This is a genomic window from Mesorhizobium sp. M0778, assembly GCF_040320105.1.
In the GTDB taxonomy this organism is placed as follows: Bacteria; Pseudomonadota; Alphaproteobacteria; order Rhizobiales; family Rhizobiaceae; genus Mesorhizobium.
The window spans coordinates 1-112612 of sequence record NZ_JAMYPA010000017.1; the positions used below are offsets into that span (position 1 = coordinate 1).

The following is a 112612-nucleotide window of genomic DNA, read 5'->3' on the forward strand; positions in this document are numbered from 1 at the left end:
CACCCGGATTGCCAACCGAATTGCGAAGGGCAATTCGGGGCAATCCGACCTCTCCCCGAGGGGAGAGGAGGTCGCCAGCGTTGACGCCAGCCTCTTCTCCCCAGCGGGGAGAAGGTGGCCGCGAAGCGGCCGGATGAGGGGGTCTTTTCTCAACGCGATAGCCCTGCTGTTAGCGCTGCGTCCCCCTCCCCCTTGAGGGGAGGGTCCGGCCGAAGGCCGGGGGTGGGGTCGTCTGCGAAGTGCGCCGACAGAAATGTCGAGCACTGCCGCGATGACCCCACCCGGACCTGCGGTCCGACCTCCCCTCGAGGGGGAGGTGGAGCCGGCGCTACTTCTGCGGCGCCGAATCGATGATCGACTGCATGGTCTCCTGCGCGTTGGCGATGGCGCCGTCGACGTCTTCGCCGAAGAAGACCTCGTTCATCATCTGGTTCCACGGACCGTTGGCCGAGTTGATCAGATCGTTGAACACCACCGAATAGGGCGTGCGGCCCTTGGCCATCGCTTCGGCGGCGACCTTGTAGCGCGGATCGAGGTCTTTCAACGCCTCATTGGCGATGTCGCCGCGCACCGGCAGGCTGCCGTACTTCGCCAGGATGGTCTGGCCCTCGAGCGAATAGGCGAAGTCGAGGAACTCCTTCACCACCGCGACCTTGGTGGTGCCCTTGGTGACGACGAAATTGTCGCCGCCGGCAAACGACGACCAGCCGCCGTCCTTGCCGGGCAGGAAGGTGATGCCGTAGTCGATATCGGGATATTGCGTGTTGAGCGCGCCGATGGCGAAGGCGCCGGACGGCGAGATGCCGATATTGCCGGTGGCAAAGGCGGCAAAGAAGTTGGAGCCGGTGTCGGTCTGCGCGCCTGAAGGCACCAGGTCCTTCTTGACCATCGAACGGTAGAGGTCGATGGCGCCGCGCATCTGCGGCGTGTCCAGCGTCGCCTTGGAGCCGTCCTCGGTGAGGATATCGCCGCCCGAGGCCCAGATCAGCGGCGTGAAGGTGAAGATGTTGCAGCCGCCGCAATTGCCGGAGAAGTAGAAGCCCTTGATGTCGCCGCCGAGCGCATTGACCTTTTCGGCGTCGGCTTCGATCTCGGCCCAGTTGGTCGGGCCTTTTTCCGGATCGAGGCCGGCCTGCTTGAACAGCTTCTTGTTCCAGATCAGCACTGAAGAGTCTGCCGAGAACGGCAGCCCGTAGATGCGGCCCTTATAGGTGCCGGTTTTGACATGCGCCGGCGACAGGCTGGCGAAATAAGGCAGCGACTTCGCCCAGTCGGTGATGTCTTCGAGCTGGCCGGCGGCGGCGAAGGACGGCGTGTAGATCAGGTCGAGCGACAGCGCATCGGGCGCCGTGCCGCCGGCGGCGGCAGCGCCGTATTTCGGGATGATTTCGGCGTTGGGGATGATGTCGAGCTTGATCTGGTTCTGATGCCCCTTGTTGAAGGCATCGACGATGCGCGGCATGAAGTTCGAGCCGTCGGCGCGAACCCAGATGTTGGCGGTATCGGCGGCGGCCGAGCCGGCTGTCGCCAGCGTGCCGAAAATGCTCGCCGCGATGGCGAGCCCGGTAATGGTGGTTCTCATGCTTCTCCTCCACATGGTTTTAATTTAGCGTCTTAATTTAGCCGCGCCCCCAAGCGGGTGACTATCGACACGGCCCGTTTCATTCAGCCGTCCGGCGGACGGCCGCATGACTGACGCACCACCAGCCGGCACGGCAGTTTTCTGATGCCCGGCAGAGCGGGTTCGCCGCCGACGAGCGAAAGCAGGGCAAGGCCGGCCTCGCGGCCAAGTGCTGCGAGATTCATGTCGACCGAGGTCAGCGGCGGGCGGGTCGCCTCGGCGACGATCTGCCAATTGTCGAAGCCGATGACGCCGACCTCGTCCGGCACGCCGATACCGCGCTCGCGCAAAGCGTCGATGACGCCGCGCGCGATCTGGTCGTTGCCGCAAAACACCGCGTCGGGCTTTTCGCGCGTGCCATCGAACCCCTCGCCGTCGAACAATTTTGCCACTGCCTCGTGGCCCCAGGCCTCCGACCACGGGCCGAGCAGCGGCTCCATGACCGGCAGCCCGTTCTCGGCCAGCACCGCGCGATAGGCCTCGGCCCGCGCATGCACCACGGCAAAGCTCCCGGGACCGCTGACATGGGCGATCCGCCGCCGCCCGAGCCGGCAAAAATGCTCGACCGCCAGCCGCGCCCCGCCGGCATCGTCGGACACGAAAGCGATGGCGTTTGGATCGGGCTCGGTGAAGGCATAGATCGCCGGAATGCCGAGATTGGCGAGGTCGACCGGCAGATGGCGGTCGATGCGCTTGCCGGTGGCAATGATGCCGTCGACGCGCTTGTCGAGCATGGCATCGACATGCAGCTGGGCAAGGCGCGGGTCGTCCTCGACATTGCACAAAAACACCGAGACGCCGGCATCGACCAGCGCATCGGAAACGCCGGCCATCAGCGGCAGCGAGAAGCGGCCATAGGTATCGTTGGTCAACAGCCCGACGGTAAAGGAGCGCCGCCGCAACAGGCTCTGCGCCAGGCTGTTCGGGCGAAAGCCAAGCCGCTGCGCCGTCTCGCGAATGCGGGTCCGCGTCTCGGCCGTCATCCGCCCCTGCCCGTTCAGCGCTTTTGAGGCAGTGGCGACACTGACGCCGGCAATGGCCGCCACCTCACGCAGGGTGACCGGCTGCTTGGCGGGCGTTGGCTGGACGTCGGACGCCATGATTTGGATATCGATCCTCCCAGGTGGGAAAAGCTTTTCTCTTATGGCCCTGCGGGGTGCTGAATGGTGAGATCAGCGGTATGCGAGGTGGTTTGGGAAAAGGTTTTCTCAGGGGGAGATTAGGATGAGAATTCGGGTATGGCAAGAGGGGACGACGGCAGAAGTGAGCTTGAGATCCTATCCCTTTGGCCGAACTACCCCGCTTTCAAAATTTGATCGATCCGATGCTATCCAGTCGCGTACAGCCTCGATGGTGGCGGAGATATAGGACGCCCGAAGCCCGCACTCCCAAACAATGCCGGTACGCCAACCCGAATTGGCGAGCATCTCGATCACCTCCCTGTCGCGCTCAATGTTTCGGACGAACTTGTTCGCCCAAAACTCCGCGTTGTCGGCAGGCGTTGTGCACCAGTGACAGCCGGCATGACGATGCCAGAAGCAGCCATGTACAAAGATGGTGGCGCGCCTTGATGGAAGTACGATATCGGGTTTGCCCGACAGCCCTGCAACGTGCAAACGATAGCGAAGACCGGCACTATGCAGCGCCTTTCGCAGCCGGATTTCAGGCTTCGTGTTGCCGGCCTTGATCCCAGCCATCATGCGCGATCTTATTTCTGTGCGGACTACATCAACCACAGTATGGAGGCCTGTATTTCTTGCAACAACTCGTTATTCTGTGATGGGGTTTATCAGGCGGGTTCCAGAAGGCGTGATTCTTGCCAGTATATTCGATCGTAGATATTTTTGCCGGTCCAGGCGGACTGGCTGAGGGATTTTCGAGCGTCCGCAATGCTGACGGGAAACGGGCATTCCATATCGCCCTCTCTGTCGAAAAAGATTCTGCTGCCCATTCCACACTGAGATTGCGAGCCTTTCTACGCCAGTTCGATGGCAAGTTTCCGGATGCCTATTACAATCATATCAATGAAGGGGCCACAGAGCCCAATTGGTCTGAGCTTTACCCCGAGCAGTGGGCGGCTGCCGAATTGGAGGCTTGGCAGTTCGAACTCGGAAAGGAGAATCCTGCTGAGCGATTGAACGGCCGTATCGATGCCATTCGAGAGGAAAGCGGCGGCAACTCCATTCTGATCGGCGGCCCACCTTGCCAAGCCTATTCGCTTGTTGGGCGAGCACGGAATTCCGGCATCCAAGGATACGTAGCCAGTAAGGATGATAAGCACTTCCTCTACCAAGAGTACATCAGAATTCTGGAGCGTCTTCGTCCTGCAGCCTTCGTGATGGAGAATGTCAAGGGCATGCTATCTTCGTCGGTTGACGGAGAAAATCTAATATTTGACCAAGTGCTGAAGGACCTTCGGGGTGCAGAGAGTGGGCACGAGCGCTACCGACTCATCGCGTTGACTCCTCGCCGTCGAAGGCAGCTCAACTTCGGAAGGTTTCAGCCAACAGCCGCCGATTTCGTGATCCGCGCCGAGGACTTCGGCGTGCCGCAGGCGCGTCATCGGGTTATTGTTGTCGGACTGCGAGCCGATGTCGCAGCCGATCTGCCTGACACCGCGCTTGCTGACGTAATGGTCCGTCACGCTCTTAAAGCAACGGTCGGCCATGTTCTTGATGGTATGCCGAAGCTACGGAGCGGGCTCAGCCGAGGGTTAGATACCGGGAAGGAATGGAAGCGCGTCATCACTAGCGCAATGTCCTTCGTGGCCGATGTTGAAACGAACCTGCCCGATGCTGAGCACCTCACATTCACGACGCGCGCTGCAAGGCATCTCGCCGCGTTCGAGAACCTGAGCGACGTGCCAGAGCGAGAGACTAGAGGAACAGGCATCGCCCGGGACTGCCCCGCCGACCTACGCAATTGGCTGATCGACCAACGGCTCAAGACGCTGCCAAATCATGTGACGCGCGGCCATATGATAAGCGATCTCGCGCGCTATTTTTTTGCCGCTGCATTCGCTGAGGTCACGGGTCGATCACCCAAGGCATCCGACTTTCCCGGGGAACTCGCCCCCCAGCATCAGAACTGGTCGACAGGAAAATTCGCCGACCGCTTCCGGGTTCAGATCGCGAGCGGCCCCTCCACCACCGTTACGAGCCACATTTCGAAGGACGGTCACTATTTCATCCACCCAGATCCGATGCAGTGCCGCAGCCTGTCGGTCCGCGAGGCCGCACGCCTTCAGACGTTCCCCGACAACTATCTTTTTAAGGGAAACCGGACTCAGCAGTATGTCCAAGTCGGCAATGCCGTCCCGCCGTTGCTCGCGCGCTGGATCGGAGAGGCACTGTGGTCGATCCTCAACGCGCGGCACATGCGCGATGACGCAGAACCGGCCCGCGCGAGACTACGCGATGTTGCCTGAGTACCACATTGCCAGTCTCGGCCGGGACTCAAGGGATAGGCTATGCCGCCTCCACGCATGACCAAAGCGAGACGCCGAGGGGATTCGTCCACAAGCGCAAATGCACGTTGGAGTGAGGAAGAGCTTCGTCGATCGGTCGACGCATACGTGCTGCTCCTGCGCCTGCAGATCCAGGGAATGGATCAAAAGTCGGAGCCGATCGCGCAGGCGCTGCTGCGCGGTCCGCTTGCGCTACGGAATGATGCGGCAATCCGCTACCGCATGCGTAACATCTCTGCGGTTGTGCGAGAATTCGGAGCTCCCGCGCTGATCGACTTCTCGGCCGCCGAGAGCGTAGGCAGCGGCGTTCGGCCACGCATACGCGCGATGCTACTGGAGAATCTGGATTTCGGGCGTTTGCTCAACCCAGAAGTTCGTTCGCTGGACGAAGAACGGCAGGATGCGCTGACTGCACTCAAAATCTTGCGCGATCGCATCGCCGACCTTGAGCAGGAGCTGTCATGGATAGGGCACAACAATCCTCCGGACACAGCTGCACCAGAGGAGATCGGGCGGAAGCATTTTCGGCAGGCACTATCCGACATCGACACGATTCAGAGAGAACTGAAAACAAGAAGCCCAGATAAGACGAGCGTCGAGCAAAGCAAATCTCGCCTCGTCCGCTTTGCAACCGCCCTCGCCACATGGGCGGGAGAGCGATTTACAAAATTCACCGACGCAGCGCTTGTGGCCGCAGCGCCGGTGGTCGTCATAAAGGTGTTTGGATTAGTCCCTGCTATTGTCGATGCGGTCGAAGCAGTCACCCGGACGCTGGTTCATTGATTGAAGCATCTATTGGCCCACTGAAAGCCCGATTCTAAATCGCTGGAAAAGAAAATAATGCCAAGTGCCGAGAAGAAACTTCAATTTAGGCCGCGCGCCAGGATCATCCGCACCATCGGCGACCAGCTTATCAGCGGACCCGAAGCAGCCGTCATAGAACTGGTCAAGAATGCATACGACGCGGATGCGTCGTTCGTATCGATCAAATTTGTCCCACCTCTTCAAGTCGGCAAGGGCAGAATAGCTGTTGTTGATAATGGCCACGGAATGACGTTGTCTGACATTCAAGACAAATGGATGGAGCCAGCCACAGCTGCCAAATCAGGAACGCGGCTGTCGCCGATACGAAGGCGTCACATGATGGGCTCCAAAGGCATCGGGCGATTCGCTGCGGCCAAGCTCGGCAGCCGGATGGCACTTAACTCCGTTAGCGACCGAAGCGGATCGCGCGCTGAGGTTTTGATTCCTGAATTGAACTGGGGCGTCTTCGATGGTGACACGTATCTGTCGGACGTCTCGATCGACTACCTGACTCAAGAAACGACACTGCCCACGGGTACGACCATTGAGATCAGCGAACTTTCAGAAGATTGGACAGAGACGAAACTCTCTCGATTGTATCTTGAGCTTCGACGGCTGATCTCCCCGCTTCAGCAGAACGACCAAGACAAATTCTCCATCTATCTCGACCTGTCGGCGTGCACGAAGAAATCAGCGGGTTTCGACTGCTGGAATGTACTTGGGACGACGTATGACCCAGACAGCGCGAATGACACTCTGGATCCCAAGAAGGCATTCGAGGTCCAGCCGTTCCCAATCCTAACAAGTAGCGACTACGAGGTCTCAGGCCATTTCGATGTGGAGGGGCGCTTCCACGGCACAATGCAGATTCGTCGTGCAGGGCAAGCACCCCAGTCAATCAATCTTGTCCTTCCACTGCGGGATGAGGAGCAGGCCTGTGGCATAGTCACTGTTCAACTATTCCTGTTCGATCGGGAAGCAACGGTTGTTCGGGAGGCCGTCAGAAAGGCTGGGCTGGGGGATATGAATGCCGCCGAAGCCCGTCAGATTCTTGACAGCGTTGCCGGGATCGCAATCTACAGGGACGGATTCAGAATCCGCCCCTATGGCGATCCTGAAAACGACTGGCTAACGCTGGACAAGCGTCGAGTTCAGAATCCAAGCCTACGAATTGGTCACAACCAAATCGCTGGATACGTTACGGTTCAGGACCAAGACGCCTCTGGCTTGGTGGAACGGAGCAGCCGAGAGGGCTTTGAACAGAATGCGTCATTCCGCCGGCTTCACCGAATCATCACAGACCTGTTGGCAGAACGCGTAGAACCGCGACGGCAGAAATTCCGTGAAGATGCAGGAATAGCAAGGCGAAAGCGGACCACTTTCGAGGACGTCAAAAAAATTTCCGAACTCGGACCTCTCCAGGACCTCATACCTGATATTTCCCCCGAGAAGAGAGTTTCAGCTCAAGGTCTCATTGCTAAGCAGTCTGCTCTCCTGGCCGATAGGATTGAAGCCCTCGAAGAGCGCCAGAGAGTCCTGGAGGCCCAATCGTCGCTCGGGCAGATAATCGGGGAAATCCTTCACGAGGGTGCCCCGAGTGCCACCTTCCTTGCAAACACCGGCAAAAGGCTTCAGACGCGATATCAATTCCTCTTCGACAACGGCAAATACACTGAGGAAACCCGCAGGGAATTTCCAGAAAAGCTCGCCTTGGTTCGAGACAATGGAGAGAAAATACGACAACTCTTTGAGAATCTTCGCCCACTTTCGGGAGTGCGTAGGGGCCCACCGGAAGACTTTTATGGGGTCGACACCGTTCACGAGGTGCTCGGAATCTTCGACAGCCACAACATTGACATGCACGTCCAGCAGGAGGGTACCCCCAAGCGGCTATTCGGGTACAAGGACGATCTGAAAACCGCTTTGGTAAATCTAATTGGCAACTCTATCCATTGGCTGGAGCAGTCCAAGACGCAGAGCCCTCGGGTCGACATACGATTCCGCTGGCAAGGTAGCGAAGCGATCATCTACGTCGACGACAACGGTCCAGGAGTTCCGGACGAGTTCGCCGAGCAGATATTCGACGTCGGCTTCACGCTTAAGGACGGAGGCACGGGTCTTGGCCTGAACATCGCTAAGGAAGCGCTCTCCAGGTCGAATGCATCTCTGCTCTATCACATGCATTTTTCGAAGGGCACTCGTTTCGAAATACGGTTTCCATGCTTGGGGGGATAAAATGTCAATTCGCTTATTGTTCGTTGAGGACGACAAGGCGCAGCTGTCGCTGTTCCAAGATGCCATCAACGATTGGAACGAAGCACACCCGGAGGTGCCTTTTGAGCTGACGGTCGAGAGTACGTACGAAGAGGGACTTCAACAGCTTGACCGACTTCGTCTTGATGCTGCGCTTTTCGATCTGCGCTTGAAGGGTGGCGAACACAAACTCTCTGGAAGCCGCCTAGCGGATCTATGCGTCTTTCAATACGGCATTCCGGCGGCGATCATAAGCGGACATCCTGCAGATTTCGATCGAAAAGCTGAAGGGCATGAAATGCTGGCAGTCTTCAACAAGGGAGATGCGGATGTCTATGAGAGGGCTATCGGTTGGTTTGCCGAACTTTCGCGAATGATTGAAGTGCTCAATGGCACACGAAGGACCATACAGGCGCAGGGTGCTGCTGTGTTCTACGGACGCGTATGGCCGAGGTGGAAGTTGTATGAAGCCTTGGCAGGCATAGACACTAAGCAGCTAGTTGGCATCGTCTCGCGACAATACGCTAGTCAAATAGCAGATATCCTCGGCATCGATTCCGAGGAGAACGTGAAGTGGCATCCCTTCGAGAACTATGTTCAGCCCGCCCTTCAGGAGTCGCGACCACACACGGGCGATCTGTTCAAGTTGGAGGATGGGTTGTGGGTTGTCTTGACGCCTCAATGCGACATGGTCACACAGAAGGCTGAGACCGTTTTGCTCGCCCACTGCGAAACCGAAATCCTGCTCGAAGCCTGGAAACAGCATGCTGACGCATTAAAGCCAGGTGCCAGCAAAACCAAAAGGGAGGGCGCCGAAAAATATTTCGGCAAGCTTGTCAACCAATTCGAGCCCTCCCAACATTTCCTTCCTCCGCTGGAGGACGGCAAGCCTTTAATGGTGCAATTTAAGAACCTTCGGACAGTTCTGATGGCGGACCTTCAGAAAAGCCTTTCAAGTCGGGTAGCATCGGTAGCATCCCCCTTCCTGAGCAATCTGACCCAGCGATTTGGTTCCTACGTCAGCCGGACAGGTCAACCCAACTTGGACATTAATCATTTTGGCTAAGGCAAGTTGGCCAAGACTCGGTAAATCAGAGGTTTGTTCTTTGTTGACATACTGGAGGGATGTATACGGGCGGCCCCGCGGCTTCCCCCACTAGGAATCCTCCAAACGCGGTTGAGCCGCCGGCAGCCCCCTCACCGCCTCAACCCAGGCACAAAGCTCTTCACGCGCGCAGATCGACCTGGTTCCACCAGACGCCGTCATGGCCGGTGCGCTGGCTCGTGGCGATGATGGCGTCGGCGGGGGTCAGGTCGACGGAGGTCGACGCATGTGTCCGACGTCAGCTAAAAACAACAAAGCGCCGCGCTATTTTTCATCAAGCTGTCGCAAAAGGCCATTGCCATCCGTCCTCCGCCAGAAAGGAACCCGCCACGCGAAAACTCATCGTCAGCGAATTCATCAGCGTCGATGGCATTGCCGAGGTCGAGAAGCTGCCGGGCGTGACCTGGAACGATGAGATGCAGAACATTCAAGGACGATGAGCTTGCCGACAGCGGCGACAACGCGCTGCCGAAATATGTCGCCTCGACGCGCTTGACGCCGCGCCTCCGCCATTGATGCGATCGAGTTCGCAGCCACCTGGCGGAAGGCGGAAGGTTCTGATCCGCCCTTTCTTGCTGCTGCGGTAGAAAGACTTCTTGATTCAGCCACAAGCCCAAATTGCTGGATTTGGCAACCCAGGAAGGATAGGCTTGGTTTTTGGTTCAAGCGATGGAACAGAGACTAGCCGCAATTCTGGCTGCCGATATGGCGGGCTACAGTCGGCTAATGGAGGCCGACGAATCCGGCACGCTCGCACGCCTTCGGACCCATCGCATAGAACTGGTCGATCCGGCCATCGCGAAGAACAAGGGCCGGATCATCAAGACCACCGGTGACGGCATGCTCGTTGAGTTCCAGAGCGTGACCGATGCCGTGAAATGCGCCGTGGAAATCCAACAGCGCATGAAACGGCGCAATTCGGATGTGCCGCAAGAACGGCGTATCGAATTCAGGATCGGCATAAATCTCGGCGACATCATTTTCGACGATGATGATATTTTCGGCGACGGCGTCAATATTGCCTCGCGCATCGAGCAGCTCGCCGACGTCGGCGGTATCTGCGTGACCGCAGCGGTGGCGACCCAAATTGCCGACCGTCTCGAAATTGCCATGGAGGACCTGGGCGAGAAGACGTTAAAGAACATCAGCCGCCCGGTTCGCCTCTATCGCGTTGGGTTTGATAGTCCTGTCCTGCCACAAGTCGAGGCAAAGCGATCCATCTCGAAACCTTCGATAGTGGTGCTGCCATTCAGCAACATGAGCGGCGACCCCGAGCAGGAATTTTTCGCGGACGGGCTGACCGAGGACATCATCACCGAACTGTCCCGCCACCATGAGTTGTTCGTCATCTCGCGCAATTCCGCCTTCGTCTACAAGAACCGCGCCGTGAATGTGCGCGAGGTGGCCGAAAAACTCGACGTCCAATATTTGGTGGAGGGAAGCGTCCGCAAGATCGGCGACAGGGTGCGCGTGACGGTTCAGCTCATCGACACGGCGAATGACGCACATATCTGGGCAGACAAATATGACCGGAAGCTGGTCGACATATTCGCGATTCAGGATGAGGTGACCGCGGCGATCGCAGCCACGCTGCCCGGTCGTGTCGAGGCGGCTCAGCGGGACCAGCTCGCGCGCGCGAAACCTGCAAACATGGCCGCGTATGAATGTGTGCTTGCTGCCAAGGTGCTGCATCACCGAAGCACGATTGCGGATAATGAACGCGCGCAAACCTTGATAGAAAGGGCCGTCACCCTCGACCCCGATTATGCCCATGCCCATGCCTGGCGGGCCTGCATTCTTGGCCAGGCCTGGGTCCATAACTGGTGCGAAGACAGGGATGCCGTCTGGAACAACGTTATGGCAGCGCTGGACAGGGCGCTGGCGCTGGACAACAACGATGCCGATGTCCACCGCATCCTCGCGGCAGTGAACGTGAACAACAATGAGCTGACCACAGCGCGCTACCATCAAGAGCGGGCGCTGGCCCTCAATCCCAATTACGACCTCGTGGTGGTGCAGCAAGGCGAGTTATTGACATGGCTGGGGAGGCCGGAAGAGGGAATCGAATGGATCCGCAAGGCAATGCAGTTGAACCCGCACCACCCGGAGAGATTCTGGAGCCATCTGGGAAAGGCGCATTTCGCCGCGCGCCAGTATGGCGAGGCGATCGAAGCTTTCATGCATCTGTCAACCATGGACTCGGTTCAGCACGCTTTCGCCGCTGCCTGCTACGGCTGGCTCGGTGACGAAATCGCGGCTGCGGCGCATCTGGGCAAGATCAGAACGCTCGATCCCCAATTCGACCTCGATCCATTTATCGCCACCCTGCACTTTGCCCAGGAGTCTGACGTGCAGCACGTCCGCGAAGGACTGCTGAAAGCCGGTATTGCCAACTTGTAGGCAGCCCGTAACTACTAACCAGACCCGATAGGGGCCCGACGCGGACCTTGTGGCATGACCGAACGACGGGCAGGTCGGAGACGCTTTTCCCACGGTGTCGGTCTTTGGAAGCGAATGGGGAAAGCCCCTCCCTCTGACAAAGCGCGGCGCTAGTTGACGGCGCAGTTCGCATAAGGCCCGCACGGCCGCCCCAACAGAAGGGAACCCGCCATGAGAAAACTCATCATCACCGAATTCATCAGCGTCGATGGCATTGCCGAGGTTGAAAAGCTGCCGAGCGTGGCCTGGAACGATGAAATGCAAAAATTCAAGGACGACGAGCTTGCCGACAGCGGCGCCATGCTTTTGGGGCGCACGACTTATCAGATCTTTGCCGGCTCGTGGCCCAAGGAGACCGGAGATTTCGCCGACCGGTTCAATGCGCTGCCGAAATATGTCGCGTCGACCAGTTTGACGGCGCTGGACTGGCAGCCGGCCGAGCTGCTGACTGGCGCGTTGCCGGACGCGGTCAGAGGGCTGAAGCAAGGCAGCGGCGGCAACATCTATGTGCATGGCAGCCTCAGCGTCGCGCAGGAACTGCTGCGCCACGGCCTTGTCGACCGCATCCGGCTGCTCAGCTACCCCGGTGCTGTCGGCCAGGGCAAGCTGCTGTTCCCGCCCGGCGCGCAATTGCCGCTCGAGCTGGTGTTTGCCAGGCAATTCAGCAACGGCGTGGTGGCGCTGGAGTATGCGGCGGGGCTGGAGAAGCCGTGATGACAGCCAATCTCCCCCCTGAGGGTCCCCTTGAGGGGGAGATGCCCGGCAGGGCAGAGGGGGGCGCGAAAGAACGCCGGCCTTCGTTTCAACTGTAGCAATCGCATAGGGGCAAGTGCCCCCTCACCCGGATTGCCAACCGAATTGCGAAGGGCAATTCGGGGCAATCCGACCTCTCCCCGAGGGGAGAGGAGGTCGCCGGCGTTAACGCCAGCCTCTTCTCCCCAGCGGGGAGAAGGTGGCCGCGAAGCGGCCGGATGAGGGGGGCCCCCTATGCGATAGCCCTGCCGTTGGGGGGAGATCGCTGCTTCGCCCATCAGCGCCCCCGCCCGCCTGCCTCCAGCTTCTGCTCGGCCGCAATCAGCATCTCGACAAACCTCGTCACCTTGGGCGGGCGGAAGCGGGCGGCGGGGTAGACTGTGTAGATGCCGCCGGAGGGCAGCCGCCACTCGGGCAGGACCTGCACCAGCCGCCCGGCGGCCAGCTCGTCCCGCACCAGAAAGTCCGGCAGCACCGACAGGCCGGCGCCGGCGCGGACGGCCGCCAGCACTGCCGGCGTCGCGTCAATGGCGATCGTTGCCTGCATGCGCACGCCCTGCTGCTCGTTGTCGCCGCGCGAAAATTGCCATAGCAGCGGTTCGCGCAGCGCCATGTTGGCGATGAAGGGCAGCCCGGCAAGGTCTTGCGGTTCCCCGGCCGTGAACCGGCCTTCAAACCCGGCGCCGCACACCATGAATTGTTGGAAGGTGCCGATGCGCCGCGCCTGCAGGCTGGAATCGGCCAGCCAGCCGACGCGGATGGCCACGTCGATGTGGCCGGAAACCAGGTCGATCGTCTCGTCGCCCAGCGTCAGCTCCACCCGGCAGGCGGGATAGCGCGCGCTGAAGGCGGCGACCACCGGCACCACCGCCGACGTGCCGTAGTCGTTGGACGCCGCGATGCGCAGCGTGCCGGTCGGCTCGGCGGCGGCCTGCGCGAGCTCGTCGAAGGCATCCTCGGCCTGCTGCAGAACCTGCAGGCAGCGGGCATGGAATGTCCGGCCGGCCTCGGTCGGATGGACGCGGCGCGTCGTGCGGATCAGCGGCGTCGTTCCGACATCGCGCTCCAGCCGCGCCACCTGTTGGCTGACGACCGCCTTGGTGATGCCCAGCCGCTCGGCGGCCCGCGTGAACGAGCCGGCGTCGACCACCGCCGCGAAATAGGCCAGCCGGTTCAGGTTCATGCGTGGCTCATGGCAGATGCAGCCCCATTGTCAGGCGAAAGCATACATTACGTCTATTTTGTCGGCCTTCAATATGCATTCCGTTTTTGCCATCTTGCGGCATCGAGGCCGCCGAATTCCGCATTCCCAGGAGACATCCATGTTCACACGGAGAAGCATCATGAAAACCACCCTCGCCGCCGGCGCTGCCGCGGTCTTTGCTCCCGCCGGGCTTGGCCATGCGGCCAGCGGGCTTTCCTGGAAGCATTTTCCCGCCGGCGAAAACGGCTTCTTCCGCGCCCCGGTGCTGGTCTCCGGCGCCACCGAAGCCGTGCTGATCGATTCCGGTTTCACCTACCCCGACGGCCGGGCCGTGGCCGAGGCGATCAAGGCGACCGGCAAGACGCTCACCACCATCTATGTCAGCCAGTCCGACCCCGACTATTATTTCGGCCTCAAGCGGATCAAGCAGACGTTCCCGCAGGCACGGGTGATCGCCGCAGCCGAGACGGTGGCCGCCATCAACGGCAATGTCGAAAAGAAGCTCGCCGTCTGGGGGCCGCAGCTGAAGGAAAATGGCCCGCAGGCGCTGGCCGACGTCGTCATCCCGGAAGCGTTCGACGGCAAGACGCTCAGCGTCGACGGCGAGAGCATCGAGATCGTCGCCGCGGAAGGCCTCGGCAACCGGCGCTATCTGTTCGTGCCGTCGCTGAACGCGGTGTTCGGCGGGGTGATGATCTTTGCCGGCGTGCATGTCTGGACCGCCGACACCCCGACCAGGGAACTGCGCGCCGCCTGGCTGGCCAACCTCGAAAAGATCGCGGCGCGCAAGCCGGCGATCGTCGTGCCTGGGCACATGACGCCTGGGGCGGCGACCGACCTTTCGGGCGTCGAGCACACAAAAACCTATCTCATCGCCTTCGAGGAAGAACTGGCCAAGGCCAAGGACGCTGCCGCGCTGAAGAGCGCCATGGAAGCCCGCTTCCCCGGCCTCGGCATGGGGGTTGCGCTCGACATCGGCTCCAAGGTCGCCACCGGCGAGATGAAGTGGGGCTGAGATTGGCGCCAATCTCGAGCTGATCCGCACCACTTACGAAGGATACGCTCATGGTCCAGCGGGCGTTGACGCCGGGCGCCTGACGGCTGTCATCCGCCGAGACGGTTGGTGCGCTTGCTGGCTTCGGCCTTGGCCCGCGCCTCGACCGCCCTTTCGATCTCGCGCTTCAGCTCGTCCTTGATCGCCACCGTCTCGGCCATCAGCGCCTCGACCTTCATGAAATCGAGCACGCGGTATTTCGACACCGCCGGCCGGATCAGGATGTCGGGCCGGCTCTGGTTCAGCTTACTGGCGATGATCGACTGCATCATCAGCTGCGTGGCGCCGAACATCAGGTCGACGGAGGTCGGGAATTTGCGCCCGGCCTCGGTCGGCGCGCCGACCACGTCGACGGCGATGACGATGTCGGCGTCGAGCTCGATCAGATCGAACGGCACGGGATTGTAGATGCCGCCGTCGATCAGCAGCCTGCCGTCGCGCATCACCGGGCGGAACACCGCCGGGATCGCCGCCGAAGCGGCCAGCGCCGAATGCAGCTCGCCTTCGTCGAGCACCGCGAGCTTGTGGCCATAAAAGTCCGTTGCCGTCACCTTCAGCGGTATTTTGAGTTCGGCGAAGGTCTCGGGGATGGCATCGGGCAGGAACGCCTTGAGGATGCGCTCGACATTGAACTGGCTGACCCGCAAGCCGCCCTGCAACGCTTCGGCAAAGGTGCCGGGCCGCGCCCGCCACATGCGCGTCGCCACTTCGGCGCGGCGGCCGAGGATCGAGCGCGTATAGTCGTGAATGTCCTTGCCGGTCATGCCCGAGGCCATGCCGGCGCCCATGATGGCGCCGATCGACGAGCCAGCGATTGCCGCCGGCCTTATGCCCAGTTCGTCCAGCACCTCGATGACGTGGATATGCGCCAGCCCACGCGCGCCGCCGCCGCCAAAGGCGATGCCGAAGCTAGGGCCGACCGCGGAGCCTTTGCTAGCCCCCATTTCTGACACTCGATGCGGCGGTGCTATCGAAATTGGGCAAATGCCCCGTCATCCGGATTGCCGGCGGTTTGTGGCCGTAGCGCGTCTTTCCTTCTCCCCTTGTGGGAGAAGGTGGATCGGCGCGTAGCGCCGAGACGGATGAGGGGTGTTGGACGGAGTGCCGCCGATGCCAAGCTGGAACACCCCTCATCCGTCGCCTTCGGCGACACCTTCTCCCACAAGGGGAGAAGGGGGAGCCGACCGGGGCGGCGCCAGCGCCTGGAAAACGCGGGCAACGGCTCATCCCTTGCTTCCCAGCTTCGGCCCGACCACCATGACGGCCGGCTCGGCGGAGAGCAGCTTTTTCGCCGCTGCCTTGACCTGGTCCAGCGTCACCGCGTTTATCAGCGCGGCGCGGCGCTGCATGTAGTCGATGCCGAGCTTGCCGAGCTGGATCTCGACCAGCGTTGCGGCGATCGCGCCGGAGGAATTCAGATTGTTGATGGCATAGGCGCCGATCATGTATTTCTTGGTCGCCGCCAGCTCGGCTTCGGTCGGCCCCTCCTCGGCCATGCGCTTGACCACGTCGCGCACCACGGCCAGCGTCTCGGCCGCCCTGTCGGCGCGGGTCGAGGTGGTGATGGAAAGCGCCTCGGAATGCTGGTGGTCGACGAGGTCGGAGCTGACGCTATAGGCCAGGCCGCGCTTCTCGCGCACCTCGTCGAACAGCCGCGAGGTGAAAGTGCCGCCACCGAGGATCTCGTTCATCAGCACCGCGGCGAAGAAATCCGGCGCGTTCCGCTTCACGCCGGGATAGGCGAGTTGCAGCGAGGCCTGCGGCTGGTCGTAAACGACCTCGAGCTGCTGGCCAAGTTTCAGGTCGATGTCGGGAACGGGCGTAAGCGCCTGCTTTTCCGGCAGGCTGCCGAATACCAGGTCGAGCTTCTGCTTCAGCGTCTCGGCGTCGATGGCGCCGACCACCGCGACATGCAGACCGTCGCGGGCGAAATTCGCCTTGTGGAAAGCGCTGAGATCGGACGGCGTGATCGTCGCGATGCTTTGCCTGGTGCCCTGGTCCGGCCGCGCATAGGGATGCCTGCCGTAGATCGCGTCCAGCCATTTGCGCTGGGCGAGCGTATCGGGATCGCGCTCGTTGGCGATGATGCCGGACAGGATTTGCGCGCGGATGCGGTCGATCGGCACCTGGTCGAAGCGCGGCTGGTTGACCGCCACGCGCAGCAGGTCGAAGGCGCCGTCGCGCTGCTCGGCCAGCATGCGCATCGAGCCGTAGATTCCGTCGCGCTGCGCATCGAAGCTCATCTCGGCGCCGACATCGTCAAGCTTGACCTGGAAGGCCTCGCTGTCGAGGTCGCCGGCGCCTTCGTCGAACAGACCGCTCATCAGGTTGGCAAGCCCTTCCTTACCGGGCGGATCCTGCGTCGCGCCGCCATCGAAGACGAAGCGGATGGCGACGATCGGCACCGAATAATCCTCCACCAGCCAGGCGGTGATGCCCTTCGACGAGGTCACCTCCTGGATGTTCATGGCAGCACGAGCCGAAAGCGCCGGCAGGATGAGGAAGACGAGGGAGAGGATGAGGGTCGCTAGAAGAGGGCCGGAGCGCGCGTGCTTCCCTTCTCCCCTTGTGGGAGAAGGTGGATCGGCGCGAAGCGCCGAGACGGTTGAGGGGTGTTGGACGGAGTGCCGTTGGTGCCAAGCTGGAACACCCCTCATCCGACCGAGCTTTGCTCGGCCACCTTCTCCCACAAGGGGAGAAGGGGAGGAGCCCGGGGGAGAAGGCAGAGCGGGACCGTGCTGGTTCATCATCAAATCAATTCCCAGCCTGGGTTTGCGGCAGAAGATAGCCGGTCGTTGCGTGGTCGAGATTGAGATAGCGGGCAGCGACCGCCTTGACCTGGTCGGCGGTGACCTTGCGGATGCGGTCGGGCCATTGCTGGACGTCCTGGACGTTGCCGCCGGTGGCGAGCGTCGAGCCGTAGATGTTGGCCATGTCCTCCTGCTTGTCGCGGGCAAAGATCATCGAGCGGACGAAACGGTCCTTGGATTTTTCCAGCTCATCGCTGGTGACGCCGTCTTTCGCGATGCGGGCGATCTCGACGTCTACCGCGGCCTCGACGTCTGCAAGCTTGGCATCGCCGCGCGGCGCGCCATAGACGGTGAAATTGCTGTCGTCGAGCATGGTGCCTTGGAAGAAGGCGCCGGCCGCGGCGGCTATCCCTTGCCTGACGACAAGCTCCTGGTAGAGCCGGCTGCGGTTGCCGCCGCCGAGGATTTCGGACAGCACGTCGAGCGCTTCGGCTTCGCCGGGCTTTGCCGTGTGATAGGACGGAACCACCCACTGCGTCGTAAAGCTCGGCACGCTGACGCGCCCGTCGGTCAGCGTCACCGTGCGCCTGGTGTTCTGCTCGGGCTCGATCGGGCGGATGCGCGGCGGCAGATCCGGGCCGCGCGCGATCTTGCCATAGGTCTTTTCGGCCAGCGTCTTGACCGTTTCCGGCTCAACATCGCCGGCCACCACCAGCACGGCGTTATTGGGCGTATAATATTTGTTGTAGAAGGCCATCGCGTCGGTGCGGTTCAGCTTCTCCATCTCCTGCATCCAGCCGATGACCGGGATGCGGTAGGGCTGGTTCTGCCACAGCGTGGCGTCGATCTCCTCGTCGAGCACCGCCTGCGGATTGGAGTCGATGCGCGAGCGGCGCTCCTCGAGGATGACGTCGCGCTCGGTCTTGATGACATCGTCGTTGAGGATGAGATTGCGCATGCGGTCGGCCTCGAAGCCCATCATCTCACCGAGCGCCTGCGGCACCACTGTCTCATGAAAAGCGGTGTAGTCGTAGGAGGTGAAGGCGTTGTCCGAGCCGCCGATGGCGGCGACGGCGCGATCGAGCTCGCCGGCCGCATGGTTGCTGGTCGCCTTGAACATCAAATGCTCGAAGAAATGGGCAATGCCGGATTTGCCCGGCGGCTCGTCGGCGCTGCCGATCTTGTACCAGACCATATGGGTGACGATCGGGGCGCGGTGGTCGGGGATGACGACGACCTCCATGCCGTTGTCGAGCAAGAAATCCGTCACTGCGCCGTCGTCGGGATTGTTGTCCGCCAGAGCCGGCTCGGCCATCACCAGGGCCAGTCCCAAGAGCGTTCCGCGCAGCCATTCAGCCTGAAATGTCATAGATGGCTCCGGTTTGGGGTGGAACGATAGGCGGGGTTGCTGGTCGAGGCAAAGCGAATTGTTCGTCATTTTGAAGGCGCGGCTTCCTCGCCAATTGCGGGGCCTCACCCAACCTCGATGAAGCGGATGACCGTCTCGCCATAGTTGCGCTCGTCGACAACCGAAAAGCCCGGCCCTGCCTCGAACGGCGCCGCCGCCGCTTCCTCGACTACGCAGAGCGCGCCGGGGGCGAGCCAGCCGCCGGCCTTGGCCGAGCGCAACGCGCGTTCGCCAAGGCTCTTGCCATAGGGCGGATCGGCAAAGACCAGGCCGAATGCAGCGATGGTGCCCGCCTCGCCCAAGGCCGTCGCGTCGCGACGGAATATCTTGGTGCGCCCAGTGAGGCCGAAAGCCTCGACATTGGTGCGGATCAGGCCGCGCCCTTCGGCGGATTCCTCGATGAAGACAGCATAGGCAGCGCCGCGCGACAGCGCTTCGAGGCCGAGCGCGCCGGTGCCGGCGAACAGGTCGAGCACGCGCGCGCCGTTCAGTTTTTCGGGAAAGCGATGCGCCAGCACGTTGAAGACCGCCTCACGCGTGCGGTCGGTCGTCGGGCGGATGGCAAAGGTGCGGGGCGTCGCCAGCGGACGCCCGCGAAGCTCACCGCCGACGATCCGCATTGCTTCCTTTCGGGCCGCCACGCGGCCGGTCGCCACCGCTATCCGAACGTTCGCCACGAGGCTTGCCGAACGGCTTTGCACCGCCGGGCTTGCCATAAGACGGCTTGAAAGCGGCCTTGCGCGCCTTGTTTTCCGCCGCCTTGGCGGCGTCTGCCTCCGCCCTGCCCTTGCCGATCGGCCGCGCCCCCGGCGCCATCCAGACATTGGCCTTGCGCTGGCCCGGCGGTTCGATCGGCCGCTGCTCGCGTTCGGATTTCTTGCCGCCGAAGCCGCCACGAGGCTTGTCGCCGCGGGGTTTGTCCCCGAAGTCGCCGCGTTCAGGTTTGGCGCCACGCTCGCCAAAGCTCCTCTCCGGTTTTGTCGACAGCTTGCCGAGCGCTTCGTCGCGGCTGCCTTCGCGGCGCTTGCGGTTCTTGATCAGGCCGCCCTCGCCGATCGGACGGCGTTCGCCGTCACGGGTGAATTTCGGCCGCTCGGGCTCCTCCTCCCGCTCACGCCTGACCGGCTTGTTGGAAAACGGCTTGGCGATATCGGCGTCGAAATTGGCACCGGACTCTTCGACCAGGCGCTCGCCGAGCTGGTCGCGCAGCACGCGGCCCTTGATCTCCAACACATGGCCTTCCGGCAAATCGTCGAGCTGGAACGGCCCGTAGGAAATGCGGATAAGCCGCGTCACGTCGAGACCGAGCGAGCCCAGGATGTTCCTGACCTCACGGTTCTTGCCTTCCCGCAGGCCGAGCGTCAGCCAGGCATTCGAACCCTGCTCGCGGTCCAGCGTCGCCTCGATGGCGCCATAAAAGACACCGTCAACGGCAATGCCTTCGCGCAGGCCCGCGAGCGCGCTTTCCTCGACCTTGCCGTGGACGCGCACGCGGTAGCGCCGCAGCCAGCCGGTCGCCGGCAGTTCGAGCACGCGCGACAGGCCGCCATCATTGGTGAGCAGCAGCAGCCCTTCGGTGTTGATGTCGAGCCGGCCGATGGTCATCAGCCGCGGCAGCCCGGGGGGCAGCACGTCGAAGACGGTCTTGCGGCCATCGGGATCGCGGTTGGTGGTGACCACGCCGGCCGGCTTGTTGAACAGGAACAGCCGCGTGCGCTCGATCGGCGGGATCTCCATGCCGTCGAGATGGATGATGTCGCCGGGCATCACGTTGAAGGCCGGCGAGGTCAGCGCCCTGCCGTTGACCTTGACGCGGCCGGCCGCGATCAGTTCCTCGGCATCGCGGCGCGAGGCCAGGCCGGCACGCGCCAGCCGCTTGGCAATGCGTTCGCCGGCTTCTTCCGTTGCCTCGACGCGACGCGGACGCGGCTTGAAGCCGCCCTCCGATGCCGCCTGTGCCCTTTGTGCCCCTTGCGGCCGATCGCCGCCAAAATCACGCTTAGGACGATCCCCGAAGTCACGCTTGGGACGGTCGAAGCGCTTTTCGCCGTGCTCGCCTTCGGCATCGGCCGGCCGGTCGCCGCGCGGCGCGTAGGGCTTGCGCGGACCTTCGCGCTTCTCATAAGGCTTGCCCTCCGGACGCGGCCCTTTGCTGAATGGCCTCTCGCTGCCTTTGAAGTCGCGCTTCGGCCGCTCGCCTTCGGCAGCTGCTGGCCGGTCGCCGCGCGGTGCATAAGGCTTGCGTGGACCTTCGCGGTTCTCATAAGGCTTGCCTTCCGGACGCGGCCCTTTGCTGAACGGCCTGTCGCCTTCGCGCTTCGGCTTGAAGTCACGCTTCGGCCGTTCGCCTTCGGCCGCCGCCGGCCGATCGCCGCGCGGTGCATAAGGCTTGCGTGGACCTTCGCGCTTCTCATAAGGCTTGCCTTCCGGACGCGGCCCTTTGCCGAACGGCCGGTCGCCTTCGCGCTTCGGCTTGAAGTCGCGTTTCGGCCGTTCGCCTTCGGCCGCCGCCGGCCGATCGCCGCGCGGAGTGTAGGGTTTTTTGACGCCGAAGGACGGCTTGCCACCCTTGCCGGGAGCGCCATCGCGACCACGCGGCCCCGCCGGTTTCGGGCCGGCCTTGCGCGGGAATTTCTTGTTTTTGTCGTCCATGTGGCCTTTGCTCGTTTGCGCGGGTAGTAACAGGATCGCGCTCTAGTGGCGAGGAGATAATCGGAATGGAAACCGCGTGAGGCGGCAGGATTTCATGGCGCTGGCGCTGAAAGAAGCCGAAGCCGCCGCCCTGCGTGGCGAGGTGCCGGTTGGCGCGGTCGTCGTCGGCGGCGATACGGTCGTTGCGAGTGCCGGCAACCGCACCCGCGAGTTCGCCGATCCGACCGCCCATGCCGAGATGCTGGCGATCCGCGAGGCCTGCCGCAAGCTTTCCAGCGAGCGGCTCAGCGGCCACGATCTCTATGTGACGCTGGAGCCGTGCACCATGTGCGCCGGCGCCATCTCTTTCGCCAGGCTGCGCCGGCTCTATTTCGGCGTCGCCGACGAGAAGGGCGGCGCAGTCGTCAATGGCGTTCGCTTCTTCACGTCACCGACCTGCCATCATGTGCCCGACATCTATCCTGGCATGGCCGAGAACGCTGCAGCAGCATTGCTGAAGGACTTTTTTCGCGAGCGACGCGGACCCTGATTTTCCTGGTTCGGCAGACGGACCGAATCCAAGTCAGCCAATCCAGTTCAGCCAATCCAGGCCAGAACGTCTCTGGCGCCGTCAGTCTACCAGGGCAGCCAGTCGAACATGCCGCTGCTCTTGCTCTTGGCGGCCGCCTCCCTTTTGAGGCGGCGTTCCTTCTTGTACTCGTCCTCGCCGAGGTCACCCTGCGGCGCAGTGTCGGCGGCAGCGCGGTATTGCACCGGCGGCTCGCTCAGATATCTGCGGGTGGTCGGGTCGCCCTGTTTGCCTTCAGCCCGGCGGCGCATGATTTCCGCGGCGCGGTCCTTGTCCGAATCGGCCGGAGTCCAGGCTGGCGGGTGGCTCGAGCCCGACTGCTTCAGCGCGGCCTTGACCGACGCCGGATCCGTCTGCACGTCATCGATGACCTGCGCCTGGTAGGCCGGGTCGTCCTGGTGCAGGGTGGCATCGGCGCGCAGGCGGGCACGGCGCTGCTCCGGCGATTCGGGCCATTCGGCACTCGCCGTCTCGATGCTTTCCTGCGGCGGCGGCAAGACTTCCTTCTGCCCCGGCCCTGGCTTCACCAGCGTGGGGCGCGGCTTGTAGTCGATACTATCCTTGCGTTTGGGTGCGAAGGAAAAAGCCCCGGTGAGGTCGCCGGCAAGCTGCGCGCCCGCGGTCTTGTCGGTCCCGTAGGTGGGCGAGCCCATGCAGCCGGACAAGGCGAGGCTCGATACGACAAGCGGCGCCAGCAGCGCGACGCGCGCGTAAGTTCTCTCGGTCATGCCAAAAAGTCCCACTGTAGACAGCCTCTCGATTGCCGCCGGCCAAAGAAAGGTCCGGCCCCCATCGCCTATGCTCTTCCGACGGAATTCCGGCGACAATTTGTCGTCCGGAGTTTCGCGTGTTTACCTCAACCACTCGTTAAGGGCAACGCACGGGGGCCGATCGGCCGCCCGCCGTGGCAATTGTGCACCGCCTTAAAGGCGGCTCAAAGCCTTCAGCTCATGCAGGACAGCTGCGTCACGGGCCGAAACATCCGGGAATTCCGGATCTGAGCCGACATCGGCGGTGTAGCGCCAGGAGCGTGCGCATTTCACCAGGCCGCGGTCCTCCGCCTTCTCGACGACCACGGCGACGCCTTTGACATCGTCGAGGGTAAAGCCGCCCGCCGGCGCCTTGCCGTGCGCGATAACCAGATCGCTGGTGATCGCCATCTCGGCCATGTCGACATCGGCGATCGCCGCTTCGAGTAGGGCATCGTCGAGAGTGACGACCGGCACCGCTTCCAGCGAAGAGCCGATGACCTTCTGCGCGCGGGCGATCTCCAGCGCGCCGGTGACGACACGGCGGACCTGCCGCACCTTGCGCCACTTCTCCGCCAGCGCCTCGTCCTTCCAGTCCGCCGGGATCTCCGGGAACTGGTCGAGATGCACCGAGACGACATCCGGATGACGGTCGAGCCAAGCCTCTTCCATGGTGAAAGGCAGCATCGGCGCCAGCCATTTCACCAGACAGTCGAAGAGATGGCGCACCACCTGCACGGAAGCCTTGCGCTTCACGCTGGAAGGCGCTTCGCAGTAGAGCGCATCCTTGCGGATATCGAAATAGAAGGCCGACAGCTCGATCACCATGAAGTCGAGCAGCGCGCGGGTGATGCGCTTGAATTCGAAGGCGTCGTAGCCCGAGCGTACGACTTCATCGAGCTCGGCGAGCCGGTGCAGCATCAGCCGCTCCAGCTCCGGCATCTTGTCCAGCGGCACCTCCTCGCCATCGTCATGGGCGAGCGTGCCCAGCATCCAGCGGATGGTGTTGCGCAGCTTGCGGTAGGCGTCGATGTTGGTCTGCAGCACGTTTTTGCCGAGCCGCTGGTCTTCCCAATAATCGGTCGTCACCACCCACAGCCGCAAGATGTCGGCGCCGGACTGTTTGATGACGTCCTGCGGCACGACGGTGTTGCCGAGCGACTTCGACATTTTCCGCCCCTCCTCATCCATGGTGAAGCCATGGGTGACGACGGTTTCGTAGGGCGCCCTGCCCCTGGTGCCGCAGCTTTCGAGCAGCGAGGAGTGGAACCAGCCGCGATGCTGATCGGAGCCTTCGAGATAGACGTCGGCCGGCCATTTCAGGTCGGGCCGGTCCTCAAGCGTGAAGGCATGCGTCGAGCCTGAATCGAACCAGACATCGAGGATGTCCATCACCTGCTGCCATTTCGAGGCATCGTGATTGCCGAGGAAACGCTCCTTGGCGCCGGCGGCGAACCAGGCGTCGGCACCTTCCTTCTCGAAGGCGTCCATGATGCGCTGGTTGACTGCCTCGTCGCGCAGGACATTGCCGTCGGCATCGGCAAAGACGGCGATCGGCACGCCCCAGGCGCGCTGGCGCGACAGCACCCAGTCAGGGCGCTCCTCGATCATGGCGCGGATGCGGTTCTGGCCGGCGGCGGGTACGAAACGGGTATCGTCGATGGCTTTCAGGGCGCGGCTGCGCAGCGTCGTGCCGTCGCCAAGCTCCTTGTCCATATAGACGAACCATTGCGGCGTGTTGCGGAAGATGATCGGCTTCTTCGAGCGCCAGGAATGCGGATAGGAGTGCTTCAGCCGGCCGCGCGCGAACAGCGCGTTTCGCTTGATCAGCTCGTCGATGACGGCCTGGTTGGCGTTGCCCTTCTTGCCATCGTCGTCGATAACGCGCGCCGCTCCACCCTCGCGGTCCGGGCCGAAGCCCGGCGCGTCCTTGGTGAAGAAGCCGGCATCGTCGACGGTGAAGGGGATCGCGGTGTCGATGCCACGCTGGCGAAGATCAGAGGCGGCATCCATCCAGGCGTCGAAGTCTTCTCGGCCGTGTCCCGGCGCGGTGTGGACGAATCCGGTGCCCGCATCGTCGGTGACATGATCGCCGGCCAGCATCGGCACAGGGAATTCGTAGCCACCACCCAGACTTTTGAGGGGATGCGAAAGCGTAAGATTTTCAAGCTCTTCGGCGCCAACGCTGCGAAGACGATTCAGGGTGACGTTGGCCTTCGCGGCAGCGTCGTCTGCAAGTTTCTCGGCAAAGATCAGCTTTTCGCCGGGCTGGGGGCCAAAGGCGTTCTCGGCCGCCGTGACCTCGTAGAGACCATAGTTGATGCGCGGCGAGTAATTGACGGCGCGGTTGCCGGGGATGGTCCACGGCGTCGTGGTCCAGATGACGACGTTGGCATCAAGCAGATCGAGCGACGTCTGCGTCAGCTTGGGATCCAGGGCGGGCTGCCCATCATCGATGTTGATGACCTGGCGAGCGAGGCTGACGACCGGAAACTTCGCCCAGATCGTGTCCGACTCATAGTCCTGGTATTCGACCTCCGCCTCGGCCAGCGCGGTGCGCTCGACCACACTCCACATCACCGGCTTGGAGCCGCGATAGAGCTGGCCGGACATGGCGAATTTCAGCAGCTCGCCGGCGATGCGCGCCTCGGCGTGGAAAGCCATCGTCGTATAGGGATTGTCGAAGTCGCCGACGACGCCGAGGCGCTGGAATTCGGAACCCTGCACCTTGATCCAGTGCGCCGCAAACTCGCGGCATTCCTGCCGGAACTCGTTGACCGGCACCTCGTCCTTGTTCTTGCCCTTGGCGCGGTACTGCTCTTCGATCTTCCATTCGATCGGCAGGCCGTGGCAATCCCAACCGGGTACATAGTTCGAGTCATAGCCGCGCATCTGGAATGAGCGGGTGATGACGTCCTTGAGGATCTTGTTCAGCGCATGGCCGATATGAATGTTGCCATTGGCATAGGGCGGGCCGTCGTGCAGCACGTATTTTTCGCGGCCGGCTGCGTCTTCGCGCAGCTTGCGGTAAAGGTCCATATCCTGCCAGCGCTTGACCAGCAGCGGTTCCTTTTCCGGCAAACCGGCGCGCATCGGAAAATCCGTCTGCGGCAGGTAGAGCGTTTTGGAATAGTCGATCGTCTCGGCGGTCTCGGTATCAGTCATTCGTCTGCCATATGCGTTGCCCGTCGGCAAAAGAGCCCGGGCGTTGAACTATCATGATCTGGAAAAAGCGCGAGAGGCCGCGCGCAAGATTCCCGGCGGCTCCGGCGGCGGTCAAGCCGCCCGGAACACCGGGCCTGTAATTCGTATCGCAGTCGCGAGAAGGCGCGAAAAGCTCGTCATGGCTGGGCTTTTAACTGAGACAGGCGATGTTGAAAAGCCCGAACTCTGATGCTTCCGCTAGGAGCGTACACCAATTGCGCCTATGTTTGTCGGTAGATGGCGTCGAGAGACCAGCATCTTCGGTTTGCATTTCACAGTTTAGCGCGCTGGAAGGAAGGAATGTGACCCTGACGACTACCGAGTCCGCCTTGCGACTTGAACGCATTTCAACGATGGCGAATCGCGTTTTTGGCAACCATGAAAAGGCGCAACGCTGGCTGCGTAAGCGAAGTCGGGTTCTCAACGACGCGCCCATCGATCTCCCTCAGTCTGCAACAGGTGCCACGCTTGTGGAAGAGGAACTCAACCGGATCGGCTACGGCATAGTCGTCTGAGCCTTGCGGCTCTCCGTCGTGCACAACCCGCCCGCTCACATCGAGAAATCGAAGCGATAGGTCGTCGACACGCCGATCATGAACTGATCCCTGGAGCCCCGCTCCTTGACCAGGCTGGAATCGGCGGCCGGGCCCATCAGGCGGGAATATTCGCCGAACAGACTGGCCGTCATCGGCTCGGTCACCTTCCAGGTCACCGCGCCGCCCAGGCCCGCAGATTTCACCCCGCCGCCTGGATGATATTCGCTGAGCCCCGAGGCCAGTGACTCCTTGGCATCAACGCCATAATAGGCGTCGAAATAGTCCGATGAGGCGAATGAAACGCGCGGCCCGCCGGAAATCCTGACGTCGGGCGTCACATCGTAAAAGGCGTCGGCGGCGATGTCGGCGACAAAGCCGTTATGGGCGCGAATGCCGTGCCGCAATTCGGCGCGGGCACGCAGCCAATCCAAAGGATAGAATTCGAAGAAGCCGCCAGCCTCGCCGCCCCAGCGCACCGGGTCGAGACCCTTCAATTCGTCGGCGTCACCACCATCGCGGGAAAACAGGAACTTGCCTGTCAGGCCGGCGCGGACGCCGCCATCGTCGATCAATGCCAATGAGATATTGTCGTTGCGCGAGTTGAAGCGCGCCGCGGGACCAGCCTTGCCGAGCGAGATGATCGGCGAGGCGCTGAGCAGGTACTTCTTGCCGCCCTCGAAATTCGGCGCGACCATTCCGGTGGCGCCGACCGTCAGGTACCAGTCTCCGGACAGCCAGCCGAAGGTGCCCTCGCCGGCCTTGGCAACGCCGCAGGTGCCGAGCATGAATGCGGCCAAGACCGTCGGGATCGTCGGGACTGACCGCATCGTTACTCCATACGTCGAACGCATTGGCCGATACAACCAGCCTTCATCCAAGCCATGGCGCCATTTCGGTAAAATTTGACTTAATATCCGTAACATTGGCGGCGTTGGCCCTGTTTTCCGCATAGCAACGAATCGTATTGGCGCACCAAGATCCCAGATCAAGACGTCTGGAATGCGCCAGCAGTTGCCTCGGCAAGGGTTATAAATACTCGTGGACAAACATGCCCGCGCTGTGAAGAGCGCGGCGACCGGCACTCAACCGCGCATTCCAAACCGGCCAAGCGTGAATCATATGCGGCCAAATTTCGAGACGTACTTTGACGTCAGTCGCGCCAGCGGCTTCCGCGAGCCGAGTTGCGTCCGACAACAGCGTCTCGGCCGAACCGACTTGTATAAGCATTGGGGGAAATCCGCTCAGATCGGCGAACAACGGCGAGATCAGGGGATCGCGCCGACCAACGCCATTGGGAACATAGGCGGTTGCCAGTTCCTCCAAATACGCCCGGTGGATGATGGGGTCGATTGCGTCCTTGGTTGATAGTGTCGCGCCGGACATCGAAAGGTCCGTCCAGGGCGAAACCAGCCAAAGACATCGCGGCAACGGCTCGCCTGCCGCGCGCAATATACTGACCAGGCACAGGGTGAGGTTGCCGCCCGCACTGTCTCCGCCAACCACGATGCGATCCGGCGCGATCCCTTGCCGCCTCAGAAAGCGCCATGCGGTGAGTGCGTCTTCATGTTGCGCAGGGAAAGGATGTTCCGGTGCGCGTCGATAGTCGATCGCGAGAGTGCGCATTCCCATTGCCCGACCTGCCTCTGTCACCATTCGACGATGACTTTTAGGAGAGCCGGAGCAGTAGCCACCACCGTGGAAAAACAGCAGAACCTTATCCCTGTCACTCGCAGGCGCCAGGGACCACTCTCCCTCGAGGCCATCGAAAACCACATCCTCGCATCGGATGTCCTCGGCAATCGGCCACACCGAACCAACCTCGTCGAGCCGTGCCCGGCGTTCGTCCCAGCGGACCGTTCGTGGCTTTGAGGTCAACAACCTGCGGACGGCGTTGATCTCCGTCAGATCGAGGTGTTCGTCCACGTCGCCCATTTTGCTTCCCTAGCCTCATCAAGCGTAGAAAACGGCGTACAGCAGCACGTCATCGATAAAGGGCCAATGCCAGCGCTGGGGATTTTCGTTACACTTGCGTCATGGCGAATACACGAGACGGCGGGTCGCCCCTAAACCCACTCGTCATCTTTAGCACTCCCCTCGCATATGGTCGAATATTCCATCTGATATTTGGCCTCTTCGGGACAAAGCGGAAGTGTGGCAAGCGGATCGCTCGGGGCGTGGCGCTCGCAGCCTGCTCGCTGGACGGGCAAGGCGATCGGCGCTACCTTCCGGAACAAAGAAGCTAGGCAACCTTGAGGGAGAAGGGTGATGACACTGCACGGCGACGCCTTGAAAGACGCCATTGGCCAGACGCGGGCGAAGTGGGGATGGTTCGTCGCGCTTGGGGTGCTGCTGCTTGTCTTCGGCGGCATCGCTTTCGGCAATCTGTTCATCGCAACCGTCGCCTCCGTCTTTGTCGTGGGCTGGCTGATGCTGATGGCCGGCGTTGTCGAGATCATCCATGCCTTCGGCGTGAAGACATGGGGCCGCTTCTTCTATTGGCTGCTCAGCGGCCTCCTCTACGCCGTCGCCGGCTTCTTCGCCTTCGACAATCCGGTCCTCGCCTCGACGGTGCTAACCTTCCTCCTGGCAGTCGCACTCCTTGCTTCAGGCGTGCTCAGGGCCTGGGTCGGCTACAGCCACCGGCCGCAGCCGGGCTGGGGCTGGGTGGTCGCGGCCGGCATCATCAGCGCGCTGGCGGGACTGGTCATCGCCATGGGCTGGCCGGTCAACAGCGTGTGGGTGCTCGGCCTGTTCCTGGCCGTCGACCTGATTTTCCAAGGCTGGACCTTCATTGCCGTCGGCTTGGCGCTGAAAAAGTAGATTCAGAAAGCTATGGCCGCGTCGAGCCCGGAAAGCGGCCTGACGCCGGCGAGCAGTGCCTTCGCCTCAGCCTCATCGCGCTTCATCTGTGCGACCAGCGCATCAAGCCCGTCGAACTTCACCTCCGAACGCAGGTAGCCGAAAAAGGACACGGCACAAATCTCGCCGTAGAGGTCGCCGGAAAAGTCGAACACAAAAGTCTCCAGCAATGGTGCGCCATTGTCGTCGACCGTCGGCCGGCGGCCGAAGCTGGCGACGCCATCATGAAGCGAGCCGTCGGCGCGGCGGAAGCGGACTGCATAAATTCCGTCCTTCAGGGTGGCTTCCGGCGAAAGCCTCATGTTTGCGGTCGGAAAGCCGAGTGTCCGGCCGAGCTGCTGGCCGCCGATCACCTCCGCCTCGACGGTGAAACGGTAGCCGAGCAGGCCGGCGGCCTCGGCCACATTGCCCTCGCACAGCAGCGTGCGAATGCGGCTCGACGACACCACCTCGGCGCTTTCGTCGCGGAAGGCATCGACCAGCGTGACGCCGAAGCCGTGGCGCTCGCCGGCCGCCATCAGATAGGCCGGGCCGCCTTGGCGGTCCTTGCCGAAATGGAAATCGAAGCCGGTGACGGCGTGGCTTATGCCGAGGTTGCGCTCGAGCACGCCGGTGACGAAAGCCTCCGCCGACAAGGAGGCGAACTCGCGTGTGAACGGCTGCTCGACCAGCGCCGCAAAGCCCAGATGCGACAGCAGCCGCGCCTTCATCGGCGGTGGCGTCAACACGAACAGCGGCATGTCCGGCCTGAACACTTTTCGCGGATGCGGCACGAAGGTCAGCACCAGGGCAGGTACGCCGCGACGCTCCGCTTCGGCGCGCGCGCGTTCGAGCACCGCCTGGTGGCCGCGGTGGACGCCGTCGAAATTGCCGATCGCCACCACGCCGCCACGCAGATGGGCCGGCAGCGGTGCGGTTGCGGAAATGCATTCGAACATTGCCGTCATAGCTTGAACCTATTGCAGTCTGGGCTTGAACCTATTGCAGTCTGGGCCTGAACTTATTGCAGTCTGGGAATCACCGCGACCGGTCTGTAGCCGTATTTTTCGAGAAAGGCCGCGAGCCTGGCCGGGTCTGGCTGCAGCGCTTCACCGTAATCGCGGGCATGGATGCCGCCCGATACGTAGAGCACGTCGAAGCCATTATCGGCCGCGCCCTTGATGTCGGTCATCATGCCGTCGCCGATGGCCAGAACTTGCGAACGCTCGACCGTGCGGCCGAGAATGACGGCGATCTCTTTCATGGCGACCTCATAAACCGGCGCATAGGGTTTCCCGGCGATCAGGGTGCGCCCGCCAAGCTGCGCGTATTCGCGGGCCAAAGCCCCTGCGCACCAGATCATGCGTTCGCCGCGCTCGACGACGATGTCGGGATTGGCGCAGATGAAGGGCAGGTTCCTGGCACGCAGCCGCCGCAGAAGATCGGCATAATCTTCCGGCTTTTCCACCTCGTCATTGAACAAGCCGGTGCAGACCACGCCGGATGCTTCGAACTCCTCGACAAGCTCGACGTCGAGACCATCATAGAGCGTGAAATCTCGATCGGCGCCTATATGGAAGATCTTTCGCGGCCCGTCGGCGATCAGGTCGCGGGTCACGTCGCCGGACGTCACGACACGATCGTAGGCGGCGGAAGGAACACCGATAGCGTTCATCTGCGCCACCACGTCGGCGCTGCGGCGCGGCGAATTGGTGATCAGCACGACAGGTATTTTCGCCGCGCGAGCAGTGATCAGCGCGGCAGCAGCCGCGGGGAAATGCCATTCGCCATTGTGCACCACGCCCCAGACATCGCACAGGATGGCTGAATAGGCTCCCGACAGGTCTGCGAGCGAACCGATGATGTCGGGCGAATCCACCATGCCGTTGTCCCTGTACCATGATGCTTGCAAGCGCCGCGACCGACGGTCCGTAGCGGCCGGCCCGGATTAACCGAAGCGCTTCGCTCTGTCACCAGCTTTCGTTGTGCCCGCAAGATTGCCGCCCGAGGCGCCGGCGGGGAAGTGATGGCGAAAGCTTTTCTTTTCCAGCGCCTTATCCCGCTTTTAGGGACTTTGCCGAGGGGAGCGCGGAGCGGCATTGCCGATTGCGGACGTGTGGTTAACGGGGATTGAAAAACCGTACCGACCTTGGACGTATTTTAGCAATCGGAAATTTAAAAATGCGTGGCATCGTCCGGGAAAAATAGGGCGGGGCGGGAATGCTGAAGGCAATAATCGGAAAATTCCGACACGACAGACGTGGCAACTACTCCTTAATGACTGCAATCACCATTGTGCCGCTGATGGCCGGTCTGGCGCTCAGTGTCGATTACGGGGAGTTGCTGCGCCAAAAGCACGAAACGCTGAACGCACTTGATGCGGCCGGCCTCGCCGCCGCCCAGCAGATCGTCGCCGGCGCCAGCGACGACGACGTCAAGGCCTACGCCAAAACATTTTTCGAAACCAATCTCGCACGCATCGACCCGGCGAACACAGCGCTGACCGTCACGCTGCCCAACAACAATGCCGGTGGCGGCACCTTGAAGCTCTGCGCCAGCCTCACCTTCGACCCCTATTTTCTCCCGGCCGCCAGCCTGCTGATTGGCGGCACGGCAAGCGACACGACCTTCACCGAATGTTCGGAACTCCGCCTCAAGAACACCCTCGAAGTCGCGCTTGTGCTGGATAATTCCGGCTCAATGACCGATCTCGGCTCCGGCACCGGCGAAAAGCGAATAGACCTGCTGAAGTCGGCCGCCAAGCAGCTTGTCGATACGCTGGCGCTTCAGGCGCAGCAGATGAAGCAGATCACCAAACCGGTGCAGTTCTCGCTCGTGCCGTTCGCGGCCTCGGTCAATGTCGGCCCTACCCACGACCAGGACGGCTGGATGGATCAGGACGGCATCTCCCCGATCCAGCATGAAGATTTCGACTGGACGACGATGAGTGCAGCCAACAATCCGGACAAATATGCCGAGAAGCTCAATGGCATCTGGTACAAGCGCGGCACCGGCTGGGGCGAGACCAAGGACCAGCCGCTGACGCGTTTCAGCCTCTACGCCGACATGACGGTCGAATCGGGCCGCGAAGAGGTACCCAATTCGAAGCAATATGTCTGCGACACATACAAGAAGAACGGCACCTGCCAGTACGGCCATTGGAGCGCACCGGAATATATTTATACGACGAGCCGCTATGCGAGCTGGCAGGGTTGCGTCGAGGCACGGCCATATCCCTACAATGTCGACGACACCACGCCCGACACAGCCGCGCCGGCCACGCTTTTCGTGCCGATGTTTGCCCCGGATGAGGCTGGCACTCTGTGGCTCGATTTCAACCGTGACGGCATCAACGACGTCATCAGCACGTCTTACAATTACGGCAACAACTGGTGGGCCGATTGGCCCTATGTCGCCGGTCCCACCGCTTCGCAGCGACAGTCTGACATGCGCAAATATTTCCTGGTAAAACCGTACGGTTCGCAATCCGCAGCCGCGGGCGATGGGCCGAATTCCTCCTGCACCACCAACCCGATCACGCCGTTGAAGGACGTCAGCCAGGACGCAGAGAAGCAGGAGATCAAGGATGCCATCGACGCCATGGCGCCGAACGGCAACACCAACGTGCCGGAGGGCATTGCCTGGGGCTGGCGAACGGTATCGAGCAACCCACCGTTCACCGATGGCCGGCCGAACAGCGAGAGGGGCAACGACAAGGTGGTCGTGGTGCTGACCGACGGAGCCAATACCTATAGCGCCGTCAGCGACGGCAGCTATGCCAACAACAGGTCGACCTACGCCGCCTACGGCTACACTGGCCTGACCTATCCGGGATCTGGAAGCGTGACCCGCCTGTTCATGAATACCAGCACCGATATCGGCAAGACCACCTATACCGGTGCCAACTACACGGCAGCACTCGACGAGCAGATGAAAACGCTCTGCGCCAATGCAAAGAATTCGAACATTCTGGTGATGACGGTGGCGCTCGACCTGTCGCCCACAGATACTGGCGACAAGAAGGCGATCGATGCGCTGAAGGCGTGTTCCTCGGATTCGCGCTTCCGCAACGATCCGGCCGACCCGAGCAAGCCGGCCAAGTTGTTCTGGAATGCGACGGGCGCGACGCTGTCCGACAATTTTAAGGAAATCGCCAACGAATTGTCGAACCTGCGCATCGTCGGCTGAAGGCGATGGGATTAGCGACGTAAAGGCAGAGGGGCGCAGCGCGCTGGCGCAAAGGCTCCTGCCCTCATGCCCTTGCGGGTGGGGGAAGCATGTGGTGAGTGTCCCCATCCGGAGATACGCTCTTGCCTGAACCCGCCAACCATCTCGCCTTCGCGCTGGTCTGCCTCGGCATGGTGCTGACGCCCGGCCCGAACATGATCTATCTGATTTCGCGCTCGCTGTCGCAAGGGCCGAAGGCCGGGCTGATCTCGCTGGGGGGCGTGGCGCTCGGTTTTTTATTCTACGTGCTGTCAGCGGCGTTCGGCATCACCGCGCTGCTGCTCGCCGTGCCCTTCGCCTATGACGTGCTGCGCCTTGCCGGCGCGCTCTATCTGCTGTGGCTTGCCTGGCAAGCGGTGAAGCCGGGCGGGCGCTCGCCCTTCCAGATCCGCGAACTGCCTAAGGACAGGCCGCGCAAGCTGTTCGCCATGGGCCTGATGACCAACCTGCTCAACCCGAAGGTGGCAGTGCTCTATCTGTCGCTGCTGCCGCAGTTCATCAGCCCCGGCAAGGGCCACGTGCTGTCGCAGCTTCTGGTGCTCGGTGCCACGCAGGTCGCCATCAGCCTGACCGTCAACGCCATCATCGCGGTGACGGCCGGCTCGATCGCCATCTTCCTCGCCGGGCGGCCGCTATGGCTGGTGATCCAGCGCTGGATGATGGGCACGGTGCTGACCGCGCTGGCCGTCAAGATGGCAACCGATGCGCAACGCTGATCGGGCCTACATCGGCCGTCTGACCTGCTGTGCCCGCTCCGGTTCGACCACCCTGCGGTAGAGATGCCAGGTCGCGTGGCCAAGGACGGGCATGACGACGGCAAGCCCGGCAAATAGCGGGATCGAGCCGATGACCAGGAGCACGGCGACCATTAGGCCCCACAGCGCCATCTGCAGCGGGTTTGTCATAACTGCGCGCGCCGACGTCTCGACTGCCGAGACCGCGCCGACATCGCGGTCGAGCAGCAGCGGAAAGGCGACGACAGTCGTCGCCAGCACGATCGCGGCGAAGGCGAACCCGGCCAGGTTGCCGAGCAGGATCAGTGTCCAGCCCTTGCTGGTCGTCAGCACCTCGCGAACAAAGCCGACGATAGAGGTCGGAGGCTGATTGCCGTACAGGCTGGTGTAGATCGATTGCGCGGTGAACAGCCAGAGCAGGAACAGTACCAGCAGCATGATGCCGATGACCGCAATCGCGGGCAGCGCCGGCGAGTGGCGCACGTCGAGCGCATGCCACCAGGATGTATCCATGCCGAACTCGCGCCGACGGCTGATTTCGTAAAGGCCGATAGCGGCGAACGGACCGACCAAAGCGAAGCCGGACATCAGCGGATAGATGAGCTGGATGGCATTCGAGCCCGACGTCCACTGCGTCAGGATCAGGCCGACCACCGGATAGATCAGGCACAGGAACACATAATGCGACGGCTTGGCCCAGAAATCCTCTACGCCGAGACGGAGCGCATCGATCAGATCCTCGGTGCTGATGCGGCGCACCGTGGGCTGTACATGCATTCCACGCGCGTCCGCCATGACATGAAAGCCAGCCATAACCTTTCTCCCGTGTGTCGGGGCGGTCACCGCCAGGATGGCCGCCCGCAGCTGCCACTTCAAGAACGGCGATATGATAGCCGATCTCGGCGCGCTTGTCGCCACCACCCGGCGCCAGGGCGCGCCGGGCGGCTGAACGAACAGATTAGGCCGCGAAGCGATCGATCACCTCGGCCAGCCGCACGTGACCGAGGCAAGCGCCTGACCCGGCCGGCTTTTCACCATCCTCGATGGCCTGCGCAAATCGCACGTCCGGATCGCTTTCGATCCGGCGGCGCAACGCCGCCAGCTTGGGATAAGCTGCGCCGTCGACCGCCTTGTGGAACTCCGCCCAGCGCGCCACGCCGATCAGCGTGGTATCGGCAAGCGTCAGCCGGTCGCCGACCAGGAAATCCGTGTCGAGGATCATCGCCTCGAGCTGGTCATGGCGGTTGGTAACGACCTTGCGGCCAAAGTCACGCAAGGTTGCCAGCAGCACCGGCTCGGCCGATTCCATTTCATATGCGGCCCAGAGCGGGGTGAAAGCGGCGGTGAAGCCGGTGTTCACGAAAGCCATCAGCTGGTGCATCCGGTCGGCTTCCGGCGAGCGAGGCTCAAAGCTGATACGACGTTGCGTATCGCGGGCTTCGAGCCAAGCGGCAATCGCCATGGTCTCGGTGAGCACCCTGCCTTCGTCGGTGATCAACACCGGCGTTTCCTGACGGCCGTTGATGCTGGCATAGGCGTCGTTCTTCATTTCAGTGAGGAGGTCGACTCGACACAGGCGGTAGGGCTGTCCGACGCGTTCAAATGCAGCGACGAGCCCCATCGAACTTCCCAGCGGGAAGCCATAAAGGAGGATAGGTTCCATTTCTTTGTCTCTTCCATAATTTAGGGATTACGCTGCGCAGCGAAACTTGACCCTAAACGCTGGTCGCCCCATGTAAATTACGCACTATTCTGTAACCAGGTCCCCCCATGAAAGATGTCGTCTCACGCTGCCCGATCGAAGAGACCATGCGTGTGCTCAGCGGTCGCTGGCCCACCTTGCTGCTCTACTATCTCAAGGACGGCACCAAGCGCTTCAGCGATCTGAGGCGTGACAACCCGACCGTGTCGCACCGCATTCTGGCTCTCGAACTGCGCAAGCTGGAGGACGCCGGGATTGTGCGGCGAACGGCGCATGCCGGCTATCCGCTACGCGTGGATTACGACCTCACGACGCCCGGTCTCAAGCTTGTGCCGCTCATCGAGGCCTTGGGCAGATGGTGGGAACATACCGGGGACGACCGGGTCGGCCAGGCTCCACCGATGCCGGAAACGAGGCTAGACACAGCGGCCTAGCCGATCGTGAAAATCTGACGCTTGCTATCCGAGGCTGGACAACCGCTTTGGATAGGATCCGGCCGAATATCGGAATGCACGGACAGCGCCAGAAGCTGTCATTGCCGAGCAGATACTCTAACGTCGCGTTTGGGCCGGAAGCGGAGATCCGCTTTCGGGATGATTGGGCCAAAAAGCTGACCTTCGCGTCCAGCATAGCGTGGGCTGGTTTGCGCCACTTGCGGACCTTTGCCAATGATGCCGCGAAGGTCGCGTCTCGGACCCGTTGCTGCCCTTCGGTCACAGCTTGGGGCATATCAAAGGTGTGAACACGACAGACAAGCCAGTCGCGGAAATTGGCAACCGGGATGTCTGAACCGAAGGCGCTACCCCAGCCGGCGAACCGCTCGGTATTCGCGCGAGACGCTGAAAAAAACAGCTGTGACCACGAACGCGGCCGGCTGCTGCGGCTGAAGGGACGAGGCGTCGCGATCTGCGGCCCCTCAGCCGGTCGACTTCTTGAAGTTGGCGAGGGCCTTGTCCCAGTTCACCACGCGCCACCATTCCTTGAGGTAGTCGGCGCGGCGGTTCTGATACTTGAGATAATAGGCGTGTTCCCAGACGTCGACGCCAATCACCGGACGCGCCCCTAGCTCGAGCGGCGTGTCCTGGTTGGCTGTGCTGACGATGTCGAGCTTCTTGTCCTTGTTCACGACAAGCCATACCCAGCCGGAGCCAAAGCGGCCAAGGCCAACCGCCGTGAGCTTTTCGGTCAGGCCCGCATAGCTGCCGAAGGTGCTGCTTATGGCGGCGTTGAGGTCGCCACCGGGCTGGTTGGGGCCCCCGGGAGTCATCAGCTCCCAGAAGTGAGTGTGATTCCAATGTCCCCCAAGATTGTTGCGCACGCCTTCCGGGACCTTGCCCAGATCTGCCAGAATAGCCTCCATCGGCGTGCTGGCGAGCTCGGGCCAAAGCGGCACGAGTTGATTGCAGGCATTCACATAAGCGGCGTGATGGCGGTCGTGATGGATCATCATCGTGGTCGCGTCGATGTGCGGCTCTAATGCGTTGTTCGCGTAGCCGAGCGGTGGGAGCTTGAAGGGTTGGGTCTCCTGCGCAAAGGCCGCGGCGCCCAACAGGGTTGTGTTGGCTGCCGCGGCCGATGCTCCTGCGAGAAATAGAAGACTCTGACGCCTGTTCATGGTGTAGCTCCGGGTGAAAGTGGAACGCCAATGCTGCATGCTGTTCGTTTACGAGGTGTCGCGACTCCAAGCATCGCTTCGCGAAATTCCCTGAGGGTTAGCCATTGTTCCGATCAGTGTTGAACGAGATAGGTTTCAATCCTGCCGACACCTGCCAGTTCTACATTACAGCGCGGTTCGAGCTTCCAGGAGGTGTGCAGGGCCTGCTTGGTTGCCTCCGAAATCTGCATGCGGTCGGCCACGCCCTGGGACTCGAGCCGGCTTGCAATATTCACGGTTTCGCCCCAGACGTCGTAGACGAACCGATGCCGGCCGATCAGGCCCGCGATCACCGGTCCCGTGTGCACGCCAATGCGGATCCGAAAACCATCGTTGCCCCACGCTAAGGGCTTCAACGCGTCCAGCATGGATTTCCCCAGTGCCACGATCCTGTCGGCATGGTCAGCTGCCGGTTCCGGAACACCGCCCGCAGCCATATAGGCGTCTCCGATGGTCTTGATTTTCTCCACGGCATGCTTCTCCGCCAAGACGTCGAACGTGCTGAATAGCCCGTCGAGGCGTTTGATCAGGTCCGACGGCGGCAACCTTGCCGCTATGCTCGAGAAACCGACAATATCGGCAAAAAGAATGGTCACTTCATCGAACCGGTCGGCAATGAACTCTTCGCCCCGTTGCAGCCGTGCCACGATCTGACCGGGCAGGATCGCATGGAGAAGCGAGTCAGCCCGCCGCTTCTCCGCCTCGATCCGCTGAAGATACTGGTGCTCGCGGTCGAGCCAACGTTTCTTCTCCAAACTCGAGTTGATCCGGGCGCGCAGCAGGACCGGATTGAAAGGTTTAGGCAAGTAGTCGTCGGCCCCTGCCTCGATGCAGCGGACCACCGCGTCCACTTCGTCCAACCCCGATATCATGATGACAGGGATATGCCGCCATCGGCGCTCCGCTTTCAATCGCGAGAGCACCTCGATGCCGTTCATGTCCGGCATTAGGACGTCCAGCAGAACCAGGTCGAACTCGTGTTCCGCGAGGTGAGTCAGCGCCGACGGACCGGACTCGGCAGTGACTACCTGATGACCGTCACGTTGCAAGCGGCGCGAGAGGAGACCGCGGTTGCTGGTGATGTCGTCGACGACAAGTATGCGGCCACCGTGACCGGAGCTTGCGTCGTGCTCTGCCTTGATCAGTGCCCGTTCGAGCCCTGCCACATCGATCTCAGCCTGATCCGTGGTCCGCGGTTCCTCGCTGTCGGGTGCGCGCGAGAGGCCGGCAATCGCATCGACATGCGCCAGCAACTCAGCCGCCGCGGCGAGCATCACCCTGACATCCTCTTCCAGCGCGTATTCGTGCAATTCTTCGGCTTCTTCACGAATCATTTCGGAATAGCCGATGATGGCGTTGAGCGGCGTTCGCAAGTCGTGGCGCAGTTTCGCCTCGATCTCGACCCCTGCCCGGTTCTGATTGTCCGCTTTGCCGTGGATCAAGCTGTCGATCAGGCTACTCAATTCGCAAGCAGCGGCGCCAACCTTCTCTAGATCCGGTCTCATGTGGCCCAGACCGAGATCCTGCACCTGCTCGGTTAGCAACTCCTGAAATCCTGAGATTGCCCGCGCCGGTCCGGCGAGCTGTTGCGCCAGATGGACGGCGATCGCATGGCGTTGGAACTTGTTCTTAGCAGGCATATTTTCAAACCGTCGGTCCGCGCCTCATCGATTCGCGGCAAGCAATTGTTCAATTTTCTGGACAAGTCGCGACAGGTCCACCGGCTTGCTATCGTAGTCATCGCAGCCTGCCTCGAGTGCCATTTCGCGATCGTTGGCCATCGCGTGCGCAGAAAGCGCAATGATCGGGATCCCGGAGGTGGCCGGATCAGCCTTGATCCGCCGGGTCGCCTCCCACCCGTCCATGACCGGCAAGCTCATATCCATGAGGATGAGATCGGGCCTTTCCGAAACGGTGAGTTCCACGCCCGACTGTCCGTTTTCCGCAATGAGGACTTCGAACCCACGCCGTGACAACCGCCGCAAAAGCATGTCGCGGTTCAATTCGTTGTCTTCTACGAGAAGGATCCTCGTCATCTTTAGCTTCCTTCAGCCATGGGGGTGGTTCCGCGATCGGCAATGCTGGCACCTGTCGACCCAAGTGGGAAGATCTGGCGCTCGAGGGCCTCGACCAACTGAGACCGACTATTTGCGCCCTTGATTACAACCGCGACCGCCCTGTCGCGAAGCCACTTGAGCTCGTCCGCCGATAAATCCTTGGAAGTCACGACGACGACCGGAATGTTCTGAAGCTCGGGCACCTGCTGCATCTCGTTCAGGGTCTGGAACCCGTCCATTTCGGGCATCAGCAGATCAAGCAGGACCAGACGCGGTAACAACCGCTTCATCAGCTTGAGGCCGCGCAGGCCATCGCTTGCCTCGTGAACCCGCCAATCCTTCTTGATCAGGATACGCCGAAGGAAGTCGCGGGAGGCTTGATCGTCGTCAATAACAAGCACATCGCGGTTGCCGCCGCCGCAAGCCTCTATTGTTCGTATAAGCTTCTGGGTGTCGATCGGCTTCGTGAGGTATTCGACCGCACCGAGTGAGAGGCCGAGTTCGCGATCTGCAAGTATCGTCGCAAGGATTACCGGAATCTCGCAGAGCTCCTTATCGCCCTTCAGTGAGCGCAGCACTGACCAGCCGTCCTGATGCGGCATGATGATGTCGAGAACGATTGCGGCCGGGCGATGCGCTCGCGCCGCGGCTATGCCTTCCTCGCCGCTTGCTGCTTCGATTGATGCCAGTCCCGCCTCAGCCAAGGACCTGGCGATGAGAGTTCGGGCGGCTGGTTCGTCATCTATGATCAGAACCGCCTGCTCCGAGGGCCTCGACGACAGCGGCTCGGCGGGTTTCTGCTCGCCAGGTTCTTCGTCGCACTCGGCTGGAATCTCCATTGTGAAAGTCGAGCCTTTTCCGAACTCGCTTTTAACGGTTACAACGCCTCCGATCATGCGGCAGAAACTCCGGGTTATGCTGAGGCCCAATCCCGTCCCGCCGTAGTTGCGAGTGGTGGAGGCGTCTGCCTGCGTAAAAGCATCAAAGAGCCGTTCTTGCTGCTTTGGCGTCATCCCGATCCCGGTGTCGGACACTGTGAATATCAGCCAGTCGCCGTCCGATCTCCTCTCGCGTCGAATCGCCAGTGTTACACGGCCCCCCTCGGTGAACTTGGCTGCGTTACTGAGGAGATTGAAGAGGTTCTGACGCAACTTCGTCTGGTCCGAATGCATCTTCCCGAGGTCGCCCGCGAGGTCCATAACGAAACTGTTTCGGTTTTTCGCCATCAGTGGCGCGACTGTGGCCTGGACATCGCGCAACAAGTCGGCGACGTCGAAAGTCTCCAGGAAATTTGCCATCTTATTTGCCTCGATCTTCGACAGATCGAGGATGTCGTTAATGAGCGCGAGGAGATGGCGACCGGCCCCGGCGATCTTTTCCACATCTGGCACGAACTCATTCATTTGCTGGTCGCTCGCCTCTTCGATCAGCATCTCGCTGTAGCCAATGATCGCGTTCAGTGGAGTGCGCAACTCGTGGCTCATGGACGCGAGGAAGCTGCTCTTGGCCTCATTTGCCGCTTCAGCATGACTCTTGGCCCGCTCGAGTTCGACCTCTCTCTGCTTCAGTTCCGTGATGTCGGTGTAAACGGCGACGGTCCCGCCGTCAGGGGTCTTTCGTTTGCTGACGCGGACCCAGCGTTCTCCAAAGCGACCCTCGTGGACGAAGCCTGCCGGATCCTTCTGGATGCGCAGCCTCTTCGCAATCCATTCCTCCGGCGACGCGCCCTCAAGGTCGACGTGCCCGCTCGCCAAGCGTCTTTTCAGAATATCCTGAAGGCTCTGCCCCGGCAGAGTAGCTCGGTCATTGTCGGGAAAGATTTCGCAGTATTTGCTGTTGGCAAGAAGGACCTTGTCCTCCGAATCGAACAGGACAAATCCGTCAGAAATCGCCTCGAGTGCCGCTCCGATCGTCCGTCTTTGCCGCTCCGCCTCATCCTCCAGTCGTTGCTTTGCAATTGCGCTCGCCCGGAAAAGCCGAAGCGTCCGCGCCATCGCGCCGAGCTCGTCCCCTCCCTCTGCCTGTATTTCGACGTCGTAGCGTCCTTCCGTCAGATTTCCGATTACCCGGTTCAGCCGCCGCAACGGTCCGACGATCGAGCGAAGAACAAGGATGGTGAGAAGCGACCCGATCATCACCACGATGGCCACCAGAACAGCAGCAGTAGTCGCCGTTTTCTGGGTTTCCGTTACGACCTCGTTGCGAGCGGCTTCTGCCTCGGCGCTCGCTCGGTCGACGAGTTTGTTAAGCGCAGCATCCACGTTTGCGCTGTGGGTACGCGCCTCGGCGAGGAGAGTGTTGCCGATGATGCGGTTGTCTTGAGTATAGCTGTCTGCCGCCTCTAGCGCTGTTTTGACATAGGCATCCATCTCAACGCGGATTTCCCTGACCGCATCCGGTGATGATTTCGAAAGGCGGTCCAGATGTGCCAGTAGTCGCTCGCGCGCCTGCTCGGCATTACGCTGGGAATTCATCAACAAGCTAACCGACAGATCAGTCAGCCAGTATCGCAATTCGCCGAATGTTGCGTGCGCCGCAGCCGCAGTGGACGCGGCGTCGAAAAATGCTTTGGTCTCCGCAGTTCGATCTGCACTGCGATAAAGTGCCTGTGTGAGAAAGATTGACGATACGATGAGGCTGATAAGGCCGGCCGCTGTCAGCGCAGCTATGCGGGCCGAAATCGGTAGATGGGCAAAGGGACGCGCAAAGGGCCTCGCCGGCGCCGATACCGTTTCCACGCGGTGCGGTGATTGTTCCAAAGCGCTCATTTGAACAAGACGATGCTTATCGCGCCTCCCAGATCGCCCGCTTTGCCGCCCTCCTTTGGGTATCCTGTCACGTCGATCTCGCCCTTCGGCTCGCCGTGGCAGGAAAGACACGAGCCAGTATAGTATTCGGGCAGCAGCATTCGAAATGCAGGGCGTCCATCCGCCTCGGTGACTTCCGTGTAGGCTTCTCCCTTTGCTCTCTGCGGATCCAGCAAGACGCTTTCGATGATCCGTGCTTCCCATGCGTCCGGAAGCGATTTGCGGTTGCGCACGAGTTGCTCTGGCGCGGTCACGCGCACCCGAGCTTCGTTGCCGGCCTTGGCAGCGAACTTGTCATTCATCAGACGCGCAAACACCGCCGGCACGAAGCCTTTGAAAGCGGTTCCCGCGCGGTTGATGTTATCTTGCTGTTCGTCCACCACCTCTCGCATCGCCTCAATCTGGGCCTCAAGCAGACGCCGGTCGCGCTCGGTCAATCCGCCCGAAAGCGGGTCGTGGCCGGTGTGTTTTGAGTATGCGGCGATGGCTTCTCTCGTAATGCGCTCACCGTCGAGGTGCTTGTCGCCAAGAGCAGGATCATTGATGAGCGTCTGATAGTTCGAGATGATGCTTCGCCCCGCACGGAGCAATTCCGCGAGTCGCGTTCCCGTCACGACATCCTCGGTAACTCCCGCTCCGATGGCAGACGACACGACGAGTGCGCAGCCGACAAGAACAGCGGCAATGAAAGTCCGGGTCAACGTCGACATGGCGGACATTTCCGTTCCCTTCAAGGACGGCCTTTAGGGTATATTAGCATAACACGATAAAAGGCGGGGACCCAGCGGCAAACTTTGCTGGTTCCGCAACGAACAGTCTGGGCGACTTGCGACCCGCGAGCTCGGCCCTTTTTGTTGCGCTGTGGGTCGGCTTGAGCGAGATTCTAATCGCCTGCCCGGCAAAAGCCATGATCACCGCTATGTCAGGCGGGCATGACCGTTGCGAGAATTGAAAATTATGAAGGCAAACCAAGCCTGAACAGGCGCATGCTGCTCAGAGCTGCCGGCCTTGGCGCCCTTGCCGGGCTCGCCGCCTGCGCAACCGCCGTGCTGCCCACCGGCGAAGGCGCCGGTGTCTCTGCTTCCGCGGCCGGCACCCTGAGCGGCATTCGGGCCTCAGCCGGTCTTGGACCGCTTGTCGCCGATCCTCGTCTCGAACAGGCGGCCTTGCAGCAGGCCGGCTACATGGCGCGCCGCGGCCGCATGAATCACACCACCGGCTGGGGCAAGGACTTTGCCTCGCGCGTCAAAGACAATGGCATTGCCGGCGCCGCCGCCGAGAACATCGCCGAAGGCCGCTTCGACCAGCAGAAGCTGTTCGATATCTGGGTGCATTCGCCAGGCCACCGCCGCAACATGCTAGACCCGCGCTTCACCCGCTTCGGCCTCGCCTATGTACGCGACGGCCGCGACAACACGCTTCGCTACTGGTGCCTTGTGCTCGGAAGATAGCACGGTTTCGCCTTTGGTCGGCGGAGTCCGTGCCGGATGATCGAGCCGTCAGTCTTTGCGGCCGCCGAGCAACTCCTCGATGTCCTGCGCACAAACCGGTCTGCTGAAATGATAGCCTTGCATTTCGTCGCAATTGTTCCTGCGCAGGAAGGCCACCTGATCATCTGTCTCAACGCCCTCGGCAATGACCCTCAGGTTGAGATTTTGCCCCAATGAAATCACCGCGCTGGCCACAGCCTGGTCGTTCTCGTCGGCGGCAAGATCCTTGATGAAGGATTTGTCGATCTTCAGCCGCGCCACGGGAAAGGTCTTGAGTGCGCTGAGGCTGGAATAGCCTGTGCCGAAATCATCGATCGAGATCTGGACACCCAGGCTTTGCAGGGCGTTCATGGTCGCGACCGCCAGGTCGATATCCTGCATGATAAGGCTCTCGGTCACCTCCAGTTCGAGGTACCTGGCCTCCAGACCGCTGTCCTTCAGCGCGCTGACAATGCGATCGATCAGGTTGCGTTCCCTGAATTGCCGCGCCGACACATTCACGCAAACGGTCAAGGACGGCAGCCCTGCGTCTTGCCAGGCTTTGTTCTGCCGACAGGCCTCATGCAGAACCCAGTCGCCGATCGGTACGATCAGACCTGTCTCCTCGGCGGTCGGGATGAACATCGTCGGCATTATCGTACCAAGCGTTGGATGGTTCCAGCGTATCAGCGCCTCGACCGCAAAAATCCGACCTGACCGAAGGTCCACTTGCGGTTGGTAGAGCAGAGTGAATTCCGAACGCGCCAAGGCGTTTCGCAACTCTTCCTGAAGCACGAATTTTTCATGCGCCCGGGTATTGAACTCCGGAGCGTAAAACTGGAAATTGTCGCGGCCGAACTCCTTGGCGCGATACATGGCCGCATCGGCATTTGCCAGCAGCGTATCGGGCTCAGTCCCATCCTTCGGATAGTTGGCAATGCCTATGCTGGCCGTCGCCCGCACAAGATGCGCTCCGAGCCGAACCGGTTCGGCGAGTGCCGACCTGAGCTTTTGCAAGGTCTCGGAAACGAGATCGACGTTCGCCGGCTGGTCGAAAAGCACGATGACGAATTCGTCGCCGCCAAGCCGCACGACGGTATCGGTTGCCCTCACGCAGTCGACCATGCGACTTGCGACGATCTTCAGAAGCTCGTCTCCGGCATTGTGGCCGAGCGTGTCGTTGACAAATTTGAAATTGTCCAGATCGATGAACACCACCGTCACCCAGCGATCGTATCGCTGGGCGTACAGGACCGCCTGCGAAAGCCGATCCTCGAGCAAGGCGCGATTGGGAAGCCCGGTCAGCACGTCATGATTGGCCATGAAGTGGATCCGGTCTTCAGCCTGTTTGCGTTCGATGGCGATCCCGGCGATGCGCGTGGTGAAATCGATCAGGCGGGTCTCGGCCTCGGTCGGTTCGCGCACCGTCATCGAATACATCGCAAAGACGCCAAGCACCGCGCCCTGATGCGACAGGATCGGGGTCGACCAGCACGAACGCAAACCGTGCGGCCGCGCGAGTTCGCGATAATCCTGCCAAAGCGGATCCTGCATGATGTCAGCGACAATCACCGGCTCGTGCCGATAGACCGCCGTTCCGCAAGACCCCGCCCGAGGGCCGATCGCGGCGCCGTCGACGGCGTCGGTGTAGTCTTTCGCCAGGCTCGGCGCGGCGGCGTGGCGCAAGTGGCTGCCATCCTTGTCGAGCAGCAAGACCGAACCGAATATCCCCGCCAGTTGGGACTCGACCAGACGCATGAGCCGCTCGAGCACGTCTTCGAGGGGAGCGCTCTTTGCGATCATCTCGAGGATATGCGCCTGCCCATCGCGAAGGATTTCGGCCTGCTTGCGCGCAGTGATGTCGCGGGCAATGCCGACGAGGCCGAAAATGTTGTTTTGAACGTTGCGCAATGGCAGTTTCGTAGACAGGAACCATTTGCCGGTGCCTGACGCATCGACGACGAACTCCTCCTCGTCGATCATCGGTTGTCCGTCGCGCATCAGTTGCTGCTCGACGAAGCGAAATTTCTGCGCAAGATCCGGCGCATGAAGGTCGAAGTCGCTTAGGCCGATCATGTCGCTCGTGCTGTCTCGACCGCTGTCGGACGCAATGGCTCGGTTGGCGACGACGAAGCGGCTTTCGGTGTCCTTCACCCACATGTAGTCAGGCACCAGGTCGATCAGCGTCTGCAAGGAGATACGCTCGTCGACAACCAAGCGGTTGGCGCTGAGCTCGCTGATGTCCTCGTGCGTGGCCACCCAGCCGCCGTCAGGCATCGGTTGATGGCAGACCTGAATTGTCCGGCCATCGGCGAGCTCGGCTGTCCAGTTCCCCGAAGCAGTGCCCGAATTGACTGCCCGGGCCAACGCCAGATAGGCGTCCGCATTCATTGCCGAGGTCCCGACAGCGACGCGCCGCTCGACGATTTCGCGCAGCGCCGCCCCCGGCTGCAATTGCTCCGGCGCAAGACGATAGATTTCCGCATAGCGCCGGTTGCACAGGATCAGCCGTTCATCGGCGTCAAAAAAGCAGATGCCTTGCGAGATGTTCTCGATCGCGGTCTGGAACCGCAGTGCCTGGTCTTGAAGCGCTGCAATCGTGGCGCGAAGCTCGCGCTCGAGCGCCTCATATGAGGCAGTCGCCAGTTGTGCCAGCGTCGTCAAATTGGCGGATTCGGGCACTTCGGCGGTTTGCCTGGATGATTTCGTGGCCAAATACAGTTCCTCCCGCTGATGCTTGAGGCAAGCAAAGGAGGCTCGCCTTCAACCCAAAAGCGAGTGCATATTGGTCGGGATATACTAATGGCAGGTGAACCGGCTCAACGCCGACGCGACCGGCACAGGCAACGGAAGCCGTGAGTCGGTCGCGGTTGCCGGAGCCGTGAGACTTAGTCCATATGCGCGGCAGGCGCTCCACCGGCGGGCGGCGCAGCCTTTGGCTTGCGCAGCAGGAAAACAAACGGGACGGCAAGCAGTGTCATCATCATCAGCAGCTTGAAGTCATTGACGTAGGAGACCATCATCGCCTGGATATTGACCATGCCATCCATCAGCGACAGCGCCGTCGGATCGCCGCCCGCCGCTGCCGGCGACGCCGCCCAGAGGTTGGGATTGAACGGATTGATATATGCCGAGAGCTCAGCGTGGTTGATCTGCGTGTTGCGTACCAGCAGAACCGTCACCACCGACACGCCGATCGACGAGCCAAGATTGCGCACCAGGCTGAACAACGCCGTGGCATCGGTGCGGAAGCGTGCGTCGAGCGTGGCGAAGGCCACGGTGGACAGCGGCACGAACACCATTCCCATTCCAAGGCCCTGGATGACGCCGGAGCTGAGGATAAGCCAGTTGTCCATCTGCGGCGAGAAGCTGGACATCGTATAGAGCGATTGCGCGGTCAGCAGGAAGCCGATGACGACGAGGATCCTGGCATCGATCCTGTGCATGATCCGCCCGACGAACAGCATCGCGATCATCGTGCCGACACCGCGTGGCCCCAGGACGATGCCGATGGTGAGGGTCGGATAGCCGAAGATGGTCGACAGCATTGGCGGCAGCAGCGACATGCTCGCCAAAATGAGCACGCCCATGACAAAGATGAACGCCAGCCCGGTGACGAAATTGCGATCGAGGAAGATCTTCGGGTCGATAAAGGGGTGCTCCGCCGTCAACGTGTGAATGGTGAATACCCAGAAGCCGGTGATGGAAAGACCAAGCTCGATCCATATCTCGATCGAGGAAAACCAGTCGACCTCACCGCCACGATCGAGCATCAGTTGCAGCGCGCCGACACCGAGCGAGAGCATGGCGAAGCCGAAGAAATCGAAGCTGCGCACCCGCCGGGCCACGCTGGGGAGATATGCGGCCATGCCGAGGAAGGCGATGATGCCGACCGGCAGGTTGATGAAGAACACCCAGCGCCAGTTGAAATTCTCGGTCAGCCAGCCACCCAGCGTCGGGCCAAGGATCGGTCCCAGCATGATGCCGGCGCCCCAGATGGCCATGGCCTGGCCGTGGCGTTCCCTAGGGTTGATGTCGAGCAGGAAGGTCTGCGACAGCGGCACGATGGCCGCGCCGAAGACGCCTTGCATCAGCCGGAAGAGAACGATGGTCTCCAGGCTCCAGGCTATGCCGCACAGCATGGAGAAGACGGTGAAGCCGACCACCGCCGTCAGGAACAGCTCCTTGCGACCGAAGCGGTCGGCAAGCCAGCCGGTCACCGGCGTCATGATCGCGGCGGCAACGATGTAGGAGGTCAGCACCCAGTTGATGTTGTCGGGGGAGGCGCCGAGATCGCCGGTCATGGTCGGCAGCGCGACGTTGGCGATCGTCGTGTCGAGCGCCTGCATGATCGTCGCCAGCATGAGCGCAACTGTGATCAGGCCGCGGTGCGGTACTTCGCGAAAGGGTTCCGGGGTGCTCATGACGTAAAACTTCCAGCAGGTAACAAAAACGTGTACATTAGGTTTCCGGACGGCGAGGCCCTCGCTGCAGAGAGACCCTCATCGCGGTGGGACGCGAGCATCGATGTGGGGGTTACATCGACTGAGCGTCTCGACAAAGCGGGCGCCTGCCGCCCGGAAACCTGAGGACCGAAGATCCTGCGCAACGTTGTCTGGTTTAGCCAGGCCGCAGCGCAGCCCGTCTACGCATTCAACTCTTCCTGCGCCTCCCTCGGACCAATCCTGTCACCTGCATCCATCTCGCTGTTTGCCATGCGGCCGCTGTCAGGCCTCTTTACTTGGCCTCGCCTGCCGTGGCGCGGCGGAAAATGCCCGGCAGCCCGCGGGAAACGCCGGTGTCCACCGTGACGGTCGCGCTCATGCCGGTGCGCAGCGCCATCTTGGCGTCGGCGTCGGTCAACTCCAGGCGGACCGGAATGCGCTGCGTGACCTTGACCCAGTTGCCGGTGGCGTTCTGCGCGGGCAGCAGCGAGAACTCGGCCCCGGTGCCGGCGCCAATCGCCTTGACGGTGGCTTCGAACGTCTTGCCCGGATAGGTGTCGACCACGATTTCGGCCTTTTGGCCCGGATTCATGTTGGTGAGCTGCGTTTCCTTGAAATTGGCGTCGACCCAGGTATCGCCGGTCTCGACCAGCGAAAACAGCGGCGTGCCCGAGCCGACATACTGGCCGACCTTGAACGAAGCGGCCTGGCTGATGATGCCGTCGGCAGGCGCTTTGACTGTTGTCTGGACCAGATCGTAGGCCGCCTTGTTGCGTGCGGCGAGCGCCGCCATCACTGTCGGATGCTTGTCGGTCTCGATGTCGGGATTGCCGCCAAGTGCCGCCTTGGCGCTGACGATCCCTTGCTGGGCCACGGCCAGCTGCTGCTTGGCCTTGTCGAGGTCGTTCTTGGCCTCGTCCAGCGACGACTTGGCGTTGATGCCCTTGCGGGCAAGGTCGGCGGCGCGGTCATACTGCGACTGCGCGTACTGGACCTGGCTTTCGTCGGACTTCTCTTGCGCCAGCGCCTGGCTATAGGCCGCACGCAGCTGCTCGACATTGAGCCGCGCGCCGGCCACCGCCGCATCGGCCTGGGCCAATGCGATCCGGTAGGGCTCGGGATCGATGGCGAACAACACGTCGCCCTGCTTGACAGACTGGTTGTCGAAAATATCGACCTGAACGATGCGGCCCGCCGTATCGGCGGCTATCGACACCTTGGCCTGCTGCAGATTGGCGTTCTCGGTCTCCTGATAGCGGCCGCCGGTCACCCAGACATAGCTGCCGCCGGCGATCAACGCAGCGGGCAGCACAAACATCAAAAGGAAGCGGCCGGCACGACGCTTCTTCTTCGGCGCCACTGGCGCCGGAGCTACCTGCGGAGCGACCGTTACCGGAGCTGCCGCCGGCTTCGCGGGAGCTTCCATCTCCAGCTTGGCCGCATTCTTATCTACTTTGGCTACCGCGTTCATGCTGCTGCGCCTTCCGTATTCTTCACTTTTTCCGAGGGCGGCGTCTCACCATCCGCAAGATTCTGCACCATTGTCTCCAGCGCCTTGACCAGGACGCGGCGATCTTCCGGCGAAACGCCAACGAGCGATTCCTCATACACCTCGCCGGCAAGGCTCTTGACGTGGGCGTAGGCTGCGTTCGCCTTGGCGGTCGGGAAAATCATGCGCACTCGTCTGTCGGTTGCGTCGGGACGGCGCTCGATCCAGCCGCCCTCCCCCATGCGATCGACAAGGCGCGAGACGCTGATCGGCTCGATTTCGAGAAGCTCGGCAAGCCGCGCCTGCGCGACACCCGCCTCCTTGGCGACACGGACCAGAAGCCGCCATTGCGCCGAAGAAAGGCCGAAACCACTGGCGCGCGCCTCGAAGCGCTTGCGCATCAGGCGCTGCACGTCGTGGATCAAAAAGCCCAATCTGTCGATGCCGTCGGAAACCATGAGCGACATATATAATAAGCGTGCTCATAATTCAAGGAACCCGGATTGTGCCAGAAGGCGGCAAATGTACATGGCAGTCACATCATGAGCGATTGCGAATGAGCATCGTGACCACGAAGAAGCGCCGACCGAACTGGTGATGATGCCGATCGGCAGTTCCTGCGGCGGCAGCAGCGTGCGCGCGAGAAGGTCGCTTGCCAGCAACAGCACCGCTCCGAAGAGGGCGCAGCTTGCAATCAGGCGCAGATGAAGCGGGCCGGCCAGGGTCCTGGACAGATGTGGGATCATCAAGCCAACGAAACCTATGACGCCTGCGACCGAGACAAGGATCGCCGTCGAGAAAGCGGCGACGAGAAATGTCATCCTGCGCATCCGCGCAACCGGGACGCCGAGGCTTTCAGCGGCATTCTCGCCGGCCAGGAAAGCGTCGAGCCGGCGGTGGTTCCAAAGTCCATAAACAAGGATGGTGCCTGCGCCCAGAGCAGCCAGCTCGATATTGTCCCAACGGGCCAGCCCGAGCCCGCCCATCGTCCAGAACAACACCGAGTGAGCGGCGCGCTGGTCTCCGGCAAAGACGAGATAGTTAGTCAAGGCGGTGAACATGAACGAGACGGCAAGCCCGGCGAGGATCAGCCGTTCGGGGCCTTGCCCCCTCACCCGCGAAACCAGCAAAAGCACGATGCCGGCGGCCAATACGCCGCCCGTGAAGGCCGCGACCGGCAACGTCCAGATACCGAAATGGTCGCCAAAAATGGTGATGACGGAAACCGCGCCGGCCGCGGCTCCGGACGACAGGCCGAACAAGAACGGATCTGCGAGGTCGTTGCGCGTTACCGTCTGCAGCAGCGCGCCGATGACGCCCAGCCCGGCGCCGACACAGATGGCCATAATCGTGCGCGGTAGCCTAAGATCGAGGACGATCTTGGCAATCGGGATCTTGCCGGCCGGACCGGACACGATGTCTCCGTCCAGCCCGGCGGCATGTCCGAGCGCAGCAATCACGTCGCTCAACGCGATGACCGTCGATCCATAGGCAATCGACAGCAGAGCAAGAGCGGCAATCGCTGCTGCTCCTGCTGTCATCGCCAATTCGAACGCTCTCTGGCGCAAGCTCAGAAAGCTTCCGGGTGCATCGCCCTGGCGATCTTGCCGATCGCCTCGATGTTGGCAGGCCCAGGCGTCAGTTCGGCATAGCGCAGCGCAATGAAGTGCTCATTTTTGACCGCCTCAGTCTCCTTCATCGCCGGATGAGCTTTCAGGAAATCGAGCAGTTTTCTGTAGCCGCCGTCCTGGTAGTCGAGCAGGATAAGAAATTGCGGATTGCGGGCCGCCACCGTCTCCCAATCCGTATTGCCCCAGCTCGTCGGCATGTCGGCCATGATGTTGTCGCCGCCGGCTGCGGCGATCATGGCGCTGGGGATCGCGAACTTGCCTGATGTGAAGGGTTTGTCTTCGCCGGAGTCGTAAAGAAACACACGCGTTCCCGTGCGGTCGCCGATCTTTGCCGTGATATCGGCGAGCTGCGCCTTCCAGTTCGAAACAAGCTTTCCCGCCTCCGCCTCCTTGCCAAAAATCTTGCCCAGCTTTTCGACATCACCATAGAGCAGGTCCATCGAGGCTGCGGGGCGGTTCTGGTCGAGATGGACGCAACTTTCCGTCGGCACCAGCGTCTTGATACCGTGCGGGGCCAGCGTATCGGGCGTCACCTCGCCGCCAGGCTTCATGCCGTAATACCAGCCGGCGAAGAAGAAATCGGGCTCGACGGCGACGAGGTTTTCGAGGGTCGGGTATTTCGGCGCGAGTTCCGGGATCGCGCCCTGCTCGGCCTTGAATTCCGGACCGACCTTATACCATCCGGTGATGCCGGTCAGGCCGACGATCGATGGTTGCAGCCCCAGCGCGAAGGCCATCTCCGCCATGTTCAGATCTTGGATGACGGCGCGCTTCGGCGCGGCGTCGAACGTCAGCGGCGTGCCGCAGCTATCAACGGTTACCGGGAAAGCGAAGGCGGTCTGGGCAAGTAGGAGGGAGGCAAAAGACAGTACGAGGCGTTTCACGGATGTTGCTCCTTGGTCAAATCGGGATGTGAAGAGGCGCGGTTCGGAACGTCGAAGACCGTGAGTTCGCGGTCTTCGGTGGGATGGCGCAGCCAAAGCACGTCAACGCCGAAAATCTCGCGGATCAACTTCTTGGTCAGCGCCTCGCGCGGACTGGCAAGTGCCTGCAGGCGGGCCTCGTTCATCACCGCGACCCTGGTGGCAAATGGCGTGACAAGCGACAGATCATGAAGCACCGCCACGACGGTCATGCCAAACTGCGATACGAGTTCGAGAAGGTCGCTGCGGGCGCGCGGATCGAGATGATTGGTCGGTTCATCGAGGAACAGGATTTTGGGCTCCTGGGCGATGGCGCGCGCCAACTGGGCGCGTTGCCGCTCGCCACCGGATAGCGAGCCGATCGTGCGGCCGAGCAGCGGCAGCAGGCCGGTTCTGCGAAGTGCTTCAATGACGATGTCGCGTTGCTCGCTCCTCCGTCGCAAGCCGGCATGCGGGACGCGCCCAAGCTCGACGTAGTCGATCACGGCAAGCCGCGGATCAGGCTGGTCGGTCTGGCCAACGACCGCCATGTGCAGTGCCCGCTCGGCGGCCGAAAACCTCTCCAGCCGGCGTCCGGAAAATCTCACATCTCCCGCGCTTGGCCGCAGCGTACCGCATAGCATGCGCAGCAGCGTCGTCTTGCCGGCGCCGTTGGGGCCGATGATGGCGAGGCGGTCGCCCGGCGCTATCGAAAGGCTCACCGCGCTGACCAGGCACCGGCCATTCGTCGTCGCGCTCAGTTCACACGCTTCAAGAAGAGGCTGGGAGGCGTCCAACTTACCGTCACTTTCTCAATGGCGACGGAAGGAAGCTGGACGGACCGGCCGACAAGACCGATGTCCACGTCTCCTCCCGGCACACCCCGTCCGGTCAACTCATGCTGATGGCAGGTCTCCTGGCTCGCGGGTCTTTGCGCCATCCTGCCTTCCCAGCCTTGCCGGCCAGTGGCACTTCGGATTTTGCTAACCGCTTACAGTTGCGGGGGCAGCAACGGCCTCGATCCGAAGATCTCACCGTGTTCCCTTTTCACCCCTTGCCTTTCGACTCGGGGACCATCAGTCAGCCACCCTAGTTTTCCGCCAATCACAGCGCAATAAGTCTTGTCAGAAGGAGCCATATAGACCTCGTGATGTAATAACGTTACATTTAAAAGGACGTTTGCCCGCTTCCTGTCAAGCCTTTTCGCGCGACGCCTGCGAATTGCCGACGACCGTCGCTCTCGATTTGCGCAGTGCGCAATTTCGATCAGACTGCCTCCGCCAGGAAGCGGCACCATAATCTTGCCAATATAAGACATGGCCAATGTAAAGACTGGGCCATGTAAAGACTGGGCCAATGCGGAGACTGGGCCAATGCGAGGTGCCAAATGAATCCGACCCAGAAGGCGCTGTGGTTCGTCGAAAGCCATCTGCCCGAAGCAGTCTCGCTGGACGATGTCGCCAAGAGCAGCGGGGTGTCGCGCTTTCATGTGACGCGGGCTTTCGGCGCGGCTACCGGCCGTTCGGTGATGAGCTACGTCCGTTCTCGCCGACTGACCGAAGCGGCGCGCAAGCTTGGCGCCGGCGCACCCGACATCCTCTCGGTCGCGCTCGACGCCGGCTATGCCTCGCATGAGGCCTTCACCCGCGCCTTCCGCGACCAGTTCGGCACCACGCCGGAACTGGTACGCGCACAAGGCTCGCTCGACAACCTCGATCTTGTGGAGCCGATCCTGATGGACCAGTCCTTTCTCGCCACTCTCGAACCACCGCGTTTTGAGACCAGCCGGCCGTTACTCATCGCCGGTCTCGGCGAGCGTTACAGCTGCGAAACCAGCGCCGGCATCCCGATGCAGTGGCAGCGGTTCGGCCCCTATATTGGCAACATTCCTGGCGAGATCGGCGACGTCGCCTATGGCGTCTGCGTCAACGGCGACGACGCCGGCAATTTCGACTACATCGCTGGCGTCGAAGTGTCCGATTTTTCGGACCTGCCGAGGGAGTTTTGGCGTGTGCGCGTGCCGGCGCAGAAATACGGCGTGTTCGCCCATCGTGACCATATCTCGACCATCCGCCGCACGGTCAACACGATCTGGAACAAATGGCTGCCAGCCTCTGGGCACGAGATCGCCGATGCGCCGGAATTCGAGCGTTACGGCCCCGAATTTGATCCGCGCAGCGGCAATGGCGGGCTGGAAATCTGGATACCGATCAAAGGGTGAGGCACGGCAGGCCGACGCCGAAGCGCCGGAAGCGCTGCTACAGTTCCAGGTTCCAGTTCTGGCCGACCAGATCCCTGCCGAAGGAATGGTGGCACTCCTCGTTGGTCAATTTAAAGCCCACAGACTCATAGATGTGGCGGGCGGCGGCGAGCACGTCGTTGGTCCACAGCGTCAGTGTCCTGTAACCCGTGGCGCGGCAAAAGCCGATACATTCCTCGACCAGCCGCTTGCCGATGCCGAGACCTCGCGCCGAGGGCTCGACGTAGAGCAGGCGCAATTTCGCCACCGCGTCCGACTGGCGCACGACGAAGACGGAGCCGACGACCTCGCCTTCCCGCTCGGCGATCCAGCTGCGTTCCCATTTCGGATCGAAGGATTTGACGAATGTGCCGAGGATTTCAGCGACCAGCGCCTCATAGGTTTCGTCCCAGCCATATTCCTGCGCGTAGAGCAGGCCCTGGCGATGGATGATCCAGCCGATGTCGCCGACCTGCAGAGGCCGCAGCGTGTAGGGAATGTTGGGTTCGGCGGTCGCGCCCAGCAGACGCTGCACCGTCTGCATGGCCTTGACCAGCCTGTCCTGTTCGGGAACCGAAAGCCGGTCGAGCAATGCCGCGACCTGGTCGTGCGAGCCCTGGTTCAGCGGCGCGAAAGCCTGCCGCCCGGCCTTGGTCAGGGCGATCGACGAACGCCTTGCATCCGCCTCGATCGTGGCGCGCTCGACCAGATGACGTTCCTCGAATTTCTTCAGCAGCCGGCTGAGATAACCGGGATCGAGGCCGAGATCGCGCCCAAGGTCCGTGGCGGTCAGGCCATCGCGATGCGCCAGTTCATAGAGCACCCGCGCCTCGGTCAGCGAGAAGGTGCTTTTCAGCAGCCCTTCGTCGAGCAGCCCGATCTGGCGGGTATAGAAGCGGTTGAAGGCTCGCACCGCGTCGATCCGCTCCTTGCCTGGGTGATGATGAATGGTCATGGCATCCTCCTGCCGGTAAGATCAGCCATTTAGTTGACTTGGTCAAGTATCTGTTTGAAGCATCCGTTTGAAGCAATTGTTCTGATGATGCTCACCGGGCGCCTTGACTCGCGCGAGTTGCCAGACTATTTCAGCGCCACGTTAGCACTCCCCCAAGATGAGTGCTAACCATGTCCGGCGCCGCCGGACGGAGGAACTGTTCTCACCATTCTCATCGAGGAATAAAAAATGGCAAAGTCGAAGTTCCGCCCGCTTCATGACCGCGTGGTCGTTCGTCGGGTCGAATCCGAATCCAAGACCGCGGGCGGGATCATCATCCCCGACACGGCGAAGGAAAAGCCGCAGGAAGGCGAGATCATCGCCGTCGGTTCCGGCGCCCGTGACGAAGCCGGCAAGCTCGTCCCGCTGGACGTCAAGGCCGGCGACCGCATCCTGTTCGGCAAGTGGTCGGGCACCGAAGTCAAGCTCAATGGCGAAGACCTTCTGATCATGAAGGAAGCCGACATTATGGGCATCATCGGCTGAATATCGGCCTCACCCTCATTTAAATCTTCGGGCTCAATCCAAGCCCCTGCCAGGAGCTAAAAATGGCTGCCAAAGACGTAAAATTCTCCCGCGACGCTCGTGAGCGCATGCTGCGCGGCGTCAACATCCTCGCCGACGCGGTGAAGGTCACGCTCGGCCCCAAGGGCCGCAACGTCGTCATCGACAAGTCGTTCGGCGCACCGCGCATTACCAAGGACGGCGTCACCGTCGCCAAGGAAATCGAGCTTGAAGACAAGTTCGAGAACATGGGCGCGCAGATGGTCCGCGAAGTTGCTTCGAAGACCAACGACATCGCCGGCGACGGCACCACGACCGCGACCGTTCTGGCACAGTCGATCGTCCAGGAAGGCCACAAGGCGGTTGCCGCCGGCATGAACCCGATGGACCTCAAGCGCGGCATCGACCTCGCCGTCGCCGACGTCGTCGCGACGCTGATCAAGAACGCCAAGAAGATCAAGACCTCGGAAGAGGTTGCCCAGGTCGGCACCATCGCCGGCAATGGCGACGTTTCGGTCGGCTCGATGATCGCGGAAGCGATGCAGAAGGTCGGCAATGAGGGCGTCATCACCGTCGAGGAAGCCAAGACCGCCGAGACCGAGCTCGAAGTCGTCGAAGGCATGCAGTTCGACCGCGGTTATCTCTCGCCCTACTTCGTCACCAACGCCGAGAAGATGGTTGCGGATCTGGAAGACGCCTACATTCTTCTCCACGAGAAGAAGCTCTCCAACCTGCAGGCCATGCTGCCGATCCTCGAGGCTGTCGTGCAGACCTCGAAGCCGCTGGTCATCATTTCGGAAGACGTCGAGGGCGAGGCCCTGGCCACGCTCGTCGTCAACAAGCTGCGTGGCGGCCTGAAGATCGCCGCCGTCAAGGCGCCTGGCTTCGGTGATCGCCGCAAGGCCATGCTGGAAGACATCGCTATCCTCACCGGTGGCCAGGTCATCTCCGAAGACCTCGGCATCAAGCTCGAGAATGTCGGCCTGAACATGCTCGGCCGCGCCAAGAAGGTGTCGATCTCCAAGGAGAACACCACCATCGTCGACGGCGCCGGCAAGAAGGCCGAGATCCAGGGCCGCGTCGCCCAGATCAAGCAGCAGATCGAGGAGACCACCTCGGACTACGACAAGGAGAAGCTGCAGGAACGTCTCGCCAAGCTGGCGGGCGGCGTAGCCGTCATCCGCGTCGGCGGTGCGACCGAAGTGGAAGTCAAGGAAAAGAAGGACCGCGTCGATGACGCCCTCAACGCGACCCGTGCGGCCGTCGAAGAAGGCATCGTTCCCGGCGGCGGCGTCGCACTGCTGCGCGCTTCGCTGAGCATCAAGGCAACCGGCGCCAACTCCGACCAGACCGCCGGCATCAGCATCGTGCGTCGCGCGCTGCAGGCTCCGGCCCGTCAGATCGCGGCCAACGCCGGTGCGGAAGCATCGATCGTTGCCGGCAAGATCCTTGAGAACAAGGGCGCGACCTTCGGCTACAACGCCCAGACCGGCGAATATGGCGACATGATCGCCATGGGTATCGTCGATCCGGTCAAGGTTGTGCGCACGGCTCTGCAGGACGCGGCCTCGGTCGCCGGCCTGCTGGTCACCACCGAAGCCATGATTGCGGAGGCTCCGAAGAAGGAGTCGGCTGGCGGCGGCATGCCTGGCGGCATGGGCGGCGGCGGCATGGGCGGCATGGGCGGTATGGATTTCTAATCCAACCCATCAGCCTTCATGTACGGAAAGGGCGGCCGAGAGGTCGCCCTTTTTCGTTGATGGGACGGAGGATGAGAGGCGGTCCGATTCCAAAGCAAGCGGAAGCATACCCCTGACCGTTTCTTCGGCGTCGGCGCAGAACGTGAATTGCAGAGCTGGAGCGTCGGCCCTTCGGCAGGGCTCCGCGCTGGCCTCGATGTCGTGGAAGCGCGAAACGTCAATGCGCCGTGACTGCGATCTCTTTCGCCGGCAATGCCCCCTCAATCAGCGCCGCGACCTCATCGGCTACCGCCAGCACCGGGGCGCGGTCGCGGGTGGCGCGTGCGATCACCATCAGCCCTTCCAGCGATGATTCGACCAGCAGCGCCAGCGCGTGCGCGCGGCGCTCGGGCACCCCTGCCCTGACGAAGGCCGCCCTGAGCAGGCCTATCCATTGCTCGAAGGCCGACCGGCACAACTCAGCCAACTCCGGCATGTCGGTCGGCGAATCCAACACCACGGGCGCGATCGGGCAACCGAGCGTGAACTGGTTGTCTTCCAGCATGCGCGCGACCGATTGGTAGATGTGGTGGACCGCCACCGCCGGATCTTTTTCGGCAGCGAGCGCGGCGTCCAGTCTCTGCGTCACATCGGCGACGCTATCGCGCGTAACCTCGACGACCAGCTGATCCTTGCCGCCCGGAAAGTGGAAGTAGAGCGAGCCCCTTGGTGCACCTGAGGCACTCAATATGTCGTTGAGCGACGTGCCGTGGTAGCCGCGCTGCCTCAGCAGCAGCGCCGTTGTCTCGAGTATGCGGATGCGGGTGTCGTTCGCCATGTCAACCTCTGTCAGGAATGAGCATTATAGGCCTTGCCTCGAATATGACAACCGGTCTATATAATATGTAGATCAGTCTATATATCAGCGAGGGGCGAATGCGTAGTTACCGTCTTGAAGGAACCGGCGTGACCAAGTGCCTGGTGATGCGCGACGGGACGCAGCCGACGCCGAAGCCGCACGAGATCGTCGTGCGTGTCCGCGCCACATCGCTCAACCGCCGCGATACGATGGTCCTCAACGGCACCTATCCGCTGACGCCGCGCCAAGGCGTTATCCCGCTGAGCGACGGTGCTGGGGAAGTCGTTGCCGTCGGAGATGCCGTCACCCGCTTTGCCGCCGGCGACCGCATCACCGGCAGCTATTTTGCACGCTGGATTGATGGCCGCATCAATGCCGGGCTGATCGACCAGCTTGGCTGCACGCTGGACGGGATGCTGACTGAATACGCGGTGCTCGACGAGCAATGGGCGGTGTGGCTTCCCGATCATCTCGACTGGCATCAAGCGGCGACACTGACCTGTGCCGGCCTGGCCGCTTGGAATGCCGTGACGGCGGCCGAGATGCCGAAGCCCGGGCAGTGGGTTCTGGTCATCGGTTCAGGTGGCGTCGCGCTGTTTGCGCTGCAATTCGCCAAGCTGCTCGGCTGCCGGGTCGTGGCCGTCAGCTCGCGCGGCGAGAAGCTGGACCGGCTGCGGGCGCTGGGCGCCGACCTCGTCGTCTCGACGGCCGACATGCCGGAATGGGGTGCAGCTGTGCGCGAGCAAACCGGTGGCATCGACCTCGTCGTCGAGACCGGCGGCCCGCCGACCTTCGCGCAATCGATGATCGCCTGCGCGCTTTACGGGCGCATCGTGCTTCTCACCATACAGGATGCGAAAGGCGGGACGGTGCAGATCCCCGGCCCGGTCTACCAGCGCAGCCTCGCCACCATCAGCCGCCTCTTCGTCGGCAATCGCACCAACCTCGAAGCCATGCTGCGCGCCATCTCGGTGCATCGGCTTAAGCCTGTCATCGACAAGGTGTTCGCCTTCGACGAGGCCCAAGACGCCTACCGTTATTTCCAGCAAGGCGACGTCTTCGGGAAAGTGGTCGTCGACGGCGCCTGACTGGTTCGCCCCCAAAATCTGATTGACCCCCTCAAATCAAAGGAGAGACACAATGACCATTCGTGAAGCAGAGGCCCAATGGCAGGGATCGTTGAAAGAAGGTTCGGGCCGGCTGAGGCTAGGCAGCGGCGTATTCGAAGGCGCCTACTCCTTCCCGTCGCGTTTCGAGAACGGTCCCGGCACCAACCCGGAGGAATTGATCGCGGCGGCGCATGCCGGCTGCTTCTCGATGGCGCTGAGCGCCATCCTGGGCCGCGAAGGTTATACTCCCGCACGCATTCACACAATCGCGAAAGCGCATCTCGGCGCCACCGCGGCCGGACCGACGATCACCCGTATCGAGTTGGAGACGGAGGCAAGCGTGGCCGGGCTGGCTGCCGGGGATTTCGAGCGGCTGGCGCAGACGGCCAAGGAGAGCTGCCTCGTGTCGCGGGCGCTGGCCGGCGTCGCGGCGATCACGCTCAAGGCCCGCCTCGTCGAAACCGTTGCTGATCACTGAAGGGAAGGAATATCCAATGACACAGGAACTCATCATCGACATCGCCGCGGCAAAACGCTCCGCCGAAACGGCCGAGATCATGCGGCGCTACAACGACGTCTTCCAGCGCCACGACGCGTCGGCGCTCGACGATCTGGTGGCGGAAGATTGCGTGATCGAGAACACCACGCCGGCCCCGGACGGCGCCCGCCGCATCGGCAAGGGCGCCTGCGTCGAACTGTGGTCGGCGATCGCGACCGGACGCGGCACGCGCTTCGACATCGAAGAAACCTTCGTCGCCGGCGACCGGGCGACGATCCGCTGGCGCTACTGGATGGCCGACGGCAATTCGCTGCGCGGCGTCAACCTGATGCGCGTGGCGGACGGGCAGATTGTCGAGGCCAGGGGCTACGTGAAGGGATAAGGCTGTCTACCGGTCCGCCAGCGCCAGTTTGGCGCCGAGCATGACAAAGGCTCCGGCGAAGGTGCGGCGCATCCAGGTCAGCACCTTTGGTCGCGACACGACATGGCTGCGGATCGACGCCGCGAAGATGCCGTAGCCGACAAAGACCACGAAGGTGAGCAGCATGAAGACGCTGCTGAGCTCCAGCATCTTCGACAGCGCATGCGATTCGGTGGTGCTGACGAATTGCGGCAGGAAGGCAAAGAAGAAGATCGACAGCTTCGGATTGAGAATGTTGATGAGGATGCCCGAAGTGATCACTTTGCCGGCCGAGCGCGGCGCGACATTTTCGTCGACGCTCAGGCCGCCCTTCTCCTTCAGCGTGTTCCAGGCCATGTAGAGCAGGTAGGCGACGCCGAGATATTTCAGCGTCTCGAAGGCGACGGCGCTGGTGTGCAGCAGAGCCGCGAGGCCGGTGATGGCGGCCGCCATATGCGGAATGATGCCGAGCGTGCAGCCGAAAGCGGCAATGATGCTGGCACGCGCACCACGCGAAAGCCCGGCGCTCAGCGTATAGAGAACGCCAGTGCCGGGCGAAGCCACGACAATCAGCGACGTCAACAGGAATTCGATGCTCACAGATGGTCTCCCGGTGCTGGCCCTGCCGCCGGCAGCGTAATCAGCGAAACGTGCGGGCACAAGCCAGCCTGAGAGCCTATCCGCATTCAGATCATGCTATTGGCGTGCAGCTTGCTATCCGCGATGGGTTGCCGAACTTCCCAGTGTTCGACGAGCTTACTTTCGTTCAGCCTGAAAATGTCGACGATGGCCAAGCCCTCCTCTTCGGGTTCGCGTTTTGCGTGCATGTGCACGATGACGAAATCCCCTTCGGCAAAAATCCGCTTCACCTCTCCCCTCACGAGGGGAAATGACTGTTTGAGCTGCTGCAGATAGGCTTTGAAGCCGTCCGCACCATCCGCAATGTTCGGATTATGTTGGATGTAGCGTTCGCCAAAATGCATCGAAGCAGCTTCGATGTTGCCCTGGTTTACTGCTTTGTCGATGAAGTCCAGGACGATCGTCTTGTTGGTTTCGAGCGAATTATGACTCTTGGCTGTAGCTGGATTTGATGGTTCGTCACGCATGTTTTGCTCCGTGAGGTGGCTGCTTCCGCCTGTTGTGGACAGGAGCGTCCGCAGGCCGACATTGCCAACATAATCAGCCACGCTTGTGAGATGGTCGATATGCCATTCCGCTAGATTCTTATCCAATCGTCTAATATCGTTGTCCGATTCATCATCGGAGGATGGTTCTCATGGATGCCTTGTCCGAAGTTCTTGCTTCGCTGAGATTTGGCAGCGCCATGATCGGCAGCGCGACCCTGCATCGGCCATGGGGTATTTCGGTCGATCCGACAAGGAATGCCGCCATCCACGTCATACAGAACGGCGAATGCTGGCTGCGGCTAGCCGGTGAAAAGGAGCCGATCCGCTTAGGCGAGGGAGACGTCATCCTTGTCGCGAGCGGTATCGGGCATGCCCTTTGCAATCCGGCGGATGCACCGACGGCATCGATATCCGCCGTCCTTTCCGCAAATCGGAGCGGACTGGAACCGAAAAGCGAGAGCGGCGCGACAACTCTTCTTTGTGCGAGATATTCACTCGACGGCGTCGGACCATATCCGATGGTTTCGCTGCTTCCACCGCTGATCCATTTGACCCGAGATCAGATCGACACCAGCGAGCCGCTGCGGCTTGCCCTGGAACTTCTGCAGGTCGAAGCAAAAAGCAATCTCGGCGGTCACGACATTGTCGCCCCACGTCTTCTCGACAGCACGTTGATCTTCTTATTGCGTGCCTGGATAGAACATCAGCCTCTCGGAACAGGCGGATGGTTTGGCGCCTTACGCGATAAAGGCATTGCGCAGGCTTTGCGCCTGATCCACGAGCGGCCGGATGGTCCCTGGACTATCGCTTCCCTTGCCAGCGGCGCGGCACAGTCCCGGGCCACCTTCGCGCGTCGCTTCGCTCAACTCGTGGGACAGCCGCCGCTGTCCTATGTGACTCGCTGGCGGATGAACCTTGCCGCCAAGGCTCTGCGGGAAACGAACCAGAACATTGGCGAGATCGGGTGCGCCGTCGGATATGAGTCGGTGCCGTCGTTCTCGCAGGCATTCAAACGGTTGACCGGACGATCGCCCGGCCTCTACCGCAGCGACTTTCGCTCATCTGACTGACGAATTTCAAAAGTGAGACGCCAGCCCGAGGGCCGTCATTACAGCGTCGGCAGTCCGTGAGCCAGGCGCGCCATCAGGCAGTCGTCATCGCCCGGCATGCAGGCGCGGCAGACGTCGGGACGGATCTCGTAGATGCCGCAGGCGGTCGACTTGCCGACCTCGCCGCACAGTGCCGAACAGCGCGCGCCGTCGCAGCGCATGCCGGCTTCATCGGCAGCCACGTATTTTTGCGGGATAAGGTCGAGTTGCGCGTCATCCTCGGTTGAAAAGCGCGGCCATCTTGACGAGTAGGCGCAGCAGGCGCCACAGGTCTGGCAATCGAAGGCAACCGGATCGGCGCCCTCTTGTGGCGACAAAAAATCCTCTGCGACCGCCAGGGCAAGCAGCCTTGGCGCAGATTTCCGGCCGGCATTTTGCTGCAAGGGTGCTATTTCTTCTTCGGCTTGCGCGGCGGTGCTTCGGCCGGCGACCTGAACAGATCGGTACCCGCTTCGGCGGCTTCACCGGTTTTTGGTGCGGCGGCCGGCTTGGCCGGCTTCACGGCGGCAGCAGGCGCGGCTGGCTGGCCCTTGGCGGAAAACTTGATTGCCATATCAATCCTCGTCAGAGAAACGCGATGATGGCGCATTCGGATTGCGAAGGCGGCCGATGAGCGCCGAAACGGCCGTGATGTTCATTTCTTCGGGCGACCAGTTCCTGGCTTCCTCGATGTGCCGGGGCGCCAGCTCGCGATGCGTGCTGCCGCTGTAGGCGGCGTCCTGATAGGTCACGCGCTCGTGCGTCTTGGCGTTTTCCCGGACGTATTCGATCAGATAATTGGGGCATTCGGCACGGCCGCGCACGCCGAGCCGCACCTGGGCATCGCCGTGGACACGCCGGCAGCGCTCGAGCTTTTCGAGCACGCGCCGGACATATTCGACCGGCTTGTCGAGCTCACCCACGACATCGGCGATGGTCGAATCGGCGGCGATCGCCTCTTGAGGCACGCGTTTGGTGGCCATCAGCGTTTGCCCGCGCGTTTCGGCGAGGCCGCGAGCGCAACCGCTGCCGCCATGTCATCGGCTTCCTTTTCCAGGCGCAGTTCGCGCAGCCGCGCGGTCTTGGCTTCGCGCGCCTGGCTGACGGCATCCCGTTCGGAATTGATGCGGTCGAGCGACATCGACTGGGTCCGCGTCTTGCTAAAAATGGATTCGGCCTGGTCGCGGGGTCTTTTTGAAGTTGCGGTCAAGGTCTTTCTCCCGGTTCGGAGCGCGCCGCCGAAAAGTGGCGAGATTGGTCTTTCGGCCAGGATCCCGCACAAAGCAATACGGCAGCCGGTTTCAAATTGCTGGAACGTCCTCAGAGACCGTTTGGAAATTCTACTCTGACGGCCGTCTGATGGCCGTCAGAGCGAATTTCGAAACAGCCTCTTAGCACGTCCGGGCCGTCGAGCAGCGCTCTTTCGGCGGTCGAAGCGCAAAAATGAAAAAGGCCAGGCACCGCCTGACCTTCCATGAGAGCGCCCGCGCATCCCGAGAGACGCGCAAAGAAACGTTCTTCTCATGCGCATGAGCGGGGGGCTTAACCTCCCCGCGACCATGCGCTGGAATTTGCCATTCACCGGTGCCAGTACATCCGTGGTCACCGGTGAGGCTGAATTCCGTTTTAGGCCGCCTTCAACTGGTCGGCGGACATCTTGCCCGACTTGTTGTCGCGGACCATCTCGTAGCCAAGCTTCTGGCCCTCGACGATGTCGCGCATTCCGGCGCGCTCGACGGCTGAGATGTGGACAAAAACGTCGGCAGAACCGTCGTCAGGCTGAATAAAACCAAAACCCTTGGTGGCGTTGAACCATTTAACTGTGCCTGTGCTCATAACGAACCCTTTCCATGGCAAATATTCGTTCGCCGTCATGCGGATGCACAACAACGTTTGTCTCGATTTTGATGGGGAAGTTCGTCAAAGGCGCGCCTCGGCACGCGGATAACAAAAGTCGGTCAAACAAACATCGACAAAATTCTTGTAGACTTCTTTGCGCGCTGTGTCAATTTTTTGATTTGCAACACTCGTGGAGATGCGCGGCGGCGGCAAATACGACAGCGAAAACCGGGCTATTGCCCGCCGAAAAAACCACTTAGCCGGGAACCATTTTGGCGCCGGAGCATTTTTTCGGTGTCGAACGCCGTTCTCGAAAGAGCGATCTTGAGAAAAGGCGGACGATCACCAGGACGCCCCCCGCGCAGATAAAAGGCACGAGGGGCGTTCCTGTGTGATGCGACCATTCGCGCCGCCGCCCCCTGCTCCTCACACCATGCCGCGACTGAGCCCGCCATCCACCGGCAAAGCCACGCCGGTAATATAGGCGGCGGCGTCGCTGGCCAGGAATGCTGCAACCGCACCGAATTCGGCGGGAGTGCCGTAGCGCTTTGCCGGGATATCGGCCTGACTCTCGGCGGCGATCACGGCAGCGTCGACACCCCTGTCGGCGGCGTCCATGGCGTCGAACTGTTTGGTCCGGTCCGTCGCAAAACGGCCAGGCAGCAACAGGTTGACGGTAACGCCGTCCGCCGCCACTTCGCCGGCCAGCGTCTTGGCCCACCCGGCGAGCGACGCACGCAGCGCATTCGAGGCGGTAAGGCCGGGGATCGGCTCGCGGACGGAAGTCGAGGAAACGGCGATGATGCGTCCCCAGCGCCGCGCCCGCATGCCTGGCAGGAAAGAAATGGCAACGCGCATCTGGCTCAGCACCATGCTGGTGAACTGCTTCTCCCAGACGCTCGCATCGAAGACGCTGGCCGCGAAGGGCGGCGGGCCGCCGCCATTGAGCAGGACGATGTCGATCCGCTGATGCTCGTCCTCGACGGCATGGATCAGCCGGGAGACGCTGTCGTGGTCGGAGAGGTCGGCGCTGAAGGTCGAGCAGATGTGGCCGGCGGCCTCGATCGCGCGCCGCGCCACATCCAGGGTCGCCTCCCCTCGTCCGACCAGGATGATCTCGGCGCCTTTCGCCGCGAGCGCTTCGGCAACGCCGAAACCGAGGCCCTTGCCTCCGCCGAGAACAAGCGCCCTCCGCCCCTCAAGATTTGCATCCATCAAGCCAAGCCTCCTGCTGGTTTCACTGGCTATTTCGAGCGACTTCCCTAGCGGACATGCACGATAGCGTCGGCTTCGACCGGAACATTGGCCGGCAAGCCGGCCATGCCGAGCGAGCAGCGGGCGTGCTCGCCACGCTCGCCGAAAACATGGAGCAGAAATTCGGATGCTCCGTTGCCGACCTCCGAATAGGCCGAAAAGCCGGCCGTCGCATTCACATAGACGGTCAGCTTGGCGAATTTCACGACACGGTCAAGATTGCCGTCCAGTTCCTTGTCCAGCCAATAGACGATGTTGGCCGCGCAGAGCCGGGCGGCGTTCTGCGCAGCAGCCAGATCGATCTCTCTGCCGACCTGGCCGATCGCGGCGATCTCCTGCGCGATCTCGGGAATCTGACCGGAGACATAGACGATGTCGGCGACCCGAACCGTCGGCGAGAACGGCAAAGCAGGCCGCTCGAGCGACGGCCAGGCGACACCGAACTCCTCAAATCTTCTTCTGTAGGACAAGGTGGCTGCTCCTGTTTTCGTTCGTGCGAGCGGACCTTGAATTCAGATCGGGCTTTCGGATAGCCTGATAGTGCTGACACAGCTATCAGGAATTCTTATGACTGGAGATATCGACGTCAGGCTGCTGCGTGCCTTCGTCACCGTGGCCGATACGGGAACGGTGAGCCGGGCGGCCGATCGACTTGCCCGCACCCAGGCGGCGGTGAGCATGCAGCTTCAGCGCCTCGAGGGTGAAGTCGGCGCCGAGCTGCTGCGCCGTTCGCCGCGCGGCGTGACGCTGACCGAGGCCGGCGAGATCCTGCTCGCCTTCGCCCGCAAGGCCATCGCGATCGGCGACGATGCCAGGCGCGAGATAGAAGGCCGCAGGCTGGTCGGCCGTGTCCGGCTGGGCATCATCGAGGATTTGGCGGTGACACGGCTGCCGCTGATCATTGCCGACTTCCGCCGCCGGCATCCTTCCGTGGAGATCGAGCTGACATCGGCCAGCAGCGCCGATCTCAGCAAGTCGCTGGGCGAAGGAAAATGCGACATCGTCATGGCCGATCCGGCGCGCTTCACAAAGGCGCCGCGAGGTCATCTGTCACGACAGCTGGTCTGGGCGGCAAGCCGCATGATCGAGATCGATGACGAGGTCGAGCTTCCGCTGGTCATCTTCGAAGGCGCCTGCTCCTGGCAGGACAGAATGCTGGCCTCGCTCGCCGAGGCCGGGCTCGGCTGGAAGATCGGCTGCCGCGTGTCGACTTTCGCGACGCTGATCTCGGCGCTGAGGGCCGGGCTTGGCATCGGCCTTCTGCTGCAGGAAGGACTGCCGCCCGACTGCCAAAGCCTCAACGGACGCTTCAACCTGCCGCCGGCGCCGATGGCGGATTTCGGCGTCTACCTTGCGAGGGACCCGTCCCGGCTGGTCGAGGAGTGTGGCGATTTCCTGCGGGCGGGATTCGAAGTCTAACGAAACGATCCGACGTCATTCACCGTTCCTGGTCGGTCGGGCGGATGACGATCTCGTTGACGTTGACGTGCGCCGGCTGGCTCACGGCGTAGAGAATGGCCGCGGCGATGTCCTCGGCTGCCAGCGCCTCCATGGCGGCGAGCCGCTGGTCGAGCCCAGTCTTCGCCGCCGGATTGGTGATATGGTCGCCGAGCTCGGTGCGCACCAGGCCGGGTTCGATGACGGTGACGCGAACCTTGTCGGAGTAGACTTCGCGGCGCAGCGATTCGGAAAAGCCGACGACGCCGAACTTGGTTGCGGCATAGCCGCTGGCGCCGGGATTGGCGACGCGGCCGGCGACCGACGAGACATTGACGATGTGACCCTTGGCGGCCCTGAGATGCGGCAGCGCCGCTTTGGTGACACCCATCAGCGCCAGCAGGTTGAGCTCGACCATGCGGCGCCAGTCATCGAGCACCGCCTCGGCGGCCGGCGACAGAAGCATCACCCCGGCATTGTTGACGAGGATGTCGAGGCGGCCCCATTCGGCGACAACCTTGTCGACCATGGCGGTGACATCGTCGTTGCTGGTGACGTCGGCCGCGATACGGAGTGCCGTGCCGCCGGCCTTTTCGATACGCGCGGCCAGCGCTTCGAGGCGATCGGCGCGGCGGGCGGCAATCGCCACCTTTGCCCCGGCGGCCGCCAGCGCCACAGCGGTTGCCTCGCCGATGCCCGACGAGGCGCCGGTGACAAGCGCGACCTTGCCGGCCAGTGCGGAAGAAACAGCTGTCATTGTGAAGTCTCCAAAGCCCCTGCCCGATCTTCAGATAGGCCGCGGGCCGCGAAGTGGAAGACCAGCTCGCCGGTTGCTCGGCTCATTCGTCGGGGCCGGGCTCCGGCCATGGCTCCTTCGCCGCCTCCGCATACCAGTGGCGCATCGCCGGCATCGAAAGCACGGCATCGACATAGGCGCGGGTGTCGGGCGCCAGCGTGCCGCCATAGGTGTCGAAGCGGGTGACGACCGGCGCGTACATGGCGTCGGCCGCGGTGAAATGGCCAAACAGGAACGGCCCGCCTTTGCCGTATTTTTCCCGGCATTGCCGCCACAGATCCTCGATGCGCGCCCGTTGCGCCTCACCTTCGGCGTCGAGCGGCTTGTGGCCTTTTGGCCGGCGCAAATTCATCGGCCAGCCATAGCGGACCTCGCGAAAGCCGGAATGCATCTCTGTCGCCGCCGAGCGGGCGTGCGCGCGAGCGCCGATATCGGCCGGCCAGAGCTTCTTGTCGGGAAACAGGTCGGCAAGATATTCAAGGATGGCAAGGGTTTCCCAGACGATCCGGATCTCGCCATTCGGCAGCCGATGGTTCAGCACCGGCACCTGGCCGGTCGGCGATATCCTGGCCAGATTGGCGGCGGTCTCGGGCGTGCGCAGGCGCACAAAACCTTCCTCGAACGGTATCTCCAGATGCTTCATCGCCAGCCATGGCCTCAGTGACCAGGACGAGAAGCATTTGTTGCCGATGAAGAGCGTGAATTCAGCCAAGATGGTCTCTCCGTGTCGAGCCCAGCGGCTCAGTTTGCTTGTGCCGCGGCCAATTGTGCCCCCGGCGTGACGCCGGCGCGAGCGCGGATGGCGGCGACCGCCTTGGTGATATCCGTATTGACCAGCAGCGCCTCGCGACCGGCCGCGATGGTGAGGTCGACCTGATCGACCGGCAATTTCAGCCGCGTCGGGACAGCGTTCAGCTTGGCCTGTGTCGCCTGGTCGAGGTCGGCAAAGGACAGATATTGGACCACGAGTTCAACATCGCGGCAATCCCAGCCGGCAGTCGAGCCGCGATAGGCAGCCACGGTCGAGGTCGGCAAAGCACAGCGGTAGCGGACCAATTCACCGCGCCATTGCGAGACGGCCAGCTTCAGTGCGTCGGCTTCGTCGCGCACCGCGGCCGCCATGGTGGTGCTCGTCACGGCGTCGAGCAACTCGCTAAGCCGCGGTCCGTGGATAGACTTGGCCCAGCTCACGTCGTTGTCGGCGCCGGCGTCGGCAACGATGAAAAGCAGCGTCCTCAACCGGACAGCGGCGGCCGGCGACAGCGGACCATAGGGGGTGCCGGCGGCGGAGCGCTCCAGGGTAAAGCCGGTGACGCCGAGATTATCGGTCAGACCACCGTCCAGCAATTTCACATAGTCGAGGGGATCGGCGTTTTGATAGGAATCGAGCGCGCTGGCATAGGCCTTGAGCCTGATAGAGGCATTGTGATCGGCCAGTGCCCGGCTCAACCATTGCGGCCTGGGTAGCCGCAATCCGGGCTGGTGGCGGAAACCACGATCGGCGCGAAGACCACCGGCACGGCAGCGGAAGCCGCGACCGCATCAGCCAACCGCATCTTGTCGAGATCGCTACAAAGCGCCGCGAAAGTGTCGTAGCTGAACAGAAATGGCGTGCGGTTATAGATATCGGACGCGTTGATCCAGATGATGGGCCGGTCCGGCTTGGCGAACGCCTCGAATGTCGCATCGTCGAAGAGATTGTCGTTCAGCCATTTGGCAAAACCGCTGCGGTCATTGACGCCGCCATAGTAGGCGCGGACAAGGTTGAACGGCGACAGCCTTGTTCGAAGGTCGGCCTCAGCATTCTGGATCAGGAACCGTTCGCGAAAGTCGCGGTAGCCGTCCTCGCCCTTGTAGCCGAAATAGGCGGCAGTCACCGCGCCGCCTGATGCACCGGAAATCATCCTGATGTCATCGACCAGCGTGCGCCGCCGCGGCTGCTCGTCGATGACGATGTCGTCCAGCGCCCGCAGAACGCCGTAGGAGAAGGCCGCGGCCCGGGTGCCGCCACCGGAGAAGGCGAGGCCGAGCACAGTCGAGCCGTCGTCGCCCGGATCTGGAATGAAAGCCGGCGACGGCCTGCCGGCTTCGGGCGTAAAGACGTTGATCGGCCCGACATCATCGGCGACGCAGCCTGCCAAAAGCATGGACGTCGCAACGGCACAGGCAAGGCGAAAACGCATCGAAATCCCCCCGGGCAGAGCCTAGCCGCATTACCGCGCCGGGTGCAACCGGTTGTCCGGCGATGCATGGAACCGAAGCGGTGCCTGACCGTTTGCCTCGCAAATAAAACTCCCGAACTCCAGGAGATGCGCGATGGTGAACAAGGATCAGGTGGCAGGCGTCGCCAAGCAAGCCAAGGGCTCGGTCAAGCAGGCCGCCGGCAAGGCCACCGGCAACAGGCGCACCGAGGCCGAAGGCGACGTCGACAAGGCGACCGGCAAGATGCAGAAGGCTTACGGCGACGTGAAGGACAAGGTGAAGAAGGCGCTTTGACACTGGCCCCCTTCGCGAACCAGGAAAAAGGCGGCTCGGCCGCCTTTTTTGCGCCCTCTCTTACCGTAAGAAAGTCAGGCTTTTGCTGTATGCATTGGTGAAGGTGACCTCGCCATGATTTCCGGCGGCTTCGCCCAGCACCACATCCATGCTGTTTCCGGTCACCCGCGCCAAGGCAAAGCCGCCCATGAAGGCGGCCTTCGGTTTGAACAAGTCGAGCCCGTCACGGCGGTAGATCATCGGCGTTGCGTGCTGGTGGCCATGGAAGATGCCGACGACATTGTAGCCTTTCAGCACGGCCAGCAGCGCCTGCCTGTCGACTTCGCTCCACCAATGCGGCGGACCCGTGCCGCTGTCGTCGAAGGTTCTCTCGGCGGCGTCCCATCTTTCGATCGAAAAAGTATCCCAGCCATAATGCTGGAACAGGATGACCGGGCGGCCGTCGCCGGCATAGGTCGCCAGATCCTGCTTCAGCCATGGCAGGCTGTTGGCGGCGCCGTGGCCGGTATCGCCGGCAAAACGGTGCGTCTGGACAAGATGCAGACCGCCCCAATCCCATGAATAGCAGTCGGTCTCGACGTCGTAGTCGGTCGCCGGCGCAGGCGGCTTGAAGAACACGCCGGGGCGGTGGTTGACCTCGACATAGTCGCGCATTTCGCGGCGGTACCAGTCGACATGCGAGCGCGGGCCGTTCTGGTCGAGGTCGTGGTTGCCGAGGCCGACATAGACGGGCATGTGCACACGGTCGGGGCCGACGCCCTGCTGGTAGCGCTGGCTGAACTGAAGCAGCTGCGTGCCCTCGCTGGGCTGGGTGATCTGGCCGCCGCCGTCATCGGTGATGTCGCCGCCGACGACGAGGCCGAGCGGCGTGCCGATGTTGCCCGTCGAGCGCAGGCCGGTGGCAACGCCTTCGATTTCAGCCGGCCATTGTCTGTCACCGACGCCGTTGAGTGCGGCGACGTTGCGCAGCAAGGCAGCGTCGGTCTTGCCCTCCTGCTCGCAATGCGGGCTCAATCCGTTCGCCATTCGGCAGGCATGGACATCAGCGATAAACAGGAAGGTGGCGTCGATCGGCGGGATGCGCTGCCCGGTCTGGCCGAAGGCCGGGCGCGAAACGGCGCCGGCCGCGGCAACGGCCGCTGCCTGCATCAGGAAGCTGCGCCGAGAAACCGGTAGGGCGGGAATGCGATGCATCATGCGCTAAAATTCAGCACGACGCGGATCGGCAGTCCAGTTGCTCGCAAAGTATGTCGACACGTTCTCCCAGGTCTGGCATTGCTTTCGGCATTCAACTTGCGCGGGCAGAGGAGGACGGCATGAAAACTGCATCCATCGGCATGACAATGGCCATTCTGGCGGTGACGAGCGCAGCGCATGGCGCCGAGTGCATCGACGTCAAATCGGCCAAGGCCGGCTTCATTCTCGAAAGGCCTGGCATCCACAGCGAATTTCGACCGGCAGCGGGCGGAATGGTGGCCGTTGCCAACAAATACCAGTCGCAATCGCCGCAGTCGCAGTACCTGTTCGGCGGACTGATCGAGGTGTTTCGCGACAGCAGCACGGGGCAGCTGGCGATGATCCCGTTTTCCGATCTCAGGAAGGTGTTCCCGCTGAAGGCGGGGGCTAAGAACAAGATCGTGTTTGCCCGCCTCGCACCGAACAAGCCGCCGAAGGGCACCGAGACGCTGGAGATCAACGTCAAGGGCAAGGAGACGTTCAGCCTGGGTGAATGCAAATACTCCGTGCTCGCGGTCAAGCAGACGATCAGGAGCGAGGCCGGCGAGACGCGGGACGAGTTTACCGCGCTTTACGCACCCGACTTGCAGGCAGTTGTGGCCAGGCGCTATGACGAGGGCACCAGCGCCGAAAGCGTGGTCGGCTACGAGCTGATCAAGCCGCTGCCGAATTAAGAGCTCGGCCTCCCCACCTCGGTCATAGTGAGCGACGGCGGCGCCTCTGTCCTGCCGGCGTCAAGGGGCTTTGTGGAGTATCCTGCGACGTCGCCTCGTGACTCCCTGTTCCAAGGCCATCAGGCAGTCGCGCAGCACTCTTGTGTCCTGTGCGGTCTTGGCCATCGACATGGCGCCGGAATAGGTGGCGACGGCGAGCGCTGCGAAGCGCTGCGGATCGGTGCCCTGCTCCCGGCCCGCCTGCTGGTCGGCCCTGATCTTGTCGGCAATCGCCTGACGCCAGGCCGAAAAAATGTCGGCAAGGGCAATGCGGAAATCCGGATCGGCAAGCGACAGTTCGTGCGCCAGATTGTTGAGCGGGCAGCCGCGCACGAATCCCTGCTGCTCCAGCTCCGCCGCGACGGCCGCGAACACGGCGCGCACGCCCTCCCGCGCCGAGCCGGCCCTCCGCACTGGCGCGATCCAGGTCTCCTCGACGGCGGCGGCGACCCGCTCTTCGATGACTGCTAGCGCCAGCGCCTTCTTGGTCGCGAAATGGTGGTGCAGCGCGCCGCCGGTGACGCCCGCCGTCGCCATCAAGTCGCCCATGCTGGAGGCGTGATAGCCGCGTGCCTGAAACGCCTCTTCGGCGACATCGAGCACCTTTTTGCGCATGCCTTCGGGGTCATTGGTGCGTTTTTTAGCCCGCGCCTTTGGGCGGGCTGTGGTCTCTGCTGACATTTCCACACGATAGCAGATTGACAAAACAGGACAACCGGTCTGTTTTATAAAACAGGATGACTGTCCTGTTTTTGAGATCGAGCGATGAACCTGCCTTTGAATGCCGCGCCTAAATCCGATCTGCTCGCCTCGCCCGTCGTCGAACTTCGGCAATACACGCTGAAACCTGGCCGACGCGAGACGCTGATCGGCATCTTCGACAATCATTTGATCGAGGGCCAGGAAACCGCGGGGATGACCATCATCGGCCAGTTCCGCGACCTCGACCGGCCAGATATGTTCGTCTGGTTGCGCGGCTTCGACGGCATGATCGCGCGGAAGCATGCGCTGGCCGCCTTCTATGACGGGCCGGTCTGGGCGGCCTGGCGCAACGCCGCCAACGCCACGATGATCGATTCCGACGACGTGCTGCTGCTGAAACCGGCTTGGCCGGGCGCCGGCTTCGACCTCTCGGGATCGCAACGAGTACCCCAGACGGATCTCGAAGAACCAAGCACAAGCAGTGCTTTGCAGGCAATTGTTGTCATCAGGATTCATCATTTGCGACCGGGCCTCGAAGCCGGCTTCGCCAGGGATTTCCAGACCGGGGCTCTTCCGGTTGTTGCCGCACTTGGCGGACAACCGCTCGCCGCCTTCGTCACCGAGCATGCCGAAAACAGCTTTCCGCGGCTGCCGGTGCGGGCCAGCGAAAACGTCTTCATCAGCGTCACGGGTTTCGACAGCGCCGAGGCGCATACCCGCCACGAGGCGGCCTTGGCCGCCTCCCCAGACTGGCAGGCGCTTCAGCAGACCGTACAACGGGAATTCGCCAGGCCCGCGGAGGTTTTGCGTCTGTTACCGACGGCGCGATCGCTGCTCGGGCAGCACCCAATTTCGGTATGAACCAACATCGTCGACGCCTCCTACGTCGCCGGAGCCTCCTGGTTCATGCCTGAAAGTGTCTGGCATGGATCGCCTGGTAACGCGCCGTCCATGCGGTTGCCTGCTCCAGGTCAAGGGAAACGCGCAGCAGACGGTGATCCTCGTTCTTGCGGCCAATGAGCTGGATGCCAATCGGCAGGCCGCCTTTCGACTGGAACAGCGGCAGGCTGGCGGCCGGTTGGCCGGTGACGTTGAAGATTTCCGTGAAAGGCGCAAAGCCGTAAGCCCGGCTCGCCCAAGCCTCGTAATCAAAGAGAGCACCATCGCCATGGATGGCGCCAAGCCGGGGCGGCAGGCCGGCCGTGGTCGGCGTCATGATCAGGTCGAACACATCGAACGCCCTCGCCATCGCCAGCGAAGCGCTGTGCACATGGTCCTGCGCCCTGAGATAGTCGGCGGCCGAGGACCGTCGAAAACAGTCGAGCGCGTGACGACTGAGGCTTTCGATTTCGCCGGCCCCCGGCATCCGCCCGATCTCGTCGGCGCGCTCGTCAACCAGCCGCGCGACCTCCGACATCCAGAAGATGCTCCAGTCCGCTTCGGCGCTGCCTTCCCGCGGGAAACGCGCCTGTGTGACCTCGTGCCCCATATCCTCGAGGAGGACCATGGCTTGACGTAATTTTTCCTCGATCTCGGGCGCGACCGGCGCGCCATCCGGCCGGTGCGCCAGGCACGCGACGCGCAGATGCTCGCCGGGCGAAGACAGCCAGTCCAGGTAGGACGGCACCGATTTTGACACGGAGTAAGGCGCTCCTTGTTCTGGACCGGCAGTTATGTCCAGCATGGCGGCGCTGTCGCGAACGGTGCGGGACAGGACGTTGTCGGCGTAGAGCCCGGCGCCGACCTGACCTCGACAGGGGCCGACAGGCGTGAGTCCGCGCGACGGCTTCATGCCGAACACGCCGCAACAGGCAGCCGGCACCCGGATCGAGCCGCCGATATCGGAACCGTGGGCGACCGCCACCATGCCGCTTGCCACCGCGGCAGCAGCTCCACCGCTTGAGCCGCCCGCCGTCAGCGAAAGATCCCAAGGGTTCAAGGTGGGGCCGCGAAAGCTGGGTTCGGTGACGAAGTCATTGGCGAATTCAGGCGTGTTTGTCTTGCCCAGCAAGATCAGACCGGCGGCCCGCCATCGCCGGACGATCTCGCTGTCGGGTTTCGGCGCGGCATCCTTGAAGTAGAGCGACGAGTGCGTCGTCGGCCACTCCCGCACATTCACGCCGGTGTCCTTGACCAGGAAAGGAATGCCGGCGAGTGCGGCGTGCCGGTTGCAGCTTGCCGCCGCGGAAAGCGCCCGGTCCGCATCGATCAGTGTCACGGCATTGATGGCGGGATTGATGCTTTGGATTGCTTCGATAGCCGCCTCGACGACCTCGACAACGGACAGTTCGCCCGAACGAACGTGCCCGGCCAGGGCGACGGCATCCAACGCCACATATTCGGAAAGGTTCATGACTGCTCTCAGCCCGGACTGCCGGTCGCGTCGGCCGTCGACTGGGATCCAGCTTTACTCCGGACCTTGAAATATCGGGCGATGGCTGCCGCGACCAATGCCGGATCCTCCCAGTGCGGGTTATGCCCGCACCGCGCCGCGCCCACGAACTCCGCGGCAGGGATTTCTTCGAGGAGCCGCTGTTGGTGCGTTTCGTCGAAGAGCAGGTCGCGCCCGCCAGCAATGACAAGCGCCGGCAGGCGCAGCGTACGCGCCTTGTCGGTAAGATCGACGCGCCGAACCTGCTCCAGGATTGCTCGCCAAAGTGCCGCCGGCATGGCTGACGCCTCCTTTGCAACCATGGTCAGGAAGTCCGCTGGAACCTCGGCCTCGCAGGCATGCCAATAGTCATAGAACGGATCGGCCGGCGATATCGGGTCTCGAAGTGCCCGCACACCAATGGTCATCGGGTGATCCTCACCGATCTGCGGCCGCACCGTTCCGGCCATCAGCACCAGGCCGCCAATCATCTCGGGATAGCGCGCTGCTGCCTCGATCGCCACCATACTGCCCAAGGAATGCCCGACCAGAACCGGCCGCTCGAGGCGCAACCGCTCGATCAAACTCACCACATCTTCCGCGAAATCCGCTGACGCGAAGCCGCGTGTCCCGGCCGGCGAGGCGCCATGCCCGCGCAGGTCTGGGATGATAAGCCGGCGCCCGGCGAGATGCGGCGCCAGCAAGGAGAAGCTGCGGCTCGTGTCGGAGAAGCCGTGCACCAGCACCAGCGCGGGCTCCTGCCCGGCGATTTCGACGCAGGCCGTTTCAGTGCAGCCGGCACCGACCTTGCGCTTGCGGCCGTTCCAGCCAGCCTGATCGACCGATATCAAAGGCCGAGCTGCTGCTTGACCGCGTCGAGCGCGGGCTTGCCATCGAATGTGGTGACACCGGCAAGCCAGGCGCCGAGCCTATCCGGATTCCCTTTGATGGCCTTCAGGCCGGCTTCCTCAGGCTTCAGGCCGTCATTGATGAGATAGCCCATGCCGAGATTTTCGAAATCGATGTCGAAGGCGAGGTTCTTCAGCAACTGCCCGACATTCGGGCATTGCTGCAGATAGCCCTTGCGCACCTGCGTCGTCACCGTCGCGGCGCCGAAGTTCGGGCCATAGAACTTGTCGCCGCCGCTCAGATATTTGAAGTCGTACATCGTGTTCATTGGATGCGGCGCCCAACCCTGGAAGACGATGAAGCGCTTTTCCTTGATCTCGTAGCCGACCTCGGAAAGCATGCCGGCTTCACTCGATTCGACGACCTGCCAGCCATCGAGGCCCAGCGACTTATCGGCGATGGCGTCCATCATCAGCTGGTTCGAGCCCGGCTCGATGCCATACATCTTCCTGCCGAACTTGTCGGCGAACTTTTGCAGGTCGGCAAAATCCTTGACGCCGGCCTCCCACACGTAAGTCGGCACGGCAAAGGTGTATTTGGCGCCGACGAGATTGACGCGCACATCGTCTACCGAGCCGTCCTTCTTATAGGGCTCGTAATAGGTGATCATCGCCGGATCCCAATAGCCAAGGAACACGTCCAAATCATTGTTCTTCAAGGATTCATAGATGACGTTGATGCCCAGAAGCGAGCTTGCCGGCTTGTAGCCGAGCGCATCGAGCAAGACGCTGGTGACGCCGGTGGTGAAGGCAAGGTCGTTCCATCCAGGCTCGGCCATGCGCACGACCTTGCATTGTTCAGGTTCAGCCGCAAAGACCGGCTGGGTCGCCAGCAGGACCCAGAGCGAGGCGCCTATTCCAAGGCTCCGAAGCATTTCGGTTCTCCTCATTTCACCAACGGTGTTGACCATTCGGTCCTTATATTGTCCCACCGGTCAATTCTTGATCTCGGCGGACGAAAATGTCAACGTCGGTTTTCGATGCATGGATCCGGCCCGTGAAACTCAAGCGCCTCAGCGACATACGCCGCAAAGAGCTGCGGCAAGCCGCCTTTGCCGTGCTTCAGCGCGAAGGCATAGCTGGCGCCACCATAGAAAAAGTGGCGGCACAGGCCGGCGCGTCGAAGGGCATCGTGCTGCATTATTTCAACAGCAAGCGGGAACTGTTCGAGCACGCCATGCGCGAGTCGAACCTGGTGCTGCGTCATGCAGTGGTCGAGCGGCTGAAGCAGGCGCGCACCCCAATGCAACGGATAGATGCCATCATCGAAGGCAATTTCGAGCCGCATCTTTTCCAGCCGTCCCTCTGCCATGCCTGGCTTTCGCTTTGCGCGGAGGTGCCGCGCGACGAAAAGCTGGCCCGCATCCAGAAGGTGATCCATGCGCGCATGCGCTCCAACCTGCTGTCCGGCCTGCGCGGTCTGATGCCGGCGCCCGATGCTGACGAGATCGCCTTCGGCGTCACCGCCCTGATCGACGGGCTATGGTTGCGGCTTGGCCTGCAGCCCGGCAGCGTCACGCGTGAACAGGCCATTCATCACGTCAAGGAGTTTGTCGCTACCCGCCTGGCTGTTCGGCGCGATGCAGCCGCTGCCGAATAGACCATCGTGCCCGACAGCCGAAGTTCATACTGTAGGATAGGCTGGCGGCTTGACCACAGTTGCCAACGGCGCTGCTCTCCTTGTCAGACAAGACGGCATTGCGCGGGAGTGTTGGATGAGACTGGGCGGCAAACGGGCACTGGTCACCGGCGGCTCGGACGGGATCGGGCTGGCAATCGCCGAGGCGTTTTTGCGCGAAGGCGCGGACGTGCTGATCGTCGGCCGCGACGGCAAAAAACTCGACGCCGCCCGCAAGCAGCTCGGGGACGGCGTCGAAACGCTGTCGGCAGACCTGTCGGCCAGCGCCGGCATCGACGCCGTGGTCGAGCATGCCAGGCGCGGCCCACCTCTCGACATCCTCGTCAACAATGCCGGCGTGGCGTTCCTGGCGCCGTTCGAGACCGTCAGCGAGGACCAGTTCCAGCAATCGTTCGCGCTCAACGTCACGGCTGTATTCTTCCTCACCCAGCGACTGTTGCCGCATCTCGCGCCGGGCGGGGCATCGGTCATCAACATCTCATCCTATTTTGCGCACAAGATGATCCCGAAGCGGCCGTCCAGCCTCTATTCGCTGTCGAAGGGCGCGCTCAATTCGCTGACCAAGTCGCTCGCCTTCGAGCTCGGGCCGCGCGGCATAAGGGTCAATGCCATCGCGCCCGGCACGGTCGACACCGCAATGCGGCGCAGGTCGATCGAAAACCTGCCGGAAGCCGCGCAGGCCGAGCTCAAGGCCTATGTCGAGCGCAGCTACCCGCTCGGCCGCATCGGCCGAACCAGCGATCTTGCCGGCATCGCGGTCTATCTCGCCAGCGACGAAGCGGCGTGGACCAGCGGCGGCATCTTTGCAGTGGATGGAGGGTACACGGCGGGGTGAGGAGCGCGCGCTCTTCCTTCTCCCCTTGCGGGAGAAGGAAAAGGCGCTGCTTCAACCGATTTGCATCCCCATCGTCCACAATCTCCGCTTGAAGGCATTTGTGCAACGCGATACGCCGTTTGCAAATTTGCAACCCGGAGAGACTTCGTGAGCGCGCCAGAGACCAGAACCGAAACCGACACGTTCGGTCCCATCGAGGTCGCCGCTGACCGTTACTGGGGCGCGCAGGCGCAGCGTTCACTTGCCAATTTCAAGATCGGCTGGGAGAAACAGCCGGCGTCGATCGTGCGGGCGCTGGGCATCGTCAAGCGGGCCGCCGCCGAAGCCAATATGGAGCTGAAGCGACTCGATCCGGCGATCGGCAAGGCCATCATCGAAGCCTCCCAGGAGGTCATCGACGGCAAGCTCAACGAGCATTTTCCGCTGGTCGTCTGGCAGACCGGCTCGGGCACCCAGTCCAACATGAACGCCAATGAGGTGATCTCCAACCGGGCGATCGAGCTTTTGGGCGGCATCATGGGCTCGAAGAAGCCGGTGCACCCAAACGACCACGTCAATATGAGCCAGTCGTCGAACGACACCTATCCGACGGCCATGCACATCGCCTGCGCCGAGCGCATCATCCACGACCTGCTGCCGGCGCTGAGACATTTGCATGCGGCACTCGAGGCCAAGACCAGGGCTTTCGCCCACATCGTCAAGATCGGCCGCACCCACACCCAGGACGCGACGCCGCTGACGCTCGGCCAGGAGTTCTCCGGCTATGCGGCGCAGGTCGCCTCGTCGATCAAGCGCATCGAGATGACCCTGCCAGGTCTGCAGGAATTGGCACAGGGCGGCACCGCGGTCGGCACCGGCCTCAACGCGCCGGTCGGTTTTGCCGAAAAGGTGGCGGCACGTATCGCCGCGATCACCGGCATCGATTTCGTCACGGCGCCGAACAAGTTCGAGGCGCTGGCCGCCCATGATTCCATGGTCTTCTCGCACGGCGCCATCAATGCCTGCGCGGCAGCGCTGTTCAAGATCGCCAACGATATCCGCCTGCTTGGCTCCGGCCCGCGTTCGGGCCTCGGCGAATTGTCGCTGCCGGAAAACGAACCGGGCTCTTCGATCATGCCGGGCAAGGTCAATCCGACACAATGCGAGGCGATGACACAGGTTTGCGTGCAGGTGTTCGGCAACAATGCGGCGATCAGCTTCGCCGGCAGCCAAGGCCATTTCGAGCTCAACGTCTACAATCCGCTGATGGCCTATTGTTTCCTGCAATCGGTACAGCTGCTGGCCGACGCTTCGGTGTCGTTTACCGACAATTGCGTCGTCGGCATCGAGGCCCGCGAAGACAACATCAAGGCAGCGCTCGACCGTTCGCTGATGCTGGTGACGGCGCTGGCGCCGACGATCGGCTACGACAACGCCGCCAAGATCGCCAAGGCGGCGCACAAGAACGGCACGACGCTGCGCGAGGAAGCGCTGGCGACCGGGCTGGTCAGCGAAGCCGATTATGAGCGGCTGGTACGGCCGGAGGACATGACGCACCCGGGGTAAGTTGATCGCGAAAACGTTACCTCGGTGAACAATCCGTAACCAATCTGACGTCTTTGGTGAACAGTCGGCATGCGCTAACTGGACGGCTATCCCAAGTCGTTTGGCCAAACCCTTCTGGAGAGTTACGCATGTCCACCAACACGTCCACCAACACTTCGTTTGCCGGGTCCGGCACCGCCTCCGGCGCCTCGGGCACGATCCTGCTCGGCCGCATCCTGCTTTCGGTCATCTTCCTGCTTTCCGGCTTCGGCAAGCTGACGGCGATTGCCGGTACGGCCGGCTATTTCGGCAGCCTTGGCCTGCCGCTGCCGATGGTGACCGCCATTGTCGTTGGCCTCATCGAACTGCTTGGCGGCCTCGCCATCCTCGTCGGCTTCCAGACCCGGATCGTCGGCTGGGTGATGGCGATCTTCACCGTCGCCACCGCGCTGGTCGCCCACACCGGCTGGGCCGATCAGATGCAGATGATCAATTTCATGAAGAACCTCGGCATTGCCGGCGGCTTCCTCGTGCTCGCCTCCTCGGGTGCCGGCGCGTATTCGATCGACGCCAAGCGCGGCTGAAGCGGCCCAGCATTGCCTAGACAAAAGGGGCGCGGAATTTTCCGTGCCCCTTTTTCGTTGTCGGAATGCGTCGGTCGATCTGCTGGCCGGAACTCTGCTAAGATCGGGCGCTGGGCCAAAACGGCCGCTGATAACGGAGGTGAATCATGCCCCGCAATGCGCTGCTCTTGCTGTCCCGGCTGCTGCTCGCCGCACTGTTCGTGCCGTCCGGCTTCCATGCGCTTGCCGACATCGCCGGCACATCTAGCTATTTCGCCGGCCTCGGACTGCCGCTGCCAACACTCGCTGCCTGGGGCACGGGGCTGTTCGAGCTGATCGCCGGGCTGCTCATCCTCGTCGGCTTCAAGACGCCGATCGTGGCGTTGCTGCTCGCTGCGTTCTGCATCGCGGCGGGCTTCATCGGCCACTATGGCCAGGGCGGCGACGATCCGACGCTGACCTTCATGCATTCACAGATGCTGATGAAGGACATCGCCACTGCAGGCGGTTTTCTGGCGCTGGCAATGGCTGGCGCAGGTGCATGGTCGGCCGACGGCCGGATGGCTGCAGGGACTGGCTAAGCTGCCGCCCGGCTCGGCTCATTTGCTGTCGAGAAAGACGAACTCCGCAAGCCTGGTTATGTTTATGGGCTGAGAGAGAAAGGCGCCATGCCCCATTCGACCGACGCTGATGGTCAGGCAAACCTGTCTGCTTTCCACCGCGATCGGCAGCCATTCATATCCATATTGATCTGCGCCCTTGGGGGAGTAGCTCCGAAGATTGCTGTCAATCGCGACATACAGGTAGTTGCGCAATTGGATCAGGCTTGCCCTCTTAACGTATGGCAACAGGTCGGATCGGCCCACGATAGGCTCAAGAAAGTTGCCGAGGGGCTGATGAACGGACACGGTTCGATCGACAGCGCCAGGACAGAGATTAACGTCCGCATAAAACGTGTTCATCGAAATCGATCTTTGAAATTTGATCATTTCGTCGCTTATTCTAAATACAAAATAGTTTATCTTTTGCCCGCTTTTAGGTTTTAGAAAACCTGTGAGCAAATTGAACGGTGTTTTTCCGTCTGCGGCTTTTGGATAACTCTTCTCAAACTCAAACGCGCCTTTTGCAGCAACGGAAACCTTGGAAACCGTCTGAGCTCTGGCCGCGTCGAAAATCAACAATGGCAGGATGGAAAGCAGCAGCAGCAGGACTTGACTGGATTTCACGATCTTCTCCCAAGCGTGGATCTCGCAGCGAATTGCCACATGCAATTGGCGTCGTGCCTGAAACTACTTCACTGAAATACTGGAGCCACCCTCGACCGCCAGCACCAGCCGACGATTGGTGACCCTTGCCAGCTGTGCCAGCCGGCCGGCGGGCCGCTCGCCGTAAAGATCGGCCAGCGCTGCCGGCAGCACCAGCGCCAGCACGCCATTGCCGCGGTTTTCCCATTTCAGCCGTGGCATGACGCCCGGCATTGCCGCGGTCAGCAAATAGACGACGCGCAGCAGCGCGGCCAGCACACGGGCGCGCTCGAGATAGCGCGGTGTCGCCAGTCCGCGGATTTCCGGAGCGGCTTCATTGAATACGCCCTCGTGGCGAAACAGGCTGACAAGCGCCAGGAAGGCGCGGCCGGGATGGTCGACGCCAATGAACGAGGCGTGGGCGATGATGTTGAGCGATTGCTTGCCGCGATATTCGGGATGGGCACGCCAGCCGATATCGGCGAGCAGGCAGGCGGCGTGGCGGTAGCGCGCCTCGTCCCTGGTTTCGTCGATGCCGAAGGCAGCGAAGGCCTTGCCGGTCCACTCGACAAGCTCATGCGCGTGGTCGACCGAGCGCGAGCGCAGGCGGGCAAGCTCTTCCGCCGCCGAGATCAGCGGATCGGCCTTCTGCTCGGCCTCGTCGAGCAGCGAGTAGAGAAAGCCCTCGCGCACGCCCAGCGCCGACACGATGATCTTCGACGGCTGCATCGCCGCCATGATCTCCTGCAGCACGATGGCGCCGTAGGGCAGCAGCGAGCGGCGGTTCTTCGAGACGCCCTCGATGCCCTTGACCTTATCGATCTCTGCTTTCGCGACCTGCCGGAGGAAGTTCGCGGCGCTTTCGATGCCGATCTCGTAATGGTGCATGACGCCGAGCGGGTAGTTGGTCATTTCCATGTGCAGACGGGCGAGGTTTCGCCAGGTGCCGCCGACCGTGTAGAAGGCCCTGCCCTGTCCGCCCTTCAGCAATTTCGCCCGCGCCAGTTGCTCGCGCGTGATCTTTGCCGCCTGGGTCAGCGAGTTCTTCGCCATGTCCTGCAGGCGCAAGCCGCCCAACGGCAGGGTGATGCCGTCACCGATCGCCTCGCCGTCGATATCGATCAGTTCGAGGCTGCCGCCGCCAAGATCGCCGGCGATGCCGTTGGCCGGGTGGAAACCGGAGATGACGCCGAGCGCCGAATAATGGGCTTCCTCGCGGCCGCTCAGCACCTGGATCTCGGTCTTGAGTACATCCTCGGCGCGGTGGATGAAGTCGGGGCCGTTGACCGCCTCACGGGCGGCGGCGGTCGCCAACACATACATGCGCTCGGCGCCGGCCTGGTCGGAGAGCGCGCGGAAACGGCGGAACTCTTCCATCGAGCGCGTCACCGCCTCGGGATCGAGCTTTCCGGTCGAAACGATGCCGCGGCCGAGGCCGGCGAGCATCTTTTCGTTGAACAGCAAGGTCGGCGAGCGCGCCAGCCCTTCATAGATGACAAGACGGATCGAGTTCGACCCGATATCGATGATGGACAGCGGTCGGCGGTCCTGAAGCCGGCCCTGGGACGCTGAAATCATCAGCCCGTCGCTGCGTTCTGTTTCTTGCGGCGCTTGAACTGCGCGATGCGCTTGGGCGCATGCGACTTCAACGCATCGCCCCGTCCGGACAGGCTCGGATTGGTCATGAAATATTCCTGCGCGTTGAACGGTTCCTCGCCCTCCTCCAGCACAACGCGCCGGGAGGTTCCGTCAGCCAATACGTCGAAACTTTGCTGGTTGTCCATGATGTTGCCGAGCATGATCTGGCCGAGCACCTGTTCATGCACAGTTGGATTGGTGATCGGCACCATGGTCTCGACCCGGCGGTCGAGATTGCGCGGCATCAAATCGGCCGAGGAGATGTAGACGATCGCCCCGTCCGAGGGCAGGCCGTGGCCGTTGCCGAAGCAATAGATGCGGCTGTGCTCGAGGAAGCGGCCGACGATCGACTTCACCCTTATGTTCTCCGACAGGCCCGGCACCTGCGGTCTCAGGCAGCAGATGCCGCGCACGACGAGATCGATCTCGACGCCGGCGCGGCTGGCATCGTAGAGCGCATCGATGATGATCGGATCGACCAGCGCATTCATCTTCATCCAGATGCGAGCCGGCCTGCCATCCAGCGCGTGGCCGATCTCGTCCGAAATATGCTTGAGGATGCGGTTGCGCAGCGTGAACGGCGATATGGCCAGCCGCATCTGCTCGGCCGGCTCGGCATAGCCGGTGATGAAATTGAACAATTGCGCGACATCGCGCGCGATCGTCGGATCGGTGGTGAAGAAGGACAGGTCGGTGTAGATGCGCGCGGTGACCGGGTGGTAATTGCCGGTGCCGAGATGCACGTAATTGCGTAGCCTGCCATCCTCGCGCCGCACCACCAGCGACATTTTCGCGTGGGTCTTCAGCTCGAGAAAGCCGAAGACGACCTGGACTCCGGCGCGCTCGAGGTCGCGCGCCCAGCGGATGTTGGCCTCCTCGTCGAAGCGCGCCTTGAGCTCGACCAGCGCCGTCACCGACTTGCCGGCCTCGGCGGCGTCGACCAAAGCCCGCACGATCGGGCTGTCGTTGGAGGTGCGGTAGAGCGTCTGCTTGATCGCCACCACTTCCTGATCGGCCATCGCCTGGCGCAGGAACTGCACCACCACGTCGAAGGATTCGTAGGGGTGGTGGACGATGATGTCCTTCTCGCGGATGGCGGCAAAGCAATCGCCACCATGCTCGCGGATGCGCTCCGGGAAGCGCGGATTGTAGGGCGTGAACTTCAGATCGTCGCGAGCGACGGCGACGATCTCCGAGATCTGGCTAAGCGCCAGCGGCCCGGTAAGCACGCTGATGCGGCTGGCCGAGACGCCAAGCTCGCCGGCGACGAAGTCGCGCAATTCGGACGGCATCAGCCTGTCGAACTCGATCCGGATGACCGAGCCGCGGCGGCGACGCTTCAGCGCCGTCTCGAACAGCCGCACCAGATCTTCGGATTCTTCCTCGACCTCGATATCGCTGTCGCGGATGATGCGGAACGTGCCGGAGCCCTTGACCTCATAGCCGGGGAACAGCTTGCCGATGTAGAGACTGACCGCCTCTTCGAGCGGAACGAAGCGGACGTGATGCTTGCGATCCGGCAAGCGGATGAAGCGCCTCAGCGCTACCGGCAGGCGCAAAAGCGCGCTCATTTCCTCGCCGTTCTTGCGGTGGCGCAATTGCAGCGCCATCGAGAAACCGAGATTGGGAATGAACGGAAACGGATGCGCTGGGTCGATCGACAGCGGCGTCAGGACCGGAAACACCTGCTCCTGGAAATGGTCCTCGAGCCAGGTCTTCTCGTCCTTGGTCAGCGCATCGCGGGTGATGCTCTCGATGCCTTCCTTGTTGAGCTGCAGCATCAGCGCCGAAAGGCTGTTCTGCTGGTCCTCCTGCAGGCGCTCGACCTCGCGCAGCAATTGTTCGAGCTGCTGCTCGGGGGTGCGCCCGTCCGGGCTCTTCAGCACGATACCCTCGCGCACCTGGCCGGCAAGACCGGCGACGCGGACCATGAAGAACTCGTCGAGATTGGCCGCCGATATCGACAGGAAGCGAACGCGCTCGAGCAGCGGATGATTGGCGTTCAGCGATTCCTCGAGCACGCGCCGGTTGAATTGCAGCCAGGAAAACTCGCGGTTGACGAAGCGGTCAGGATTGCCGCCTTCGCGGCTCGCAGCCTCGATGGTGATGAATTCGCTTTGCACCGGCTTCAGTTCGTTCATGGTTCCTGCTCTTCCTACACCAGCCGTCGGCGCCAGCCTTAACCGGCTTAACTTATCCTCTGACAGGCTTTTGCGACAGTTTCATTTCATCGATCTTGCAAAGAGACGGGTTATGATCCAGATCCAATCGACAAGATCAGGAGACGACGATGGCAGGCGGTTCCATTCCCCATTTCCAGAACGATGCGGGCTATCCGGCAATCGACATCGGCGTCAAGGAATTCATGTGCACCGGCGCCAATCCGCCTTTCGACCATCCGCATGTATTTCTCGACATGGGCGACGACAATGAAAAGGTCTGCCCCTACTGCTCGACGCTCTATCGCTATTCGCCGAAGCTGAAGGCATTGGAAACGGTGCCGCCGGGCTGCCTTTATATCGACCAGGCCGCCTGATTCTTCCGCGACAAGCCTGATGCGAGAAACGCAGTCCCGGCATGTGGTCATCGCCGGGGCGGGCGTCGCCGGGCTGACCGCGGCACTGGCCTTCGCCGAGCGCGGCCATCGGATAAAACTGTTCGAACAGGCGCAGCACCTCGAGGCTGCCGGAGCCGGCATCCAGCTGTCGCCCAACGCGACACGCATTCTTCGACAACTCGGCGTACTCGATCGGCTGCTGCCGACGGCGGTGCGGCCGGAGGCGGTCGTGCTCAAGGATGCCGCCACGCTGGGCGAGCTGGCGCGCGTACCGCTTGGCCAGGCCGCCGAAACGCGCTGGGGAGCGCCCTATCTCGTTGCCCACCGCGGCGATCTGCAGTCAGCGCTGATGGCGCGGACAGCCGAGCGACCCGAGTTCGAGCTTGTCACCGGCGCGCGCGTCGGCAGCGTAGCATCCGGACCGAATGGCATCACCGCAACAGTCGAGATTGCCGGCACGACCATCGAAACCGAGGCATCGTTGCTGGTGGGAGCCGACGGCGTCTGGTCGTCGGTGCGAGAAAAGCTGGCCCGCACGGAGGCCGACTTTGTCAGAAGCCGATTCTCGGGCGAGCTTGCCTGGCGAGCCACGGTGGCCGCGGACAGCCTCGCCGGACAGGCCTTCGGCATGATCGGTGCGCCCGATTGCGTTACTGCATTCCTCTATCCCGACTTCCATATGGTCGCCTATCCGGTCAGCCGTGGCACTGCCTTTAATCTCGCCGCCTTCACCAGGGGTGAGCGAATCGCCGAGGGCTGGTCGGGGCATGCCGACCCCGCCAGCCTCGTCAGTGCCATGCGCGGTACCGCGCCGGCGCTGGTCCGTCTGGCGAGCGAGGCGGCGCCGTGGACGGCATGGCCGATCCACACCGTCGAGCAGCGGCGGTGGACGACACCGGAAGGCGTCGCGCTGATCGGCGATGCGGCGCATGCGATGACGCCCTTTGCCGCACAGGGCGCGGCGATGGCGATCGAGGACGCGGCGACGCTTGCCGGCTTCGTTGCCACCTCGCCTGCCGATCTCAGCGGCGCGCTTGCCGCTTGGGAACAGGCGCGGCGGCCGCGCGTCGCCCAGGTCGCCCGCCGCGGCGCGGTCAACCGCCTCGCCTGGCACGCGGCCGGGCCGGTGGCGATGGCCCGCAACCTGTTCCTGGCGATGCGCTCACCCGAAAAGCTCGCCGCCGATCTTGATTGGCTTTATGGCTAGCGGGCGCGCGAGTCTGGGGATCGGCGATAAAAAGCTCGATAGGCCGGCGGGACAGCGCCCCCCTCTGTCCTGCCGGACATCTCCCCCACAAGGAGGGAGATTGGCAGTTTCGGCGCCTTGCTAGGTCCTGCAAGGTTAGAGATTGGCGAAAGGAGGGCTCGAAGGATCGCGGCGTTGATCAGCCGGAACCCTCTTCAATTGTGAAGCCGCATCGACAGGCCGAGCGAGGCTGGCAGCGGGTTCCACCAGCCGGTGCGCAGCCCGGCCGTGCGCAGTGCCGCCGCCGTCCAGGTGTTGCAGCCGATCAGCGCGTTGAAATGGCCATTGGCTTCGAAGAAACGATCGAAGCGGGAATAGGCCGCATTCTCGATCGGAATGGCCCCGTTCGGCCCCCGCTGGAAGCTTGCCGCAATGTAATCGAGCAGCGCTGCAAAGCGTTCGTCGCCGATGTCGAAGCCGGCGACGTCGGGATGCGGCTCGGCGATGTCGCCGGAAATGTCGACATGCATCACCGAGGCATCGACGGTCAGCGCCTTCATCACCGGCATCGGCTTCAGCTCCGACCAGGTCGGCGTCTCCAGATAGAAGGCGCGGCCGCCCCAGCCGAAGACGATGTAGCGGACCTCCGCCATGTCGGCAGGAATGCCGGCATCGACCAGGAAATGGAAGCGCCGGCGCATATCGTCGTCGACCGGAATGGCGATGTCGGTGTGGATCGGATTTTGCAGCACCAAGATGCGGTGGCTTGCGCCGATCGGATCGGCAACTGCCGCCGGCCAGAGCGGGCGCGGCAGCAGCGTGCCCAGCGCTGCGGCAAGCACTGTTGCAACGACCAGCAGGCCAAGAAAACGGGCAAGCTTCTTCATGGGAAAGGCTTAGAGCAAGCCATGCTCAAGGTGAAGCGTCTCTGGAGTTGCACGGCTGACAAAGCGCTTGACGCGTATCCTCCCCGGGAGGATATGCTCAAGCATGTCAGATCACCTCCACGCCTCGCATCCTTCCATCATAAAGCGCCTGAAGCGCGCGCAAGGTCACCTTGCGGCTGTGCTGGCCATGATCGAGGCGCATCGCCCTTGCGTTGATCTGGCGCAGCAGCTTCATGCCGTCGAAAGGGCCATCAGCAGCGCCAAGCGCGAGCTGATCAACGATCACATCGAGCATTGCCTCACGGACAGCGTGGAAACCGGCGGCAACTCGCTGGCGGAACTCAAGCAGCTGGCGAAGTATCTATGAATGCCATCGTAGCCCGCATTCTGGACTGGCTCGGGTTCGGCTCGCACGCCGCACATCATCACGGCGATCACGGTTCGCACGGTCACACCCACGGCGTCATCGATGCGACAATTGCTACCACCGACCGGGGCATCTGGGCAATCAAATGGTCGTTCGTAATCCTGGCCATCACCGCGGCGTTGCAGATGGTCGTGGTTGTGCTGTCGGGGAGCGTGGCATTGCTGGCCGACACGATCCATAACATCGGCGATGCGACAACGGCGATCCCGCTATGGATTGCGTTCGTGCTGGCGCGGCGCAAGCCGTCGCGGACCTTTACCTATGGCTTGGGCCGGGTCGAGGATCTGGCCGGCATCATCATCGTGCTCATCATCCTGTTCAGCGCTGTTGTCGCCGCCTACCAAGCCATCGACAGGCTGATCAATCCACAAGTAGTGACACACCTCGGCTGGCTGACGGCGGCGGGCATTGTCGGCTTCCTCGGCAACGAGGCGGTTGCCGTGTTCCGTATCCGCGTCGGCCGCGAAATCAACAGCGCGGCACTCATTGCCGACGGCTACCACGCCCGCACCGACGGACTTACCAGCCTTGCCGTGGTCATCGGAGCCATCGGCGTCTGGCTCGGCTTTTCCTTGGCCGACCCGATCGTCGGCCTGCTGATCACGATTGCGATCTTCGGTATCGTGTGGCAATCGGCCCGTTCGGTGCTGACCCGCATGCTGGACGGAATCGAACCCGGTGTGATGGATGAAATCCGACATGCCGCCGAGCATGTTGCGGGCGCGCATATTGTCGATGCTAAGGCGCGCTGGGTCGGTCATAGATTGCACGCCGACATCGCAATTGCCGCGGACGAAACCTTACCGCTGTCGGCGGCGAACAAGATCGCGGCAGCGCTGAAAGACGAACTGTCCCAGCATATGCCAGCCCTGGCTGAGGCGAATGTCCGGTTTTCAACGGAACGTGGAGAGAACGACCATCCGCACCCTCACGAGCACACGCATGACCACGGCCACATGCACTGACGCTCGCCGATTTTCTGCTAGTCTCGTCCGATGTTCCAGACGCTCGTCGAATTTCAGCGCACGATCTATCTGACGCTCGGCGAGCAGATCAAGCTGCTTGCGGCCGGAGGCAATTGGCTGGCATTCATGGCCTTCCTGCCGATGGGCGTCGTGTTCGGGGCTGCCCATGCGCTGACGCCGGGTCATAGCAAGGCGGTCCTGGCGACCTATCTTGCCGGTTCGGATGCGAAGGTCTCGCGCGGCCTGCTCGTGTCTATCACGCTATCGTTCACGCATGTGACGATTGCCGTTCTGATTGCGGCTCTCTCGCTGCCACTGGTCTCCATAGCATTGGGCAGCGTTGGCCGCGCTCCGCTCCTGGAGCATATCAGTCGTGGGCTGCTCGGCCTCATTGGCGTCTGGATGCTCTGGCGCGCTTTGAGCCACAGCCATCACCACAGGCACGAAGGCGAGGCTGTCGGCGTGATGGCAGGCCTGATCCCCTGCCCGCTGACGCTTTTCGCGATGACTTTCGCGATCTCCAGGGGTGTTCCGGCAGCGGGCGTCCTGTTTGCCATCACCATGATGGTCGGCGTGGCGCTGACGCTGTCCTGCGTCGCGGTATTGTCGATCGTGTTTCGGGAACGGCTTGTACAGTTTTTCGCGCGCCAGCCACGGCTGTTCGAAACCATCTCCCGGGCCATCGAGGGCGCTGCCGGTCTCGCCCTTGCCGGCGTCGCTGTCTGGCAGATCACATCAGCTTAAGAGAAAACATGGTTTCAGCCACTGCATGGCGTCCGGGCCGGTGCAGCAGTTGGAACGAGCCAAGCCGACGCCGGTCATGTCACATCGATCACGACCATCAGCCCGCCGCCGCCCTTCTCCTCGACATTGTTGTTCGTGGTGTGATGCGGGATGTGGCAATGGATCAGCCATTTGCCCGGACGCTGTGCCTTCCAGATCACGTCATAGCGCTGACCTGGCCCGACGTTGACTGTATCGGCAAGGAAACGACCCGAGGCAGGGATCGTCTCGCCGTCGCGGGCAACGACCTCGAACGGTCCGCCATGGATGTGCATCGGATGGATGAAGCCGTTGTTGGTGCCGATGAACCGCACCTTGAGCGTCTCGCCGACCTTCATCGGAATCGTCTCGGTCGAGGGATAGGCCTTGCCGTTGATGGTGAAGAAATTCGGCATGCCGCCGTCCATCGGCATCGACGGGTAGGTCAGCCCTTCCCGCACCAGCCATTCCTGAAGCTCGATGACGTAATCATGGTCGGCCGCGACCTCATCGGCGGGATTGGCGGGATCGATGATCAGCGCACCGTAGAGGCCGAGCGCCTGGGTCCGGTCCGGCTTGGCATGGGGGTGATAGAAATAGGTTCCGTGCTGGGTTGCGGTGAATTCGTATGAATAGGATTGGCCGGGCTCGATCGGCGCCTGCGTGATCTCGGCTGGCCCATCCATCTGGTTCGGCAGGATCAGGCCATGCCAATGCACCGTCGTTTCCTCAGGCAGGCCGTTGACGACGTTGATCCTGACCCGATCGCCCTGGCGAATGTGAATTCGCGGACCGGGAATCTGGCCATTATAGGCATAGGCGTCGACCGCAACGTCCGGCAGGATCTGCCAGCGGACCACCGAAGGCCTGAGCTCGAACACCTTGATGCCGTTCTCCATTCGAAAAGGCAGGTCCTGGTCACCCTTTGCCGTCAGATCATAAGAGGCGGCCACAAGGCGAGGATCGGTGGCGGCCATGTCGCGCATCGCGTCGGCCGGCGTGTCGCGGTCCATGATCATGCCTTGCGGCATGATCACCCCGCCGACGTCGCGCGCCGACAGCGTCAGGTTCAGCCAATTCGCCGGCGCGATCATGCCGATGGCGAGGGCCAGCAGGGAGACCATGCTGAGGGCGGCGACTTGCGGGGTCGTGGCATCCGTCTCCATGTGATGACCGGCGCCGCCTTTGCCTTTGTGGGAAGCCATATCGTGGTGCTGCCCGTGATGGCCGCTGGCGTCGGCCTGCTGCATTTGCATCTGCGCGTGTTGCCCTTGGTGGGGCTGCTCTCGACCGTCGGTGCCGGCCGCCTGTTGGCGCTGTGTCATCAGCCCATGTTTCAAGCCGCGGGCGACCAGCCAGACATTGGCCGGGTAGGCAAGCGCAAAGCCGGCGATGACGCCGATCGACATCACGCCCCAGAACAAAAGCTCCGTCGGTTCCATCGCGCGCATGTCGCGGCCCATCATCAGAAAACTCATGACCGGCGCCATGCCGGCCATCATGAAGTTCATGGAGATGAACTCGGGCAGAAAGCTCTTGCGCACATTCTCCCAATAGGTGCCGCCCATCATCGATTTCATGAACAGCGACTGGAAGATGAACAGGCCGAAGGCAAAGCCGGCGAGATATTCGACGATCAGGTCGATCCACATCGGCAGGCCGAGCGCCGCCGTGACGGCGGCGGCAAGAATGATGCCGGTGGCATCGCCGGCGACGCAGTGGATGGTGGAGCCGACGCCCTGCTTCCAGAGCGGCCGGGTAAAGAGTTCATGCTCGCCCGGCCGGGGCTCCTTGTCGGCTAGCACGTAGAGCAGCAAGCCGAGCGGACCCATATAGAGGGTAACCAGGATGAATCCCCATTTCATCACCACCGGCTCGGGATTGTTGCGATATTGATCGAAGCCGACATAAAGCGTCGAAGCCAGCGCCAGTGCGAACCAGACGACGAGAAAATAATCGATCGGTTGGATGAGCATCGGGATGAACCTTGACCTGCCGCCGCACGCGCCAACGCGGCTCGTTATACAACTCCCAATGGCAATGAACGCAGCCGGCGCGCTTATGATCCGTGCCGGCCTTAGCTACCAGGTTGCAAGGTGACCACTCGAGCGGCCTGAAGCACGCTTGCTATCTTCTCGCGCCGCGCACGGTCAGCGCTCGTCGAATACGCGTAAGGCCCTGAGCAACGCAGCGAGCCCGGTCCGCCGGTCTTGTTCCGAACCGGCGTACAGGATCAGTGCAGGATCTGCGACAGGAACAGTTTCGTGCGTTCGTGGCGCGGGTGGTCGAAGAACTCGGCCGGCGTGTTCTGCTCGACGATCTGGCCTTGGTCCATGAAGATCACCCGGTTGGCGACTTTGCGCGCAAAGCCCATTTCATGGGTGACGCAGAGCATGGTCATGCCTTCCTCGGCCAGCCCGACCATCGTCTCCAGCACTTCCTTGATCATTTCCGGGTCGAGCGCCGAGGTCGGCTCGTCGAACAGCATGATACGCGGGTTCATGCACAGCGAGCGGGCGATCGCCACGCGCTGTTGCTGGCCGCCGGAAAGCTGGCCGGGATATTTGTTGGCCTGTTCCGGGATCTTGACGCGCGTGAGGAAATGCATGGCGATTTCCTCGGCCTGCTTCCGCGGCATCTTGCGCACCCAGATCGGCGCCAGCGTGCAATTCTCGAGGATGGTCAGATGCGGAAACAGGTTGAAGTGCTGGAACACCATGCCGACTTCGCGGCGCACCTCGTCGATCTTCTTCAGATCGTTGGTCAGTTCCTTGCCGTCGACTATGATCTTGCCCTTCTGGTGTTCCTCCAGCCGGTTGATGCAGCGGATCATCGTCGATTTGCCGGAGCCCGACGGGCCGCAGATGACGATCCGCTCGCCGCGCATCACCTTTAGATTGATGTCCTTCAGGACATGGAATTCGCCGTACCATTTGTGCATGGCGATGATGTCGATGGCGACATCGGTGGTGGAAATATGCATCTTGGCGGCATTGACCTTGATCTCTTCCGCGCTGACGGCGTTTTCTATGACCATGACAAGGTCCCCTTTTTAGCGTTTGTGGCCGGTGTCGAGACGGCGTTCCGTGTACATTGAATAGCGCGACATGCCGAAGCAGAACAGCCAGAAGATGAAGGCCGCGAACACCAGGCCGGACCTGGCCGTCTGCGGCGTTGCCCAGCTGGCGTCGGAGAAGTTCTGCTTGACGATGCCGAGGAGGTCGAACATCGAGATGACGATGACCAGGCTGGTGTCCTTGAACATGCCGATGAAGGTGTTGACGATGCCGGGAATGACCAGCTTCAGCGCCTGCGGCATGACGACCAGACCCATCTTCTGCCAGTAGCTGAGGCCGAGCGAATCGGCGCCCTCATACTGGCCTTTGGGGATCGCCTGCAGGCCGCCGCGCACCACTTCGGCCATGTAGGCGGCGGCAAACAGCGACACGCCGATCAGCGCGCGCAGGAACTTGTCGAAGCTGACGCCGGCCGGCAGGAACAGCGGTAGCATCACGCTGGCAAAGAACAGCACCGTAATCAGCGGGATGCCGCGTACCGTCTCGATGAAGATCACGCACAGCAGCTTGACGATCGGCATGTTCGAGCGCCGGCCGAGCGCCAGCACGATGCCGACCGGCAGCGACACAGCGATGCCCACGAAGGACAGGCTGAGTGTCACCAGCAGTCCACCCCAAAGCGGGGTTTCGACATAGGGCAGGCCGAACATGCCGCCGAGCAGCAGAACGAAGGCGACGACCGGCAGCGCAAAAAAGAGAAGAATGGCATTCAGCCCCTTGCGCGGTACGCGCGGAATGAGCAGCGGCACCAGCAGCGCCACGAACAGGATGGCGACCAGGATCGGGCGCCAACGCTCTTCCAGGGGATAGCGGCCGAACATGAACTGGCCGAACTTGGCGTTGACGAAGGCCCAGCAGGCGCCGGTCCAGCCGTCCGGCTGGATGCCGCCCTGCGCCACGGTGGCGCAGACCGTGCGGTCCGGTCCCGTCCACTGGGCGTTGATGAAAGCCCAATTGACGATCTGCGGCAGGATCATGGCAACCAGCACGATGCCGATGATGGTCAGGATGGTGTCGCCGGTCGACGCGATCAGATTCTTGCGGACCCAGGCGCCGAGGCCGCGCTCGCTCGACGGCGCCGCCTGCGCCAGCGCCATCTCCGTCCGCACCCAGGACATATCGTGCTCTTGCATGGCCTTATCTCTCCACCAGCGCCATCCTGGCGTTCACCACGTTCATGACCGCCGACGTGATCAGGCTGAGCGCCAGGTACACCGCCATCATGATCACCACGCCTTCGACTGCCTGCCCGGTCTGGTTCAAGACCGTGCCAGCCGTCGCCGTCAGGTCCGGATAGCCGATGGCGATGGCGAGCGAGGAATTCTTGGTCAGGTTGAGGTACTGGCTGGTCAGCGGCGGAATAACGATGCGCATCGCCTGCGGCACGACGACAAGTCTGAGGATCGATCCCGAACGCAGCCCGAGTGCAGCGGCCGCCTCGGTCTGGCCTGCGCTGACGCCCCTGATGCCGGCGCGCACGATCTCGGCGATAAAGGCGGCCGTATAGCAGGACAACGCCAGATAGAGTGACAGGAACTCGGGCCTGACCTGAAAGCCACCGACGAGATTGAAGGTCGACTGCTTTGGAAATTCAAAGCTCAGCGGAAAGCCGCTCAGCGCGTAGGCCAGCAGCGGCAGGCCGACGATCAACGCTATGGATGTCCAGAACACCGGGAATGGCTGCCCCGTCGCCATCTGCCGCTGTCGCGCCTTGCGGGCGACGAACCAGGCCATGGCGATGCCGAGGAGCAGTGCGACCAGGATCAGCCAGGATCCCTCGCCCCACATAGCGCGGGGAAAATAGAAGCCGCGCTGGTTGAGAAAGGAGCCGAACGGCAAATTGATGCTGTCGCGCGGCGGCGGCAGCACGGCGAGCACGCCGGAATACCAGAAGAAGATGACCAGCAGCGGTGGGATGTTGCGGAACACCTCGACATAAACGGTGCAGATCTTCCTGATCAGCCAGTTATGCGACAGCCGGCCTATGCCGACGATGAAACCGATGATGGTGGCGGTGATGATGCCGACGACAGCAACGATCACGGTGTTGATAAAGCCAACCAGGATGGCACGGAAATAGGTCGAATCCGATGAATAAGCGATGGCGCTTTCGCTGATGTCGAAGCCGGCGCGGCCCTTGAGAAAGCCGAAGCCGGAAGCGATGTGCAGCCGCGTCAAATTGGCGATGACGTTGTGGGTGACCCACCAGACACCCGCTACCAGCAGGACGAGGACCAGTGCTTGAAAGAATATGCCGCGGACGCGAGGATCATTGATGAAGGAACCGCGGCTTGGCTCCTCGCGAAGAATTTCCTGCGATGCCATTAAACCACCACCCTTCTGGCGACCATCCCCTGGAAAGAGAAACCGGAAGGCAGGAAGCTGCCTTCCGGATCACATTTCGATCAGCGGATCGGCGGAGCGTATTGCAGGCCACCCTTGGTCCACAACGCGTTGATGCCGCGCGCGATCTTCAGCGGGCTGCCCGAACCGACATTGCGTTCGAACATTTCGCCGTAGTTGCCAACTGCTTTGACGATGTTGACGACCCAGTCGTTGGAGACGCCGAGATCGGTGCCGATCTTGGTGTCGGCTTCCTGGCCGAGCACGCGCTTGATCTCAGGATTGTCCGAGTTCTTCATCTCGTCGACATTAGCCTGGGTGATGCCCAGTTCCTCGGCCTGCAACAGCGCAAAGTAGGTCCACTTGACGATGTGGTACCACTGGTCGTCACCCTGGCGCACGGCCGGGCCGAGCGGTTCCTTGGAGATGATCTCGGGCAGCACGACATGGTCGGCCGGCGCGCTGAGCGTCAGGCGGATGCCGTAGAGACCCGACTGGTCGGTGGTGTAGACGTCGCAGCGGCCGGCGTCATAGGCGGCGTTGACCTCATCCAGCTTTTCGAAGACGACGGGGTTGTATTCCATCTTGTTCGCCTTGAAGTAGTCGGCGAGATTGAGCTCGGTCGTGGTGCCGCTCTGCACGCAGACCGCCGCGCCCGAAAGCTGCAGCGCCGAATTGACGCCCGGCAGTTTCTTGGCGTTGATCATGAAGCCCTGACCGTCATAATAGGTGACGCCGACGAAGTTCAGGCCAAGTGCCGTATCGCGGTTGATGGTCCAGGTGGTGTTGCGCGACAGGATGTCGACCTCGCCCGACTGCAGCGCGGTGAACCGCTCCTTGGCGCTGAGCGGCGTGAATTTGACTTTGGTGCCATCGCCGAAGACGGCGGCCGCCACGGCGCGGCAGAAATCCACATCGATGCCTTTCCATTCACCCTTGTCGTCCGGCGCCGCGAAGCCAGCAAGACCTGTGTTGGTGCCGCACTGGATGAAGCCTTTCGCCTTGACGTCGTCGAGCGTGCTCGCGGATGCGGCCGAAGCCGCGAATCCAAACGCGGCGGCGCCCAAAACGCCGATTGCAATGTGTTTCATGACCCACAGACCCTTTTCTGTTTTTTCCAGGCGAACCTGACTTTTTCCCGTGTGAACGCAGCTTCGTATCCCGGCCCATTACCGGAATCCCGCATCGTAACCGACGCGCTGTCTCCCATTCACGAACAACATCGAAGGCGATTATTCCTGTGAGGTCAAGGGAAATGACCAAATCCGAAAGACTTTGAAAACCAACTGGCTGAAATGCCTGAATCGCAGACAAACGCGCCCGCAAATCGGTCAACGCGCCGATAAAGCCGGCAAAATCCGATCGCGCCTTCCCGACCGCGACTTCCCGACCGCGCCGGGCGCCCTGCGGATCTACGGCGCATTGCTGAATTGGCATATTCAAGACCTTTGCCTGGCGAGTGCGGTGCGGTTGCGCGGCCAATGCCGCCGCACTATGGCTAACGACCTACTCACGGGACGAAATGCAATGGCAAAAGACGGCAGCGAGATGGGCATCAACACGCGGCTCGCCCATTCCGGCAACAACCCGCATGACTATTTCGGCTTCGTCAACCCGCCGGTGGTGCATGCCTCGACCGTGCTTTATCCCAACGCGGCGGCGATGGCTTCACGCAGCCAGAAATACACCTACGGAACGCGGGGCACGCCGACCACCGATGCGCTGAACAGCGCGATCGATGCGCTGGAAGGCTCTGCGGGCACGGTCGCGGTTCCATCGGGCCTGGCGGCGGTGACGCTGCCGCTGCTCGCCTTCCTGTCGGCCGGCGATCATCTGCTGATCGTCGATTCCGTCTATCACCCGACCCGCAATTTCGCCGACACGATGCTGAAGCGGCTGGGCATCGAGGTCGAGTATTACGAACCGCGCATCGGCGCCGGCATCGCGGCGCTGATCAAGCCCAACACCAGGGTGGTGTTCACCGAATCGCCGGCCTCCAACACTTTCGAGGTGCAGGACATACCGGCCATCGCCAAGGCAGCGCATGCCGCCGGCGCCATCGTCATGATGGACAACACATGGGCGACGCCGCTCTACTTCCGCCCGCTCGACCATGGCGTCGACATCTCGATCCATGCGGCGACGAAATACCCGGCCGGCCATTCCGACGTGCTGCTCGGCACGGTCTCGGCCAACGCAGCCTGCTGGAAGCAGCTTTGCGAGACGTTCAACACGATGGGATGCTGCGCCGGGCCGGATGACGTCTACCAGGTGCTGCGCGGCCTGCGCACAATGGGCGTGCGGCTGGAGCACCATCAAAAGAGCGCGCTTGCCCTCGCCGGCTGGCTGGAGGGCCAGCCGGGCGTGGCGCAGGTGCTGCATCCGGGGCTGCCCAGCCATCCCGACCACGTTTTGTGGAAGCGCGATTTTTGCGGATCGAGCGGCATCTTCTCTATCGTCCTTGCAGGCGGCGGACAGAAGCAGCAGCACGCCTTCCTCGACGCGTTGAAGTTTTTTGGCCTCGGCTATTCCTGGGGCGGCTATGAGAGCCTTGCCGTGCCGGTATTCCTGGGCGACCGTACCGTCGCCAAGGGCCCGTATGACGGACCGCTGGTGCGCCTGCAGATCGGGCTCGAGGATGTCGAGGATTTGAAGGCCGACCTGGCGCGCGGGCTGGCGGCGGCCGCAGAGGCCTGAGCCAGCACCTTGCCAGACTGAGTCAGGAATCGGCGTAACAGCCTGGAAACACTGCGATCCTGAGCGGTGTCATGGCGACCGATCAGCCGATGAAGCGGCGTCTACAAAATAGAGACGCCGGCGTGGCGGAAGCGATAGAATAGCTTCTGCCGGCGCTTGATGCGGATCGAGGCTGGCCGGCGGATCGGTCGGGAACCTTTTGTCGGCCGATGCATCCAATATCCCGATGAGAAGCCTATCAGGAGATCGCCAATGCCGGCTGTGTTGACGGCAACGTCCGCCGCTTCCGGCGACATGCAGCTTGTCGGCCGCGCGCTGGCACGCGATGGCGATGCATTCCGCACCATCATCAAGACGCACAACCAGAGGCTCTACCGCATCGCCCGCGGCGTTGTGCGCAACGACAGCGAGGCCGAGGACATCGTCCAGGAGGCCTATGTCAGGGCGTTTGCCCACCTCGAGGCCTTTCGTGGCGATGCCTCGCTCGCCACGTGGCTGTCGCGTATCGTCATCAACGAAGCGCTCGGCCGCTTGCGCAAAAGGCGGCGAATGGTGGCGATACCTGAAAATCCGCAAGCCGAAATCATCCGGTTTCCCCTCAACCCGAGCGACGATCCGGAGCGGACGATGGCGCAACGGCAGATCCTTGAGCTTGTCGAACGGGCAACCGACAGTCTTCCCGATGTCTACCGGCTGGTGTTCGTGGCGCGAGTCATCGAGGGGCTGAGCATCGAGGAGACCGGCGAACTGCTTGGCGTGCGACCAGAAACCATCAAGACCCGGCTGCACCGCGCTCGTGCGCTGGTGCGCAAGGCGCTGGACGACCAGATCGGCCCGGTGCTGCTCGACGCGTTTCCGTTCGCGGGCCGGCGCTGTGAACGGCTGACCAATGCCGTGATGCAGCGGCTTGGTCTTTCCGGATAGGTCGCGTCGATTTTCGCGGGAACGTTTTCCGGCGACCTGCATCCAATGAGCATCACTGAAAACGAAGCCCGATGCAGCTCGGCGTCGGGGCGAAGGAGAGCATCATGTTTATTCGATCGACCACGGCACTGGCCGCATTTTTCCTGCTTAGCGCAGCGCCCTTGTCGCAAGCTGCCGACAAGCCGACCGATCCGCAGATCGCACATATCGCCTACACAGCGGGCGTGCTTGACGTCGAGGCGGCCAAGCAGGCGCTGCAGAAATCGAAAAACAAAGAGGTCGTAGATTTCGCCAAGGACATGGTGCGGGATCACGAGGCCGTCAACAAACAGGCTCTCGACCTGGTCAAGAAGCTCAAGGTCACGCCTGAGGACAATCCGACCAGCAAAGCGCTGACCAAGGCGGCGGCCGAGGAACGTGCCAAGCTTGCCAAGCTCAAGGGCGCGGCGTTCGACAAGGCCTATGTCGCCAGCGAGGTGGCCTACCACAAGCAGGTCAATGGCGCGCTCGAAACTCTGCTGATCCCGTCGGCCGGCAATGCCGAGCTGAAGAGCCTGCTGGAAACCGGCCTGAAAATATTCCAGGGCCACGAACAGCACGCCGAACACGTCGCCGGTATGCTGAAGTGAGGATCGGGCCAATGGTGTCGAGGCGGCATCTGTGGGTTGCGCTGGCGCTGACCATCGGCGCCGCACCTGCCAAGGCCGAAACCATTGAGGTGACGATCGACAAGGTTGTGTTTTCGCCCGGAAACATCGAGGCGAAGGTCGGCGACACGATCAAGTGGGTGAACAAGGACGTGTTCGCCCACACGGCAACCGTCAACGGCGGCTGGGAAGTGATGATCCCGCCGAAGCAGGCAGCAAGCCTGATGGTGAAGAAGGCCGAATCGGTCGATTATTTCTGCCGCTTCCATCCCAATATGAAGGGCCATGTGACGGTGACATCGCCCTGACTGGCTAATGCCTGTCGCGCAAAAGTGTGCAGCGGTTTTGCGATAACGACATGCATAAAACAAGAGCCTAAAGCGCGTCGCATGAGGCCGGTCGAACGCGACGTGCTTTTAGGCCGCCAGCCATGCCGTCCCGACAAGAAGCGTGACCAGCGTCAATGGCAGGCCAACCTTGAAGAAGGCGATGAAGCCCAGCGGCTTGCCGGAGACCCGCGCGTGCTCGGCAACGATCAGATTGGCGACCGAGCCGAGCAGCGTGAAATTGCCGGCCAGGGTCGAGCTCATGGCGACGACCAGCCAGGCTCGCTCTGGATTCTCCAGGCCGGGTATGAACGGCCGCAGCGCCAGCACGGCCGGAACGTTGCTCATGATGTTGGACAGCACTGCGGTGAAGCCGGACAGCCGCCAGACATCATTCAGCCCAAGGTCCTTTGCCGAAGCGACGATGTCGGGCGTCAGCAATGTCTTTTCGGCACCGGCGACGACGATGAACAGCCCGGCGAACATGAACAGCAGCGGCCCGTCGATCTCGCGATAGATGCGCTCAGGCTTGATGGCGCGGGTCAGCAACAGAATCGCACCGCCAATCAGCGCCGCCTTGGCTACGGGAACGCCGGCAAAGAAAGCGACCGCCAAACCGATACAGACGACCACCGCCTTGAGCACCTGCCCCGGCAGCATGCGGCCGCGATAGACTTCGGGGCTGAGCTCGGCCTTGCGCGAAAATTCGGCGCGGTAGACGATGCGGATGATGACGATGACGGCGAAGAGGCCGAACGCCGCGACCGGTGCAAGTGCCGCCGAGAAGGCCGGATAGGAAATCCCCGACAGGGCGCCGATGACCATGTTCTGCGGATTGCCGGTGATGGTGGCGACACTGCCGCAATTCGAGGCCGTGGCGGTGGCGATCAGATAGGGAACCGGGTTGCGGTTGATGACGCGGGTGACATGGACGACGATCGGCGCCATGACCAGGCAGATGGCGTCGTTGACCAGGAATGCCGACAGGACGCCGGTCAACAGCGTCACCATCACCAGCAGCATGAATGGCGCATGCGCATGCTCAATGGCGAACCCGCCGAGCGCGCGAAAAGCGCCGGACACTTTCAGATGCGCCACGACGATCATCATGCCGAGCAAAAGCGTGATGGTGTCGAAGCTGATGGCGCGGTAGGCGTCCTCCATGCTGAGCGCGCCGATGGCGATCATCGCCGCACCGCCGAGCAGCGCGATGCCTGCCCGGTCGAGGCGTAGCCCTGGTATCGTGCCGATGGCGACGCCGGCATAGGTCAGGACCAGGATCAGCAATGCCGCCGCGCCCATCGCTGTCATGTGTTGGAAATCCTGTTCGCGACTGGCGAGTGAACCTGTCCGGAATGGACGCTGAAATATTGGCGATCCCGACAGGATTCGAACCTGTGACCATCGGCTTAGAAGGCCGGTGCTCTATCCAGCTGAGCTACGGGACCGCTGGCCGGCCGCATGACCGGCTGATTGTTGGCGCCGGCAGGGCCGGTATGAGATCAATGCGTCCAGGGCGTCCTGCGGTCATAGCGGAAATTCTCCGCATAGGAAATCTGGCGGCGTTTGATTTCCTTCGGCTCCTCGACGCGGAAAGACAGCCCTTCCTTCTCGGCATAGGCGACCGCCTCTTCCCTGGTGTCAAAGGTCAGCCTGATCTGGCTTCGCATGTCGCCGGACGTGGTGTAGCCCATCAGCGGATCGATCTTCTTGCGCTGCTCCGGATCGAATTCCAGCACCCAATAGCCGGTCTTGGCCTTGCCGGACTGCATCGCGGTTTTGGCTGGGCTGAAAATGCGGGCTGACATGACCACCTCATTGCTGGTTGCAAGCACACGACCTCGAAACCAGATTACTATTCTCTGGCCATGCACTAGCCCGTCATTACTGCGCAATGGCGCCGGCAGCAAGGCCGATGGCTTTTTACGCTTGCTTTGGCGGGCCGAAATCAATAGGCAACAGACCGTTCGGAGTGTAGCGCAGCCTGGTAGCGCATCTGGTTTGGGACCAGAGGGTCGGGAGTTCGAATCTCTCCACTCCGACCATTCATCAAGCAAATCTCGTCGGCAGCGCAAGCTGATCACGCTCGAGCGTGATCCGTCGCCGTATCATGCTCAGGCAACGGACGGACAGCACGAGCCTGCGCTGCCCGTCCGATATGGAAGATGTCAGCCCTGGATGAAGGCCAGCAGATCCGGATTGATGATCTCCGGATGGGTGGTGCACATGCCGTGCGGCAGGCCCTTGTAGATCTTGAGCGTGCCGTGCTTCACCAGCTTGGCCGCAAGCAGCGCGGAATCGGCGATCGGCACGATCTGGTCGTCGTCGCCATGCATGATCAGGACGGGAACCTCGATCTTTTTGAGATCGTCGGTGAAATCGGTCTCCGAGAATGCCTTGATGCAGTCGTAATGGGCCTTGGCTCCGCCCATCATGCCCTGGCGCCACCAATTGTCGACGGCGCCTTGCGAGATCTTGGCGCCGTCGCGGTTGAAGCCATAGAACGGGCCGGCCGGCACATCCCTGTAGAACTGGGCGCGATTAGCGGCCAGAGCCGCGCGAAAGCCGTCGAAGACTTCGATCGGCAAGCCGCCGGGGTTGCTGTCGGTCTTGACCATAATCGGCGGCACGGCGCCGATCAGCACCGCCTTGGCAACACGGCCTCCGCCGCCATAAAGCGCGACGTAACGCGCCACCTCGCCGCCACCGGTCGAGTGGCCGATGTGGATCGCATCCCTGAGATCGAGATGCGCCGCGAGCGCCGCAACATCGGCGGCGTAGGTGTCCATCTCATTGCCGGTCGCGGTCTGCGACGAGCGGCCGTGGCCGCGGCGGTCATGGGCGATGACGCGGTAGCCCTTTTCGACGAAGAACAGCATCTGGTTGTCCCAGTCGTCTGAGCTCAGCGGCCAGCCGTGATGGAACACGATCGGCTGGCCCTTGCCCCAATCCTTATAGAAAATCTCGGTGCCGTCATGGGTGGTGAATGTGCTCATCGTCCTACTCCTTGATGGAAAGCTGGGAGGTAACAGGGAAGCTTTTAGCCCCTTCAGCTGGACAAATTATAACAGTGCGGTCAGGGTGAGCATTGGCAAAACGGACATTCAACGTGGCAAAACTGACAAATGACGGCTGCGCGTGATCTGATCGAAATCGGCCTTGTCTTGTATCCCGGCGTGCAGGAAGCAGCCGTGCTCGGCCTGACCGATCTTTTCATGCTGGCAAACCGGCTGGCTGTCGAGCGGTCGCCGGAGGCGGCGAGGCTTCGCGTCAGCCATTGGCAATTGGACGCGGGCAATACCGTAATCCGCACCTTCGACAGCGACCCCGGCGCCGACAATGAACCGGCCATGGTCATCCTGCCGCCGACCCTGCTGCAGCCGATCCCTCGCGAGGCGGCCGCGCCCTATGCCGGCTGGCTCAGGGACCGTCATGCGGCAGGCGCGACGCTCGGTTCGGTCTGTGCCGGCGCCTTCGTGCTTGCCGAGACCGGCCTGTTGTCCGGTCGCGCCGCGACAACGCACTGGGCCTATCGCGACGCGCTGGCGCTACGCTTTCCAGACATCTTGCTCGACGCCGACAGGCTGGTCATCGACGATGGCGACATCATCACCGCGGGCGGCTACATGGCCTGGACCGACCTCGGCCTCAAGCTCGTGGACAGGGTGCTCGGGTCAACCGTCATGATGGACACGGCGCGTTTCATGCTGGTCGATCCGCCGGGCCGCGAGCAACGTTTTTACAGCCCGTTTGCGCCGCGATTGACCCATGACGACGAAGCGATCCTCAAGGTGCAGCATTGGCTGCAGGCGAACGGCGCGCGCGACGTGACGCTCGGCGCCATGGCCGAGCATGCGGGGCTGGAGGAGCGGACCTTTCTGCGACGCTTCCGAAACGCCACTGGCCTCAGGCCGACCGAATATTGTCAGCACCTGCGGGTCGGCAAGGCGCGCGAGATGCTGGAAACCACGATACGATCGATCGACCAGATCGCCTGGGAGGTCGGCTATGACGATCCCGGCTCCTTCCGCAAGGTATTCGCCAGGATAACCGGCCTGGTGCCCGGCGATTATCGCCGGCGCTTTGGCGTGGAATGAGCTGTGATTGCGGGTGGAGAGAGCTGAGGCCCGGCCGCCGCGCAATGGCGCTATCGATTCGATGCTGCCAAAGGCAAGCTCGCCGGGAAGAGAACCCCAACCACCCCATCTCCCGGCGAGCCTACTTACCTGATTGATACGCAATCAGGACCGGGATCAGCCGGCAAGCTCTTTGTTGCAAGACAGATGCCAGTCTTTCTTCTCGAAATGGGACACAGACGGGAATGAGCTCCCTGATGTTCACGCCGAGGCTTTTTGCCTGATGTGCCGGATCAGTCGAATTCCTGAAATCAGCAGCAATGCGCCTCCGACTTCCACGACCAGGATCACGGCCGAGCCCCAGGGAATAGCTGGCCAAAACTCCGAAAAGGCTTGCCTGAGCCAGGTGCTATGAGCAGGCTCCTCGCCGTAGGTCCTGAGCATCAAGTCCGCGTAATCGAAGATCTCTTGGACCACGATCGCCGACCAGAACAGCGATGAGACAAGCCATATCAGTGCGATTCGTCTGACGATCGGGCTCATTCCAATACCTACTGTCAAAAAGATCGACTTGATTAGCACACCCGCCAAACGAGATCATCCCGCTATATCTCGAACTCGCCCTGCCCTTCATCCATGGCGCTGACCGTCTCGGCTGCGAGCGCTCGCGTTATCGGCGTCTTGCGCTCGAGCGCGGTGCGGTCGAGCCGTTCGACCACCCGCATGGCGGTGGCCAGCGAGCGTTCGATGCGGCGCACCAGGTATTGCACGACATGCGGCTCGACCTCGACCTGGCGGTCGGCGAACAGTTTTGTGATGACGCCGGCCAGCAAGAGATCGTCGGGCTCGTGGATCTCGACGGTAGCCGCCGCCTTGAGCCGCGACGCCAGGTCGGGCAGCCTGACGCCCCAGGCGGAGGGAAAGCGGCGCGCCGTCAACAGTAAGGTCGAGCCGGCGCCGCGCACCGCATTGATCAGGTGGAACAGGCCGTGCTCGTCGACCGGGCCGGCGTCGACATCGTCGATCAGGGCCGGATGCGCGCCGAGATTTTCGATACAGTCGCCGATGCGGGCGGCCTCCACTTTCACCGCGTCGGCGCGGGTCCGCCAGATCGAGGCCAGATGGGTTTTTCCCGAGCCGGCCGGCCCAGCCAGCACGACAACCGGCGACGGCCAGTCCGGCCAGCGGTCGACAAGCGCCGCGGCCTGGCTGTTGGTGGCGGAGACGACGAGCTCGTCACGCGAATAGCCGGTGCCGTGGCCTAGATCGAGCGGCAATTGGCGCGGCGGATCGATCTTGTTGTCCGGCATCTGGCTCAACCGCGCGCGCCCCCGCGGCGCCGAACCGGCAGCGGCGGCACCGGCTCGTCGGCATGGCCCTTGTAGAGCGGCGATTCGAGATAGCGCGCGATGGCGAAACGCACCAGAACGGCAACGGCGGCGGAAGCCGGAACGGCGATCAGCAGGCCGACGAAGCCGAACAGCGCGCCGAAGGCAAACAGCGCAAACATCAGCCATACCGGATGCAGGCCGACGCTTTTGCCGACTAACCGCGGCTGCAGGATGTTGCCCTCGATGAACTGGCCGACGAAGAACACGCCTGCCACTGCCGCGATCATGGTCCAGTCCGGCCAGAACTGGACGAAGGCAACGCCGACAGCCAGCACCAGCCCGGTCAGCGAGCCGACATAGGGGATGAACGAGATCAGCCCGGCGAACAGGCCGATGAGGATGCCGAAATTCAGGCCCGTCAGCGTCAGGCCGGTGGCATACATGGCGCCGAGCACCAGGCAGAGCGTACCCTGGCCGCGCACGAAGCCGGCGGTCGCGGTGTTGATGTCCCTGGCGATCGCCCGGACCGTCTTGACATAGTCGCGCGGCACCCAGCCGTCGACGATTGCCACCATGCGGTCCCAGTCGAGCAGCATGTAGAAGGCGACGACCGGCGTCACCACGAACAGGCTGACAACCGAGACCAGCGCCACGCCGGAGCTCCAGATCGAGGTGAAGACCGTAGTCAGGAGACCGAAGCCGGAGGTCAGCAGCGAGTTCAGCCCTTCGCGCAGGCCATTGGCGTCGACGCCGAATTTCTCTTCCAGCCATTTCGGGTCGAAACTGGTGATCAGGCTCTGCAGCCGGGTCAGATAGTCCGGCAGCTTGCTGGCGAAATCAGCCATCTGCGAGGCGAGCACCGGAACCAGGATGACGACGGCCAGCACCAGGACGACGATAAAGGCGATGAGGATGACCACCGTCGCCATCAGCCTGGACAGGCCGAGACGCTCCAGCCGGTCGGCGACAGGGTCGAGGAAATAGGCGAGCACCATGCCGGCGACGAAGGGCAGAAGGATGCCGCTGAAGACATAGAGGAAGACGGCGAGGATGATGGCGCTGACCAGCCAGAAGCGGATCTGGCGGCGAAACGACGCCGATGCCGCAGCCTCCGCTGCCGCGGCTTCGGCCTCGGCGTCGATCGACCGTTCGTCGGGTCCCTGGTGTTCAGGTGCCCCGCGTTCAGGTGCCGGGTGTGGAGCCTTCGCCATAGCCGCTCATATGCCTCAGCCAAGCCACGAGATAGGCCGCGGCCGAAGCCACGGTCAAGACCCCGGACAGCAATATGAGGGCCGGCCTCAGCGGATCGAGACGGATGTCAAAGGCGAGTTCGCCCAACACCACTGCCGCCAGCACGATCTGGATCGCGGTGTTGGCCTTCGACACCAGGAGCGGCTTCATCTCAACCGGATGCGCCATGACGGTGGACAAAAGCACGGCGCAGACGATCAGCGCGTCGCGCGACACCATGGTGATGACCAGCCATAGCGGCAACTCGCCGCTGATGCCCATGACCACGAAGACGGAGACCAGCAGCAGCTTGTCGGCCATCGGGTCGAGATAGGCGCCGAGCCTGGAAAACTGATTGAAATGGCGGGCGATGAAGCCGTCGACGCCGTCGGAAATGCCGGCAATGAGGAAGCCGGCAAAGGCCCAGTCCCAGCGTTCCTGCAGCATGGCCAGCACCACGGCCGGCACCAGCACGAAGCGCATGATCGTGATCATGTTGGGGATGGTCAAACGCATTATCCCGTCGCTCTTGTTTGTCGATACATGATGGAGATGGATGGTCACGGCAAGTGAGAAGCGACAAAAGTTGGGCCGTGCACGGGTTTGTCGAGAGCGCACTGGCAGCGAAGCTGTTTGGAACAAGCGGCGCAGCGGCTGGACTCTTCGGCAACCATCAAGGCACCATGGCGCAACAAAGAGGGAGTGGAAGCTTGTCTTTGGCCATTGGCGAAGCGCGTAAGTATCTCGATACGTTCATGACGGGACATGGCTTTCGCCGCATCCGGAAAGGCGTCTTCGAAGTCGACCGGAGCCACGATATCAGCCTGATTCTCGAAGAGGCCTTTACTGCAAGCTCTGGCGATGTTCATGTGAACATGCTCGTTTACCTGGACTTTCTTACCGTCAGGCCGTTGCTTGAAAGGCTGTACGGCAAAAAATGGATCTGGCCCGGACTGTCGCAGTTTCATCCTGAAACGATATTTAACAATGAGCTGAAAGCTTATGCTCGTTACTTCAAGCACCTTGACCAGACGAGCATAGATAGGTTGCTGGGGAAATATGTCGAGCTGGCGCGACGGATCAGGGCTCAGAACCCGGACCTCGCCAGTTACGTCGCCGGACATAGCGAGTTGCTCGACAAACCTTACGAATTCACACAGCCCTTCGCGGTTCGGATCCTCGCGCTGATTGCCTGCGAAATCGAACTTGGGCACTACGAGCGGGTGAAGCAGGCTGTGCACTGGATTCGAACGAACAATAGCGGAATAGCGCTGAGCGGCTACGCCAAGGCACAACTCGACCGCGTCGACATGGTTCTGGCGGAACGAGAGGGACGTCCATAAGGGCGGCAGCTTGGGCGACTGTCCACTCTTTTGTCGAGCCAAGACAGTCTGATCCCGCCGTCATCCTTGCGAGGTGCGGCCGTTCATGCGAAGAGCCCGGGAAAGCAATAGCTTATTTTCCCTACTGCTGAATGACGATGGCGCAGAGAATCACAATCGCTTGGCGAGTAACGCTTTGCTATCTGGCCGGACTGACAGAAAGTCTGCTGGCTTTCGCATCTTTCGGAGCCCCGCACCGCAACATAGCGACGCAAGATCTTCTGTGGGCCTTCGCTCTTGAGCTGGCCGTGGGCGTGGTCGTCTCTTGGCCCCTCTGGCTGACGGCTGCGGTCGTGGCGTTTCTGTTCGCGAGGTCGGTCGTTGCAAATCCAGGTCTGTGGGCTGCCGCGGCGGCTTTGGTCGCCGCCGGCTTCTCGTATGGAATCCTGCCCTTCGACGGTGAAATCAGGTCTCTTGCCACCGTCGGTGGCCTCGCCGCAATTCTGGCGGGGATTTCTTTTTACTGTTGGAGTATATCGCACCCGGTTCCGCCGGTATCCAACTGAAAACACCATCATCGCGCGCTTGCCTTGCGGGGCAAAACCGTTCATGCGAAGAGCCCGCAAGCGAATGAAACCAGCGACAGGCAAGCGCAACAGATGAGCAGGCGCCGGAAATGAGCAAGCGCAAGAACGGGCTCACCTATGCCGAAGCGGGCGTCGACATCGATGCCGGCAATCTCATGGTCGAGAAGATCAAGCCGCTGGTGCGTGCGACCCGCCGGCCGGGCGCCGATGGCGAGATCGGCGGCTTCGGCGGCCTGTTCGACCTAAAGGCCGCCGGCTTCACCGATCCGGTGCTGGTCGCCGCCAATGACGGCGTCGGCACCAAGCTGAAGATCGCCATCGACGCCGGCAAGCACGATACGATCGGCATCGACCTCGTCGCCATGTGCGTCAACGACATCGTCGTGCAAGGCGCCGAGCCGCTGTTCTTCCTCGACTATTTCGCCACCGGCAAGCTCGATCCCGACCAGGGTGCTTCGATCGTCGGTGGTATCGCCGCCGGCTGCCGGCAGGCCGGCTGCGCGCTGATCGGTGGCGAGACGGCGGAAATGCCGGGCATGTATCACGACAAGGACTACGACCTTGCCGGCTTTGCAGTTGGTGCCGCCGAACGCGGCCAGCTGTTGCCGACCGACGACATCGTCGAGGGCGACGTGCTGCTCGGCCTTGCCTCGTCGGGCCTGCATTCGAACGGCTTTTCGCTGGTCCGCCGCATCGTCGCGATAAGCGGCCTTGGCTGGGGCGATCCGGCGCCGTTCAATGACGAGGCGACACTGGCCGAGGCGCTGCTCGAGCCGACGCGCATCTACGTCAAGTCGATCCTCAAGGCGATCCGCAACACGCATGGCATAAAGGCGCTGGCCCATATCACCGGCGGCGGCTTTCCCGAAAACATCCCGCGCGTTCTGCCCAAGGATTTTTCGGCCGAGCTCGATCTCGGCGCCATCGAGGTGCCACCGGTGTTTTCGTGGCTGGCCAAGACCGGCGGCGTCGCGCCGGAAGAGATGATGCGCACCTTCAATTGCGGCATCGGCATGATCCTGGTCGTCGCCTCCGGTCAGGCGGCGCAGGTCGCCGCCGTTCTGCAGGAGGCCGGCGAGACGGTGACGCCGATCGGCCAGATCGTGCCGCGCCGCGATGCCGGCGTCATCTATCGGGGCTCGATCGGCCTATGACCAGAAAACGCACCGTAGTGCTTATTTCGGGGCGCGGCTCCAACATGACGGCGCTGATCGCGGCCGCCGGCAGCCCGGCCTATCCGGCCGAGATCGTCGGCATCATCTCCGATCGCGCCAATGCCGCCGGCCTCGGCATCGCCGCGGCTCGCGGCATCGCCACCAAGGTGATTTCGCGCTCCGATTATGCCAGCAAGGAAGCGCATGACGGGGCGATCGATGCGGCCCTCTTGTCGTTCGGCGCCGAAATCGTCGCGCTGGCCGGCTATATGCGCATCCTCGGCGCGCGTTTCGTCGAGAAGTGGCAGGGCCGGATGGTCAATATCCACCCTGCCCTGCTGCCTGCCTTCAAGGGGCTGGATACGCACGCGCGAGCCATCCGCGCAGGCATGCGCATCCATGGCTGCACAGTGCATTTCGTCACGCTCGACATGGATGACGGGCCGATCATCGCCCAGGCCGCAGTGCCGGTGATGGTCGGCGACAATGAGGACACGCTGGCCGCGCGCGTGCTCAAGGCCGAGCACCAGCTCTATCCGCTGGCGCTGGGCCTGGTCGCCGAAGGCAAGGCGCGGATGGAAGGCGGCCGCACGGTGTTTTCGCGCTTCGCCGACGATGCCGACAATGCCACGTCGGTGGTGATCGCGCCCGACCCGCTGCGCGAAGAGACCGATCTCGAGCACCTGGCGCGGATAACGCCGTGAGGGTCCGTAGAAAAAGCCAATAAATCGTCGGGGTCGGCAGAAACAGACCAATGGACGTTTTCGACAGCGCGATCCGCACAAAAGGTGATCTCGCCGGCGTCTTCGAGTATGACGAGGCGGACGATCCGAACAGTGCCACGGCATATTTCTATCTTTGTCGAACCGAGGACGGGCGGGCCGATTCTGTCATCGAAGCAATTCACATTCGATCGGGCGATTGGGCTATCACTGAAGCAGACATTTCGGTCAGATGGGATAAAGATGAACGGCGCGTAGGCCTGTTCATCTTTGGTGTGCTTTGGGCGAGTTTTGATACCGCCATGGGCACAAAGCATGGCGGCGGATATGGGAAAGACTTTCAGCCGGACATCCCTTGGACTTGAATTGAAACCATGATGCAATTGCTGCTCCTGCGTCACGCTAAGTCGAGCTGGGACGATCCTGGCCTCATCGATTTCGACCGGCCGCTGTCCGGGCGCGGGCGGAAAGCAGCGCCGCTGGTCGGGCGCGAACTGACCCGGCGCGGCTGGCTGCCGGAGCTGGCGCTGGTGTCGCCGGCGCTGCGCACCCGCGACACATGGCGGCTGGTTTCGGCGGAATTGCCGGCGAAGGTGCAGGCCAAATTTGCCCAGGCGCTCTACGAGGCAGCGGCGGCGGACATCCTCGCCAAGGTGCGGCAAGTAAAGGCGGAGACCGGAACGCTGCTGGTGCTTGGCCACAATCCCGGGTTGGAGGAGTTCGCGCGCGGGCTTGCCGGGGCTGGATCGGATGAAGCGGCGCTGAAAAAGCTGGCGGAAAAATTCCCGACCGCGGCCCTGGCTCGGTTCGACGTCGATGGCGATTGGGCCGGTCTCACCTTCGGCAGCGCCCGACTGACGCACTGCATTTGGCCGAAGGATCTGCGTTAGGGATTTACCAACAGGCCGGGGGAAAAACCGCCGATCCCTCGACCGACCGAGCTTCGCACAAACAAGAGCGGCGGGCCAAGCCCGCCGTTCTTTGTGCTCCCGGGGTTTGAGGAACTAGCGGCCCCAGTTGCCCCGGCCAGATTGGGGCACTACGGGCTGATCCGTGCCGAACCGGGTCGTCGCCCCGGTGTCGACGGCGTTGTGCTCAGCCGTCAGCGGCTTGCGGACGGAACCGGTAAACCCGCTGTCGATAGCGCCGACAGGCGCATTGCCAACAGGCGCGGCCGG

General features: G+C 62.2%; 111 protein-coding genes, 2 tRNA genes, 2 pseudogenes and 1 riboswitch (1 of these 116 cut by a window edge). Of the genes and pseudogenes, 48 read left to right on the forward strand and 67 right to left on the reverse strand.

From position 1 onward, the window contains the following. Positions 1–328: 328 nt before the first annotated feature. From NKI22_RS21810 to NKI22_RS21820, 3 genes are all read right to left on the reverse strand, one after another. On the reverse strand, positions 329–1582 hold the full coding sequence (locus NKI22_RS21810) for an ABC transporter substrate-binding protein (RefSeq protein ID WP_352937569.1): 1254 nt from the start codon (positions 1580–1582) through the stop codon (positions 329–331). 83 nt (positions 1583–1665) lie between these two features. Continuing rightward, positions 1666–2721 (reverse strand): LacI family DNA-binding transcriptional regulator, encoded by a 1056-nt coding sequence (locus NKI22_RS21815; RefSeq protein ID WP_352937567.1) that lies wholly within the window; start codon positions 2719–2721, stop codon positions 1666–1668. Positions 2722–2898: 177 nt separating this feature from the next. Further along, positions 2899–3357, reverse strand: coding sequence for a very short patch repair endonuclease (locus NKI22_RS21820; RefSeq protein ID WP_352937565.1), 459 nt, complete (start codon positions 3355–3357; stop codon positions 2899–2901). A gap of 80 nt (positions 3358–3437) precedes the next feature. On the opposite strand from NKI22_RS21820, the gene NKI22_RS21825 reads away from it, so the two are divergent. The 7 genes from NKI22_RS21825 to NKI22_RS21855 all read left to right on the forward strand — a co-directional run bounded on the left by NKI22_RS21825 (position 3438) and on the right by NKI22_RS21855 (position 12402). Then, positions 3438–5048 carry a DNA cytosine methyltransferase gene (locus NKI22_RS21825; protein WP_352937563.1) on the forward strand — a complete coding sequence of 537 codons (1611 nt, stop codon included), beginning with the start codon at positions 3438–3440 and terminating at the stop codon, positions 5046–5048. Between the two features lie 147 nt (positions 5049–5195). After that, on the forward strand, positions 5196–5870 hold the full coding sequence (locus tag NKI22_RS21830) for a hypothetical protein (RefSeq protein ID WP_352937561.1): 675 nt from the start codon (positions 5196–5198) through the stop codon (positions 5868–5870). Between the two features lie 57 nt (positions 5871–5927). Continuing rightward, a complete protein-coding gene (locus NKI22_RS21835) occupies positions 5928–8126 on the forward strand; it encodes a sensor histidine kinase (protein WP_352937559.1) in 2199 nt (732 codons plus the stop codon). Position 8127: 1 nt separating this feature from the next. After that, the gene (locus NKI22_RS21840; protein WP_352937557.1) at positions 8128–9210 is read left to right on the forward strand and encodes a DNA-binding transcriptional response regulator; all 1083 of its coding nucleotides are present in this window, start codon (positions 8128–8130) and stop codon (positions 9208–9210) included. A gap of 218 nt (positions 9211–9428) precedes the next feature. Then, entirely contained in the window at positions 9429–9689 is a 261-nt protein-coding gene (locus NKI22_RS21845; protein WP_352937555.1) for a hypothetical protein, read from the forward strand. Between the two features lie 229 nt (positions 9690–9918). Next, positions 9919–11649 (forward strand): adenylate/guanylate cyclase domain-containing protein, encoded by a 1731-nt coding sequence (locus NKI22_RS21850; RefSeq protein WP_352814937.1) that lies wholly within the window; start codon positions 9919–9921, stop codon positions 11647–11649. Between the two features lie 210 nt (positions 11650–11859). Next, positions 11860–12402, forward strand: a complete 543-nt coding sequence (locus tag NKI22_RS21855; protein WP_352814915.1) for a dihydrofolate reductase family protein — start codon at positions 11860–11862, stop codon at positions 12400–12402. Between the two features lie 316 nt (positions 12403–12718). On the opposite strand, the gene NKI22_RS21860 is transcribed toward NKI22_RS21855, so the two are convergent. Further along, positions 12719–13624 (reverse strand): LysR family transcriptional regulator, encoded by a 906-nt coding sequence (locus NKI22_RS21860; protein ID WP_352814914.1) that lies wholly within the window; start codon positions 13622–13624, stop codon positions 12719–12721. A gap of 139 nt (positions 13625–13763) precedes the next feature. Here NKI22_RS21860 and NKI22_RS21865 point away from each other — a divergent pair, with 139 nt between their 5' ends. After that, on the forward strand, positions 13764–14660 hold the full coding sequence (locus NKI22_RS21865) for an MBL fold metallo-hydrolase (RefSeq protein WP_031193462.1): 897 nt from the start codon (positions 13764–13766) through the stop codon (positions 14658–14660). Positions 14661–14749: 89 nt separating this feature from the next. Here the strand turns inward: NKI22_RS21865 and NKI22_RS21870 are convergent, their stop codons facing one another. The 5 genes from NKI22_RS21870 to NKI22_RS21890 all read right to left on the reverse strand — a co-directional run bounded on the left by NKI22_RS21870 (position 14750) and on the right by NKI22_RS21890 (position 21509). Beyond that, the gene (locus NKI22_RS21870) at positions 14750–15643 is read right to left on the reverse strand and encodes a patatin-like phospholipase family protein (protein ID WP_023717135.1); all 894 of its coding nucleotides are present in this window, start codon (positions 15641–15643) and stop codon (positions 14750–14752) included. A gap of 279 nt (positions 15644–15922) precedes the next feature. Further along, positions 15923–17167 carry a M16 family metallopeptidase gene (locus NKI22_RS21875; RefSeq protein WP_036244232.1) on the reverse strand — a complete coding sequence of 415 codons (1245 nt, stop codon included), beginning with the start codon at positions 17165–17167 and terminating at the stop codon, positions 15923–15925. 286 nt (positions 17168–17453) lie between these two features. Next, a complete protein-coding gene (locus NKI22_RS21880) occupies positions 17454–18818 on the reverse strand; it encodes a M16 family metallopeptidase (protein ID WP_023717133.1) in 1365 nt (454 codons plus the stop codon). Between the two features lie 104 nt (positions 18819–18922). Next, on the reverse strand, positions 18923–19477 hold the full coding sequence (rsmD, locus tag NKI22_RS21885) for a 16S rRNA (guanine(966)-N(2))-methyltransferase RsmD (RefSeq protein WP_023717132.1): 555 nt from the start codon (positions 19475–19477) through the stop codon (positions 18923–18925). Next, positions 19458–21509, reverse strand: coding sequence for a pseudouridine synthase (locus NKI22_RS21890; protein ID WP_352850329.1), 2052 nt, complete (start codon positions 21507–21509; stop codon positions 19458–19460). The genes rsmD and NKI22_RS21890 overlap by 20 nt, the downstream gene beginning before the upstream one ends. 76 nt (positions 21510–21585) lie before the next feature. On the opposite strand from NKI22_RS21890, the gene NKI22_RS21895 reads away from it, so the two are divergent. Then, positions 21586–22038, forward strand: a complete 453-nt coding sequence (locus NKI22_RS21895; RefSeq protein WP_023717130.1) for a nucleoside deaminase — start codon at positions 21586–21588, stop codon at positions 22036–22038. Between the two features lie 86 nt (positions 22039–22124). Here the strand turns inward: NKI22_RS21895 and NKI22_RS21900 are convergent, their stop codons facing one another. Both NKI22_RS21900 and ileS read right to left on the reverse strand, forming a co-directional pair. Continuing rightward, on the reverse strand, positions 22125–22805 hold the full coding sequence (locus NKI22_RS21900; RefSeq protein WP_023717129.1) for a hypothetical protein: 681 nt from the start codon (positions 22803–22805) through the stop codon (positions 22125–22127). Between the two features lie 195 nt (positions 22806–23000). Continuing rightward, positions 23001–25991: an isoleucine--tRNA ligase gene (gene ileS, locus NKI22_RS21905; protein WP_352495537.1), complete on the reverse strand. Its 2991-nt coding sequence runs from the start codon at positions 25989–25991 to the stop codon at positions 23001–23003. A 43-nt stretch (positions 25992–26034) separates the two neighbouring features. Here ileS and NKI22_RS21910 point away from each other — a divergent pair, with 43 nt between their 5' ends. Beyond that, positions 26035–26220 (forward strand): hypothetical protein, encoded by a 186-nt coding sequence (locus NKI22_RS21910; protein WP_023717127.1) that lies wholly within the window; start codon positions 26035–26037, stop codon positions 26218–26220. A gap of 112 nt (positions 26221–26332) precedes the next feature. Further along, entirely contained in the window at positions 26333–26545 is a 213-nt protein-coding gene (locus tag NKI22_RS21915) for an antitoxin Xre/MbcA/ParS toxin-binding domain-containing protein (protein WP_352495538.1), read from the forward strand. Positions 26546–26580: 35 nt separating this feature from the next. Here NKI22_RS21915 and NKI22_RS21920 read toward each other — a convergent pair whose 3' ends face one another. Both NKI22_RS21920 and NKI22_RS21925 read right to left on the reverse strand, forming a co-directional pair. Next, entirely contained in the window at positions 26581–27393 is an 813-nt protein-coding gene (locus tag NKI22_RS21920) for a MipA/OmpV family protein (RefSeq protein WP_023717125.1), read from the reverse strand. Positions 27394–27592: 199 nt separating this feature from the next. Then, positions 27593–28498 (reverse strand): alpha/beta hydrolase, encoded by a 906-nt coding sequence (locus NKI22_RS21925; RefSeq protein ID WP_352791605.1) that lies wholly within the window; start codon positions 28496–28498, stop codon positions 27593–27595. 333 nt (positions 28499–28831) lie between these two features. Between NKI22_RS21925 and NKI22_RS21930 the strand changes: the two genes are divergently transcribed. After that, entirely contained in the window at positions 28832–29386 is a 555-nt protein-coding gene (locus NKI22_RS21930) for an HdeD family acid-resistance protein (RefSeq protein ID WP_023717123.1), read from the forward strand. Between the two features lie 2 nt (positions 29387–29388). Here NKI22_RS21930 and NKI22_RS21935 read toward each other — a convergent pair whose 3' ends face one another. Further along, the gene (locus NKI22_RS21935) at positions 29389–30372 is read right to left on the reverse strand and encodes a bifunctional riboflavin kinase/FAD synthetase (protein ID WP_352481726.1); all 984 of its coding nucleotides are present in this window, start codon (positions 30370–30372) and stop codon (positions 29389–29391) included. Between the two features lie 53 nt (positions 30373–30425). After that, positions 30426–31286, reverse strand: coding sequence for a TIGR01459 family HAD-type hydrolase (locus tag NKI22_RS21940; protein WP_352495540.1), 861 nt, complete (start codon positions 31284–31286; stop codon positions 30426–30428). A gap of 338 nt (positions 31287–31624) precedes the next feature. Between NKI22_RS21940 and NKI22_RS21945 the strand changes: the two genes are divergently transcribed. Together NKI22_RS21945 and NKI22_RS21950 are read left to right on the forward strand one after the other, a co-directional pair. Continuing rightward, positions 31625–33592 (forward strand): pilus assembly protein TadG-related protein, encoded by a 1968-nt coding sequence (locus NKI22_RS21945; RefSeq protein ID WP_352814909.1) that lies wholly within the window; start codon positions 31625–31627, stop codon positions 33590–33592. 122 nt (positions 33593–33714) lie between these two features. Next, positions 33715–34347: a LysE family translocator gene (locus tag NKI22_RS21950; protein WP_023674336.1), complete on the forward strand. Its 633-nt coding sequence runs from the start codon at positions 33715–33717 to the stop codon at positions 34345–34347. A gap of 6 nt (positions 34348–34353) precedes the next feature. Here NKI22_RS21950 and NKI22_RS21955 read toward each other — a convergent pair whose 3' ends face one another. Beyond that, positions 34354–35178 (reverse strand): DUF2189 domain-containing protein, encoded by an 825-nt coding sequence (locus tag NKI22_RS21955; protein ID WP_352588536.1) that lies wholly within the window; start codon positions 35176–35178, stop codon positions 34354–34356. A gap of 145 nt (positions 35179–35323) precedes the next feature. Beyond that, positions 35324–36028, reverse strand: coding sequence for a glutathione S-transferase family protein (locus NKI22_RS21960; protein ID WP_352814907.1), 705 nt, complete (start codon positions 36026–36028; stop codon positions 35324–35326). Between the two features lie 107 nt (positions 36029–36135). On the opposite strand from NKI22_RS21960, the gene NKI22_RS21965 reads away from it, so the two are divergent. Further along, positions 36136–36501 (forward strand): winged helix-turn-helix transcriptional regulator, encoded by a 366-nt coding sequence (locus NKI22_RS21965; RefSeq protein ID WP_352481730.1) that lies wholly within the window; start codon positions 36136–36138, stop codon positions 36499–36501. Positions 36502–36983: 482 nt separating this feature from the next. On the opposite strand, the gene NKI22_RS21970 is transcribed toward NKI22_RS21965, so the two are convergent. The 5 genes from NKI22_RS21970 to NKI22_RS21990 all read right to left on the reverse strand — a co-directional run bounded on the left by NKI22_RS21970 (position 36984) and on the right by NKI22_RS21990 (position 43304). Beyond that, complete coding sequence (locus tag NKI22_RS21970) at positions 36984–37682, reverse strand: superoxide dismutase (protein WP_084642425.1); 699 nt, start codon at positions 37680–37682, stop codon at positions 36984–36986. Positions 37683–37795: 113 nt separating this feature from the next. Then, positions 37796–39361: an adenylate/guanylate cyclase domain-containing protein gene (locus NKI22_RS21975; protein ID WP_023717115.1), complete on the reverse strand. Its 1566-nt coding sequence runs from the start codon at positions 39359–39361 to the stop codon at positions 37796–37798. A gap of 24 nt (positions 39362–39385) precedes the next feature. Then, the gene (locus NKI22_RS21980; protein WP_023717114.1) at positions 39386–39757 is read right to left on the reverse strand and encodes a response regulator; all 372 of its coding nucleotides are present in this window, start codon (positions 39755–39757) and stop codon (positions 39386–39388) included. Between the two features lie 2 nt (positions 39758–39759). Continuing rightward, complete coding sequence (locus NKI22_RS21985) at positions 39760–42546, reverse strand: ATP-binding response regulator (RefSeq protein WP_023717113.1); 2787 nt, start codon at positions 42544–42546, stop codon at positions 39760–39762. Continuing rightward, on the reverse strand, positions 42543–43304 hold the full coding sequence (locus NKI22_RS21990) for a Tll0287-like domain-containing protein (RefSeq protein ID WP_023717112.1): 762 nt from the start codon (positions 43302–43304) through the stop codon (positions 42543–42545). The genes NKI22_RS21985 and NKI22_RS21990 overlap by 4 nt, the downstream gene beginning before the upstream one ends. A 213-nt stretch (positions 43305–43517) precedes the next feature. Between NKI22_RS21990 and NKI22_RS21995 the strand changes: the two genes are divergently transcribed. After that, positions 43518–44036: a CAP domain-containing protein gene (locus NKI22_RS21995; RefSeq protein ID WP_023717111.1), complete on the forward strand. Its 519-nt coding sequence runs from the start codon at positions 43518–43520 to the stop codon at positions 44034–44036. A gap of 48 nt (positions 44037–44084) precedes the next feature. On the opposite strand, the gene NKI22_RS22000 is transcribed toward NKI22_RS21995, so the two are convergent. The 7 genes and pseudogenes from NKI22_RS22000 to NKI22_RS22030 form a co-directional block, all read right to left on the reverse strand. Beyond that, the gene (locus tag NKI22_RS22000; protein WP_352814905.1) at positions 44085–46769 is read right to left on the reverse strand and encodes an EAL domain-containing protein; all 2685 of its coding nucleotides are present in this window, start codon (positions 46767–46769) and stop codon (positions 44085–44087) included. A gap of 173 nt (positions 46770–46942) precedes the next feature. Next, a complete protein-coding gene (locus NKI22_RS22005) occupies positions 46943–48478 on the reverse strand; it encodes a DHA2 family efflux MFS transporter permease subunit (protein ID WP_352495547.1) in 1536 nt (511 codons plus the stop codon). Between the two features lie 313 nt (positions 48479–48791). Further along, positions 48792–49970, reverse strand: coding sequence for an HlyD family secretion protein (locus tag NKI22_RS22010; RefSeq protein WP_023717108.1), 1179 nt, complete (start codon positions 49968–49970; stop codon positions 48792–48794). Beyond that, positions 49967–50446, reverse strand: coding sequence for a MarR family winged helix-turn-helix transcriptional regulator (locus tag NKI22_RS22015; RefSeq protein ID WP_352814935.1), 480 nt, complete (start codon positions 50444–50446; stop codon positions 49967–49969). Before NKI22_RS22015 ends, NKI22_RS22010 begins: the two co-directional genes overlap by 4 nt. 82 nt (positions 50447–50528) lie before the next feature. Further along, positions 50529–51529, reverse strand: a pseudogene (locus NKI22_RS22020) (FecCD family ABC transporter permease). Positions 51530–51558: 29 nt separating this feature from the next. Then, positions 51559–52503, reverse strand: a complete 945-nt coding sequence (locus NKI22_RS22025; RefSeq protein ID WP_023717105.1) for an ABC transporter substrate-binding protein — start codon at positions 52501–52503, stop codon at positions 51559–51561. Then, positions 52500–53318 carry an ABC transporter ATP-binding protein gene (locus NKI22_RS22030; RefSeq protein ID WP_036244226.1) on the reverse strand — a complete coding sequence of 273 codons (819 nt, stop codon included), beginning with the start codon at positions 53316–53318 and terminating at the stop codon, positions 52500–52502. Before NKI22_RS22030 ends, NKI22_RS22025 begins: the two co-directional genes overlap by 4 nt. A 92-nt stretch (positions 53319–53410) precedes the next feature. Continuing rightward, positions 53411–53614, reverse strand: a riboswitch (cobalamin riboswitch). A gap of 294 nt (positions 53615–53908) precedes the next feature. Between NKI22_RS22030 and NKI22_RS22035 the strand changes: the two genes are divergently transcribed. Further along, entirely contained in the window at positions 53909–54742 is an 834-nt protein-coding gene (locus tag NKI22_RS22035) for a GyrI-like domain-containing protein (RefSeq protein ID WP_352814903.1), read from the forward strand. A 37-nt stretch (positions 54743–54779) separates the two neighbouring features. Here the strand turns inward: NKI22_RS22035 and NKI22_RS22040 are convergent, their stop codons facing one another. Continuing rightward, positions 54780–55715 (reverse strand): bifunctional helix-turn-helix transcriptional regulator/GNAT family N-acetyltransferase, encoded by a 936-nt coding sequence (locus NKI22_RS22040; RefSeq protein WP_023717102.1) that lies wholly within the window; start codon positions 55713–55715, stop codon positions 54780–54782. A gap of 228 nt (positions 55716–55943) precedes the next feature. Between NKI22_RS22040 and groES the strand changes: the two genes are divergently transcribed. Continuing rightward, positions 55944–56240 (forward strand): co-chaperone GroES, encoded by a 297-nt coding sequence (gene groES / locus NKI22_RS22045; protein WP_006333965.1) that lies wholly within the window; start codon positions 55944–55946, stop codon positions 56238–56240. A gap of 62 nt (positions 56241–56302) precedes the next feature. After that, positions 56303–57958 carry a chaperonin GroEL gene (groL, locus tag NKI22_RS22050; protein ID WP_352481739.1) on the forward strand — a complete coding sequence of 552 codons (1656 nt, stop codon included), beginning with the start codon at positions 56303–56305 and terminating at the stop codon, positions 57956–57958. A 217-nt stretch (positions 57959–58175) separates the two neighbouring features. On the opposite strand, the gene NKI22_RS22055 is transcribed toward groL, so the two are convergent. Next, entirely contained in the window at positions 58176–58775 is a 600-nt protein-coding gene (locus NKI22_RS22055; protein ID WP_352481740.1) for a TetR/AcrR family transcriptional regulator, read from the reverse strand. A gap of 128 nt (positions 58776–58903) precedes the next feature. Between NKI22_RS22055 and NKI22_RS22060 the strand changes: the two genes are divergently transcribed. Genes NKI22_RS22060 through NKI22_RS22070 form a run of 3 tightly spaced genes read left to right on the forward strand, consistent with a single transcriptional unit; the run spans position 58904 to position 60786 of the window. Then, a complete protein-coding gene (locus tag NKI22_RS22060; protein WP_352850318.1) occupies positions 58904–59884 on the forward strand; it encodes a zinc-dependent alcohol dehydrogenase family protein in 981 nt (326 codons plus the stop codon). Positions 59885–59936: 52 nt separating this feature from the next. Further along, entirely contained in the window at positions 59937–60383 is a 447-nt protein-coding gene (locus NKI22_RS22065; RefSeq protein ID WP_023722760.1) for an OsmC family protein, read from the forward strand. A gap of 16 nt (positions 60384–60399) precedes the next feature. Continuing rightward, on the forward strand, positions 60400–60786 hold the full coding sequence (locus NKI22_RS22070) for a nuclear transport factor 2 family protein (RefSeq protein WP_352814900.1): 387 nt from the start codon (positions 60400–60402) through the stop codon (positions 60784–60786). 6 nt (positions 60787–60792) lie between these two features. On the opposite strand, the gene NKI22_RS22075 is transcribed toward NKI22_RS22070, so the two are convergent. Both NKI22_RS22075 and NKI22_RS22080 read right to left on the reverse strand, forming a co-directional pair. Beyond that, a complete protein-coding gene (locus tag NKI22_RS22075; protein ID WP_023722756.1) occupies positions 60793–61404 on the reverse strand; it encodes a LysE family translocator in 612 nt (203 codons plus the stop codon). 86 nt (positions 61405–61490) lie between these two features. Beyond that, entirely contained in the window at positions 61491–62036 is a 546-nt protein-coding gene (locus tag NKI22_RS22080) for a nuclear transport factor 2 family protein (protein WP_352814898.1), read from the reverse strand. A 44-nt stretch (positions 62037–62080) separates the two neighbouring features. Between NKI22_RS22080 and NKI22_RS22085 the strand changes: the two genes are divergently transcribed. Next, positions 62081–63001 (forward strand): AraC family transcriptional regulator, encoded by a 921-nt coding sequence (locus tag NKI22_RS22085; protein ID WP_352588556.1) that lies wholly within the window; start codon positions 62081–62083, stop codon positions 62999–63001. Between the two features lie 38 nt (positions 63002–63039). Here the strand turns inward: NKI22_RS22085 and NKI22_RS22090 are convergent, their stop codons facing one another. The 7 genes from NKI22_RS22090 to NKI22_RS22120 form a co-directional block, all read right to left on the reverse strand. Next, complete coding sequence (locus NKI22_RS22090; RefSeq protein WP_036245865.1) at positions 63040–63357, reverse strand: YkgJ family cysteine cluster protein; 318 nt, start codon at positions 63355–63357, stop codon at positions 63040–63042. Positions 63358–63428: 71 nt separating this feature from the next. Beyond that, the gene (locus tag NKI22_RS22095) at positions 63429–63593 is read right to left on the reverse strand and encodes a hypothetical protein (RefSeq protein WP_023722752.1); all 165 of its coding nucleotides are present in this window, start codon (positions 63591–63593) and stop codon (positions 63429–63431) included. Position 63594: 1 nt separating this feature from the next. Continuing rightward, entirely contained in the window at positions 63595–64002 is a 408-nt protein-coding gene (locus tag NKI22_RS22100) for a hypothetical protein (RefSeq protein ID WP_352814896.1), read from the reverse strand. Then, entirely contained in the window at positions 64002–64229 is a 228-nt protein-coding gene (locus NKI22_RS22105) for a hypothetical protein (RefSeq protein ID WP_352481748.1), read from the reverse strand. Before NKI22_RS22105 ends, NKI22_RS22100 begins: the two co-directional genes overlap by 1 nt. Positions 64230–64645: 416 nt before the next feature. Beyond that, on the reverse strand, positions 64646–64855 hold the full coding sequence (locus tag NKI22_RS22110) for a cold-shock protein (RefSeq protein WP_010915421.1): 210 nt from the start codon (positions 64853–64855) through the stop codon (positions 64646–64648). Positions 64856–65284: 429 nt separating this feature from the next. Next, complete coding sequence (locus tag NKI22_RS22115) at positions 65285–66073, reverse strand: SDR family oxidoreductase (protein WP_023722748.1); 789 nt, start codon at positions 66071–66073, stop codon at positions 65285–65287. A gap of 47 nt (positions 66074–66120) precedes the next feature. After that, positions 66121–66582: a RidA family protein gene (locus NKI22_RS22120; RefSeq protein ID WP_031195259.1), complete on the reverse strand. Its 462-nt coding sequence runs from the start codon at positions 66580–66582 to the stop codon at positions 66121–66123. A gap of 97 nt (positions 66583–66679) precedes the next feature. On the opposite strand from NKI22_RS22120, the gene NKI22_RS22125 reads away from it, so the two are divergent. Continuing rightward, positions 66680–67531 (forward strand): LysR family transcriptional regulator, encoded by an 852-nt coding sequence (locus NKI22_RS22125; RefSeq protein WP_352481751.1) that lies wholly within the window; start codon positions 66680–66682, stop codon positions 67529–67531. Between the two features lie 19 nt (positions 67532–67550). On the opposite strand, the gene NKI22_RS22130 is transcribed toward NKI22_RS22125, so the two are convergent. The 3 genes and pseudogenes from NKI22_RS22130 to NKI22_RS22140 form a co-directional block, all read right to left on the reverse strand. Beyond that, a complete protein-coding gene (locus NKI22_RS22130) occupies positions 67551–68306 on the reverse strand; it encodes an SDR family NAD(P)-dependent oxidoreductase (protein WP_023722745.1) in 756 nt (251 codons plus the stop codon). Positions 68307–68388: 82 nt separating this feature from the next. Continuing rightward, the gene (locus NKI22_RS22135) at positions 68389–69057 is read right to left on the reverse strand and encodes a glutathione S-transferase family protein (protein WP_023722744.1); all 669 of its coding nucleotides are present in this window, start codon (positions 69055–69057) and stop codon (positions 68389–68391) included. Between the two features lie 29 nt (positions 69058–69086). After that, a pseudogene (locus NKI22_RS22140) lies at positions 69087–70528 on the reverse strand (patatin-like phospholipase family protein). 133 nt (positions 70529–70661) lie between these two features. On the opposite strand from NKI22_RS22140, the gene NKI22_RS22145 reads away from it, so the two are divergent. Then, on the forward strand, positions 70662–70841 hold the full coding sequence (locus NKI22_RS22145; RefSeq protein WP_352481754.1) for a CsbD family protein: 180 nt from the start codon (positions 70662–70664) through the stop codon (positions 70839–70841). Between the two features lie 60 nt (positions 70842–70901). On the opposite strand, the gene NKI22_RS22150 is transcribed toward NKI22_RS22145, so the two are convergent. Beyond that, entirely contained in the window at positions 70902–72038 is a 1137-nt protein-coding gene (locus tag NKI22_RS22150; protein WP_352481755.1) for a metallophosphoesterase, read from the reverse strand. A gap of 119 nt (positions 72039–72157) precedes the next feature. Here NKI22_RS22150 and NKI22_RS22155 point away from each other — a divergent pair, with 119 nt between their 5' ends. Next, positions 72158–72751, forward strand: coding sequence for a hypothetical protein (locus NKI22_RS22155; RefSeq protein ID WP_023722740.1), 594 nt, complete (start codon positions 72158–72160; stop codon positions 72749–72751). A gap of 60 nt (positions 72752–72811) precedes the next feature. On the opposite strand, the gene NKI22_RS22160 is transcribed toward NKI22_RS22155, so the two are convergent. Beyond that, a complete protein-coding gene (locus NKI22_RS22160) occupies positions 72812–73405 on the reverse strand; it encodes an LmrA/YxaF family transcription factor (RefSeq protein WP_023722739.1) in 594 nt (197 codons plus the stop codon). A gap of 150 nt (positions 73406–73555) precedes the next feature. Between NKI22_RS22160 and NKI22_RS22165 the strand changes: the two genes are divergently transcribed. Continuing rightward, a complete protein-coding gene (locus NKI22_RS22165) occupies positions 73556–74353 on the forward strand; it encodes an NIPSNAP family protein (RefSeq protein ID WP_352814894.1) in 798 nt (265 codons plus the stop codon). Positions 74354–74396: 43 nt separating this feature from the next. Here the strand turns inward: NKI22_RS22165 and NKI22_RS22170 are convergent, their stop codons facing one another. From NKI22_RS22170 to choX, 3 genes are read right to left on the reverse strand one after another with little or no spacing between them, the layout of a single operon-like run. Beyond that, complete coding sequence (locus NKI22_RS22170; protein WP_352958893.1) at positions 74397–75845, reverse strand: amidase; 1449 nt, start codon at positions 75843–75845, stop codon at positions 74397–74399. 8 nt (positions 75846–75853) lie between these two features. Continuing rightward, positions 75854–76714: an alpha/beta fold hydrolase gene (locus NKI22_RS22175; protein ID WP_023722736.1), complete on the reverse strand. Its 861-nt coding sequence runs from the start codon at positions 76712–76714 to the stop codon at positions 75854–75856. Next, on the reverse strand, positions 76711–77646 hold the full coding sequence (gene choX, locus NKI22_RS22180) for a choline ABC transporter substrate-binding protein (RefSeq protein ID WP_031195251.1): 936 nt from the start codon (positions 77644–77646) through the stop codon (positions 76711–76713). The genes NKI22_RS22175 and choX overlap by 4 nt, the downstream gene beginning before the upstream one ends. A 122-nt stretch (positions 77647–77768) precedes the next feature. Here choX and betI point away from each other — a divergent pair, with 122 nt between their 5' ends. The 5 genes from betI (at position 77769) to NKI22_RS22205 (ending at position 81913) form a co-directional block, all read left to right on the forward strand. Then, positions 77769–78371: a choline-binding transcriptional repressor BetI gene (gene betI / locus NKI22_RS22185; RefSeq protein WP_031195249.1), complete on the forward strand. Its 603-nt coding sequence runs from the start codon at positions 77769–77771 to the stop codon at positions 78369–78371. A gap of 115 nt (positions 78372–78486) precedes the next feature. Beyond that, positions 78487–79245 carry an SDR family NAD(P)-dependent oxidoreductase gene (locus NKI22_RS22190; RefSeq protein ID WP_023722733.1) on the forward strand — a complete coding sequence of 253 codons (759 nt, stop codon included), beginning with the start codon at positions 78487–78489 and terminating at the stop codon, positions 79243–79245. A 147-nt stretch (positions 79246–79392) separates the two neighbouring features. Beyond that, positions 79393–80790 (forward strand): class II fumarate hydratase, encoded by a 1398-nt coding sequence (gene fumC / locus NKI22_RS22195; RefSeq protein WP_023722732.1) that lies wholly within the window; start codon positions 79393–79395, stop codon positions 80788–80790. A 128-nt stretch (positions 80791–80918) separates the two neighbouring features. After that, entirely contained in the window at positions 80919–81353 is a 435-nt protein-coding gene (locus tag NKI22_RS22200; RefSeq protein WP_023722731.1) for a DoxX family protein, read from the forward strand. A gap of 146 nt (positions 81354–81499) precedes the next feature. Beyond that, positions 81500–81913, forward strand: a complete 414-nt coding sequence (locus NKI22_RS22205; protein WP_352850313.1) for a DoxX family protein — start codon at positions 81500–81502, stop codon at positions 81911–81913. Between the two features lie 18 nt (positions 81914–81931). Here NKI22_RS22205 and NKI22_RS22210 read toward each other — a convergent pair whose 3' ends face one another. From NKI22_RS22210 to NKI22_RS22220, 3 genes are all read right to left on the reverse strand, one after another. Continuing rightward, entirely contained in the window at positions 81932–82558 is a 627-nt protein-coding gene (locus tag NKI22_RS22210; protein ID WP_352791287.1) for a hypothetical protein, read from the reverse strand. Positions 82559–82621: 63 nt separating this feature from the next. Further along, positions 82622–84154 carry an exopolyphosphatase gene (gene ppx, locus NKI22_RS22215; RefSeq protein ID WP_352850310.1) on the reverse strand — a complete coding sequence of 511 codons (1533 nt, stop codon included), beginning with the start codon at positions 84152–84154 and terminating at the stop codon, positions 82622–82624. Continuing rightward, the gene (locus NKI22_RS22220; RefSeq protein WP_352481763.1) at positions 84154–86355 is read right to left on the reverse strand and encodes an RNA degradosome polyphosphate kinase; all 2202 of its coding nucleotides are present in this window, start codon (positions 86353–86355) and stop codon (positions 84154–84156) included. The genes ppx and NKI22_RS22220 overlap by 1 nt, the downstream gene beginning before the upstream one ends. Before the next feature lie 149 nt (positions 86356–86504). Between NKI22_RS22220 and NKI22_RS22225 the strand changes: the two genes are divergently transcribed. Together NKI22_RS22225 and NKI22_RS22230 are read left to right on the forward strand one after the other, a co-directional pair. Beyond that, positions 86505–86750 (forward strand): zinc-finger domain-containing protein, encoded by a 246-nt coding sequence (locus NKI22_RS22225; RefSeq protein WP_023722726.1) that lies wholly within the window; start codon positions 86505–86507, stop codon positions 86748–86750. A 19-nt stretch (positions 86751–86769) separates the two neighbouring features. After that, the gene (locus NKI22_RS22230; RefSeq protein WP_352850308.1) at positions 86770–87978 is read left to right on the forward strand and encodes an FAD-dependent monooxygenase; all 1209 of its coding nucleotides are present in this window, start codon (positions 86770–86772) and stop codon (positions 87976–87978) included. Positions 87979–88172: 194 nt separating this feature from the next. Here NKI22_RS22230 and NKI22_RS22235 read toward each other — a convergent pair whose 3' ends face one another. Further along, the gene (locus tag NKI22_RS22235; protein WP_352481908.1) at positions 88173–88844 is read right to left on the reverse strand and encodes a TIGR02117 family protein; all 672 of its coding nucleotides are present in this window, start codon (positions 88842–88844) and stop codon (positions 88173–88175) included. A gap of 103 nt (positions 88845–88947) precedes the next feature. Here NKI22_RS22235 and NKI22_RS22240 point away from each other — a divergent pair, with 103 nt between their 5' ends. Genes NKI22_RS22240 through NKI22_RS22250 form a run of 3 tightly spaced genes read left to right on the forward strand, consistent with a single transcriptional unit; the run spans position 88948 to position 90980 of the window. Further along, complete coding sequence (locus NKI22_RS22240; RefSeq protein ID WP_023719742.1) at positions 88948–89211, forward strand: metal-sensing transcriptional repressor; 264 nt, start codon at positions 88948–88950, stop codon at positions 89209–89211. After that, complete coding sequence (locus NKI22_RS22245; protein ID WP_502895887.1) at positions 89208–90236, forward strand: cation diffusion facilitator family transporter; 1029 nt, start codon at positions 89208–89210, stop codon at positions 90234–90236. The genes NKI22_RS22240 and NKI22_RS22245 overlap by 4 nt, the downstream gene beginning before the upstream one ends. Positions 90237–90266: 30 nt before the next feature. After that, complete coding sequence (locus tag NKI22_RS22250) at positions 90267–90980, forward strand: HoxN/HupN/NixA family nickel/cobalt transporter (RefSeq protein WP_023719744.1); 714 nt, start codon at positions 90267–90269, stop codon at positions 90978–90980. Between the two features lie 74 nt (positions 90981–91054). Here NKI22_RS22250 and NKI22_RS22255 read toward each other — a convergent pair whose 3' ends face one another. The 5 genes from NKI22_RS22255 to NKI22_RS22275 all read right to left on the reverse strand — a co-directional run bounded on the left by NKI22_RS22255 (position 91055) and on the right by NKI22_RS22275 (position 97509). Beyond that, the gene (locus NKI22_RS22255; protein ID WP_352814888.1) at positions 91055–92974 is read right to left on the reverse strand and encodes a multicopper oxidase domain-containing protein; all 1920 of its coding nucleotides are present in this window, start codon (positions 92972–92974) and stop codon (positions 91055–91057) included. Positions 92975–93231: 257 nt separating this feature from the next. Next, a complete protein-coding gene (locus NKI22_RS22260) occupies positions 93232–93981 on the reverse strand; it encodes an amino acid ABC transporter ATP-binding protein (RefSeq protein WP_031194215.1) in 750 nt (249 codons plus the stop codon). 69 nt (positions 93982–94050) lie between these two features. Further along, positions 94051–95208: an amino acid ABC transporter permease gene (locus NKI22_RS22265; protein ID WP_023719747.1), complete on the reverse strand. Its 1158-nt coding sequence runs from the start codon at positions 95206–95208 to the stop codon at positions 94051–94053. A gap of 4 nt (positions 95209–95212) precedes the next feature. Next, positions 95213–96400 (reverse strand): amino acid ABC transporter permease, encoded by a 1188-nt coding sequence (locus tag NKI22_RS22270; protein WP_023719748.1) that lies wholly within the window; start codon positions 96398–96400, stop codon positions 95213–95215. An 80-nt stretch (positions 96401–96480) separates the two neighbouring features. Next, positions 96481–97509, reverse strand: a complete 1029-nt coding sequence (locus tag NKI22_RS22275; protein WP_023719749.1) for an amino acid ABC transporter substrate-binding protein — start codon at positions 97507–97509, stop codon at positions 96481–96483. A 436-nt stretch (positions 97510–97945) separates the two neighbouring features. Here NKI22_RS22275 and NKI22_RS22280 point away from each other — a divergent pair, with 436 nt between their 5' ends. From NKI22_RS22280 to NKI22_RS22295, 4 genes are all read left to right on the forward strand, one after another. Further along, positions 97946–99115 (forward strand): cystathionine beta-lyase, encoded by a 1170-nt coding sequence (locus tag NKI22_RS22280; RefSeq protein ID WP_352481770.1) that lies wholly within the window; start codon positions 97946–97948, stop codon positions 99113–99115. A 252-nt stretch (positions 99116–99367) separates the two neighbouring features. After that, positions 99368–100039 carry an RNA polymerase sigma factor gene (locus NKI22_RS22285; protein WP_023719752.1) on the forward strand — a complete coding sequence of 224 codons (672 nt, stop codon included), beginning with the start codon at positions 99368–99370 and terminating at the stop codon, positions 100037–100039. Between the two features lie 104 nt (positions 100040–100143). Further along, positions 100144–100668 carry a DUF4142 domain-containing protein gene (locus NKI22_RS22290; protein ID WP_023719753.1) on the forward strand — a complete coding sequence of 175 codons (525 nt, stop codon included), beginning with the start codon at positions 100144–100146 and terminating at the stop codon, positions 100666–100668. Between the two features lie 11 nt (positions 100669–100679). Beyond that, entirely contained in the window at positions 100680–100994 is a 315-nt protein-coding gene (locus NKI22_RS22295) for a cupredoxin domain-containing protein (protein ID WP_352481771.1), read from the forward strand. Between the two features lie 108 nt (positions 100995–101102). On the opposite strand, the gene NKI22_RS22300 is transcribed toward NKI22_RS22295, so the two are convergent. From NKI22_RS22300 to NKI22_RS22310, 3 genes are all read right to left on the reverse strand, one after another. Beyond that, positions 101103–102323 carry an anion transporter gene (locus NKI22_RS22300; RefSeq protein ID WP_352495570.1) on the reverse strand — a complete coding sequence of 407 codons (1221 nt, stop codon included), beginning with the start codon at positions 102321–102323 and terminating at the stop codon, positions 101103–101105. Between the two features lie 60 nt (positions 102324–102383). Then, positions 102384–102460: transfer RNA gene (locus NKI22_RS22305), tRNA-Arg, on the reverse strand. 54 nt (positions 102461–102514) lie between these two features. Next, positions 102515–102820, reverse strand: coding sequence for an ETC complex I subunit (locus NKI22_RS22310; RefSeq protein WP_352515784.1), 306 nt, complete (start codon positions 102818–102820; stop codon positions 102515–102517). A gap of 160 nt (positions 102821–102980) precedes the next feature. Here NKI22_RS22310 and NKI22_RS22315 point away from each other — a divergent pair. Next, a tRNA-Pro gene (locus NKI22_RS22315) sits at positions 102981–103057 on the forward strand. A gap of 123 nt (positions 103058–103180) precedes the next feature. Here the strand turns inward: NKI22_RS22315 and NKI22_RS22320 are convergent. Then, complete coding sequence (locus NKI22_RS22320) at positions 103181–104008, reverse strand: alpha/beta fold hydrolase (RefSeq protein ID WP_352495572.1); 828 nt, start codon at positions 104006–104008, stop codon at positions 103181–103183. A 129-nt stretch (positions 104009–104137) separates the two neighbouring features. Here NKI22_RS22320 and NKI22_RS22325 point away from each other — a divergent pair, with 129 nt between their 5' ends. Continuing rightward, a complete protein-coding gene (locus NKI22_RS22325; protein ID WP_352495573.1) occupies positions 104138–105109 on the forward strand; it encodes a GlxA family transcriptional regulator in 972 nt (323 codons plus the stop codon). A 240-nt stretch (positions 105110–105349) separates the two neighbouring features. Here NKI22_RS22325 and NKI22_RS22330 read toward each other — a convergent pair whose 3' ends face one another. The 4 genes from NKI22_RS22330 to NKI22_RS22345 form a co-directional block, all read right to left on the reverse strand. Beyond that, complete coding sequence (locus NKI22_RS22330) at positions 105350–105631, reverse strand: hypothetical protein (protein WP_352495574.1); 282 nt, start codon at positions 105629–105631, stop codon at positions 105350–105352. Positions 105632–105693: 62 nt separating this feature from the next. After that, the gene (gene hdaA / locus NKI22_RS22335) at positions 105694–106398 is read right to left on the reverse strand and encodes a DnaA regulatory inactivator HdaA (protein ID WP_023719758.1); all 705 of its coding nucleotides are present in this window, start codon (positions 106396–106398) and stop codon (positions 105694–105696) included. 5 nt (positions 106399–106403) lie between these two features. Next, positions 106404–107630, reverse strand: coding sequence for an AI-2E family transporter (locus NKI22_RS22340; protein ID WP_023719759.1), 1227 nt, complete (start codon positions 107628–107630; stop codon positions 106404–106406). Beyond that, entirely contained in the window at positions 107602–108159 is a 558-nt protein-coding gene (locus NKI22_RS22345) for a CDP-alcohol phosphatidyltransferase family protein (protein WP_023719760.1), read from the reverse strand. Before NKI22_RS22345 ends, NKI22_RS22340 begins: the two co-directional genes overlap by 29 nt. 59 nt (positions 108160–108218) lie before the next feature. On the opposite strand from NKI22_RS22345, the gene NKI22_RS22350 reads away from it, so the two are divergent. Beyond that, the gene (locus tag NKI22_RS22350; RefSeq protein ID WP_352814886.1) at positions 108219–108992 is read left to right on the forward strand and encodes a hypothetical protein; all 774 of its coding nucleotides are present in this window, start codon (positions 108219–108221) and stop codon (positions 108990–108992) included. Positions 108993–109075: 83 nt separating this feature from the next. On the opposite strand, the gene NKI22_RS22355 is transcribed toward NKI22_RS22350, so the two are convergent. Further along, positions 109076–109582 carry a hypothetical protein gene (locus NKI22_RS22355; RefSeq protein ID WP_352814884.1) on the reverse strand — a complete coding sequence of 169 codons (507 nt, stop codon included), beginning with the start codon at positions 109580–109582 and terminating at the stop codon, positions 109076–109078. Between the two features lie 65 nt (positions 109583–109647). Between NKI22_RS22355 and purM the strand changes: the two genes are divergently transcribed. Genes purM through NKI22_RS22375 form a run of 4 tightly spaced genes read left to right on the forward strand, consistent with a single transcriptional unit; the run spans position 109648 to position 112324 of the window. Further along, positions 109648–110712, forward strand: coding sequence for a phosphoribosylformylglycinamidine cyclo-ligase (gene purM, locus NKI22_RS22360; RefSeq protein WP_023719763.1), 1065 nt, complete (start codon positions 109648–109650; stop codon positions 110710–110712). Then, on the forward strand, positions 110709–111416 hold the full coding sequence (gene purN / locus NKI22_RS22365) for a phosphoribosylglycinamide formyltransferase (RefSeq protein WP_352814882.1): 708 nt from the start codon (positions 110709–110711) through the stop codon (positions 111414–111416). The genes purM and purN overlap by 4 nt, the downstream gene beginning before the upstream one ends. A gap of 50 nt (positions 111417–111466) precedes the next feature. Next, a complete protein-coding gene (locus tag NKI22_RS22370) occupies positions 111467–111799 on the forward strand; it encodes a hypothetical protein (protein ID WP_352481778.1) in 333 nt (110 codons plus the stop codon). Positions 111800–111808: 9 nt separating this feature from the next. Beyond that, entirely contained in the window at positions 111809–112324 is a 516-nt protein-coding gene (locus NKI22_RS22375; protein ID WP_023719766.1) for a SixA phosphatase family protein, read from the forward strand. 114 nt (positions 112325–112438) lie between these two features. Here the strand turns inward: NKI22_RS22375 and NKI22_RS22380 are convergent, their stop codons facing one another. Beyond that, positions 112439–112612, reverse strand: partial view of a DUF680 domain-containing protein gene (locus NKI22_RS22380; protein ID WP_352814880.1) — the 3' portion only. Its footprint extends 99 nt past the window's final position; the window shows 174 of its 273 coding nt (coding positions 100–273); the start codon falls outside the window, past its right edge — the gene reads right to left on this strand; the stop codon is at positions 112439–112441.

Excerpts from the sequence above, each read along its gene's own strand:
- NKI22_RS21985 (WP_023717113.1), bottom strand. The coding sequence starts at position 42,546 with ATGAGCGCTTTGGAACAATCACCGCACCGCGTGGAAACGGTATCGGCG.
- NKI22_RS22290 (WP_023719753.1), top strand. The coding sequence starts at position 100,144 with ATGTTTATTCGATCGACCACGGCACTGGCCGCATTTTTCCTGCTTAGC.
- NKI22_RS21880 (WP_023717133.1), bottom strand. The coding sequence starts at position 18,818 with ATGACATTTCAGGCTGAATGGCTGCGCGGAACGCTCTTGGGACTGGCC.
- NKI22_RS22170 (WP_352958893.1), bottom strand. The coding sequence starts at position 75,845 with ATGAACCTTTCCGAATATGTGGCGTTGGATGCCGTCGCCCTGGCCGGG.
- NKI22_RS22245 (WP_502895887.1), top strand. The coding sequence starts at position 89,208 with ATGAATGCCATCGTAGCCCGCATTCTGGACTGGCTCGGGTTCGGCTCG.
- NKI22_RS22040 (WP_023717102.1), bottom strand. The coding sequence starts at position 55,715 with ATGACCATTCATCATCACCCAGGCAAGGAGCGGATCGACGCGGTGCGA.
- NKI22_RS21945 (WP_352814909.1), top strand. The coding sequence starts at position 31,625 with ATGCTGAAGGCAATAATCGGAAAATTCCGACACGACAGACGTGGCAAC.
- NKI22_RS21875 (WP_036244232.1), bottom strand. The coding sequence starts at position 17,167 with ATGAACATCCAGGAGGTGACCTCGTCGAAGGGCATCACCGCCTGGCTG.
- NKI22_RS21815 (WP_352937567.1), bottom strand. The coding sequence starts at position 2,721 with ATGGCGTCCGACGTCCAGCCAACGCCCGCCAAGCAGCCGGTCACCCTG.
- NKI22_RS21890 (WP_352850329.1), bottom strand. The coding sequence starts at position 21,509 with ATGGACGACAAAAACAAGAAATTCCCGCGCAAGGCCGGCCCGAAACCG.
- groL (WP_352481739.1), top strand. The coding sequence starts at position 56,303 with ATGGCTGCCAAAGACGTAAAATTCTCCCGCGACGCTCGTGAGCGCATG.
- NKI22_RS22100 (WP_352814896.1), bottom strand. The coding sequence starts at position 64,002 with ATGGCCACCAAACGCGTGCCTCAAGAGGCGATCGCCGCCGATTCGACC.
- NKI22_RS22125 (WP_352481751.1), top strand. The coding sequence starts at position 66,680 with ATGACTGGAGATATCGACGTCAGGCTGCTGCGTGCCTTCGTCACCGTG.
- NKI22_RS22155 (WP_023722740.1), top strand. The coding sequence starts at position 72,158 with ATGAAAACTGCATCCATCGGCATGACAATGGCCATTCTGGCGGTGACG.
- NKI22_RS22260 (WP_031194215.1), bottom strand. The coding sequence starts at position 93,981 with ATGCATATTTCCACCACCGATGTCGCCATCGACATCATCGCCATGCAC.
- NKI22_RS22340 (WP_023719759.1), bottom strand. The coding sequence starts at position 107,630 with ATGGCGAAGGCTCCACACCCGGCACCTGAACGCGGGGCACCTGAACAC.
- NKI22_RS22230 (WP_352850308.1), top strand. The coding sequence starts at position 86,770 with ATGCGAGAAACGCAGTCCCGGCATGTGGTCATCGCCGGGGCGGGCGTC.
- NKI22_RS21865 (WP_031193462.1), top strand. The coding sequence starts at position 13,764 with ATGTTCACACGGAGAAGCATCATGAAAACCACCCTCGCCGCCGGCGCT.
- NKI22_RS22280 (WP_352481770.1), top strand. The coding sequence starts at position 97,946 with ATGGCAAAAGACGGCAGCGAGATGGGCATCAACACGCGGCTCGCCCAT.
- NKI22_RS22275 (WP_023719749.1), bottom strand. The coding sequence starts at position 97,509 with ATGAAACACATTGCAATCGGCGTTTTGGGCGCCGCCGCGTTTGGATTC.
- NKI22_RS21860 (WP_352814914.1), bottom strand. The coding sequence starts at position 13,624 with ATGAACCTGAACCGGCTGGCCTATTTCGCGGCGGTGGTCGACGCCGGC.
- NKI22_RS21970 (WP_084642425.1), bottom strand. The coding sequence starts at position 37,682 with ATGAACAGGCGTCAGAGTCTTCTATTTCTCGCAGGAGCATCGGCCGCG.
- NKI22_RS21810 (WP_352937569.1), bottom strand. The coding sequence starts at position 1,582 with ATGAGAACCACCATTACCGGGCTCGCCATCGCGGCGAGCATTTTCGGC.
- NKI22_RS22160 (WP_023722739.1), bottom strand. The coding sequence starts at position 73,405 with ATGCGCAAAAAGGTGCTCGATGTCGCCGAAGAGGCGTTTCAGGCACGC.
- NKI22_RS22010 (WP_023717108.1), bottom strand. The coding sequence starts at position 49,970 with ATGAACGCGGTAGCCAAAGTAGATAAGAATGCGGCCAAGCTGGAGATG.
- NKI22_RS21920 (WP_023717125.1), bottom strand. The coding sequence starts at position 27,393 with ATGCGGTCAGTCCCGACGATCCCGACGGTCTTGGCCGCATTCATGCTC.
- NKI22_RS21925 (WP_352791605.1), bottom strand. The coding sequence starts at position 28,498 with ATGGGCGACGTGGACGAACACCTCGATCTGACGGAGATCAACGCCGTC.
- NKI22_RS21900 (WP_023717129.1), bottom strand. The coding sequence starts at position 22,805 with ATGACCGAGAGAACTTACGCGCGCGTCGCGCTGCTGGCGCCGCTTGTC.
- ileS (WP_352495537.1), bottom strand. The coding sequence starts at position 25,991 with ATGACTGATACCGAGACCGCCGAGACGATCGACTATTCCAAAACGCTC.
- NKI22_RS22370 (WP_352481778.1), top strand. The coding sequence starts at position 111,467 with ATGGACGTTTTCGACAGCGCGATCCGCACAAAAGGTGATCTCGCCGGC.
- NKI22_RS22085 (WP_352588556.1), top strand. The coding sequence starts at position 62,081 with ATGGATGCCTTGTCCGAAGTTCTTGCTTCGCTGAGATTTGGCAGCGCC.
- NKI22_RS21975 (WP_023717115.1), bottom strand. The coding sequence starts at position 39,361 with ATGCCTGCTAAGAACAAGTTCCAACGCCATGCGATCGCCGTCCATCTG.
- NKI22_RS22205 (WP_352850313.1), top strand. The coding sequence starts at position 81,500 with ATGCCCCGCAATGCGCTGCTCTTGCTGTCCCGGCTGCTGCTCGCCGCA.
- rsmD (WP_023717132.1), bottom strand. The coding sequence starts at position 19,477 with ATGCGGATCGTCGGCGGTGAGCTTCGCGGGCGTCCGCTGGCGACGCCC.
- NKI22_RS21955 (WP_352588536.1), bottom strand. The coding sequence starts at position 35,178 with ATGGCTGGCTTTCATGTCATGGCGGACGCGCGTGGAATGCATGTACAG.
- NKI22_RS22130 (WP_023722745.1), bottom strand. The coding sequence starts at position 68,306 with ATGACAGCTGTTTCTTCCGCACTGGCCGGCAAGGTCGCGCTTGTCACC.
- NKI22_RS22330 (WP_352495574.1), bottom strand. The coding sequence starts at position 105,631 with ATGAGCCCGATCGTCAGACGAATCGCACTGATATGGCTTGTCTCATCG.
- NKI22_RS22190 (WP_023722733.1), top strand. The coding sequence starts at position 78,487 with ATGAGACTGGGCGGCAAACGGGCACTGGTCACCGGCGGCTCGGACGGG.
- NKI22_RS21990 (WP_023717112.1), bottom strand. The coding sequence starts at position 43,304 with ATGTCCGCCATGTCGACGTTGACCCGGACTTTCATTGCCGCTGTTCTT.
- NKI22_RS22255 (WP_352814888.1), bottom strand. The coding sequence starts at position 92,974 with ATGCTCATCCAACCGATCGATTATTTTCTCGTCGTCTGGTTCGCACTG.
- NKI22_RS21995 (WP_023717111.1), top strand. The coding sequence starts at position 43,518 with ATGACCGTTGCGAGAATTGAAAATTATGAAGGCAAACCAAGCCTGAAC.
- NKI22_RS22325 (WP_352495573.1), top strand. The coding sequence starts at position 104,138 with ATGACGGCTGCGCGTGATCTGATCGAAATCGGCCTTGTCTTGTATCCC.
- purN (WP_352814882.1), top strand. The coding sequence starts at position 110,709 with ATGACCAGAAAACGCACCGTAGTGCTTATTTCGGGGCGCGGCTCCAAC.
- NKI22_RS22250 (WP_023719744.1), top strand. The coding sequence starts at position 90,267 with ATGTTCCAGACGCTCGTCGAATTTCAGCGCACGATCTATCTGACGCTC.
- NKI22_RS22295 (WP_352481771.1), top strand. The coding sequence starts at position 100,680 with ATGGTGTCGAGGCGGCATCTGTGGGTTGCGCTGGCGCTGACCATCGGC.
- NKI22_RS21855 (WP_352814915.1), top strand. The coding sequence starts at position 11,860 with ATGAGAAAACTCATCATCACCGAATTCATCAGCGTCGATGGCATTGCC.
- NKI22_RS22115 (WP_023722748.1), bottom strand. The coding sequence starts at position 66,073 with ATGGATGCAAATCTTGAGGGGCGGAGGGCGCTTGTTCTCGGCGGAGGC.
- NKI22_RS22035 (WP_352814903.1), top strand. The coding sequence starts at position 53,909 with ATGAATCCGACCCAGAAGGCGCTGTGGTTCGTCGAAAGCCATCTGCCC.
- NKI22_RS21940 (WP_352495540.1), bottom strand. The coding sequence starts at position 31,286 with ATGGTGGATTCGCCCGACATCATCGGTTCGCTCGCAGACCTGTCGGGA.
- NKI22_RS21840 (WP_352937557.1), top strand. The coding sequence starts at position 8,128 with ATGTCAATTCGCTTATTGTTCGTTGAGGACGACAAGGCGCAGCTGTCG.
- NKI22_RS22065 (WP_023722760.1), top strand. The coding sequence starts at position 59,937 with ATGACCATTCGTGAAGCAGAGGCCCAATGGCAGGGATCGTTGAAAGAA.
- NKI22_RS22005 (WP_352495547.1), bottom strand. The coding sequence starts at position 48,478 with ATGAGCACCCCGGAACCCTTTCGCGAAGTACCGCACCGCGGCCTGATC.
- NKI22_RS21930 (WP_023717123.1), top strand. The coding sequence starts at position 28,832 with ATGACACTGCACGGCGACGCCTTGAAAGACGCCATTGGCCAGACGCGG.
- NKI22_RS21835 (WP_352937559.1), top strand. The coding sequence starts at position 5,928 with ATGCCAAGTGCCGAGAAGAAACTTCAATTTAGGCCGCGCGCCAGGATC.
- hdaA (WP_023719758.1), bottom strand. The coding sequence starts at position 106,398 with ATGCCGGACAACAAGATCGATCCGCCGCGCCAATTGCCGCTCGATCTA.
- purM (WP_023719763.1), top strand. The coding sequence starts at position 109,648 with ATGAGCAAGCGCAAGAACGGGCTCACCTATGCCGAAGCGGGCGTCGAC.
- NKI22_RS22320 (WP_352495572.1), bottom strand. The coding sequence starts at position 104,008 with ATGAGCACATTCACCACCCATGACGGCACCGAGATTTTCTATAAGGAT.
- NKI22_RS21870 (WP_023717135.1), bottom strand. The coding sequence starts at position 15,643 with ATGGGGGCTAGCAAAGGCTCCGCGGTCGGCCCTAGCTTCGGCATCGCC.
- NKI22_RS22200 (WP_023722731.1), top strand. The coding sequence starts at position 80,919 with ATGTCCACCAACACGTCCACCAACACTTCGTTTGCCGGGTCCGGCACC.
- NKI22_RS22270 (WP_023719748.1), bottom strand. The coding sequence starts at position 96,400 with ATGGCATCGCAGGAAATTCTTCGCGAGGAGCCAAGCCGCGGTTCCTTC.
- NKI22_RS22150 (WP_352481755.1), bottom strand. The coding sequence starts at position 72,038 with ATGATGCATCGCATTCCCGCCCTACCGGTTTCTCGGCGCAGCTTCCTG.
- NKI22_RS22310 (WP_352515784.1), bottom strand. The coding sequence starts at position 102,820 with ATGTCAGCCCGCATTTTCAGCCCAGCCAAAACCGCGATGCAGTCCGGC.
- NKI22_RS21850 (WP_352814937.1), top strand. The coding sequence starts at position 9,919 with ATGGAACAGAGACTAGCCGCAATTCTGGCTGCCGATATGGCGGGCTAC.
- NKI22_RS21935 (WP_352481726.1), bottom strand. The coding sequence starts at position 30,372 with ATGACGGCAATGTTCGAATGCATTTCCGCAACCGCACCGCTGCCGGCC.
- NKI22_RS22285 (WP_023719752.1), top strand. The coding sequence starts at position 99,368 with ATGCCGGCTGTGTTGACGGCAACGTCCGCCGCTTCCGGCGACATGCAG.
- choX (WP_031195251.1), bottom strand. The coding sequence starts at position 77,646 with ATGCTTCGGAGCCTTGGAATAGGCGCCTCGCTCTGGGTCCTGCTGGCG.
- groES (WP_006333965.1), top strand. The coding sequence starts at position 55,944 with ATGGCAAAGTCGAAGTTCCGCCCGCTTCATGACCGCGTGGTCGTTCGT.
- NKI22_RS21980 (WP_023717114.1), bottom strand. The coding sequence starts at position 39,757 with ATGACGAGGATCCTTCTCGTAGAAGACAACGAATTGAACCGCGACATG.
- NKI22_RS22355 (WP_352814884.1), bottom strand. The coding sequence starts at position 109,582 with ATGAACGGTTTTGCCCCGCAAGGCAAGCGCGCGATGATGGTGTTTTCA.
- NKI22_RS22240 (WP_023719742.1), top strand. The coding sequence starts at position 88,948 with ATGTCAGATCACCTCCACGCCTCGCATCCTTCCATCATAAAGCGCCTG.
- NKI22_RS22375 (WP_023719766.1), top strand. The coding sequence starts at position 111,809 with ATGATGCAATTGCTGCTCCTGCGTCACGCTAAGTCGAGCTGGGACGAT.
- NKI22_RS22095 (WP_023722752.1), bottom strand. The coding sequence starts at position 63,593 with ATGGCAATCAAGTTTTCCGCCAAGGGCCAGCCAGCCGCGCCTGCTGCC.
- NKI22_RS22265 (WP_023719747.1), bottom strand. The coding sequence starts at position 95,208 with ATGCAAGAGCACGATATGTCCTGGGTGCGGACGGAGATGGCGCTGGCG.
- ppx (WP_352850310.1), bottom strand. The coding sequence starts at position 84,154 with ATGATTTCAGCGTCCCAGGGCCGGCTTCAGGACCGCCGACCGCTGTCC.
- NKI22_RS22110 (WP_010915421.1), bottom strand. The coding sequence starts at position 64,855 with ATGAGCACAGGCACAGTTAAATGGTTCAACGCCACCAAGGGTTTTGGT.
- NKI22_RS22235 (WP_352481908.1), bottom strand. The coding sequence starts at position 88,844 with ATGAAGAAGCTTGCCCGTTTTCTTGGCCTGCTGGTCGTTGCAACAGTG.
- NKI22_RS22070 (WP_352814900.1), top strand. The coding sequence starts at position 60,400 with ATGACACAGGAACTCATCATCGACATCGCCGCGGCAAAACGCTCCGCC.
- NKI22_RS21960 (WP_352814907.1), bottom strand. The coding sequence starts at position 36,028 with ATGGAACCTATCCTCCTTTATGGCTTCCCGCTGGGAAGTTCGATGGGG.
- NKI22_RS22055 (WP_352481740.1), bottom strand. The coding sequence starts at position 58,775 with ATGGCGAACGACACCCGCATCCGCATACTCGAGACAACGGCGCTGCTG.
- NKI22_RS21965 (WP_352481730.1), top strand. The coding sequence starts at position 36,136 with ATGAAAGATGTCGTCTCACGCTGCCCGATCGAAGAGACCATGCGTGTG.
- NKI22_RS22015 (WP_352814935.1), bottom strand. The coding sequence starts at position 50,446 with ATGGTTTCCGACGGCATCGACAGATTGGGCTTTTTGATCCACGACGTG.
- NKI22_RS22220 (WP_352481763.1), bottom strand. The coding sequence starts at position 86,355 with ATGAACGAACTGAAGCCGGTGCAAAGCGAATTCATCACCATCGAGGCT.
- NKI22_RS22145 (WP_352481754.1), top strand. The coding sequence starts at position 70,662 with ATGGTGAACAAGGATCAGGTGGCAGGCGTCGCCAAGCAAGCCAAGGGC.
- NKI22_RS22225 (WP_023722726.1), top strand. The coding sequence starts at position 86,505 with ATGGCAGGCGGTTCCATTCCCCATTTCCAGAACGATGCGGGCTATCCG.
- NKI22_RS22300 (WP_352495570.1), bottom strand. The coding sequence starts at position 102,323 with ATGACAGCGATGGGCGCGGCGGCATTGCTGATCCTGGTCCTGACCTAT.
- NKI22_RS22165 (WP_352814894.1), top strand. The coding sequence starts at position 73,556 with ATGAACCTGCCTTTGAATGCCGCGCCTAAATCCGATCTGCTCGCCTCG.